Source organism: Mesorhizobium sp. M0217, from assembly GCF_040321955.1.
Taxonomy (GTDB): domain Bacteria; phylum Pseudomonadota; class Alphaproteobacteria; order Rhizobiales; family Rhizobiaceae; genus Mesorhizobium.
The window spans coordinates 1-85,562 of sequence record NZ_JAMYSN010000024.1; the positions used below are offsets into that span (position 1 = coordinate 1).

Here is an 85,562-nt window from a genome sequence, read left to right on the forward strand (position 1 = left end):
ACTTCTTTCCGGCGCGGGGCGGGCTCTGAGCTCCCGCCCCTGGGGGTCATACACTCCCTCACCACCTGCCCCTCTCTCGGCGGGGGGGGGGGGGCCGGTTCGGGGGCCCCCCCCCCCCCGCTTACTGCCGCGGCCCGAGCCGATCGAGACGGTCGCACTTCTTCCCGACCATCCGCCCGTGACCTTCACCTGGCGCGGCGTCCGCCGGCGCGTGAAACGGGCAGACGGCCCGGAACGCGTCTTCGGGGAATGGTGGAAGCGCGACGCCGAGCTCGCGGCGGTGAGGGATTATTTCCAGGTCGAGGACGAGAACGGCGAGCGCTACTGGGTCTACCGCGCCGGCGACGGCGAGGACGCCGCGACCGGATCGCACAAATGGTTCATGCACGGGATCTTCGGATGACTGGCGGAACCCGATATGCCGAGTTGCAGGTCACCTCGCATTTCAGTTTCCTGCGTGGGGCGAGCAGCTGCGATGAGCTGTTCGCGCAGGCGGCGTTGCTCGGCATCGAGGCGCTGGCTGTCGTCGATCGCAATTCGCTTGCCGGCATCGTGCGCGCGCACGAAGCGGCGAAGGCGACAGGCGTCCGGCTGATCGTCGGCTGCCGGATCGATCTCGCCGACGGCATGTCGGTCCTGGTCTATCCGACCGACCGGCCGGCCTATTCGCATCTCTGCCGCCTGCTGTCGCTCGGCAAGGGCAGGGCCGGCAAAGCAAAATGCCATCTCGAATGGGATGACGTCGTCGCCTATGGCGAAGGACTGATCGCAGTGCTGGTGCCGGACGAAGCGGATGATCTTTGTGCCGTTCGTTTGCGGCGGCTGCGCGAGATCTTCGGCGATCGCGCCTATCTGGCGCTCACCTTGCGCAGGCGCCCGAACGACCAGCTCCGGCTTTACGAGCTGGCAAACCTGGCGGCCGCGATGCGCGTCTCGACCGTCGTCACCAACGATGTGCTTTTCCACGAGCCGGCCCGCCGCATGATGCAGGATGTCGTCACCTGCATTCGCCACAACGTCACCATCGATGACGCCGGCTTCCGGCGTGAACGTCATGCCGACCGCTATCTCAAACCGGGCGATGAAATGGCGCGGCTGTTCAGCCGTTATCCTGAGGCGCTGGCGCGCACCGTCGAAATCGCCGGCCGCTGCCGGTTCTCGCTCGACGAGCTCGCCTATCAATACCCCGAGGAAAAAACGATGCCGGGCCTCACGGCGCAGCAGGCGCTGGAAAAACTGACTTGGGAAGGTGCGGCCCGCCGTTACCCCGAGGGCTTGCCCGACAAGGTGATCAAGATCCTGAAGCACGAGCTGCGGCTGATCGAGACGCTCGAATATGCGCCGTACTTCCTGACCGTCAACTCGATCGTCCGCTTCGCCCGCAGCCAGGACATCCTCTGCCAAGGCCGCGGCTCGGCCGCCAATTCAGCCGTCTGCTATGTGCTCGGCATTACCTCCATCGATCCCGAACGCAACAACCTCCTTTTCGAGAGGTTCGTTTCGCAGGAACGGCGCGAGCCGCCCGACATCGATGTCGATTTCGAGCATGAACGGCGTGAGATCGTCATGCAGTGGGTCTACGAGACCTATGGCCGCGATCACGCAGCACTTTGCTCCACCGTTATCCGCTACCGCACCAAGGGCGCCGTCCGCGATGTCGGCAAGGCGCTCGGCCTGCCTGAGGACATGACCAAACTGCTGTCGTCTCAGGTCTGGGGCCATGGCGAGGCGGTGGATGAGCAGCGCGCCCGCGAGCTCAATCTCAATCTCGGCGATCGCCGGCTGCGGCTGACCCTTGAACTCGCCGCGCAACTTGCCGGCACGCCGCGTCACCTCTCGCAGCATCCGGGCGGCTTTGTCCTGACGCATGACCGGCTCGACGACCTCGTGCCGATCGAGCCGGCGGCGATGAAGGATCGCCAGGTCGTGGAATGGGACAAGGACGATATCGACGCCCTCAAATTCATGAAGGTGGATGTCCTTGCCCTGGGTATGCTCACCTGTATGAAACGGTCATTCGATCTTCTGTCCGAGCACAAGGGCATCGCCCTCGATCTGGCGACGATCCCGGCCGAGGATCCGCGCACCTATGCGATGATCCGCAAGGCCGACACGCTTGGCGTGTTTCAGATCGAATCCCGCGCGCAGATGTCGATGCTGCCGCGCATGAAGCCCAGGACATTTTACGACCTTGTCATCGAGGTTGCGATCGTTCGACCTGGTCCGATCCAGGGCGACATGGTCCATCCCTATCTTCGCCGGCGCGACGGGACGGAAGAGGTGACGTTTCCGACGCCGGAGCTCGAGCGCGTGCTCGGCAAGACGCTCGGCGTCCCGCTGTTTCAGGAGCAGGCGATGCAGGTCTCGATGGTCTGCGCCGGCTTTTCCGCCGGCGAGGCCGATCAGCTGCGCCGCGCCATGGCCACCTTCAAGCACAGTGGCGGCGTCTCGAAATTCCGCGACAAGCTGATCAACGGCATGATCGCCAACGGCTACACCCCGGAGTTTGCCGAAAAGACCTTCTCGCAACTCGAAGGGTTCGGCAGCTACGGCTTCCCCGAAAGCCACGCCGCCTCCTTCGCGCTGATCGCCTACGCCTCATCCTGGATGAAGTGCTGGCATCCGGATGTCTTCTGTGCCGCGTTGCTGAATTCGCAGCCGATGGGTTTTTATCTGCCGGCCCAGATCGTGCGCGACGCTCGCGATCATGGCGTCGAGGTGCGTCCGGTCTGCGTCAACGCCAGCCGCTGGGATTGCACGCTGGAGCCGACCGATGTCGAAGATCGCTTCGCTGTCCGCCTCGGCCTGCGCATGGTGAGAGGTCTCGCCAATGATGACGCGGCCGCGATCGTCGCGGCGCGGGCCGATGAACCCTTCTTCTCCGTCGACGATCTCTGGCGCCGCGCCGGCGTGCCGGCGACGTCGCTTGTGCAGCTCGCCGAGGCCGACGCATTTCTGCCGGATATGAACCTTGCCCGCCGCGATGCGCTCTGGGCGATCAAGGCGCTGCGCGATGAGCCTTTGCCGCTGTTCGCGGCCGCGACATCCCGCGAGCAGAAAACCGTGCCGGAGATCCAGGAGCCTCTCATCGCGCTGAGGCCGATGACTGCGGGTCGCGAGGTCGTGGAGGATTACGGCCATGTCGGGCTCACTTTGCGCAGCCATCCCGTGTCGTTTCTCCGTGCCGATCTTCATCGCCGCCGCATCGTGACCTGTGAGGAGGCCATGCAGGCGCGAGACAAACGATGGCTCGAGGCCGCCGGCCTGGTGCTGGTCCGGCAGCGGCCGGGATCGGCCAAAGGCGTGATGTTCCTCACCATGGAGGATGAGACGGGCGCCGCAAACGTCGTCGTCTGGGTCAAGGTGTTTGAGAAATTCCGGCGCGTGCTTCTTTCGTCGGCCATGCTCGGCGTGCGCGGCCGCATCCAGCGGGAAGGGGAGGTGGTGCATCTCGTTGCCCGCGAGTTGACCGATCTATCGGCCGAACTCGCCAGCGTCGGAAACCGCGACACGCCATTTCCATTGCCACACGGCCGCGGTGACGAGGCCCATCATGGCGGATCGGGCGTTGATCCGCGCGGCATGCCGAAAACGCGCGATATCGTCGATCCCTACGAGCACATCGACCGCATCAAGGTGAAGACGCGGGATTTCCGATAAAGCTGCAGCGGTTATCATGTGGTAGTCTGGTCCGTATGACGATGCTTTATCTCAATTGGCGCGGAAGACGGTGAATCCCACAAAGCCGAATAAAACGCATCCGCCGAAATGGATCGAGCCTCAGCTGACGCGCCTGGTCGACGAAGCGCCCAACGGCCCCGATTGGCTTCACGAAATCAAGTACGACGGATACCGCATGCACGCGCGGATCGACGGCAGCGACATCCGCTTGCTCACCCGCACCGGCCTCGATTGGTCGCATCGCTATCAAGCGACGATAGCAGCCCTCCGTGCGCTCCCGGTGAAAGAGGCATATGTCGACGGAGAGCTGTGCGCCGTTCGGGCAGACGGCGTCACCTCCTTCAGCCGCCTGCAGGCCGCTATGGACGAGGGCCGCACGGGCGATCTTGCCTTCTTTGCTTTCGATCTTCTGTTCCTGAACGGAGAAAGCATTGCGAAGCTGCCGCTCATCGACCGCAAGTCGCGACTGGAAGGCCTCTTTTCGACCGACATGCCCGGCCTGCGCTTCAGCGATCACGTGATCGGCGACGGGCCTGCGTTCCGCAAGCACGCCTGCCGGCTTGCACTCGAGGGCGCTATCTCAAAGCGGATCGACAGCGCCTATGCATCCGGCAATCGCGGGCTATGGGTCAAGTCAAAGTGTCTCAACAGAGAGGAATTCATCGTCGTCGGCTGGACCGATCCGACTGGAAGCCGCCCGCATATCGGCTCGCTGCTTCTCGGCTACTACACCGATGATGGTCGTCTGATGTATGCGGGCCGCGCCGGCACGGGCATCACGGTTGCAGAGCTCAAGCGATTGGCTGGCCGGCTTGAACCACTTCAGGCAGCTCGAATGCCCCTCGACGCCCCACCGCCACGTGAGAGCCGGTTCGGCTCACCGCTTGAGCTGTCGCGCGTCCATTGGGTCAGGCCTGAAATGGTGGTCGAGGTCGCCTATCTCACCTGGACGGAAGACAATCTCCTGCGCCAGGTCTCATATCAAGGGGAGCGGCAGGACAAGCCGGCCCGGCAGGTGGTGCGTTCCGTGCCCCATCCCTGACCGGCATCGGTCGCCGCGCTTCATTTCATCCGACTTGCGCCACCTGCAGCGTGCCGGGTGGAAGGGCCTTGATCAGCGACTTCGCCGACACCGAAGGGTCGAGCCAGTCTGCCCACACGCTGCGATCGAGGATAACAATCTGCCGGTCATGATAGGGCGCGATATCGGGCCCAGGCTCCATCGTCAGCATGGTGAAGGCTTCGCCGACCTCCGGCGTGTCACGCCAGATTCCAGCAATGCAGAAGATCGGCTCGTCCTTCTTTGTGAAGAGCCACTTGTCCTTTCGCTTCTTCTTGGGCTCTATCGGATCGGTGAACTCGTAGAAGCCGTCCGCCACGATGAGGCACCGGTTCGACGAGAACTCCCGGCTCTCTGAACGGAAATTATAAACGGGCCGCTTGTTCGGTCCGGGCCAGCTCCAGCGACGTTGCATCATATCGCCCCCGCCGAGCACGCCCTCGATCGTCCTGATGATCGGCGCCACGTCCGTGATCTTGATGTCCTCGCGCGCCTCGAGGTTCGGCGCTCCTTCTCCGAAGCGGATCTTGATCTTGAGGTCGGCGAAGTCCTCCACGATCGAAGCGACATCCACCATCAATCGATAGTCATTGCACATCGGTCCTCCGTCCGATCGCCATTGCAGCGCGACCGTGTTCTTGTTATGTTCGCACGATCATGAGCGCGACGGTTTTCGATTCCGACGCATCGCTCGACGAACGCCGCGTCATCATAAGGCGCTACGGCGGCGATGTTGAGATGGCAGAGTTGCCTTGGGGCCTCCAGCCCAGCGACGTTGGAGGCAGGCCTTTCACCGTCATGCGCGCTGAGGGCAGGACGTTTCCCAGTCACCGTTGCTTGGTTCCGGCATCCGAATTCCGCCATCGTAGCCGCGGCAAGTCCTATAGTTTCTCGCTCGCCGACGGTGACTGGTTCTATTTCGCTGGAGTCTGGCGCCCGGCGACACGGGACTGGCCTGAGGCTTATGCCATCCTGACGATCGAGGCGAACGACGACGTGGCGCCCTATCACGTCCGGCAGATGGCGGTGCTGCGGCGCGATCAGCGGATGGCTTGGCTCGATCGGACCTGCTTGGAGAAAGAGCTGCTTCGGCCGTTGCCTGCCGGCACGTTCGTGGTTTCGCAACAGGCGGCGCTTGCATTTTGAACCAAAAACCCGAACTTCGTGATCTCGCCAGCCATCCGCCACTGCCACTGTGGTCGAGGCTAATATCGTTTGGACCTCAGTCGCTGCGGACGATTTTCGCTTCTAACGCCGCTGCAACGAAGGCCCGTCTCGCGACCGGCGTCTGGGCTTCACCACGCAGAACCTGAAGACAGGCATCCATAGCCAGTTTTCGCTTCTCCGTCTGATGAGGGAAACTTCGCAGCAGGATCGTGGCTGCGTCGTTCACATCGAATATGACTCGCTCACGGTCATGCCGGCCAATTTGCACCACCACGGGCCGGACGAACCTGCTCGACATGCAATTACTTCTCTTCGCGTATCATGGCGTTGGGTCAATTCATACGTGTATGGGCTAGGCTCCAAGAGAACTTGCAGTTGCTCAATCTCAAGACAAATTGCCTGTCCAATTTCAGCAGGCCGCTATTTGAATCCGGATGGGTCCCCGTCTAGTTTGCGTAACAAAGCACAGCGGATTTCTGTCGCGTCCGGAAGGTGAAGCGGCGCTTGGTCTTCGGGCTTTCTGAAGCCCGAGCCTTCCCTCCTGATGTTAGCCTTGACGCGGCCGCTGCCGCAATGCCGACACTTCCAGTGGCGCGCGGATGCCGGGAGAGGAAGAGGGCGGGCGGGCCGCGGCGGCGGGTGAAGGTCCGGGAGAGAGTCTCCCGGCGCCCGCCGAGGAGCGACACCCATGACCCAGATGGAAATTCACACGCCCAAGCGCAACGAGCGTGCCGGTTACAAGGTAGACGTCAGCCGCGGCCAGCGTATTGGCCGCGTGTCGTCAGAATGGTTCAACCGGCCGGCGGACGAGCGATACCTGTCGCTCAACGACCTTCGGAATTCGGTGAAGAGCCGGTCGGAGCGCAGCAAGACCCGCATCGTCGAAAGTGAGCGGATCCGCGTCGAGGCCAGCCGCGACGATCCGGAGCGCCTGAGGCTAATGCTGCCCGATGCGCCTGCCCCTGTTGCCCCCACACATTGGAGTTTTGGCCAACTCGCCAGCCTGGTGGGCGCACCGGCCACCTATCTGCGGCAGCTTCCGGCCCCGCTCGCGGCGATCAACCTCCAGCACGGTCTCCTCAACCACCGCGCCGAGCAGGTGAAGACGCTGGAAATCGAGAACGGACGCCTCGAGCTGCGAGCGGTAACAGGTCCGGACTACGGCAGAATATTTGACTCAGAACTCGTTGACGCCGTGCAGAAGATCGCTGGCAACGGCACCGGGGAGACCCGCTGGAAGGTGCCCGGTGTGCTCGACTGGTCGACAGGTATTTACAATCCGCACGTCGATATCTCCCGCGACACCACGACGCTCTACGCGTCAGATCGCAATGTCTTTGTGTTCCTCGTCGACGATCTGAACCCGATCGAGGCCGGCCGATTGCCAAACGGGGAACCGGATCTTTATTTTCGCGGCTTCTACTGCTGGAACTCCGAAGTTGGAGCCCGCACCCTCGGCATCGCCAGCTTTTACCTGCGCGCGGTTTGTCAGAATCGAAATCTGTGGGGCGTGGAGGATTTCGAGGAAATCACCATCCGCCATTCAAAATACGCGGCCTCCCGTTTCGCCCTGGAAGCCGAGCCGGCTCTGATCCAGTTTGCCGATTCCTCGCCCATGCCATTCGTCAACGGCATCAAGACGGCGCGGCAACGGATCGTTGCCAGAGACGACGAAGATCGCCAGGGCTTCCTGCGCAAGCGCGGCTTTTCCAAGTCCGAGACCACGAAGATCATCGATACTGTTCTCATGGAGGAAGGCAGACCACCGGAATCGATCTTTGATTTCGTGCAGGGCATCACGCGGGTCGCGCGCGACAAACCGCATCAGGATGTCCGCCTGGAAATGGAGGGCAAAGCCAAGAAGCTTCTTGATTTCGCCGCCTGATCCTGCGGAGGCCGGCAGCGAAACTCTCGTCGCCGGCCTCGCCTCCGGGTGTCTTGATTAATCCCAGCGCGGTCCTCCGAAGCAAGAGGACGGCGCTTTTTTCGTGGGAGAACCCGGCGACCAACATGCTGGAGGCCCCTCCGGCGGCTTGGCGTCGAGATCGTGAGCCGGGGCCAGGCCGGCGTGAGGGCTGGAGGCAGAGGGGGGAGGGGAGGGTTGCTGACGGGCTTGGAGGTTCGGGGAGAGGCCCCGGGCCGCCCGTCATGGAGAACCTGACCATGGCAAAGAACGCCATTCAGAAGATCGCGATGAACGCCGCGGAGAATATTCCCTATGACAAGCTAATGCTGTCGCAGAAGAATGTTCGGCGCATCAAGGACGGCGTGTCGATCGAGCAGCTGGCCGAAGACATCGGACGGCGAAAGCTGATCCAGAGCCTGAACATCCGTCCCGTGCTCGACGGCGAGGGCGAGGAGACCGGCACGTTCGAGGTGCCCGCCGGCGGCCGGCGCTACCTTGCGCTCGGCATCCTCATCAAGCAGAAGCGCCTGGCCAAGGATGAGCCAATCCCCTGCATCGTCAACCGCGGGCAGGAGACCTCGGCCGAGGAGGATTCGCTTGCGGAAAACCTGCGGCGCGCCGACCTGCACCCGCTCGACCAGTTTCGGGCTTTCAAGACGCTCAGCGATCAGGGCCTCGATCCCGACGAGATTGGCGCCCGTTTCTTCGTATCGCCGGCCACGGTGAGGCAGCGCCTGCGGCTGGCGTCGGTATCGCCAAAGCTTCTCGAGCTCTACGAGAAGGACGAAATCCGGCTTGAGCAAATCATGGCCTTCTCGATCTCGGACGATCACGGGCGCCAGGAGCAGGTCTGGGAGCGAATCTCCAGCTCCCACACGCAGGAACCCTATTACATCAGGCGCCTGCTGACGGAGACGACGGTCCGGGCCGACGATCGCCGGGCCGTCTATGTCGGCGCGAAAGCCTATGAGGCGGCTGGCGGCATCATCCTTCGCGACCTGTTCGAGCAGGATTCCGGCGGCTGGTTCCAGGATGCCGCACTCCTCGAGCAGCTTGTCTTCGACAGACTGAAGGTGGATGCCGAGGCAATCCGCGCCGAAGGCTGGAAGTGGGTCGAGGCGGCGATCAGCTTTCCCTATGGCCACACCTCCGGCATGCGGCGTATCTACGCCGAGGCGCAGGAGCTCAGCGCCGAGGAGATCGAACGCTACGACGCGCTGAAGGCCGAATACGACAGACTGGATGCGGACTATGCCCGGGCGGAGGATGTCGACGAAGCAATCGAGGCGAAGCTCGACCAGCTGGGTGCCGAGCTCGATGCGATCGATGATCGTCCTCAATGCTACGATCCCGCCCAGAAGGCCATTGCGGGTGTGTTCGTTACCCTTGCCGCGAACGGCAAGCTCCAGGTCGACGCTGGTTTCGTGCGGTCCGAGGACGAGCCACGGACCGAAACCGGCGAGGTCGATGAGGGTCAGGAAGGGGGCGCCGACGGCGGAACCCGATCCAATGGCGACGACGATGGCGATGGTGTTGTCATCAACAGCAAGCCGATGAATGACAGCGCTAGTGACGACGGCGAGGACGATGGCATCAAGCCTCTGCCCGATCGGCTCATCTTCGACCTGACCGCGCAGCGGACGCTGGCGCTGCGCAACGCGCTTGCCGGTGATGTCGACATCGCCATCGTCGCCGCACTCCATGCCTTCGCCCTGCAGGTCTTTTATCGCTTCGCGCCGAACACGTGCCTGGAGATCAGCATGAAGAGCGGCAGCTTCAGCCAGGTCGACGGTCTTGCCGAGACATCGTGGGCCAAGGAGATCGCCGAGCGCCACGAAGCCTGGGACCGCGATTTGCCCGATGAGGCGGAAGGCCTGTGGGACTTTCTTCTCGGCCTCGATGAAGCAAGCCGCAAGGCGCTGTTCGCGCACTGCATCTCGCTGACCCTCAATGCGGTGGTCGAACCCTGGAACAGGCGAGCGAAGGCGCTCGAGTATGCAGACGTGCTTGGCCGCTCGCTCCAGTTCGACATGGTCGACGCCGGCTGGACGCCCACGGTCGAGTTCCTCGGGAGGCTCACCAAGGCGCGGATTCTACAGGCTGTCCGTGAAGCGCGTGGCGCAGACTCCGCGCAGCTGATCGACCACATGAAGAAGGACATCATGGCCCGTGAAGCCGCCCGTCTTCTCGAAGGATCGAACTGGCTGCCAGAGCCGCTGCGCGTCGAGGTCGATGAAGGGTCTGCCGATGCTGGCGACGCGGCCGCCGGCGACATGGCGGAGGAAGCGGCTCTCGACGGCGATGCCGCTGAGCTGCCGGCCTTCCTCGCCGATGATGCGGATCCATCCTCCGATGAGCCGGTGACCAGCTCCGGCGACGAGGCCGACCACCTCCAGGCCGCCGAATAATCGGACTCACGCTCGCACCGGGCCCGGCACTCCCGCCGGGCCCTTTTCGTTTTCTGACATGGAGAAACCCGCATGTCCGCACATATCGTGTACGAATCCGCTCCTCTGGGGAGCGTTATCCGGTACAGCGACGGCACCGCGAAACCGCCTGCTCGCTTCACCAAGAAACTCGCCGCCTGGGAGAGCCGCAACGGCGTCGGGCGCCTGGTCGGGAAGGAACCGCCGCGCGATCGCGCGACCTATAGCTCGCCGGCCTACTTCACCCTGCATGAGGGCGATTTCGGACAGGGCGGCATCATCGTCGTCTCGGTCAGGCGCACCTGGTCCGTCGAGAGCGACCTGCGTTTCGAGATCATCGAGCCTCCCACGATCGGCATGGTCCGCGTCCTGCAGGAACTCGGCGACAGCCCGGAACTCTTGCATCTCGCCAAGAACCGCGAGGCGGCCGAACGCTGGCTCGCCGGCAATTCATACAGCCGAGCCTATCTCGAGGAAGTCTCCTCCGATGAGGTCGGCGCCGACGTCATAGAGGGCCGCACGGCCGCCTGATCGCTTCACCATTTAACCCCACCCGATGATGGGCCCGGGATCGCGCGAGCGATCGCGGGCCTGTTCCATTTCATGGAGATCGACATGTTCGACTGGAACAGAAGCTGCTCCTATGACGAGCAGCAGAAGAGACGTTTTCACACGACAGCCCGTTCACGGCTGAAGAAACTCGCCGCCGAGCTTGCACTACCGCAGGGAAGCTTTGACATGCGCTCAAACAAGGCGGGCATAGCCGTTTCCGGCGAAATTGCCCTGCACCATGACCGCGCCTACATCCAGGTCGGCCAGTTCGGTTTGTCCTCAGGTCACGGCATCCTGATCCGCACCTGCAAGGGCCGCAAGGACTATACTGGCGGGGCCAACCACTTCGTTGCGCTCGGCATGCTCGACGACATCCCGGCACTCGCCGCCGCCGTCCGTGCCATCACCGGGGTTGGTCGAGACGCTTCGCGTTCCTCCGAACGACGCGCCGCCTGAACCCTACAAAATTCAGGCGAGTGGTTCCAGATCACCGCGTCAGAATACCACTTCATGCTCGATTTGCTGCCGCCGCTCTTCATGCGCACCGGCATGTTCGGCATGTCGGAGTTCAAGACCGGCAACGTGCCGAGCGTATTCTTCGCGATCCGGATCCGGGGCCGCGAACGCTGGTTTCATGGCTTTTGCGACCTCACGGATCGGCAGTCTCCCGACAAGATGCGCGCCGCCATCATCGCCCACGAGACCGGCGCGAGCGACAGCATGACCCGCGCGGAAAAGCTCGCGGCCATCTGGAACGCGACGCATCCCGACTTCAAGGGGATCGCCGGCGAAATCAATCCCCACACCCGGCCCGCGGAGCACCGTGGCAAACGCGTCATTCTCGTCAACGACGGTGGCAACGGCACGATCCCGAAACTGCTGGAGGACCTGTCCGACAACGAAATCGACAACCGCATGGCGGCGATGCGCCCGCACACCAAAAGGAGGGGGAGCAACGATGATGACCCTTCATAAGCAGCCGACACGGGCGGACAAGCGCAGCTATGAAGCGTGTTCGACCTATACCGCCGGCTTGGGTGTCCCAGATCGTTGCCGATACCGGCGCACACCGCCACCCATCGCAAACATCGACCGCGGTGCCGTCCCGGACGGACGCCGACGCGAAAGCCAACTCTCCAGCGTTTCGCTCGCCGATGCAACGCGGGGTTCGGACAGGTCGAATGGCATGCCGAGTTCAACGCTGAGAACGACCAGGCGCCCACTGTGCTTACGCCGCGGACCTTCGCAAGCCCGCAGCATGCTCACCGAAAAAGACGATCGCTGGTCACGCCTCACCATACCGTCATGGTCCAAGACAGCGGGGATCCTTGTCCAACGCATTGTCTGAATCGATAGCCGCCAATCGATTCACGACATTGATGGAAATCTGAGAGTCGTTCCCAGCCTATGGAAGGGCCGGCATCTCCCCGTCACCGACCCGCCAGGTCCACGCACCCATCTCCGGTCGGTTCGCGATCATATCCTGCAACGAAGCCTCGTATGCTTCGTCCGCTCCGGCCGGAACGACAAAGAGCGCAATCGGTTCTTGCCTGTTCTGCAGCAACGCATTGGCGATCGGCTGGTCGGGTTGCAGGTCAAAGCGCAATCCCTTGACGCTCTTCTCGCGAAGGCGGGCGAGCCCATCGACGAGCCTTTTCTCCGGGACCGTCTCGTAGGGAATCCAGTTCTCGGACACCACCATCAACGCGACCTCCTCGACAATGGCGAGGCCGGCCGGGTTCAGTCCGAAGGTCGCGATCGCTATCAGATGTGAGCTGGAATCTGATCCCCACAGCGACAATTCTTTCTCGAAACGTGCCTGCAAGCGGCGGTGCAATGCATCGTCGATGATGAAGGGAAAGCCGGGCAAATGTCTGATGACAAGTTTTTGGCCGGAGCGGGCAGGAACAATCTCTTTCACCTCGCCGACCAGAACCAGTAGCTTTCGTGGGCCGGATTTCGGCGGTAGAGCGGCAGCAAGGGCGGCGTTACGACGATGTTCGATCGCTTCCTTGTTCTCGGCGCGAAACGGCTCGGGTACGAACACGATATCCGCGAGCGGTCCGCCCCTCACCGTCATTTGCCCGGCAGCCTCGAGCAGATGCCAGCGGACATTCCACCAATGTCGCTTGCCGGCCCATCGGGATGTCCAGACCGTCAATTCGGCCTCGTGCCAGAGATAATGAAGGAGGCCACGCAGCGACATCCTCCTGGGATCGGCGGTTGCGCTGGCGGAACTTTGCCCCGCAGGCACGGATGCTGCGCGGCTCCCTGTCTTCGACAGGCTGAAGTCCAATTTGAGGGCCGCCATGCCGCTTTGCGGATCGAGCTGTATCGCGCTGCCCATCAAGGCACCCAGGCCGGATAGTTCATAAGGCGATTCATACGATTCGCAGGACGGATCATGCCCGCCGCCGCTAAGCGGCATGCGCTTGATCAGATGAAGGTCGCCGATGCGCGCAATGTACATCGGGCAGCCTGGCTCGCGGCACAGGCATAGCGGACGCTCGGTGCGGGTATAGGCGTTCGCCAGCGCCGCCTGCAGGTCAGGCGCTCCCTCCTCATAGACCGCACTGCCAATTCTGAACCGTCGCATCACCTCCGCAGCTCCAGGTCGCCGCCGCATCCCTGTCCGGGCATTCAAGTCATGGCTTTGCGCAGAGCGCAACCCGTTTGTTGGATCGGCGCCAGAGGCAGAGGGGAGCCGGGAGGAGTGCGGCCCGGCTGGCGCGGAGAGAGTGCCGGCGCTGGGGCCACTCCCCTCTCGCGAAGGATATCTCCATGAACATTGTTTCGACCACCTCGACCGTCGCCCGGACGGACGCTCCCCTCGCCGCGCCGGCACAAGACGCCATCAACAACGCCGAGGCGATCCATCAGGCGGCTAAGATGCTTTTGCCTTTCCTGGAACAGGGCAAGCCTGTCACCACCGCCGCACTGCGCACCGCCATGACAACAAGTTTTGGCGGCAGCGATGCGCAAGGGTTCTGGGTCTGGAAGGACGCCTACGAGGCGCTCGAAGTCGCGCAGGTGCTGTTTCTGCACCGGTTCGGCCCGGCGATCCTGTCGCGGTCCACCACGCCGCAGGCAACGCTGGCGATGATGAAGCGCATCGCAGAACTCGTTCCGACCCACACACGGCGCTCCGACGAGAGCCAGGCCATGCAGCAGCTCTCCACGCCCTTGCCTCTGGCCTTCGTCACGGCGCACGCCGCGGCGATCGCATCTTGCGACCTCGTTCTCGAACCCTCGGCCTGCACCGGCCTGCTCGCCGTCCATGCCGAGATGGCGCGCGCAGCGGTCGCCCTCAACGAGCTTGCCGCGACGCGGGCCGATCTCCTCGGCCTGCTGTTTCCACGGTTCCCCGTCTCGCGGCACGACGCCGCCCATATCGACGATCATCTCGACGCGGCCATGGAGCCGTCCGTCGTGCTGATGAATCCACCCTTCAGCGTCGGCGCCTATGTCGACGGCCATGTCACTGACGCGGCATGGAGGCACCTCTCTTCCGCATTCGCACGCCTGCGCCCGGGCGGGCGCCTGGTCGCCATCACCGGCACCGGCCTATCTTCCGAAAACCCTAAATGGAGGCCCGCCTTCGAACGCCTGCAGCAGCAGGGCACGGTCATCTTCACCGCAGCGATCGACGGCCGTGTCTACGCTCGCCATGGCACCCCCACTGAGACCCGCCTGACAATCATCGACAAGGTACCGGCCGCCGATCCGTCGCGTTTCGTCGCCTCGCCGGGCAAGGCCACGGATGTCGAGACGCTGCTCTCCTGCATCACGGATCTGCCGCCCCGCACACCGGGCGGCTTTCCGGACTCGATCGGTGCATTGTCCAGCGGCATCCTGCGCAATGCCGCCATGCACATAGGCGCCCGATCGGGGGTGAGAACCGCACCCCTCGGTGTCTCAACGGCTGCTCCGAAGGCCATCCAATCGGTCCGTCCGATTGTGCGGGCGAAGCCCGCTCGCCAGGTCATGGCAAGCAGCGCGCTTGCCGTCCCGCTCGGCTATGAGCTGCGCGACTGGATGCCGGAGGAGGGCGGTCGGCTCACCGACACGATCTACGAACCATACGCGCTCCAGTCGATCGACATTCCCCGCGCCAAACCGCATCCGACGCCGCTCGTGCAGTCGGCCGCAATGGCCGCCGTCGCGCCGCCAAAGCCTTCCTATCGGCCGCTTCTTCCTGATGCGATCATCGACGAGGGCCTGCTGTCGGACGCCCAGCTCGAAAGCGTCATCTATGCCGGCGAAGCCCATTGCGGCCATCTCACCGGCGCCTGGACGGTTGACGGGACCTGCGATGTCGTCTCGGCCGCGCCAGAAGGTGCTGCGAACGCTGTCCGCTTCCGCCGTGGATGGTTTTTGGGTGACGGGACCGGCTGCGGCAAGGGACGGCAAGTCGCCGGCATCATCCTCGACAACTGGCTGCAGGGCCGCCGCCGTGCGATCTGGATTTCCAAGTCGGACAAATTGCTTGAGGACGCCCAGCGCGATTGGGCAGCACTTGGCCAGGAAAAACTTCTCGTCCAACCGCTCTCACGTTATCGCCAGGGCACACCGATCCGGCTTGCCGAGGGCATCCTGTTCACGACCTACGCAACCCTGCGCTCGCAGGAGCGGGAGGGCAAGAAATCCCGGATCGCCCAGATCCTCGACTGGGTTGGACAAGACGCGGGGAGGGCCGATAGCCAGACAGGGATTGGAGAAAACCCGTCCGGGGCCAAAAAATCTTTCGATGGCGTCATCGTCTTTGACGAAGCGCACGCCATGGCCAACGCCGCTGGCGGCAAAAGCGAGCGTGGCGACGTCTCCCCTTCGCAGCAGGGTAGGGCGGGACTGCGGCTGCAGCACGCACTGCCCGATGCCCGCGTCGTCTATGTCTCGGCCACTGGCGCGACCGCCGTCGAGAACCTCGCCTATGCACAGCGCCTCGGCATCTGGGGCAGCGAGGATTTTCCATTCGCCAACCGCGCCGAATTCGTCGCCGCGATCGAGGACGGCGGTGTCGCGGCGATGGAAGTGCTCGCCCGCGACCTCAAATCGCTAGGTCTCTATGCGGCACGTTCGCTCTCCTATGACGGTGTCGAGTACGACCTGCTCGAGCACACGCTGACCGACGAACAGATCCGCATCTACAACGCCTATGCGGACGCCTTCCAGGTCATTCACAACAACCTGACCGCCGCACTCGAGGCGACCAACATCACCAGTGAGTCCGGCACGCTGAACCGCAACGCAAAATCGGCGGCGCGCTCGGCCTTTGAAAGCACCAAGCAGCGCTTCTTCAGCCATCTCATCACCTCGATGATGACGCCGACGCTCATCGGCGCGATCGAGCAGGACCGGATCGAGGGTCATTCGGCAGTCGTGCAGATCGTCTCGACCGGCGAGGCGCTGATGGAGCGACGCCTTGCCGAGATCCCGACCGAGGAATGGTCGGACCTGCATGTCGACGTCACACCGCGCGAGTATGTCGGCGGGTACTTGATGCACTCCTTCCCCACCCAGCTGTTCGAGCAATATTCGGACGCGGAGGGCAACGTCTATTCGCGGCCTGTCCACGACGAAGATGGCAATCCGGTTCAATGCCGCGAGGCGGTTCGCCGGCGCGACGAGATGGTCGAAAAACTTGCATCGCTGCCGCCGGTCGGCAGCGCGCTCGACCAGATCATCCATCACTTCGGCACCACCAGGGTTGCCGAGGTGACCGGCCGCTCGCGCCGCATCGTGAAGAAGACCGGCCGCGACGGCATCGATTGGCTGGCCGTGGAAAACCGCCCTGGCTCGGCCAACCTCGCCGAGACCCAGAGTTTTATGGATGACGATAAGCGCGTACTGATCTTTTCCGACGCCGGTGGCACCGGCCGCTCCTACCACGCCGATCTCGGGGTCAGGAACCAGAGGCTGCGCAAGCACTATCTGCTCGAAGCCGGCTGGCGCGCCGATAACGCCATCCAGGGTCTCGGACGGACGCACCGCACAAATCAGAAGCAACCGCCCTTGTTCCGGCCGATGGCCGCCAATGTGAAGGCGGGCAAGCGCTTCCTGTCGACGATAGCACGACGGCTCGACACGCTGGGCGCGATCACGCGCGGCCAGCGCCAGACCGGCGGGGCGGGGCTGTTCCGTGCCGAGGACAATCTCGAAAGCCCCTATGCCCGCGCGGCCCTGCGCCAGTTCTATCTTCTGTTGCACCAAGGCAAGATCGAGGGCTGCTCGCTGACGACCTTCGAGACCGTGACTGGGCTGTCGCTGACGACTGACGAGGGTGGGTTGCGCGACGAGTTGCCGCCGATCACGACCTGGCTCAATCGCCTGCTGGCGCTGCGCATCGAGACCCAGAACCTGCTGTTCGAGGTGTTCGAGCAACTGATGACGGCGAAGGTTGAGGGCGCGATCGCCGCCGGAAACTATGACAAGGGACTGGAGACGATCACGGCCGAAAGCATCGTCGTCACCGATCGCCGCACCGTCTACGCGCACCCGGTCTCGGGCGCGCAGTCGCATGTGCTGACCGTCGCCCGCAAGGACCGTATCCGGCCGCTCGGCCTGATCGACGCACTGGCCATTGTCCGGGCGGAGCCGCAATCGGTTCTGCTGGTGAACGCCCGTTCCAGCCGCGCGGCGATCCGGCTGCCGACGGCGAGCCTGATGCTCGACGACGGCACGATAGAGCACCGCGTACGCCTGCTGCGGCCGACCGACGAGCTGCGCTTCGGTCTCGACGCCCTTGCCGAAACCCACTGGCAGCCGACCGACCGAAAACTGTTCTGCGATCTGTGGCAGGCAGAAGTCGCTGCCGTCCCGGACTTCACCACCAGCACCTTTCACATCGTGACGGGTCTGCTGTTGCCGATCTGGCGTCGGCTGCCGGACGACGACTGTCGAGTCTATCGAATCCAGACCGATGCCGGCGAGCGCATCATCGGCCGCCACATCGCGCCGACGCTGGTCGCGACCATGTTCCGCAATCTGGGTCTCGACGATCTACCCAAGCTCGCGCCGGAAGATGCCTGGACCGGGCTCGTGGAAGGCAGGATTGGACTGCAACTCGCCGATGGCATGATCCTGCGCCGCAGTCGCGTCATGAACGACTATCGTGTCGAATTGATCGGCTTCACAGACGCTTTTGTTCCCCGGCTGAAGGCGCTGGGGCTGATCTCCGAGATCATCTCCTGGAAGCTCCGGCTGTTCATCCCGACGAGCGAGCAAGGACCGTCCATCCTCGCCGGGCTCCTCGACCGCCACACACTGGTCGGCGTCACCGATCGCGCGGCAGCGGCGTGAGGGGAGACGATCATGATCGTCTCGCCCTCCGAGCTGGCACGCCGCCTTGGCGAACATGCCGAGGCGGTGTGCCGCGAATATCTCTCCAACGGCCGTCGCTCCGGCAATTACTGGATGGTCGGCGATGTCCGCAACACGCGCGGCCGTTCCATGCATGTGCGGCTCAAGGCGGTTGGCGGCAAGGCAGCCGGAAAATGGGTCGACGAGTCGTCGGGGGAATATGGCGACCTGCTCGACGTCATCGAGCAGAGCTGTGGCCTGGTCGACTTCCGGGAGGTCGCGGATGAAGCACGTCGCTTCCTCTCCATGCCGCTGCCACCGCCCCAGCCCCCGCCCCAGCCCCAGCCCCTTGGCGCGCAGCGCCAACTTGCTGCGGCACGCGGCTCTCCCGACGCCGCGCGTCGCCTGTTCGCCATGTCGCAGCCGATCGCTGGCACGCTGGCCGAACGATACCTCGCCGGCCGCGGCATTCTGCTCTCCGCGCATGAGCGCGCGCTACGTTTCCATCCCGGCTGCTACTACAGGGATCTCGTATCGGGCGAGACGCAGGCGCTTCCTGCCCTGATCGCCGCAGTCACGAGCCTTGATGGTCAGATTACAGGCCTGCAGCGCACTTGGCTCGATCCTTCTGGGGACGGCAAGGCGCAACTCGCGGATCCACGCCGCTCACTGGGTCATCTCTTTGGCAACGCCATCTGGCTTGGCCTTGAGCCTGGTGCGCCCGTCCCGGTCATGGCCGCCGGCGAGGGCCTCGAGACGATGGCGTCGCTCCGGACGGTGATGCCGTCGCTGCCGGTGGCAGCCGCCACCTCGGCCAATCACCTCGCCGGCTTGACCTTCCCGCCTGGCTGCCGTCGCCTCTACATCGCAGCCGATGCCGACGCCGCCGGCCGTCAGGGCATCGAGCGCCTCAGCCAGCGCGCGGGCGACTCAGGGATCCTTGCCCTGGTGTTGCGGCCGCAGCTCGGCGACTTCAACGACGATCTGCGTCATCTCGGCCAGGCTCATCTCGCGGCATGGCTCAGCGGTCAACTCGTCCCGGAGGATGCCCGTCTCTTCCTGCCGCCCGGATGAATGGGTCGGGCCGGCACGCGGGCCGGCGCGGCGTCGCTGGATAGCCTGCAGACATGGCGGCGGTGCACCGGAGAGGCCGCGCCCGCGGCCTGCCTGAGAGGCGACCCCTGCCACCCCCCAGTCACGGCCGCAACGGCTTCGCCGTCCTCCGCTCGCGCTTCGGCCTTCGGTGCGGCCGCGCCCGGCGCGCGGCCGGGATGCGCTGTCAGGCCGCGATAGGCGCGGCCACAACCGACGGAGACACCGCCATGACCTATGACATTCCTCTCGACGACGCCTACGAGCCCTCCCACGCCTCCTCGCCGACCGACCGCGTCATCCTCGAACTGCAGATGTACGGCCATCGCCCGCATCAGGACGAACCTGATCCTCGGCCACTTCCCGACGACGAGGTGATCCGGGCCGGCCTCGCCGGCATCGTCGAAACCCTCGCCGGCATGCTCGGCGACACCAGGCTCGAACCCGATCTCGACGACCTGCTCTGGTCCTTCGCAAACGTCTTCCACCGTGCCGCCGAGCGTGTCGCCCGCAGCCTCGACCGCAATGAGGAGGCGCAGCGTTCAAGCCAGCAGGAGCAGGACGGCTCGGAGGTGAAGTCCGTCGAGCTGGAGCGGCTGACCGCGGAAGGCATCAGCTATATCGAGCGCCGCAACGTGCTCGAAATCATGCGCGATGAGGCCGCCGACCTCTACGAGGCACAAACCGGATCGGCATGGCGGCCGCGCACCGGCTCCAAAGTATCACACCAGGCGATGACCGCGGCGGTGATCGACTCCAGAGACTTCCTCGCCGCCCGCCGCCATGCCGAAACCGAGGTGCTCGTTCCAGCCGGCACCAAGATCGCCTTCGCCGGCGGCCTCGACTGCAACGATCACGACCGGATCTGGGAGGCGCTCGACAAGGCCCGCGAGAAGCATCCCGACATGGTCCTGATCCACGGTGGCAGCCCGCGCGGCGCCGAACGCATCGCCGCCTGCTGGGCCGAGAACCGCAAGGTCACCCAGATCGCCTTCAAGCCGGATTGGAACCGGCACGCCAAGGCGGCTCCGTTCCGCCGCAACGACCAGCTTCTCTCAGTAGTGCCCTACGGCCTGATCGTCTTTCCCGGCTCCGGCATCACCGAGAACCTTGCCGACAAGGCCCGTCGGCTCGGCATTCCCGTCTGGCGGTTCGCGGAGGACGGCGCGTGAAGCGCCGTCTTCCTCGCGTCCGCGCTCAGAACTCGCTTCCATCGCCATGTCGACGAACCCAACCGCTAGCGGTCGGGTTCGTCGCATGCATGTCCGAACCAGTCGCGTAACGCCGCTCGACGCGGCCAATGTCGTCGTCGGTCGGGGTCAGGGCAATCAATGCCGAGGCCGGATCCTACTGGCAGAGTTGGGAGTTCATTGCTTCAAGCGACAATTCTTCCGTTCTCATGCGCTCGATTCAGGACGTGCGCCTCTGACTGGCAAACACCACCCTCTAGATCTCCGACAGGTCGTCTTTCGTTCCCATCCGATCCGGGCGCGCCGGCCTGCGGCCGGCCGGGCTCTCGTCGCGGCGTACCGCCGCTTCCCGAGCCGGCTTTGCCGTCTCGGCCTTCGGGTGACGATCCCTCGCGCAGGGCCAGGGGGAGAGGGCGGCCGGCGCGGGGCGGGGGACGCGGGAGAGAAGGGAAAGTCACCATGTCGATGATATTCATAGGTGGATCACGCGATATATTCGAGCTGCCGGAACCTGCCATCGCTCGCATCGGCGCAATCGTTGCTGCCGAGCACGGCGTGCTGATTGGCGACGCGCCTGGAGCCGATGCCGAGGCGCAGGCGTTGCTCGCCGGCTACGGCTACGACCATGTCGGCATCTTCCATGCCGGCAAGGAACCCCGCAACAATCTGGGCGACTGGGCTGCCTACCATGTCCCGCCTCCTGAAGGCGCTCACGGGTACTGGTTCCACGCCGCCACGGACCGGGAGATGGCACTCCGCGCCGACTTTGGGATGATGGTCTGGGACGGCGCATCACCCGGCACGGCCGTCAGCGTGCTTCGGCTCGCCATCGCGAACAAGCCGTGCGTCATTTACGATCTGGCCAGGGGCCGGATGGCGACGACGCACAATGTGGAGGACTGGTGCGCCATGCTCCGCCATGCCGGTTCGGACATTCGCCGCCAAGCCGAAGCCCGCATGATGCCGGACGAGCGTCTAGCGTTGCCAGGATGATGGATGCGGTCCTGGCGACAGCCCGGCGGGTTCAATCGATATGTTGATCCGGCTCCTCGCCGCCTAATCCACTTGTATGAGCGGACGGAGCCGGCCCCTTTCGAAACCGGTCCACGCGCAGAGCCGCGGGGCGTTGTGCGGATGATCATCTTGACCCGTCTCGCCTCTGAGCGGGTGCAAGCGTGCCGAACAACATCCTGGCTTGCCGGGTCATCCAACCTGACTGCGCGGTATCGTCCCCCGAGGGGTTGAAGGCCGCTGCCAGCCCCGATCTCGAAACGCTATGCCGCCATATCGAACACGCAAGGCGGTCACGCGCCGAGCGGCTGTTCGATGTGTTGGCAATGCCGACGATATGACCCGAGAGGCTGCAGCATGTTCCTGCGATCCGGCAGCGTTGCGTCGGCGGTCTAGCGATGGCGGCCTGAGTTCTTCTCCTTTCGGTCGCATCCGGGGCCATTCCCGTTTCATGTCGCCTTTGTAGACGACCGCCTGCTTTGTGCGGTCAACCCCCGTTGGGGGTACACTCGGCGAAAATTCAGGAAAATTCGATTTCCGTTTTTTGTCTGCGGGCAGGCGAAGGGCCTGCCCGCTATTTTTCGGCAAATAGAATTTTCCAGAATTTTCGCCGAGATGACCGCAGCAGGACGGCCCTCTCCTTTGGCGCCATCGGGAATGGTCCCGATGCAACCGAAGGAGAACTACCATGGCCACCACGATCGCAAACCTCACCACCAAGGCCGACGGCTCGATGGAAGGCGTCTTCGCCACGCTCCGGGTCAACGCCCCGATCACCCTCATCCCGAACACCAACAAGTCGCGCGAGGACGCGCCGGACTACCGGATCGTCAACAAGCGCACGGGCTTCGAGATCGGAGCCGGCTGGCACCGCATCTCCCAGCGTTCGGGCGAGGAATACCTCTCGGTCAAGCTCGAAGCCCCCGAGATCGGCGTGATCTTCGGCAATCTTGCTCCCGCCCCGGGCGGCGAGGAAAACAAGAAGGTCATCCTCTGGAACAACCCCCAGTGAGGCATCGGTGGCCGGCCCCGCAACGGGCCGGCTTCCCACCGGCAAAAGGAGGTTGCAATGAGCCGCTACACCATCACTGTCACTGGCACCGTCACCGGACAGGTCCGCTCGGATCCAGACGCTGTGATCGGCTACGATCCACCGCTTCGGACCTACTTCCTGCAAGCGTTCCCCCACGAAGAAACCGACGAGCCCCGTCTTTGGCTTGGCACCCACCATCGCGCGTTCGAAACGCTTGGATATCTTCGCCACGCCGCGACAGCGCAAGGCTACGACTTCATGCCGCTGCCGCCCGAAATGGCTGCAAAGCTGGTCGAGGACAAAGCGGCAGCTAGCGGGCGTCCGGTGCGAGACGCAATCCTCGGCGAGGTGCTGAAACAACTCAATCAACACAAGTAGGCAAACACGTCTCAGGGCCCGCGACGGAGTGTTCCGTCGCGGGCCCTTTTTTTGACGTTGCAAAAGAGCCACGAACATCACCCGTCACGGCATGCGAGAGCGCCTCCAAACCGCCGATTATTCCTTTGGCAGTTTGTGCTTATGAACGCGGATATAATCCTGCACAGCCCTTCGCAGCAGTTCGGTCATGCTGTGCCCGTTGCTGATCGCCAGCAACTTGAACTGGCGCTGCTCCGCAGCCGTCAGGTAGTAACCGCAGCGGATCATCTCCTCCTCGCGAATCTTCTTTCCGGCGATGGGATCCCTTTTTTGACCCTGCCGCAGCAGCTTGCGGAAATCGGGCCCGACTGCCGGGGACGGCTTTGTCGGTTCCTGCATCTGTGGCGCAGCCTGCTCCTTGGTCCCTGATGTCTCGGCCTTCGGCGGGATGAACATGCTGGGCAGCGCCGGCGGCTGTGTGGAGATAGCCTTCATCATGCGGGCTTTCTTGTTGTCACCAGGTTTCGGTGCGGTTTCTTCACTCATGCCGCGTTCCTTGTGGCTTCGATGAAGGTTTGCAGAAGGTCGTCGAAGACCCCTTCGCTCTCGGCAATCGCCTTCGCGTCAGGCACCTCGGGGCTGTAAAGGGTCTGCCCGGTCTGAAGGTCGCGGTAGGCAACGCGATTGTGCAGGACGTGTTCCGCAATCGGTGTCCCGTTGGCCTGGATGATGGCGCGCAGTTCTGTCAGGGCTCGCGCCCTGCCATCGATGATGGTCTGCTTGGTCAGCACGAATATCGCAGGCAGCGGTCTACCCCGGCTCTCGACCGCCAGCGGGATGTAGTGGTCGGTAATCTGGATGGCGGCGGTCACATCGTCTAGGGCAAAATAGACCGGCACGACGACAATGTCGGCCGCGAAGAGCCCGGCCATGAGGTTGTCATTTGTGGTGCCTTCCGTATCGATCAAGACGACCGAGCGTTCTCCGTTGTGAGTGGTTGCTGCGCGAAGGATTTCCTGCGGCGTCATCGCGCCCACCATTGTGAGCCTGTCAGGACGATTGCCAGCTTCGCCCAGCATCTGGAACCAGCGGTTCATGTTCTGCCGCCGGTCGCCATCGATAAGAGTGACCGAATAGCCCCGATGCAGCGCGACGGATGCGAGGGTGCGCAGCATCGTCGATTTGCCAGTGCCGCCCTTTGGGATCGCAGCGGAGATGATCATGGGGCCTCCTTCCGGCGTTGTTTCCTTGTTTCCATGTCAACATGGAAACAGGTCATCCATGGACACATGGAATAATGTCACGGTCGAAACATGGTGACATAGTCAACGGGGAGGACTGGTTTGGCAACCCAGGCGCGCATAGATAAGGGCTCGCTAAAGGTGCAGTTTTTGCGCAGCTGCTGTCATCAGGAAAGAAGGGTCCGGTAGCACATCGACTGCGCATTTCCGACTACGCATCAGAGGGCTGTATCCATGGTAACATGGAAACAAGTCGTCAACGCATCATAGACACATCGCATTAAATCACGATGGGAACATTTCGCCCGCGCCGCTGCCGCTGACAACTGCGCCTGTGAGGAGAGGCGCGCGCCCGAAATTTTTCATTCCTCTCCCTCTTCTTATTGGCAGGATAGCCTATTTTGTGATACACACAGGCGGCGCGGCCCTGGCGGGCCTTAGCGCCCGCAAGCGGGCTTGAGAGATGGATGCAGACGTCCAGAAAGCAGCGGTAAAGAACGCGTCACGACGCTACGGCGAGGTGACACACATCCGGTTTTCGGCTGACGAGCTGGCCAGCCTCAAAGCCATTGCGGAGCGGGACGGCGTGACCGTCAGCGAGGTCGTGCGGCGTCTTGTGCGGGCAGAGGCCGGGCATCTGCCTATTGCGTCGGAGGCGTTACGGCCGGCGATCGTCGACATGACCGACCAGCTGCGGCGCGTCGGTGTCAATTTCAATCAGGCCGTGCGCGCGATGAACGACGGGCGTGTTGCCCACGATGAGGATCTTGAGCAGGCGCTGATCGCCGTGGGCGACCTCGTGCGGCAGTTTCGCGATGAACTGAAAACGATGACCGTCGAGCCTCGCAAGGCGAGGGAGGCCAGGCAATGAGCGGTCGTCTTGCTGGCTACGCGGCCGAAATCGAACGCTATCTGGGGGGCGGGTCCGGCGTGAAGCGTGAGGAGCTGGACAACGACGAGTCCCTGACGAGCGCCCGACGCGAGGCTGGCGAATTCCAGGCGATGAAGAGTTATGAGCTGACCGGTGGCGGCGGACGCCTCGGGCAAGGTCAAGCCGGCTCGACCGTAGGTGGCGGCATGGGCGCCCCTCGTTCGTCGCCGGGAGGATTGGGGGCGGCGGGGAGTTCGATGTCCAGTGGGGCTCCAAAGGCTACTGCTACTGCGAGCTCGCACAAGGTCACTAACGCGCCGATCCTGGTCTATGGCGCCACGCTCGCCGGTTTCCGGCCGGAAGAGGAGGAGGAAGACTGGAAGCGGCGCGGCGGCGGCGGTGGCCGTGGCGCTGACCGCTCTGGCGCTACAGGACGAGCGGCGCGGGCGGGCTATCAGGCGCGGGCCGTGGCGGCACGGGCAGGCTATGCGGCGGGCGCGCAGCCTGCCGTGTTCAAGGTCATGCCCAATCCTCCGTCGACCAGGGAAGCCGCCGCGCGGCTGCTCAATTACATCGGCAAGCGCGACGACGAAAAAGGCGAGAAGCACGACATCGAGATTTTCGACGAGGACGGGCAGGTCCTGGCGACAGGCGGCGCACGAAAGGCGTTCCTGGAAACGTTTTGCGAAACGTTCGAACCGCCCTTGGAAAATACCAATTTTCTGGAGGTTCGTTTCGAGCTCGCCAGCGAGGTCACCGATGCCACCGTGAGCGAGGCGCTGAACAAGGCATTCGGTGCAAAACCGTTCATCTATGCGCAGGACGGACAGACGGTGCAGGTATACGCGCACACCGATGAGCGGGCTGGACCGCTTGCGAGAATTCTGGCCGGCGGTCGGGAGAATTCGCGCAGCAAGGCGCTCGACAAGATCGAGGCGCGTTTGTCCGAAACTATGGGCGTGGCGGGGGTGGTCGCCAAGGCAGAGGTAACGGCGGCCGTGAGCCGTGAACCCAAAGCAAAATATTTCCTGCAGAAGTTCATCCGCACCCACAGCCAGGTCCGCCACGCAAATGGCGAGCCCGTGCCTGGGGTGAAGAACTCCACGAAGGCTGCGGCTTCAGTCTATGAACAATGGCGCCCGCAGTTTTCGGGGCGTGAGCGCCGCAATGCCTATCACCTGCTTTTCTCGGCAAGGGCCGGCACCGATGCCAACACCGTCATGGCCGCGGCGCGCGCCGTGCTCGAGGAGCGCGCGCCAGGATACAAGTTCGTCCTGGCGCATCACAAGGACACCAAGCACGTCCATATCCATGCGATGGTGCAGGCGCGCTCTGCCGACGGCGAGCGCCTGAAATTCTACAAGCCAGATCTGGTCGCCTGGCGCGAGACTTTTGCGGAAAAAGCACGCGAGAACGGAATTGCGATGGTGGCGACGCGGCGCATGGATCATGCGATGACACGGCCTTTCACGAAGGAGCATGCTGGAGCCTACAGCCGAGCCCAGAGCGATCCGCGCTACCAGGTGAGCGCCAGGACGATCGAGCGGGTGGAGGCCAAGCGGCAACGCCGTTTGGATGGACAATCCCTTGTCGTGAACGGCGATGCAATCGCTGCCGCATGGCAAAAGACAGTGACGACCATGCGGACCGCGGGCGTAGTCGGTCGGGCTCTCACGGCAGCGGAGTCGATCGGCAACAATTTTCTGCAGTTCCGTCGCGATCGGACAGGGGAGGGGCAGCCAGGTCCTTCCGCGGGTCGCGCAGCTGATCAATCGGGGCAAAAGTCTTTTCTGTCCCATCCTGGTATGAGAGAATTGAATGCACTGATAGGAGATTTGGACATGGCGCAAACCCCCTTGGAAATGCGGCGTCAGATGGCCCGCGTCAATCAGGCTCTCGACAACATGCGCGAGACGCTGCCACCGGCACATCAAGGGCAATTCGAACAGTATCGTGAAGAGGTCAACGACAAGATGCACGACCGTCTGGCGCGGCTGCAATTCGAGCGGCAGCAGCAGCGTCGTGGTGGTGGCGGTGGTGAGCCGATCCCCGAGCGTGAGGCGCGAGGGCGAGACCTTCCAACTCGGGACGATCCCCGCGAGGCGGTTGAGCCGCGCACAGGCACCGAGCAGGAGAAGGTGAGTGACAAGCAGAAGGACGCCAACAAACAGAAGGCGCGGCAGTCGGAAGAGCAGGACCGGAAGACCCAGCGCTCAAACGATAACGATTACGAGCGCTGAGCAAGGGCCAACCTATCGTCCTCCCGGTGGTCTATCGAAACGACGCATTCGTCTCAGAATGATCAGGCTGGATGCGAGCGATGCGCCTCATGTCAGCTGTTGACGTGATCTTTGCTGTTGCCGGATAGCAGACATTGCCGGCGCCCCTGGACATCGTAGTTGCGCCAACTTTCGTTAGAGAGCCCGCTAGATTGTCGGCCTCTGGGCGTATTCCCAAAAAACGCGGGGATGAGGATCAACTCTCAAGACGATGGACGGTCGCAACTACGGCAGGCTATCCCGATGGCGATTGCCATGGGGCCTCGCGTGCAATAGGCATTTGCCGGAGATGCGCAGGGGAGGATCGCCGTGACAGGAACAGCCCAGACATGGCGTGTCGGCATCCTTTTTTCGCGCAGCGGCATCACCTCGGTCACCGAAAGCGAGCATTTCTACGGGACGGCGCTTGCCATCGAGGAGATCAATGCCGGCGGCGGCGTGCTGGGGCGGCAGATCGAGCCCATAGCCTACGATCCTGGCAGCGATCCCGAGGCGTTTCGATCGCTCGCCCGCAAGCTTCTGACCGAGGACGATGTCAATGTCATCTTCGGCTGTTCGATGTCGGGTAGCCGCAAGGCTGTGCTGCCGATCGTCGAGCGCTACAACGGCCTACTCTGGTACCCGTCGATCTACGAGGGTTTCGAATATTCAGAAAACGTCCTCTACACCGGCGCCACGCTGAACCAGAACACTTTCGCGCTGGCCGACTTCATCCTGCAGCGCTACGGGCCGCGCGTGTTCATGGCCGGTTCCGACTACATCTATCCGCATGAATCCAATCGGGTGATGCGTGACCTCCTGGAATGCAAGGGCGGCACGATCGTCGAGGAACAATATGTGCCGCTCGACGCCGATGAGCGCCGCATCCACCGGCTGATGGCCGACATCGAGAAGGCCGCGCCGGACGCCGTGTTCTCGACGGTGATCGGGCGCAGCGCGCAAATCCTCTACAGGCTCTACGCCGAAGCCGGCATCGACCGGACAAAGCGGCCGATCGCCAGCCTGACGCTGGCTGAGGGCGAGATCCGCGTGATTGGCGCCGAGCACTGCACCGGCCACGTGCTGGCGGCGCCTTATCTGGCGAGCGTCGACAGCGGTGAGAACCAGCGCTTTGTCGGCGAACTCGCCCGCCGCTTCGGCGACCGGACGACGGCGACCATGTGGTCGCAAACCGCCTATACGCAAGTGCATCTGTTCGCCCGCGCGCTGGAGAAGGCGGGAACCCTCGACACCTTCCGCCTCAGCCAGGCGGCGCTCGAAGTCGACTATGCCTCGCCGGAGGGACGGATGATGTTCGACCAGGAAAACCGCCACGTCTGGTCGACACCGCGTATCGGCATCGCCAACGCTGCCGGCCAGTTCGACATCGCCTGGCAGTCGCAGGTCGCGATCCGGCCTGACCCCTATCTCGCCTCGACCCATTTCGAAGAGCCGTGGCTGTAAGACCATGACGGCAACGCTCAAACGCATCCTCAACGATCTCAGGCAGGCGAAGATCCTCGTCATCCACCCGAAGGACGAGGATGGCGCGGCACTTGTCGATCACTTGCGGCGCCTTGGCTGCGAGGTCCGCGCGGCGTGGCCGCCGCCGGCGTCGATCCCGGGCGATATCGACACGGTGTTCGTACAGGTGGGCGAAGCGCCGACCGATGCGATGGTGTCACTCATAGAAGGCGCCAGCGCCTCCGTGGTCGCCATCGTCACCTATGAAAGCCCGACCTCGATCAAGGCGATCATCGACCTCAACGCCCATGGCGTCATCACCAAGCCGCTCCGGCAGCTCGGCGTGCTGACGCAATTTGCGCTCGCCCGCTACCGCTATGGCTATGAAGGACGGCTGGCCAACAAGGTGCGCAAGCTGGAGGATACGCTGAAAGGGCGCAGGACCATCGAGAAGGCGGTCAAGGTTCTGGTCGCGATGAACGGCGTCGACGAGGAGACCGCCTACAAATTGATCCGCGACCAGGCGACATCGAAGCGCATCGCCCTGGTTTCGGTGGCCGATGGCATCCTCGCTGCGCAGGAAGCGATGCGGGCTTTCGGCTTCGGGATTTCCGCGCAGGGCAATCTGAAACAGCCGAACGATCGATAAGGCGCCGACGGCAAGTCGCAGCAGAAACTTTTCATAACCGGCTGATTTGACTTATATAAATTGAACTCTGCACCGTTGCTTGGTGCCGGAATCTTAGGCTCTTGACGCGGTCTTCGGTCCGTGCAACTTCTTAAAGCACGAGCAGGTTTGCTCTTCGGCAGGAATGCCGTTTCAGATTGATGGCTATGTAGCCCTTGGCTCGCGGATGACTTCCGCGCCCAGGGGTTTTTTGCGTTTGGAGACAGGCTTTGGCACTATTGGCGACAGCATCCGCGGACCTCCGTCTGGCCTGCATCCAGTTCCAACCGGCGATCGGCCGGCCGGACAAGAATCTCAGATCGATGGAGCGGCTGATCCGCCAGGCCGCCGGCCTCGGCGCCTCGGTGGTAGTGCTGCCGGAACTCGCCGACAGCGGCTATGTCTTCGACAGCCAGGAAGAACTCGCCGAACTCGCAGCACCCATTCCGGAGGGACGCAGTGCAGCGCTGCTGTGCTCGCTGGCCAGCGAACTCGGTCTCCACATCGTCAGCGGCCTTGCCGAGCGCGACGGCGACCGGTTCTTCAACGCCGCCATGCTGTGCGGGCCTTCGGGTCCCATCGGCACCTACCGCAAGCTGCATTTGTGGAACCGCGAAAAACTCTACTTCCAGCCGGGCAATCTCGGCCTGCCGGTGTTCGAGACCGCGATCGGCCGGATCGGCGTGGCGATCTGCTATGACGGCTGGTTCCCGGAGACCTACAGGCAGTTGGCGCTGAAGGGCGCCGAACTGGTCTGCGTGCCGACCAACTGGGTGCCGATGCCCGCTCAGGGTGACCACCCGGAGCCGATGGCCAACATCCTGCACAAGGCGGCCGCGCACAGCAACGGCATCTACATCGCCTGCGCCGATCGTGTCGGCATCGAGCGCGGCCAGCCCTTTGTCGGCAGGAGCCTGATCGTCGGCCCGACCGGCTGGCCGATCGCCGGGCCGGCCAGCGAAGCCGACGAGGAAATCCTCATTGCCACGATCAACCTCGGCGAGGTCGCCAAGGCGCGCGCGCTGAGTGAGCGCAACGACGCCATCGGCGACCGCCGCGCAGACGTCTACGGATAACCAAGAAGAAGCCGGCACTACCCGGTACGATCAACCAGAGAAAGGGAATACCATGAATAACAGAGCAGTGATCCTTGCCTTCGCCAGCGCCGCATTGACCAGCGCCGCCTTCGCCGCGGACGGCCCGATCAAGATCGGCATCCCGGTCGGCCTGTCTGGCGCCAACAGCGTCGTCGCGCCGTCGGTCGTGCAATCGGCCGAACTCGCGGTCGCTGAAATCAACGCTGCCGGCGGCGTGCTGGGACGCCAGCTTGCGCTCGAGATCGCCGACGATGCCTCGGGTGCAGCGGGCGCGCAGAAGGCCTTCGATTCGCTGGTCTTCCAGAAGGAGGTCAACGCCGTCATCACCATGGAGACCAGCGCTGCGCGCAATGCCGGCCTGCCAATCATCTCGAAGGGCGATATCCCCTACATCTACACCTCCTTCTACGAGGGCAAATCCTGCAACACCAATCTGTTCGTCAATGCGTGGGTGCCGGAGCAGCAGGTGCCGCCGATCGTCGACAATTTCATCAAGACGCAAGGCGCCAAGAAGTTCTTCCTGATCGGCTCGGATTATTCATTCGGCCGCGGCATGCTGGAATTCGCCAAGGCCTATATCGAGAAGTCTGGCGCCAGCGTCGTCGGCGAGGAATATCTGCCGATGGAAGGCAGCGACTGGACGGCGATCATTTCCAATCTGAAGAGCTCCGGCGCCGATGCGGTGATCACCTCGACGGCCGGCGGTGCGCCGAACGTCACCTTGACCAAGCAGTTGCGGGGCGCCGGTGTCACCATTCCCTATGGCAATCTGGCTGTGGATGAGGGAACCGCCAGGAGCATGGGCGCGGACGCGGCCGGCATCTTCATTTCCGCTTCCTATGTGACCAGCATCGACAGCGATGCCAACAAGGGCTTCCTTGCTGCGATCGAGAAGAAGTTCGGTGCCGAGCTGCGCACCCCCAACGACCTCTCCGTGCCAGAATATGAGGGTATCTATCTCTACAAGGCCGCGGTCGAGAAAGCCGGATCGACCGACACCGCCGCTGTGCTTGCGGCCCTCGCCGAGGTATCCTTCGCCGGCCCGCGCGGCACGGTCTCGATGAGCAAGCAGCACCATGCTCCGCTGACCATGTATCTCGGCCAGGTGAAGGCGGACGGCTCGGTCACGGTGGTCGACAAATTCGAAGGCGTCGACCCCGGGCAACAGTGCCCGAACCTGTAGTCGCGCCGCTATTCGCAACGGGGCGGCCCTGTGTCGCCCCGTTCCACACCATCGGGGACCTGCAATGACGCTTCTCCTGGACGTGGTGACGACGGCGGCGATCCTGTTCATCGTCGCTGCCGGCCTGCTTGCGATCTTTGGCGTGCTGAAGATCATCAATTTCGCCCATGGCGCCTGGCTGACCATCGGCGCCTATTGCGCCGTAGCCACGGCCGGCCTCGGCCTCAATCCCTGGGCCGCGCTGCCGATCGCCTTTGCCGTCGGGGCAATCCTTGGCGGCATCACCGAACTGGTCATCGTGCGGCCGCTCTATCGCCGGCCGCCCGACGCCATTCTGGCGACCTGGGGGCTCAGCATCGTCATCGGCCAACTGATCACGCTGTGGTTCGGGCGCGATGTGCAGTTCACCCCCAATCTCCTGTCGGGCACCGTCGATGTCTTCGGCGTTGGCTACTCGCTCTACCGGCTGTTCGCCGTGGCGGCCGCGCTGGTCATCGGGCTCGCCTTCACCTTCCTGCTTGAGGGCACGCGGCTCGGCCTGTCCGCGCAAGCGGTGATCATGAACGAGATGCTGGCGCGCGCGCTCGGCATCGACACGGCGCGTGTGCGTCTGGCCACCTTCATGGTCGGCACCGGACTGGCAGCACTCGCCGGCGTGCTTCTGACGCCGCTGACCAGCGTCGATCCGAACATGGGTGTCGCCTGGCTGATCGGCTCGTTCATGCTGGTCATGGTCGCCGGCTCGTCCTTCTCGACGCTGGCCGTCGCCTGCCTCGTCTTCGGTGGCGCCCAGGTTCTGGTCAGTACCTTCGTCAGCCCCATTCTCGGCGGCATCACGGTGGCGGTCCTGTGCGCCCTGGTGCTGCGCATCAGCCCGAAGGGATTTGCCCGTGCCTGAAAGCCGTTCCATCCCACCGAGGGTCTGGCTGTTTGCAGCCCTTGCGCTTGCGACGGCGGTCGTGGTCATCATCGGGCCAGCGCTGTTCGATCGCTTTACGCTCAACGTGCTGACCCGCTCGATGATCTACGCCATGCTGGCGGTGACCGTCGACATTCTGTGGGGCTACACCGGCATCCTGACCTTCGGCCAGGCGGCGTTCTTCGGCACTGGCGCCTATGCCAGCGCCATGGTGCTCAGCCATCTCGGCTCGACGCCCGCCTTTCTGGCACTGGCGCTGGCCCTGGCGATCCTCGTGCCGGTGCTGCTTGGCGGTTTCGTCGGCTGGCTGTCTTTCGGCCACGGGTCGACACCGCTCTATGCGACTGTGATCTCGCTGGTGGTGCCGATCGTGGTGACGCAATTGGTATTTTCGGGTGGCGTGTGGACAGGATCGAGCAGCGGACTGGTCGGCTATTCCGGCCTGCCGCTCGGCCTGCCGGGCTATTTCAGGCTGGCCGGCATCTGCCTGATTGTCACCACTGTCGTCGCCCTGGTCTTCACCCGCTCCGATGCCGGCAAGCTGCTCATCGCCATTCGCGACAATGAAGCGCGCTGCGCTTATCTCGGCCTCGACCCGCAACGCCTCAAGATCGTGCTGACAACGATCCTCGCCGGCGTCGCCGGCATTGCCGGCTTCCTCTACGCCAATGCATCGGGCGTGGTCGCGCCGGAAAATACCGGCTTCGTCTTCGGCACCGAGATCGTCATCTGGACGGCCCTTGGCGGCCGCGGCACCATCATCGGGCCGGTCATGGGTGCGATCGGCATCGACTATCTCAGCGCCCAGCTTTCCGGCGATCTGCCCTTCCTGTGGAACCTCATCGTCGGCGCCCTGTTCGTGGTCATGATCATCCTGTTGCCGAACGGGCTGGCGCAATTGTTCGCAATGCTGCTGCCGCGCCGCAGTGGGGCGCAAACCAACACCGCCGGGAGCCCGGCCATCGCCGTCGCGCCGGCTGGCAATGGCAGCGCCGGCGGCAACAATGTGCTCTCCGTCAGTGGTCTCGGCAAATCCTTCGGCAGCCTGCAGGTGCTGCAGGGTATCGACCTCGACGTTCGTCCCGGCGAACTGGTCAGCCTCGTCGGTCCGAATGGCGCCGGCAAGACGACGTTGATGCGGTGTCTCAGTGATGGCACCGAAGCCACCACCGGAAGCGTCAGCATTGCCGGCCAAGACATCAACGGTATGACACCGGATGAAATCGTGGCGCTCGGTGTCGGCCGAAAATTCCAGGTGGCGAGTGTCTTCGACAGCCTGACTGTCGCCGATTGCCTGCGCATGGCACGCGCCTCGCGCCAGGTGCCGAGTCTGCTGCGCCGCTCCGCCACGCTTGGATTGCCGGCCGCCGCCGCCGATATCTTGCGCTCCACCGGGCTCGACCTGATGCTTGGCCGGCCCGTGTCGCTGTTGTCGCACGGGCAGAAGCAGAGCCTAGAGCTCGCCATGGTCGTTGCGCTCGAGCCAAAACTCATCCTGCTCGACGAGCCAACGGCCGGACTGACCAAGGTCGAGCGCACCACCATTGGCGCTACGCTGCAGAAGCTGACCGGCGAGCTCGGTTTCGCCGCCATCCTGGTCGAGCACGATCTCGATTTCGTCCGCGACATCTCGACCAGAATCGTCGTTCTCCACCAGGGCAAGCTTGTCCTCGACGGCAGCGTCGCCGAGGTCGTCAATTCCGAAGTGGTCAGAACGATCTATTCGGGAGCCGCCCATGCTTGAGGAGACCAAAACCATCGTGCCGAAACTTTCGCTGTCGAATGTGTCGAGCGGCTATGGGCCGGTTGCCATCATCGACGCGCTGTCGCTCTCCATTGCGCCCGGACAGATTTTTGCGCTGATGGGCAAGAATGGCATGGGCAAGACCACGGTGCTCAAAACCATCCTCGGTTTTGTGGCGCTGCGTTCGGGCGACATCCGCCTTGACGGTATGTCGATGTCAGGCGTTTCCCAGGCCTCGTTGATCGCCTCGGGCGTCGGCTATGCGCCGCAGGAGCAGGCGCTGTTCCAGGATCTCAGCGTGCGCGACAATCTACGCCTCGCGCTGCGTTCGGATCGCGGTTTTGCGCAAGCGGTGGAGCGGGTCTACGGGCATTTTCCGTTCCTTCGGGAGCGCCTGTCGCAACGCGCTGGAACGCTGTCCGGCGGTGAGCAGAAGATGCTCATTCTGGGCCGCGCGCTGATGTTGCAGCCGAAGTTGCTTTTGATCGACGAGATTTCCGAAGGCCTGCAGCCCTCCGTCGTCAAACGTATCGCCGCAGCTCTGAGGGAAGAACGCAGGGCCAACGGCACGACGATCCTGATCGTCGAGCAGAACCTGCCTTTCGCGCTTGGCATCGCCGACAGCTGGGCGGTGCTGAAGCTCGGCCGCATCGACGATGCCGGCGACGTAACAGACGGAACGGCGGCCCGAGTGCTGCAGCACCTGAAAATCTAAGTGCTCGGATCCGGCACGGATACTCCGATCCGTTTGTTCCCCAAAGGGAGCATTCCGGCCTTTCAGTCTAAAGCTCCGAGCGTCCGCTCAGGCCAGTTCTCGACGATGCAAGCGGAGTGCCTGACCGTCGCTTCTGGCCAGCACGCGATGACCATCACAGGCAACAAAAGCGCGGGACGCCCCTGTCGTCTGATTTTTTAGGGCGCGGGGTTTTAGCCAGAGATCGAGGTTTTCCACGCCGGATACGAAAGGTTGACCGTCATGATGCGCAGCCAGAGGTTCAGGGCGCCGCAGCCGTCATGCCTTCTCCAAGGGACTCGGCGTCCGAATGGTCTTGCGCAGGCGCTCATTGAACTCGGGCGGCATATCGAGCCGGGCCAGGAATGCGGCGTGCTTCCGGACTGGCTGCAACTATAGCCTGGTCAAGAAGAGCCTCTTCTGCATGGCCGAATCTCCTATGGTTTCATCTAAATCCGCCACGGAGTAACGTCAAAGATCATTAGGAACGCTTATCCATCGACTAGATCAGGCAAAGCATCTTCAACGATGCTCAGATTTCGATCGAAAGTCTCGGTGTCGGATGCGTTGGCGCGCAGGGACCGCACCTTGTTCAGGATCGCCGCAACCGCCGCTTCTTTGTCAGGCGCTACGCGTGTTGTCACCGCTTTGGCCGCCAAAGCGGAAAAGTCTATGGCGGCATAAGCTGGTACGTCTGCAGCGTCGGTTGCTTTCAGCCGTTCTTTTCCGATTGCGCGCCGGCTCGGCGGCGGAGCTATAGGGCCTGCTTTTGCGGCAAATGTCGCGCCGCGCCGCAGCCGGGTCTGCATAAGGCCTGAGCGGTACGTGGGTGCTTTCGGCACAATCGTCGGGAGCGCAGGAGATGGAACCGCCGCGGAAGCGTCCAATGCAGGGCTTTTCGTGAGCGAGGGGCCGGTAGAGGCGGGCAGGGGCATGAACGCGCGTTTGGCGAGCTGGCCGTCGGCGAAATAGAAATTGCGCGTGCCGAGGATTGGCAGTTCGCCGCGCGGCAATATGATGACCTTGTTCTTGTCGAGCGTACGGATTTCGTCCGGCCGCATGAGGGGCCGCCGCACTTCCTTGCGGTGCTCCGAGCGCGTGTAATAAGTGTCGAACAACGTTGCCTTGGTGCGCGTCACGTCCTTTTGCACGTCCGACGTTTCGCCGAGCTGCTCGGAAACGTAGCGCAGATCGTCAGCGTCTTGCGCACCGAAAAAGATCTGCACGCGAGCGGCGTTGATAAGTGTCTTGCGCCCTTCCTGGCGATAGATCTCGTCCACAGCCTTCAGCGACTGCACGAAAAACCACATCGAAACGCCGTTGCCGCCGAGCACGCTTGCCATTTCGGTCACGTTCTCGAGCTTGCCGAGGTTCTGGAACTCGTCGAGCAGCACAAGCACCGGATGCTCGCCCGGCTGCGGCATGGTTTCCGACATGAAGTTCATCATCTGCGTGATCAGGACGTTGAATAACGGTCCAAGCGACGTGATCTGCTCGCGCCGCACGTCGAGATAAAGGGAGATCCGATCGCGCTTGAGACTGCGAATATCGAACGTGCTGCGCGACGTAGCTCGCATCAGACGCTCATTGAGAAAGGGGGCCATGCCGGTCCGGACGCCGGCGTAGATTCCGGAAAACTGCCGCTCGGACATCTCAAAATATGGCAACAGGGTTTGCAGCGTGAAATGCGAACATTCGCGGCGGCGTTCCTCGCGCAGCGAGCCGATGAATTCGAGGAGCGGCTGCTCGGCGCCGTTCATGATATCGAGGATTTTGGCAAAGGTCTTCTTCTCGTTCGGGATCGCAGGCGATTCCATGACGAAGGACGCGATGCCGGTAAAAAGCAGCCGGGCGTCGTTGACCCAGTAGGGATCCGCGTTCGAAGGGGGGCGCGGAAACAATGCCGCAGCGATGTTGCGAAGGTCGATGTCGCGCTGCGCCGAATCCAGCGAGATGAAGTCCATCGGGTTGTAGCACGCGGTATTGCCGCCCGGATCAGCCGGCGCGAAACGCACCACGCGGCTCATGGTCGAACGGTAACCGGCGGTCGCCGCATACGTCTCGCCCCGCAGATCGAGAACCACGAGCGAATGCGGCCAGGTCAAGGCGTTCGGGATGATGAGAGACGTGCCTTTACCGGAGCGCGGTGGCCCTATGACGAAGCCGCCGACATCATCGCCATCAATCCACAATTTCTTACCGCCCATCAGCTTGCGCTGGGACAAACGGATCTTGCCTGAGCGCTGATCGCGGCGCGGCGACAAAATTTCGGCCAGCCTGCCGCCGGCTCGACCGACGAAGACGCCGCCCACTTTCGTCAGGCCGGTTTTTGATACGTCGCTCATGGTCATGAAGCGAGAGTCATTGCGCTTTCTCGGACGCATGAGAAACAAGCTGACCAGTGGCAAGAGAAACCCCAATGCTCCTGCCGCAACGGCGTATTGTATCCGGCCAAAGTTCCTCGCCATCGTGTCCGCCCAGGCCTGACGAACGACCGGCAACGGATTGGCGTTCAGCTGGTCGAACAGGACGTGTGAGCCAATCCGGTACCAATCCGTCGCGGCATAGGCGACGGTGAAGACCAAGGCGCCCAGGGCCATCGCCATGAGCACCATGAAAATTGCTGTTGCGATTTTCTGCATGGATGGGTCTCGCTAGATCGTCTCCGCCTTGGTGAACTTGATCTCGCTGATGCCGCGCCGTCCGCCTTCGGTGCGGACCATCTGGACGACCACCGGAATGACCTCACGTAGATAGTCGAGAATTTCACTTCGTGAGAGCCCCGTACTGCCCTGCATGACCATGAGCGCCAGCCGCTCGTAGGCGGACCGGGCGGAATTGGCATGAACGGTCGTGAGCGAACCAGGATGGCCGGTGTTGATTGCCTGGAGGAATGCGAAGGTTTCAGCGCCGCGCAACTCGCCCAGCAACAGACGGTCGGGTCGCATGCGAAGCGAGGCCTCGAGCAGCTGTTGCGCGGAGACCTTTGCAAGGCCCTGGTCGCCCTTCGAGGCTAACAGGGTGACGTTGTTGGGAGCCGGCAGCCTCAGTTCGCGGGTGTCTTCGATCGTGATGATCCGTTCATGGGCCGGGATCTCCTTCAAAAGCGCATTCAAGAACGTCGTCTTGCCGGTCGACGTGCCGCCAGAAACGACGATCGAAACGCGGTTGCGCACCGCGTATTGCAGGAACTCCATCGGCGATGTGTCGTGCAACATCTCGACAAGCCGCTTTTCTTCGCTTGAAAGCGCCAGGCCGCTGCCCATTGCCGTGTTTTCGAATGCGCCGAGATCCTTGTAGGCAGCAAGGCTCATGTCCATGATGACCTGTTTACGGATCGAGATCGCCCCGCCTTCGGGAGCCGCCGGCGGCAAGATGCATTGGATTCGCTCACCCGAAGGTAGCGCGGCCGATAGGACCGGTTTTTCTTCGTTGATAACCTGATTGGTCGCCGAGGCGACGCCCGTCGAGATATTACGGATCCAGCCGGGTGTGACCTCGCGCTTGACGACGTGCTCCATTTCCTTCGCGCCGAGGCGTTCGATGAACAATTCACCCGGCCTGTTGATCGCAATCTCGGATACTGCATCTTCGTTCAAATAGGACCATATCGGTTCCAGATGAGCGCGCAGGACCGGGGCTCTCGTCCAAGGGTCGGGAAGGGGATGCACGGCATTCATTTCACCGGGCTCCCGTAGCCGAGATAGAAATGATCTTTTGGCGTGCCGTAGAGAGGCGTCGGATCGATCGCCATCTTCGGCCGCCCGCCTGCCTTCAGGCGTGCAACTTCTTCCTGGATGGGATCGGCGTACAAATCCGAGAAATCGAGGTCTCGCCGCACCAACACGACAATCGATGTGCCCTGGTCGACATAGACTGTCGGGCCAATGTTCTGCGTGTCGCGAAACGCCTCCTGCGCGAGTTGCTGCAAGGCGGTTGATGACTTGTCAAACGCGATGCCGCGGGCGTCGCGCTGGGAGCCGTTCCCACCATAAGTCACGGTCGTCGTCTCACCGGTTACGGGATTTATCGTCGACACCTGGCGTTGTTGGCCATTTTGTCCGCTGTCGCCAAGCGAGGACAGATATTCAGAGACACCGCCAACGATAGAAAGCATGATGGAGTTGCCGTACCGTTCAACCCAGTGCGTATCAACACGCCCGCCCACGCCACCGCGCCCGAGCGCGTCTGCCCCAGGCGACTTGATATCGACGGAGATGCCGTCCGAGCGAATGACCCTGTTCCAGACGATGAAAACACGCTTCTGACCACGCGCAAGCCCTGAGCGGTATTCTCCGGTCAGGCGCGAGCCCTTCGGGATGAGGATCCGCCGGCCGTCGAGAGAGAAGACATCCTCACGCACGACAGCGCGCACGGCGCCGGGAAGGTCGGTGTTAACAGCGGTTTCCAAATAGCCGCGAATGATCGTTCCTTCAGGGATCAACGCATCGGTTCGTCGGAAGGCCTTGGCTTTGACGATGCCGGAAGAACTTGCCTCGGACTGCGCCAGGAAGGCCTTGTTGGGATCACTGTCGGCGCCGGGGACCGGGACGATCTGACCGTCGGGCCCGATTTCGACCTGCGCCGCCTGGGCGCCGCTATCCGTGGAGCCGGTTTGATCATTCGTCACCATCTGGTTCGACCGCAGGCGTTCCCACACCGCCTTTTCGCGCTCGGCGGCCTCCGCCTTGCGACGAGCCTCTTCCTCAGCCGCGGCCTTGCGGCGGGCTTCGTCCTCCTCGGCCTTGCGGCGAGCCTCCTCGGCCGCCATTTGCGCCTCCAGTGCGCGCCGCTGCGCATCGAGATCGGCGCCTTGCTGTACGGTCTGATCGACATTATCGGCTTGCTGCGTGCCATTCTTGTCGTCAACCGGGGGCGGCACCACGATCTGGTCGATCGTGCCGTCGGCAGGTTGGGGCGGCTCGTTCAACGCCGGCGGGCGAAACTCCGGCGGATTGAAGTTTTCCTCGCCATCACTGCGAACATCGCGCGATACAGGCTCCCGAGGCCAGTTCAGCCATATCAACGCGCCTACCAGCACTACGCCGAGGCTGACCAGGGCGATCCTGGTACCCACGCCCGCACCACGGCGCGCGACCGTTGGGCTGCCGTCCAGTTGGTTATAATCGATGTGGGTCATCAGCGCCCTCCGCTGGATCCGAACAGGGTGGAACCGCCTGTCAGTTTCGTTGGACCGTAGACCTGCTCGACGGGATCGATGGCGTTGGGTCGCGCCCGGTTGTAGAGGCAGAGCGTCTTGCCATCGGCCCGCAAGGTGAATTGCCGTGCGACCTTGTCGATGACTGTGTATTTGCCCTGCGTGCGAACGTTAACCAGCGACTCATGGCGCTTGTCGTCGACAACGAAAATCGCCGGAATGTCGCCCTTGAACTCCAGAAACACCTTGGTGCCGTCGTCGAATACGGTGCGCGGCTTCAGGCTGTCGTCGCCCTTGTAGGCGTAGTCGTAATTGAGATCGGCATAATTCAGATCCTTTAAATCCGGATCGGCGGCGCTCTCTTTTGCCTGTGAGAGCAGGCGCGCGTTGATATCCTCGTCCGGGTATTTGAACCGGACCTGGAAGGATGCCTGGTCACGGCTATTGTCAGTCGCCTGCAGCAGCAAGGAATAGACGCGCCGGTTGGTGACCACGTTGACGTTGGTCCACGCATCGCGCTCCAGCGGCTTGACGAACAGAAATCGCGATCCGCGTTTGGGAATGATCGACCAGCCTTTCGTGTCGCCAGCCGACACGGTTTCGATGACTTCGGTCGGACTGAGCTCGACCATCGTCGAAATGCCAAGAGCCGCGCGCACCGACGTCACGTCGTCATTGTTGAAGGTGACATATCGGATGCGGCCGTCGCGTGCGGCCGCGCTGTGCATCGTGCCGAGCAGAAGGGCGGCCGACAGCGCGAGGCCCGCGCGCCGTCTCATTGCAGGCTCCCCGCGGCCGGCGCCGATTCCTGGTCGCGGCGGTAATCCGTAACCTGAAATCCCAACGGGTTGTCGAAACGCCATTCGTTCTTGAGCGGCGTCGAGGTGTAGCGGAATTTTATCACCGCCACCCAATTGTCGGCGGTCGACGAATTGTCCCGCCGCGTCGTCGTGGCAAAGCGTACCGAGGCGGTGTTGCGATTGAGCAGGGAAACCGATTTGATCTCGACCGAGACAGTGACATTGCGGCCAAAAATCTTGTCGAGCGATTGTGGATTTGCAGGCGTGAAAAGCCATGTCAAATCCTTGGACGCGGCGTCGGTCGAATAGAGCTGGGCCAGGTCGTAATTCTGTTTCAGTTCACGGGAATCGTAGGTTTCGCGGGCCCTGATGTAGCGCACCAGATTGGCCGCGGTGACAGCCTCGTTCTGCGATAAATCGCCAGGCTTCAGCGCGCGCATGATCTCGAGGTAGCCCGTCGATTTGTCGACCTCTACAACGTACGGCTCGAATTGCCGGAGTGGCAGGATAAGCACGAGGGCCAGCAGCGACAGCACCGCAACCAGTCCCGAAATGCCGCTGACGATCCAGGCCAATGTACGCGATCGACGCATTGACCTGTGCGTGTCGTCTTCCCAGGTCGCGCCCGCCCTGTAATACCGCTTGTCGACGAGTTCGCTGCTGCGGTCAGCAGCTGTTTCCACTGGCATTGTCACTTACTATTGCCTCGTTTGCGCGACGATCCCGATCCAATCCAGGGCCGCGATCCGTGATCGTTCTTGTGTTCTAGGCCAGAGGCCTGGAGTTATCGCGCGCACCTTGCTGGATGGCGGACCGAGTTGCGGCATCCGACCTCGCTGCTCGCGAAGATCGAAAACTGTTTGCTGCGAGCTGCCGGGCGCCCCGAGCGGCGCGGCCCGCGGCCCATCGCGCGCCGGAATAGCGCACAGCGTTTCTGCCGAAGTTTCTATAAGGGTTGTATGCGCCCACGGTGCTGAGATACCCGCCGCCATTCAGGATCGAAGCAATCGAGGGTATCTGCATGAGAACGTAGATGCCGATGACCGTCACCAGCACCAAGGGCAGCACCAGCGACATTTTGCTGTCCATGGTCGCTCCGCCGGACGTGGCGGTGTTCAGCGCCGCATTGACGAGCGAGAAGTAGAAACCGAGAAAGCCGTAGATCAGGATTTGCTGGATCATCAGGAAGGTGGTCAGCGAAAGAAAGCCTTCGCTCATGCGCGAGGACCAGCGGTAAAGCCAAAGGATGATCCATAACGGCGCCAGAGCCAGCGTGATGAACAACATCACCTTGGCGGCGATGATCGCGGCAATGGCAAGCGCTGCGAAGATGATGGCCGACAGCAGGACGAGCAGCGACAGCAGCGCGCCAAAAATGTCATAGAAGGATCCGCTGTAGACCTGATTGGCGACGTCCTGCGCCCCTTGGTACAGATTGTCGATCAGCGCTGGAATTGCCGCCTGGTCGCTAAGCTGATTGCCGGTGGCCCGCGACACGGCGCCGACGATCACCTTACCGACCTCGTCTGGAATGCTTTGTACGAGCTGATAGATCGTTGACGAGAATGTGCCCCATCCGGTCAGCAGCAGATAGATGATGACGGCGCGGCCGAGGCGATAGGCCGCTTCGATTGGCGAAATCGACTCACGCCCGCTCAGGATCGAATAGCCCCACCACACGATATAAAGGGTCAGCATCAGGGTGAAGACGTTGCCCATCGCGTTGCCCAACTGCATATAGACGGTGCGAACGAAGTCCTCGCCGATGTTGTCAATGCCACCGAGGATGCTTGCGGCGAGACCGTTCATGGATCCTCGTCAATGATGCTGGCGAACGGCGTTGAATTGACCGGCTTCAGCGCGCCGCATTCGTCGACGTGGGCATACGCCAGAGGCCCGCACGGCGCTTTCAGTTCGCGATTTGCGCATCCAAAAAGCCCCGCGCCGAGCCCAATCACAACCCATACGCGCAGGACTCGCCTCGACAAGCGCTCAGCCTCCGCTCTTGCCGAATTCCGCGAACGGATTGACGGTGCGCGGGGTCATCATCTTCTGCACTTGGCTCTGGCGAAGAAGATCTCCCTTCAGCTTCTCATTCAGGGCCGCGACCGCGCCGTTCTGGACGCCGATCAGTTCGTTGACGGCGCGCGCGTTTTCCAGCTGCATTCGTGTGTTCTGGTCGACCGAACCCTTGACGTCCTGCGACTGCCCAATCTGCCCGCTCGCTGACTGCAGCGACTGTTGGCGCTGGGTAACGCCCTGCGAAGCCTGCGAGGTCAATGCGCTTAGCAGCGAGGCCACATTGACGCTGCCGCCATAGGCCGTGTTGACGGCGCTGGTCTCCTTGCCGGCAATCTGCTGGAGCTGCTTCACCAGCTGGAGCCCATTGATGACGGCGCCGGCGATTTTCTGGATTTCGGGCGAGAGGCCGCCAAACGAAAGAGCCCCGCCGTTCAGGATCGATCCGAACGACGGCGCCTGGGCAATCGACATGTTGCCGCCAAGGCCCATCTGTCCGATCCCGAGCGAACCGTCACGACTGCCGCTGAGAGCCTGCAGGATCTCCTCGCTCTTTTTCAGGATATCCTTGTTGGAGTCCATGATGGAGTTGGTGTTGTCCGCATTCTTGCGGGCGACATCGAGATTGGCGCCATCAATGACGGCAATCTGTGCGTGGGCCGTGCTTGTCCAAAGCGCCAGACCGGCGGCAATCGCGAATTTCCTCATGTCAGCCTCCTATTGCTGTAGAGATTTGATCACGCTGGCAGCGCCGGCAGGGTCACTGGTGATGATCATCGAGCGACTGTCGGCCGAGTTTGCCCCCGCGTTCTCAAGTGCGCATGGTAGCCACCGGCCGCGATCGATCTTCAACCGTTCCTGTTCCGCCGGATCACAAGAGAACGGGTTTGGAGAGCCGCTCTTCGGCTGTTGCACCAGTTTGGCCGACTGCGATGCCTGAACGTTCTGCAACGATAGAAGTTGGGCCAGCAACGCCGTAAAATCCCCCGCCTGGGCGAGATACTGATTGGTGACATCGGCGTTGATCCCACGAGCTGACGAGTTCTGCTCCCAGGCGTCCTTGTATTCGGTCACCTGGCTAACGTTGCCCGCCAGCGCGTCGATCGCCGCATTGTTGGCGCCGATCTGCGATGAGCTTGCATCAAGGCCACCAGCCGCCTTCCTCACTGTGCCCATGGCCGCGTCCTGGGCCGAGCCGCCTGCGCCGTCGGCCGTTACGATCGAGAATGGTGGCGGCGCGGCGGCCGGAGCCTTGCCGCTCGACACATAGTCGTTGAAGTAACTGTTCCAGCGGCCGACGCCGCCGGCCCACTGGCTTTGCTCGCCTGCGTTCGATCCGTTGTAGAAGGAGGCGAGACAGCTGTAATTCGTCGCTCCGCATTGCTTCACGCCCATTCCGAGATATTTGACGCCGCCTTCGACATTCTGCTCGTTGACGTCGCGGTCAAGCCCCATGGACTTGCCGGTGCCCTTGGTCAGCTGCATGACGCCTTTGACGCCGGTGTGGCTCCCGGCGCATGTGTCGAAGCGCGATTCCTGATAGGCGACGGACAGTGCCAGGCCTTCGGGCACGCCGTACTTTTGTGCATAGTAGCGGATCATCTTCACGTTGCCCGCGTCGCGCTGCAGCGCGTCGGCCGGCGATCGGCGAAACATCTGTGAGCGGTATTTGTTCGAATAGGTGCAGACGACGCTTTTCTTCCTGTCGGTTTCGTCCTTTTTGGCCTCATCCGACTTCGTGCTGTGCTGTTCGTCCTCTTGCCGCTTGTCGAGGTTCGGCCCGTCGATCACCGCGATCTGAGCGACCGCCACGCTCATGCTTTCCGCCGTCGCGAGAGCCACGGCCAGACAAGCGCTGCTAAGCCGCTTCGTCATGCTCGTTCTCCCATCCGCAGAAGTATGGCAGCCACATCTCCGGCTCATCACCGAAGGTTTCCCGGAGCCGTGCGCATTCCTTTCTGTTGGCTTCGTTCGAGGACAAGACCTTGATGAGATCGGGCATCGCCGACAAATCGAGTTTGGCGACGATCGAGTCGCTGTCGTGCTTGACGAGGAAGGTGCGCGTCTCCTTCGCGGTTCTGCGCACGAACTCGAATTCCTTCGCTGTCAGCAAGAAGCGCTCCATGTAGGATTCCTTGCTCGCCTTCGGGTTGGGGAAGAAAATGTTCGTCTTCGTTTGCTCGATCAGCGACGACGATATGGAGGAATTGACGACGTCTTCCGCCGTCTGCGTGCCAAAGCCGACCACGCCGTTGCGGCGACGAATGGTCTTCAGTGTTTCGTTGATGAAGGCGGCGAAAACCTCGTCGTCCAGCAGCTTCCAGCCTTCATCGAGGAAGAGCATGATCGGCGAGCCGTCGATGAGGTCCTCAAGACGGTGGAAGATGTAGAGCAACGCCGCCGAACGCAGCTTTCGGTCACCCAGGATCCTGGTCATGTCGAAGCCGACGACGGGTTTCGAGAAATCGACCAGATCGACGGGATTGTTGAAAAGCCAGCCTTTGTCCTTCGGGTCGAGCCAGGGCTGTATCCGCGCGGCCAGATCGTTCATGCCGGGCATGAGCGAGCCGCGCAGCACTTCCGGCAGCAGGTCGAAGGTCCGCTGTTCGCGCGGAATCTTGTAGATCATGTCGACGGCGGCGTTGATGACGCGCATCTCCGCCACGTCCAGCGTGCCGCCTTCCGGCGTCAGAATGTAGATGAGCAAATCTTCAAGGAAAGAACGGTTTTCTGCGGTGTCATCGAGCTGCAATGGCGCGAACCCGGTCGGCTGGGAAGGTTCCATCACCTCGTAGCGACCGCCAAGCGCTCGAACGAAAATTTCAGCACCGCGCATATAGTCGAAATAGACACATCGCGGCCGCGGCATGATGCGCATGGCCTGCGCCATCAGGAACGAAAGCACCACGGTCTTGCCCGAGCCGGTCGGGCCGAACACCGTGAAGTGCCCGACATCGTGAACGTGGAAATTGAAATAGTAGGCCGTCTGGCTGGTCGTTTCGAGCAAAGCGATGGGCCGTTTCCAATGCAGCCGCTCACGTTGCCCGGACGGGAAATTGTGTCCTGAAAAAAGGCCGGCGAAGTTAAGCGACGAGATCAACGCACGTCGCGCGATGTAGCTGAAATTTCCCGGCAACTGCGCCCAGAAGGCCAGTTCCGTGTTCAGTGTCTCGCGAACCGGCACGATCGACATGCGCGAAAGCTCGGCCGTGATGTCGGATAGCGCACGGTTGAGCCCGGTCATGTCCGGTGCCAAGGCCATGACGCTCATGTGATGTTGCCCGAAGACGACTTCGCCGCCGGCCAGCTTGTCGGCGCCGTCGTGGACGGACTCCTCGACCGTCGTGCCCGCCTCGTCGGAACCCTCGACCTGGTTCGCGATGGTGTTGATCCTGCGCATCGCGGTTACCCGGTCTTCGATCGCGAAACTCTGCGTCAGGACAAACTCATGTGGCAGGCGCAACAGACCGTCCAACGAGCCCGGAGCGGTGAACGGTGGGTATTCCTTGATCGATACCATGGCGCCGAGCTTGGCGGCGTCCGGCCCGCGAAGCTCCAGCGCGGATTTGCCGAAAAACAGCTGTCGTGTCGCCAGCACATCGCCAAGGCTCATGCGCGGCAAAGGCATTTCCACGTCGACGCCGCCGGCGAGGATCTTCGCCAAAAATTCCGCCGGCTCGGAAAAGAAGCTGTCGCGGCGCTTCACGACGCCGAGAAGACGCGCACCATAAGCCGTGAAATCCTTGACGACGCCGTCGAGCACGTCACGCAATTCGGCCATCGCCTCTTCGCGGGTTTCTTCGCCCGCGGTACTGATGCGGAACGCATTGAGCGCCTTGTCCACCCAGCCGACGCGGCCGACCATCGGTCGGCGTATGACCGCCAGATACGCCTCGTTGACGAAAAGGTTTTTCGCCCCAAGCTCATCCATGTAGCGGGCGTCGAGCTCGGCCACGAAAGGATTGTCAAAGTCGCCTTCGATCTCAGGCGTCACGTGGCGGCGGATGATCGTCGTGTAGACCGCAAAGCGAGACGTCGAGAGATTGCGGAACGTCGTGTTGCGGTTGAACATTCGGCTGTTCAGCTCGGCCTGGTCCATCGTCTGGAACGGCAGGCCACTAAGCTGGATGACGCCGACAAGAAAGCCGCTCTTCGTCACGATCAGATTGTCATCGGCATGGCGAAGGTAAGGGATGTGCATCGCCGCGGGCTTTTCGCGGCGGCGCTCACGGCCAAATTTCAGGTCGGCATCGAGGCTCATGGCGAATAGCTCCTCGCCCCCCAGAAAGTAAGGTTCGCCACCGCTCCGCGTTTGGAGACGCGCCGCTCGAAAATATGAAACATGTAGGGGTCGCGCTGGCACAGATATGCGCTGACCAGATGCACTACGCCGAACACGCCAAGGCCGAGCATGAAGCTGCTCGTGGCGATAAAACCGATCACCGCCAGGATGCCGTTCAGGGCAAAAACCTCATATCGCACCCCCATTTCATCGGGGGGCGTGTCAGTGGCAGGCTGACCGGCTCGACATAGACTTCCTCGTCGTCCATGTCTCAGCTGCCTCCAGCGGTCGCGCGAACCGCATCCACCAGTTGGGCAGCGCCGAAGATCAGAGCGATGCCAATGATGATGGAAAAAGCCATCATCCACGCCAGCCGGCCCGTCATGGCGAGGAAGCCGAGAAAACAGACCGCGATGATGGCGAATGAGCGCGCGATGTTGCCCTGCAGAACTCCGACGAACCACTCCAGCACGTTTTCGACTGGCGCCGCCGACTGGGCATACGCAGTGGCTGGCGCGAGAGCTATTCCGACCGCAGAGGCCAAGGCCAGTTTCAGGGCAAATTTGCCCGCTTTCCTGTATTCCACCCTTGGCTCCTTTCAGTTGCCGAGATCCATGACATGACCATCCTGCCAAGCGTCCTCGCTTGCTGGCGGAGCGGCCGCGAGCGTCTCGGATTTGGTCAGGGCGGACTTCTTCACCACACCGCCGAACTTCCAGCGGTTCAGTATTTTCACGATGTATTCCGCCGTCTCCGGATTCACCGGAATGCCCTGCGCCTTGTAGACGCTGTTGGGCCCGGAGTTGTATGCCGCCAGCATCAGCAGCGGATCCCCGAATTCGTCATAGAGTGACTTCAGGTAGCGAAGGCCAGCCCGGACATTTGCCTGTGTATCGCAACGGTCGCTGACCCCTAGATCGGCCGCCGTGCCCGGCATCAGCTGCATGATTCCCAGGGCTCCGGCTTTTGAGGGACCCTGACTGGCGCCGAGATCGCTTTCGGCCCATGCAATTGTCTCGGCCAGATCGGCGTCGAAGCCTTCCTCTTGCGCGATTGAACGCACAAGTCGGGAGACCTCGGTCCGATTTACGGTCTTACACTCCCCCGGCCTTTGCGCCCCGGCCGCGGCAAGGGCTTGCGCCGGCGTTGCAAAGGCGATTGCCACGCGGTCTGATGCCAGGTCCCGGCCGTGCGCTTCCAAGGGCATTGTAGCGGCACACAGGGTGAGCAGGAGAGCGAATCGAGTGTTCATACTGTCGCCAAAATTTAACACTTTACTATGGCTACACGCAGCCCTAGTAAAGTGTCAACACGATATCGATCACAAGGACGGGTTTCGATGAAACAGACGGCTCTTTGCACGGTCTTGCTGCTCCAGGGCACCGTGGCTTATGCTGCCGGCGCCGACGCCCCGAGCGCCTTCGCGCAACCCTCGGAGCACTACCTGCTCCAGTTTGCCAAGCCGGGCGAAAAGGTTTTCGTCTATGAGCGCTACGATGCGAAAGGCGCGCTCTTTCAGCGCGATGCGGCCGCTCTCATGGGTCCAGTAAAAGTGCCGTCGGCGACCGAGCGCGTCGTCAACGGCGTCACGTACCGGCTGCGCGGCCTTGCGGCCTGCCCAAAACCGAAGATTACGTACAAGACGCAGCAATGGGACTGCACGAAAGCCGCGCAGGACTACGAAGAGGCAATCTACAACGATCGTGCATCCGTCGTGCTTTGCAAAACACTTGTGCTGCAAAGCAGGAAGGGCGAACCCGACGCCGTGTCGTGTTTTTCTCTCGTGGGTGCGGGTAACGCAAACGACCCGTACAACGTCGCCTACGACGATGACGAAATGGTTTTTTTCGACATGGCGGCGATCGGACGCAACAAGGACGGCAAGTCGCTGCGCCCCGATCTCGAGCATTCCGCCGACCTCGGTGGCCAGTTCCAGAAATGAAACAGGCGAGCTTTGCAGTGCTGGCCGCATTCTCGGTATCCGCACCGGCGCAGGCGCAGGATGCCCCCGATACTGCAGTTCCAACGCCCTTGGCGGTATCGAAGTCAGCTCAACTGCTGACCGGAGATACCTGGCGTGACGGAAATCGCCTTTTCCGCCTCTATGGCGTCCAGTCATGTCTTCGAGGCACGTCAGCCGAAGAGCCAAATGGGAACAAAATCGATTGTGGGAACACCTCGCTGGCGCATCTGGCAGCCCTGTTCGATAGCGCCGCGGTTTCATGCCAGCCAATCGGCTACGCCCTCGACAAGGCGGTTTTCGTCGTGTGCGGTGCGCAGCTGAATGGCGAAACAATCGACGTCGGCACAGCGCTCATAGCGACCGGATATGCGTTTGCCGCAACGACAGCGAAGGGGAAAGCCGTCAATGAGAACTACCTCGTCGCGGAAATCAACGCTAAGATGAAACGTGCGGGTTTGTGGGGCACGACGTTTCAGCATTCTATTCAGTTGCTGCTAAATAAGGGGTCGGAGAGACAACAATGAAGCACGACGATGAGGCGCACAAATATTACTATCCCGTGGAAGTACGCGGTGACGGCGCTATTGGCGGAGCCGCTGCGTTCATAGTGATCATATTGGTGCCTGCGGGGCTCTATGCCGCCTGGAATACCGTGGCCTCATGGATTTCAGCGCTCTTCTCCTAGAACTGCAGTTTCGCGAAAGAACCAAGCAACGCGCGAAAATCGTCGACATCAAGCTCGCACCAGTCGTTCCCCAACAACTGCCGGAAATAGGCTGCCTTCATTTTCAACTCAACCACATCGGCCACCGGCGCAGCGGCCGCGCGCCGACGCGCGATAGCCTCTTCCGCCATCACCGAATCCAATCGCCGGCCGATCAGGGTCGCATCCGGCCCTTCGGCCCTCATCCATCTCCTGCCGAGACGTTCAACCATGGCGACTGCATGACGATGTGCCGCGAGCAGATTCGCGACCCCATCGGCCTCCTCCATCACTCCGTTATTACAGACCACTTGAACGGGCATCGACCGGCTCCATGCGCATGACAATCGTAAATGATACCTAGGGAGGCGAGAAAAATAGGGGTTCACCCCCCCGCTTCTCAGGCTCCCGAAGCCCTGGCTTCCCCAATGTTCGCTCATGAGGTCACACTCTGCCAACAGACGGACGTTTCAGTTGGCCGGCGGTTTGCGAAGCATCTTCCACGCAACAAAACGTGTTCTGCCTCTCCGGCGGTCACCCGTCATCGGTCTCTCCGTGCCAGCCAGAATCGATCCAGTTGATAAAATCGTTGATTGAGGACGAAGGCACGATAGGATACGAAGCCTAGCGAAACAGAACGAACATAGAGCCTATAAGTTGTTGTTTAAGAACGGAAAGTTATTTCTCCCTCCGCCGAGAGACGGAAGTGATTTCAAAGAATTATTCAAACGACTGGCGGCGGCGGGAGCGGGTCGACTGTTGGACAAAGACGGGTTTCCTGCTGGCCCGTGGACGCCCGAACTCCTTGCAGAGGCGATTTCACTGATTGATTCCAACCGGGTTGGTGTCGATCTGCGAACGGTGCAACTTTGGTTTCAAGAGAACGAGAAGGGAATTAGCACTGCCAACATTCGTTGGCTGGCGAGGATTTTTGGATGCGATGATCCGGTCGCAACTAGCGAATGGCAGATGGAGCTGGGTGAGGCGCAATCGCGGTTATCAGCCAAGAGACGAGAATGGAAGAGAGCCACCAGCAGCGTTGCACACGAGATTCCAGGTACAGCACTGACTGCGAGCTTCGAGACAGACTTCCCAGCAGAGCCGACCCGCGATACTGACGCCAAGGGGCCGAGGCGACGTTTTAACTTGGCGAGGAAATCGGAGGCGCTTTTTAGTCACGGATCTCCCCTGAATTTACCGGCGTCGGTGTTTGCCGGCATGACCGCTCTCGGCTTTTTGTCGTACATCATTGGTATCCACAACGTCACCTACGAGCGAGCGGACGGGCTCGTTAAGCAGGTTGGATTCCTTTGGGCCGCAAATTGGACACTCGACTTTATGGTGTTCTTACCGCTGTTTTTCTTCTTCGTTATGGAGTTGCTGGTCTCCTGGAAAAATGAGGACCGCAGAAAGCTCGCAGCGCTATGCGGTGAAGTGGAAAGCGACGACGCCTGGTTGCGCAACGTTGACGCTTCCTCGTACACATATTGGTCGGTTTTTGTGATTTGCTTGCTATTCGCGGGTCTTTTTCAATGGATCGGCGTATCCCTGATCCCGTTGATGAAGGGCGGTGGCAACTATGCTTTGGATTGGGGAAAAATAGCTCTTGTGCGTCCTGATGTCATATCTGTTCCCGAAACAATCGTTTTTACGGGGATCGCTTACCTGTACATGTGTCTGGTGTTTTATCTTTTCTTCGCAGGCCTCATTTTGCTCTATACGGTTGTTCATGATCTTTGGAGAATTGGAGACGGATTGAAGAAGCTGCCGCATGTTGATCATCAGCAAGAGCTCAATGAAGCCGGCCTCACAGTGATGCGAGGGGTCTTTCGGTGTACTATTTTGGGGGTTCTGGTCGCCATATGGATGAAGGTCCAAAGCTCTTATCTGGCATCCAGTGGTGAGAATATAGTGTCGTGGTTGGTCGGCGATATGTCTTCGATGTTCCACGGTCGCGTCGATGTGGGCACCGGGTTCCGCTATCGTATGCCGACGCATTACAGCAGCCTTCTTATCGTTATCTCGACCTGTTTTGTATTTTTGTATGGGTCCATCCGATTAGTTGTCGGAGGTCGATTTCATGCGCCTTTGTGGAAGATGTCGGCGGTAGTGGGGTTACTTGTTGTCAGCTACTTGTTGATCGACGCGTTTGCTGGCTTTTCAACCCTTTTGGTCATTTCAGTGCTAGTCGCACTATACGGTCTATTCGATCCAGGATTAGGCCGCTGGCGAGCGAGCGAGTTAGGAAACGATCAGCGTGTTTCATAGTTGGCTCGATCGTTGGGACGAACGCCGGGCCCTTCGCGGTGAGGAAGGGAAGAAACCATCGGATTTCGCCCTTGACGCGGAACGCGCCTTTCCAGGTGCGAAGAAGATAACAAGTATCGAGGAATTCTGTGCCCTTGCCGACCAGGCCATGGCTGATCCAGCCTTTTTCGATGATCCGAATGTGAGTGATCAGGGGTTTGAAAGACTAGATGGGTGGCTCAAATTTCCATCGAACATTTCTACTGATATCGAACAGAACAATGTCGTCTCGGCGAAAATCACAAAAAGCGGTTCGTTCGATCAGGCGATGGTGATTTTTCACCATTGGAATGCAAGTGGCCGGAATCGTCAGATTGCCAGCTTTTTCTCACAGCGTGGCATCACGGTGGTCGAGATTGCTATGCCTTATCATTTCGAACGCAGCCGTCCCGGCTCTGTGCACGCCGACTATATGCTTAGCCCTAATCTCGGTCGAACGATCCAATCTGTAAGGCAGGCAGTGTTGGATGGGCGAAAACTCATATGTTGGTTGAAAAGCGAAGGCTATCGAGAGATTTCGGTTTTCGGAATGAGCTTAGGTTCCTGGGTAGCGGCCATAGTCGCGGCACACGACTTGGCTGTGTCAAAAGCCTCGTTGTTTCTGACGGCGGGGAGTCTAGCGGATATGGTTTGGACGGGTCGCGCGACACGATCGATACGCGCCAGCCTTGAGCCTGAGATTGAGCTGACCGATCTCAGAAGGGCCTGGAGTCCACTTAACTTGGAGAATTACGCGCATAGTTTGGCACGGCCTGATCTCGATCTTCATGTTGTGTTGGCTAAGAGAGACAAAGTGGTTTTGCCAGAGCTATCGGAGAGGTTCATGCAGAGGCTGAAGGACGCCGGAGCTAGGCCAAATATTTTGAAATTAAACTGTGGTCACTACTCGCTCGCCATGCCGCCTTACATTTTGTTGGCCGGTTTGAGCTTGAAGCGGTTTCTGTCGCGTGCTGACAAGTCGGCCCGGCGAGCATGAGTTTGGCTTTGGCCGGTCAGCTCACCAGCAAATTCTCTGGTAGGCATCCCGACACGAAGTGATGAATGTGGGGTCGCCCCCTACCGAAGCCGACCCCTGGAAGTGGCCGACAAAGGCGCAGGCATGACACCGGCAGTCGAAAAGGCCACGACACCCTTCTTCTCTACGGCGCCGGCAGGTTTGACGGCTTGTTCTCATCTGGTGCGACCGTCAAGGGAAAGCTCTTCATCAGCAGCATTCCCGGCGCCGGCACAACAGCCGCGGCGGGGGGGGCGCTAATTTTCCGCCGGGCCTGACCGGCAGGGCATAGGAGCGGCGCGCCTGCGCTGGGACGAATTATAGGCCCTTTAGGAACACTCGTGGGGCGCTAGGTGTCGGCTCTGCCAGGCGGGAACTTTTCGGAAAAGAGGAAGGTCGCTGGATCAAGTTTCAACGCCTTGGCGATCGCCGCAATCGTGTCCACGCTGATATTGCCGCTCGCCCGTTCCAGTTTCGTGAAGGTCGCCTCCGCCACGCCGATGAGGTCGGCCATCTCATAGCGGTGCAAAGCACGTCTTTGCCGCTCAAAATCGATGATGTGAGCCAGCCGCCTGCGGATCGCATTGTCGTCCAACCGATGCGCCCATTCCGGAACTTTCTTACCGCCGGCGAGCAGTCCTGCAAAAGACAATTGCAAGCCGCTTGCCATGACCTGCAGCGTCGTCAATGTGACATTATTTTTCTGACGCACAGTCTGAATGTAGGTTCGATAGGCCAGTTTTTCGCCTTCGGCGGTCCGAAACAGTTCGGCCATGTGCATATGGGATAGGCCGCGTCTGGCTCTCTCCCGCTCAAGCGTCATGGCAATGTTGGCGCGCAACGGGTTGTTCACCACGCCTCCGTCATCTCGTTTCATAAATCGATGTAGTCGCACAAACCTGCCTTTTCGACCTGTCCTTTTTCGCGCGGATCACCCATAGTAAACTGTCAAATCTGCAGCGAGGAAAAGGCTATGACCATACTCAAATTTCTACTGGGGGGTGCCGTCGGCATCGCGGGCGCCGCAGCTCTTCCATCCCAATCAAAAGCGTCGGAATGGGGCTGTCAGGTCCTCCTATGTCTTTCCGGCGACTGGCAAGGCACCCCCTCGTGCCACCCGCCAATTTATAAGTTGATTGCGGCGATGGAAGCCCCGGGTTTCAATTGGCCGACCTGTCCGCAAGCCAACTCAAGCGCGGCGAGATTTGAGAAGTATGAGGATTGTCCGTCTGGCTGGCAAGCAGTTGGCAGCTCCGAATCCGATCGGCCGGGCTTAGGTCAAGAACGGGACATCTGCCGCCTCGCGGCTGATAGGCTCTCCTTGCCCGTCGTTTTCAAAAACAGCGCCCTCGGCGGGCATCATGGAGACGGATCACGTCAGGTCCAAATCGAAATCCACGGCAAGGCGGTTGCGGCGACAATCCAGACTGCGGGGAACGATCGAGGACGTTCCATTGGTAATGGCCCGACTTACTACACCATCCCTCGACCGATGCGCGGAAAGCCCTGGTTCATCGAGTATGATGACGCGAACGGCGTGCGCCAGAAAAGCTGGTTCAATCTTAAAATGCCATAAGCCAGGCCATCACGTAGGACGAGGACTATGAGGGCCACAATTCAGGGAGGTTTGTAGTGTTCAAGGCGCTTCTGCTATCCACAATGATTATGAACACAGGCGCAGTGTTGACGGCGGCTGGTCAGAGCGATAAGCCGCGATCAAGTGTGGACAATCCTATGTGGCCCGCTTCACTGAAATGGGACTGCAAGACCGCTGCCAAAATCGTGTGCGAGCGTGATGGCAGTTGCTCGGTGGCTGAGGACAACACTGGGTTTGTGCTGAACTACGGCAGCAACGAAGCTGAGTTTCGGGCCAGCAATGTCAGGATCAAACGCCACTATCAACAGACCGTGCAGGGGAGCCCTTTGCAGCAGGAAGTTAAAGTTGAACTGGCCGACAATCGCGTTCTTTGGCTGACGGCCGTGGATGCCAGCCGCACTTATTCGCAAGCGTGGGTCGGCGCACTGAGCGAGTTGAAGGGTGGCGCGGTACTGATGGAATCCGAGGGAGTCTATTGCATGCCGCACAAGTGAGTGCGCCGAGAGGGAGGCGAGCGGCCGATGTGGTCTGACTTGGGACGCCGGCGGCTCGGAAGTAGTTCGAGTACTCACACCCAGTTGTAATGAGTCGATGAGGCCGTGTTGATTGACATCGATCTTGTCGAACCCAGACTGAGAGTAAGCAACACAGCACCCTCACTGGTCGATTGCGTCTCGATTATAGTCAATAAAACTTGCAGTAAGCGCAACTCATCCTTTGCGACAGGAAGAGATGCTGACTTTTAATGATGAAAGTCGCGTAATCTATCTTATGGAACTTGCAATATTACTATATCAAAGCTCGGATAGCGACGGACCACTTCACAAGTTATGGAAAGCCGATAAAGGCAGCAGCGTGAGACAGTTGGCGCGCTCGTCCAGGGGCGCCAGTATTCCCTGGCCGTTCGCCGATGACGAGCCTCACTGTCCCTGTCGCGTCAAAACGCTCTGTTTTGCGTGGGCGCACGGCCGCCGCCATCGGCGACGAACACAGCACCGGTGACGAAGGAAGCGGCATCGGAAGCAAGAACAGGCAGCAGTTGGCGATCTCGGCCGGCTCGGCGACACGCCTAAGCGAAGCCGTGCGCATAGGCGAGCGAGCGGGTGTAGGAGACGAGTGCTGCCCTACTGGCCGAATAGGCGGCATTCTGGCCGCTGTCATCGGAGGCGCCGGCGGAACCGATGTTGAAGATCGCGCCGCCGCGCCTTTTTATGAGCGGCAGTGCGGCGCGGCAGACCATTATGGCGCCCGTCCCATTGACAGCGAAACTGCGCGCCCAGGTTTCATCGCTCAGGCTCTCCGGCTCGTCAAGGATCATCACCCCGGCGGCGTTGACGACGATGTCGAGACACCCGCGGCAGGCGGCGATGGCGCGCGCGACAACATCTGCCCTGGTAAATCGCGCTCCAAAATGCCCGGCAGATAAGCGCTCGACAGGCGCACGCCGCTCATCACGTTGACATCGAACCAGACGTTCCCAGCCCGCATGATCGCCGGCTGGAAGCTAGCCTCGGCGCGCTTTCTGTTGCGCACGACGCGTATCATCACGTTAACCGAGGAATCCGGGGTCAATTACATGCCGCGCTGAGAATCTTGCAGGATCCGAACGAACCCGATCAGGAAGGGTCTGCGGTTCGCGATCGCGACTTGACTCATTATTTGAACGCGTTTAATAAACGCGTTACCGGAGGGTCAAAATGCCTCGACTGCCCATGACAGAAACAGAATTGTCGAATACGCGCGCTGCTATTCTCACGCAGGCGGCGAAGATCGTTGGACACTCTGGTATTGCAGGGTTGTCGATGCGGCGATTGGCAGCGACCCTGAAACTGACCCCTGGAGCCATCTATCGCTATTTTCCAAGCAAGCAGGATTTGCTCTGGACCTTCTGGCAAGATGCCCTTGCAGACCTCAGGTCTACGTTCGCGGAAATCGACTCTTCCACCGATGACCCGCTGCTCGCCATCCGAACCATGCTTAGGGCCTATGCGGATTTCGGCCTGGCCGATCGCGACAGGTTCCGGCTGCTGTTTCTGGAGAATGATCAAGGCCTTACGAATGGGCTTGAGCACGACGAAGCGGCGCTCGCGCCCTACGCAAACCTGCGCAGGCGGGTGGCACAAGCAATATCGATGAAAACGATGGTCGAGCGGGATATCGAACGGACGACGCAGATGCTTTGGGCCTGCGTGCACGGCGCCATAACCCTGACTGCGACCATCAATGAAGTCGATTTCGGTAACGTCGACCAACTGATCGACGCGACGATCGACACAGTCATGCGCGGCCTCGCGGCCTAGGAGACAACAGAAATGCGAAAAATTATGCTGGGGGTCGTCCTCTTGGCGGCCATGCTTTCAGCGTGCTCGGAAGAGCCGACCGCAACGGCGCAAGTGCGACCAATTCGATCGGCCGTGGCCGAAGCGAAGGACCTGGGCGAGACCATCATGCAGACCGGCGAAGTCCGGCCGCGTCTTGAGACGGCAATGAGCTTCAGACTGAATGGACAGTTGACCTATCGCGCCGAAACCGGTTCGACCGTGCGTGCGGGAGACATCGTGGCAGCGGTAGACAAAACACCGTCCAACAACAACCTTTTGACTGCGACAGCTGAGCAAGCTTCGGCAAAATCAGCAGTCGCCCTTGCAGAAATGACCGCTGAGCGCAGTCAGGATCTCTTTGCCAAGAATGTGACGTCCAAGGCGCAGATGCAGGAAACGCAGGCCAATTTGGAAGCCGCACAGGCCCGACTCGAGGTCGCGGCCGCTACGCTCGCCAGTGCGAAAGAAACGCTATCCTACACGGAATTGAAGGCTCAGCGCGACGGCATCATCTCTTCCGTTGCAGCCAATGAGGGCCAAGTCGTGAACGCCGGTCAGGTGGTTGTGACGCTCATATCCAAAGAGGAACGCGACGCGGTCTTCGATATTCCCGAGCGCTTGCTTGCCTTGAAATCCAGCGACCCTGTCGTCGACGTCAGCCTGATTTCCAACCCTGACATAGACGCCAGGGGTCGAGTGCGCGAAATCACGCCGGCTGCGGATGCAAGCACGCGAACGTTCCGGGTTAAAGTCGCGCTGGACGGCGCGAGCAATGAGATGCCGTTTGGCTCCGCCGTTCTTGGCAAGATCGTTCTGTCGCCCAAAAAGCTGTTTCAACTGCCGGCCTCGGCATTGACCAATGATGGAGGCGCCAGCGCCGTCTTCGTCTATGATCGAGCAACGGGCAAGTTGCAGTACCGAAAGGTGCATTTGGAACGCTTCGACGACAACGACCTCTTGATCTCCGCCGGGCTCTCCAATGGTGATATCGTGGCTACGGCCGGTGTCAGCAAACTGCGTGATGGCGAAGTCGTGACGCTCGAAGGCGAGGCGGGCAAATGACCGGAATGAAAGTCCCGCCACGCCAAGGCTTTAACCTGTCCGCTTGGACGCTCAAACATCAATCGCTCGTCATCTTTTTGATGCTCGCCACCTTCGTCGGCGGCATCTGGAGCTATCAGCGGCTCTCCCGCAACGAGGACCCGCCCTTCACGATCAAGACCATGGTCGTTTCGGCAATGTGGCCTGGGGCGAGCACCACAGACACGGTTAATCTTCTGACAGACCCGCTGGAGAAGAAACTGTCCGAGACGCCGCATGTCGATTTTACCCAAAGTTACTCTCGAGCCGGCCAGTCGGTGATTTTCGTCAATCTTCGTGACGACACGCCGCCCGCCAAGGTCGACGAAATCTGGTACACGGTCCGCAAGAAAATCTCCGACACGGCACCGACCTTACCCGCAGGCGTGCAGGGCCCATTTTTCGACGATGAGTTCGGCGATACTTTTGGAAGTATCTACGCTTTTAAGGCGGAGGGTTTTTCGCAAGGCGAGCTTCGCGACCGAGTGGATGCGATCCGCGCCGAGGTCCTGTCACTGCCCAGTATAGGCAAGGTGAATGTCCTTGGTGTTCAGGACGAACAGATCGTCATCGAATTCTCGTCCAGCAAACTGGCTGCGTTGGGCATCGATCCGTCCGCGGCTGTCGAAGCGATCCGTGCCCAGAATGCTGTTGCTCCAACTGGAGTGGTGCGAACTGCGGACGAAAAGATCTCCATGCGCGTCAGTGGTGCTTTCGTATCGGAAAAGAGCCTCCACGACCTGACGTTCAGGGCTGACGGCCGCTACGTCAGGCTTGAGGATGTTGCCAGTGTTTCGCGCGAGCCGATCGACCCTCCCGCGCCCACCGTGCGGGTGAACGGCGAACCGGTCATGGCCCTGGCGGTTTCCATGTCTGAGGGCGGTAATCTTCTCGAATTCGGCAAGGCTCTGAAGGAGAAGATGGTGTCGATCGCCGGCGCATTGCCGCACGGGATCGAAATGACGCAGGTGGCCGATCAGTCCAGCGTGGTCAAGGATGCGGTGAGCGGCTTCGTCAAGGTCTTGGTCGAGGCGATCTTGATCGTGCTGGCGGTATCCTTTGTCTCGCTGGGCACCAGGGCGGGCTTGGTCATCACCGCATCCATCCCTCTTGTGCTGGCGATGACGTTCTTCGGCATGGACATTGCCGGAATCGGCCTTCAACGTATTTCGCTTGGCGCCCTCATCATTGCGCTGGGTCTTCTTGTCGACGATGCGATGATCACGGTCGAGACGATGGTATCGTGTTTGGAAAACGGCAAGGAAAAATCAGTTGCGGCAAGCCATGCCTATGAAACGACCGCCTTTCCAATGCTGACTGGAACGCTGGTCATGATCGCCGGATTCATTCCTGTCGGTTTCGCGGCGTCGAGCGCGGGTGAGTATACCTTCTCGCTATTCATGGTGGTCCTGATAGCGCTTTCTTCGTCTTGGATTGTGGCGGTATTCTTTTCACCGATCATTGGGACTTGGATCCTATCAACAAGCCTGGCGGCCGGCCGCCACGAAAGCGGGACCGTCATGTCGGCCTTTCGCAAATTTCTGAACTGCTCGCTATCACATCGATGGATAACATTGGCCTTCGCCTTGAGCGCGCTGTCCATGTCGATAGTCGGGACAACCCGTCTCGAGCAGCAGTTTTTTCCAGCATCCGATCGCCCCGAACTGCTTGTGAGCCTGACATTGCCGCAAAACGCCTCGCGCGAAGCGACGGACAGGCGCGCGCGTCAGCTGGAGGCACTTCTCAAAAGCGATCAGGATATTGATCATTTCACAACCTATGTCGGCTCCGGATCGGTTCGCTTCTATCTCCCAATGGACCTGCTGCTCGAAAACGACAATGTGTCCGAAACGGTGGTTGTCGCCAAAAGTGTCGAGCAACGCGACGCAGTCCGGGCGCGCCTCGAAGCAGCGCTGGGCAGGGACTTCTCGGATGTGATCACCAGGGTTTCGCCTCTCGAACTCGGACCGCCGGTCGGCTGGCCTCTGAAGTTCAGGGTTACCGGTCCCGACTACGAAGAAGTCCGGGAGCTCGCCTTGAAGGTCGCCAGTATTGTCGGAGACGACCCGCAGAGCCGCGATGTCAACCTCACCGCAGGTGAGCCACAACGCAGCGTGAGAGTCGTCGTCAATCAGATCGAGGCGCAGGCTCTCGGTATGAGTTCGGAGTCTGTCGCAAGCGAGATAGCCTCGATCTTCTCGGGGACTACGGTGACGGCGGTTCGCGACAAGAACAGGCTTGTTGATGTTGTCGTCAAGGGTATCCAGGCAGACCGGACGTCGGTCGCAACGATTGGCAATCTCCAGCTGCGAACCGGTGATGGAAAGTCCGTTCCGCTGCGCCAGGTCGCAGCCGTCACGTATGGCATGGAGGATCCGATCATTTGGCGCCGGCAAGGCAAGCCGATGGTTGTCGTTCAGGCGGATGTCGCCAAGGGCGTCCAGGCAGCGACTGTAGCGAGGGAAGTCGACGCAAACTTGCAAACGCTCCGGTCTCACCTGCCGACCGGCTATTCGATTGTGGCTGGCGGTATTACCGAGGAGGCAGAGAAGGGGAACTCGTCGGTTTTCGCCGTCGTACCGATCATGCTGCTCGTGATTGTGGCGCTGCTGATGGTTCAGCTCCAGAGCTTCTCACGCATGGCCGTTGCAATGCTGATGGCTCCCTTCGGACTTATTGGTGTCGTTGCAGCGATGCTGCCTACGAACACGCCGATGGGATTCGTTGCGCAGCTCGGCGTGATAGCGCTGTCGGGCATGATTATTCGCAACGCGGTAATCCTCATCCAGGAAGTCGATCAGAACGTCGCGCTCGGCCAATCGCCCGACCAGGCCATTGTAGCCGCAGCCCTACACCGAGCTCGTCCCATCGTACTGACCGCATGCGCCGCGATTCTGGGCATGATTCCGATCGCCACCGAGATCTTCTGGGGGCCGATGGCTTACGCAATCATCGGGGGACTTGCAGGCGCTACCGTTCTCACGCTGACGCTCTTGCCCTGCATGATGCTTTGGCTGCTCACGATCGAAAGTCGCGGCGCGCGGGATGTTCCCGCAGAAGTCACGACAGGAGAGACGGTTCTGAACGGTGTGTAGCCAGAGCCTGCCAGGCGCACTTGGTTGGCGCTGTCTTACATGTCTCGTGGCGAGGAATAAGATACGTTCGGACTGTCGATCTTTTGACCGTCGTCAGCAAATGTTTACATTGGCCGACTTCACACTCCATCGGGCGACCCGATCGGCTGGAGCAAATAGAGGGTTCATCGTTCATCCGCTTGCGAAATGAAAGACCAGTAGAATGCCAACTGGAAACTCGACATACCGTCGATATCCGATTTGATCGGGCTTATGGCAACAGCCGGGGTTTGGCGCCCTGGCGCGGAAGGAAGTCGGCCCCCACGCAGGCCGCAATTGCCGCAGGGTCAGCAAGGCCGCTAGTTTCGAGCACGATCTGTTCGACCGACGGCGAGAGCCCATCCTGTTCATTACAGATTCCGCGCAGCACGGCCAGAAGCGCATCCTTGTGCCGACAGCCTGTCTCTAACCGGGTTAGCAATTGCCCGCGATGGCTTTTCCCAATCCAGCATAATATGCCAAATCAAAGCCCCCTTTTCGGCAGAGCATGCCATCTGAGTGCATGGATTCTACGGCGATTGGTTGTTGATTCAGCGCAGGATGCCAGAGTTCGAACTGTATACGAGCCCAGATGGGCGCCTCAGCGCCTGAAAGGGTAGACAAGCGCTTCGCCTGAACTCAGCTTGAAATAAATGCACTTTTATAGGGCCGTGCCGCACTTCACGATTGGAACGCAGTCAATTGCGAGCATCATCCCGAGCAATGCGTCTCGTTTACACAGTGAAGGTCAGCGCGTCCACTTAGCGCCAGCTTGTCTCATCCAACCAGGACCCTACGCCATGAAACTGACAGACTTCAAAGCCCTAACCTTTGACTGCTACGGCACTCTGATCGATTGGGAATCGGGCATGTTCGAGGGCCTTAAGCCCTTGACCAACCGACTTCGCAGCGCGCTGTCGCGGAACCAAGTGCTCGAGGCACATGCTCGTCACGAGTCCTCCCAGCAATTGCAGACACCGGCCAAGAATTACCGCGATCTTCTGCCGATCGTCTACAGGCGCTTAGCCGAAGAATGGGGTATATCGGTTTCATGGGCTGAATGCGTAGCGTACGGCAGGTCGGTGAAAAATTGGCCGGCATTCACCGACTCCGCGGGCGCCCTGCAATATCTCAAGCGCCATTATAAGCTCGTCATTCTGTCGAACGTCGACAATGAGAGTTTTGCTGCGAGCAACGAAAAACTCCAGGTCGAGTTCGACGCGATCTATACTGCCGAGGATGCCGGTTCCTACAAGCCTTCGGACCGCAACTTTGAGTACATGATCAAGAAGCTGGAGACGCTGGGCATCCAGAAGCACCAAGTCCTGCACACGGCTGAGAGCATGTTCCACGATCACGGGCCGGCGAACCATCACGGCCTCGCCTCGTGCTGGATCTATCGCCGCTATAATCAGGAAGGTTTCGGCGCTACCATGCATCCGGGCGACATGCCGAAATATGAATTCAGGTTCGACAGCATGGCCGACTTAGCCAAGGCTCACCAGGAAGCTCTCCGGGCCTAGTGCAATTAGGGGTGCGCGAGAATGGTTGGATTACCAAAACTAGACCGGATCGATATCAACATTCTCGCGCAACTGCAGCAAAACGGACGGCTTTCGAACGTCGATTTGGCTGAATTGGTGGGATTGTCACCAAGCCCCTGCCTTGCACGAGTGAGGCGCCTGGAAGAAGCTGGTTATATTGTAAGCTACAACGCCCGCCTCCATCTGTCCAAGCTCGTGGATCATATTATAGTATTCACCGAGGTGACCTTGAACGATCACAGGCGGGAAGATTTCATCAAATTCGAGGCCAACATTCGTAAATATGAAACACTTCAGGAGTGCCACTTGGTTAGCGGTGGCTATGACTATCTACTCAAATTTGTCAGCAAAAGCGTTGCCGGCTATCAAGAACTTATGGAATCGATACTCGATCGGAACATAGGCATTGAAAAATACTTTAGCTACATCGTTATCAAAACGATCTTCGATCGAGGAACCGTTCCGTTGAAGTCATTGGCCAACGACGGTTGACTATCCAATGTCTTTTCTTGGCCTGAGGCGTTATCGCAGCAACGCTGCGTGAAGGGTCGAACGGTGTCAGCACAATGTGCCTCCCTGTTGCCTCTTTCGGCACAAGAACCTGTTGCCGATGTCGAAACCGCAGCGACTAGTCGGAGGCGTCGCCGGCATGATGGATAACCAGTTTATGAGGTGACGAAATGCTGTCGAACGGCCTGATAGAAGATGATCGTGCTCATCTCATCCATCCTGTCACTTCCCTTCGCGCGCACGAACAACGCGGCGTCACCATGTTGCAATCAGCCAAAGGCTGCTTCGTCACCGATGCGTACGGCCACACGCTGCTTGACGGGTTTGCCGGTCTTTGGTGCGTCAACGCGGGCTATGGACAGGAAAGCATCGTCGAGGTCGCGACGGAGCAGATGCGGCGGCTGCCCTACGCAACCGGCTACTTCCATTTTGGCAGCGAACCGGCAATCCGGCTTGCCACGAAGCTGGCGGAAGTGACGCCTGGCGACCTGAACCACGTCTTCTTTACGCTCGGCGGTTCGGACGCCGTCGACACCGTCGTGCGAATGGTGCGCTACTACAACAATGTGCGCGGACTTAAGCGCAAGAAACACTTCATCAGCCTCGAGCGAGGCTATCACGGCTCCAGTTCGAACGGCGCGGGCCTCACGGCGCTTCCGATCTTCCACGACAAGTTCGATCTGCCACGCTCCTGGCAGCATTACATTCCATCGCCTTACCCCTATCGCAACGTCGTGGGAGAGAATCCCGCGGCCATCACCGCAGCATCGGTGCAAGCCCTGAAGGATAAGGTTCAGGAGATCGGCCAAGAGAACGCTGCCGCGTTTATATGTGAGCCGGTCCAGGGTTCCGGGAGCGTAATCGTGCCGCCGACAGGCTATCTAACGGCCATGCAGGCAGCTTGCCACGAGCTCGGAATTCTCTTCGTCGTTGACGAGGTGATTACCGGGTTCGGCCGCACGGGGCCGATGTTCGCGTGCGAGCATGAAGGTGTTGAACCGGATTTCATGACGATCGCGAAGGGCCTTACCTCCGGCTATGTGCCCATGGGCGCCGCGATCGTTTCCGACCGCGTTTATGAGGTTATCGCCGACGGAACGGCCGACGGGTCGGCGTTCGGCCACGGTCTGACCTATTCCGGCCATCCGGTAAGCGCTGCAGTCGGGCTTGAGGTCATGCGGCTCTACCAGGAAGGCGGCCTCCTGGAGAACGGCAGGCGGGTTGGCGAGTATTTTGGACGAAGATTGAGGGAGTTTCGCGATCACCCGCTGGTCGGCGATGTACGCTCTATCGGACTGCTGGGCGCCATTGAGCTCGTCGCTGACAAGGAAACGAAACGCAGGCCCTCGAGAGACGCGCGAGTCGGTCCACGCCTGTTCGACGCCGGCTACAAGAACGGCCTGATCTTCCGCGCCTTCGGCGATGACACGATCGGATTCGCTCCTCCCCTTTGCATCACCGAAGGTGAGGTGGACCTGCTGATCGAGCGACTCGGCAAGACACTCGACTTGGCCTTGGACTTCAAGGACCTCTGAGCAGCGCACCCAGGGTCAGCCACAATCTTGACTGGTTAGACGCCGTTTCGGCGTTGAACGAGCACCGCCAATGAAAGAGCCCCTATGGACCCCATCGAACAGGTGCTTGCCGATCTGCCGCAGGAGATTGTCACGCGCGACAAGGATATCATATCCGCCTATACGACCGACTTTCGCCGGCACTATACCGGCCGCACGACCGCGGTTTTGAGGCCACGAAATACGGTGCACGTGCAGCACATCGTCCGCGCTTGCGCCGAACGCCGTGTCCCGCTCGTCCCACAGGGCGGTAATACCAGCTATTGCACCGCGGCCACGCCGAGCGACAAGGGCGACGAGCTTGTCGTCAGCCTTGAGAGAATGAACACCGTGCGCGACCTTGATCCGGCGAATCTGTCGGTTTCGGCAGACGCCGGCATCATCCTAAGCGACCTTCAACAGGTCGCGGCCGATGCCGACCTGTTGCTGCCGTTGGCGCTCGGCTCGCAGCAGTCCTGTCGCATCGGCGGCAATCTTTCGACCAATGCGGGCGGAATTTCCGTGTTGCGGTATGGGATGGCCCGCGAACTCGTGCTCGGTCTCGAAGTCGTGCTTCCCGACGGTAGCCTCTATAGCGAACTCAACCCATTGCGGAAGAACAATTCCGGCTATGATGTCAAGCAGCTGTTCATAGGCGCCGAGGGCACCTTGGGCATCATCACTGCCGTATCGCTGAAGCTCGCGCGAAAACCGCGACAGACGGTGACGGCGTTTCTTGCCATCGACGACATCAGGAGCCTGGCAAAAATCCTCGCTGCAGCGCAGGTTCGAACCGGCGAGCAAATCACCTCATTTGAGTACATATCCGACTCTTCGTTGCAGCTGCTTCTGGACGCAAAGGCAGACCTTCGTCGTCCCTTGCAGGGGAAGAGCCGGCATTACGTTCTGCTAGAAGCAGCGACGGCCTCGCCTGTGCTCAACTTTGAGGAGACCGTCACCGGACTGCTCGGCGAACTCTTCGAACATGGCCTGATCTCGGACGGGACCCTTGCCTCAAGTGGCCAGCAGCGCGCGGAGTTCTGGCATCTCCGCGAAAGCATACCGGAGGCCGAGGTTCACCACGGTGGTTCGGTCAAACATGACATCGCTGTGCGCACATCGCGGCTGGCGGCCTTCATCGAAGCGGCGTCACAAATAGTCGAACAGAATTCGGAAGGCGCCGTTGCTTCCGTATATGGCCACGTTGGTGACGGGAATATCCATTTTAACCTGATCCCTCCCGCTCGATCCGACAAGGGTGAGTTCAGGGATCGGCTTGCACGGGAAATCTCTCCACAGATCTATAGACTCGCAGCCGAAATGGAGGGAACGTTTAGCGCCGAGTACGGAATAGGTCGCGTGAAGATGGATCTGCTGGAGCGATATGGTGCACCGGGCAAACTGCGCCTCATGAGAGCTATCAAGGCCGCTTTGGATCCAGACGGCATCATGAATCCCGGCAAAGTTATGGCAAAGCTTTAAGTGAACGACATTCATGTTGTCAGAGCGAGTGTTTGGCCGCGAAATGACGCAGCCGTAGCTTTGCCTTCCTAACGGAGCTGGTGGATAGACTCCGCCATGCGAGCCGGAACCGACAAAACTCCGTTGCGGCGCGATTTGCTTAATTTCCGGCGTACGGACCGGGCTCTGCGGGCTAAACTGGTGAAGTTCGGCCCCAAGAAAACCCGAGCTACCGGAGTGGGCAGTCCAAGCAGCCCCTTTCTTAGACGCTGCACTGACTAAGAATCCTTTCAAGATTGCCATTAACAGCCGGCACATTTGCAACGATCGACCTGCCTGAACGGCAGGTGCCGCCGTGGTGCTGGACCACATCGGTCAAACATGCCGCTCCTGCCGCCCTAGCGTTGCGACGGATCAATCAAGCGCAGATCTGCGGGCGAGCCAACAGCGACGGATCAACAGCAACCAGACGGGAAGAGCCCAAGGATGTCGGAGCCGGAGCGGCCTGGGAAGAGATGCGGTCTCACGGGTGATTTTGTAGAATTCATCGATATTCAAAAGACCTACGATGGTGAGACTCTCGTCGTCAAAAACCTCAACCTGTCGATACGCCATGGCGAGTTCCTGACGCTGCTGGGGCCATCGGGTTCAGGCAAGACGACCTCTCTCATGATGCTTGCCGGCTTCGAAGTGCCAACCCAGGGACGCATCGAGCTTGACGGACGTCGCATCAACGACCTGGCTCCGCACAAGCGCGATATTGGCATGGTTTTCCAGAACTATGCCCTCTTCCCGCATATGACAGTTGAGGAGAACCTCGCATTTCCGCTCCAGGTGCGTCGGATGCCAAGGGCCGATATAGACAAGAAGCTCGATCGCGCACTCGAAATGGTGCAGCTCACTCAGATGCGCAGACGCCGGCCATCCCAGCTTTCCGGTGGGCAGCAGCAGCGGGTGGCCCTGGCTCGCGCACTCGTATTCGATCCGAAACTGGTCCTGATGGACGAGCCGCTCGGTGCGCTCGACAAACAACTGCGAGAGCACATGCAGATCGAGATTAAGCACATCCACGAGCAACTTGGCGTCACAGTCGTCTACGTCACACACGATCAGTCGGAAGCTCTCACAATGTCGGATCGGGTGGCTGTGTTCAACGACGGTGTCGTCCAGCAACTGGCGCCTCCGGCCGATTTAAATGAAAGACCTGAGAACGCGTTCGTCGCTCAGTTCATCGGCGAAAACAACAAACTGACTGGAGTCGTTTCATCACTGAATGCGAAGGAATGCGTCGTCAATGTCAATGGGCACGGGGACGTTCGCGCACTGCCGATCAGAGCCCACGCGCCCGGAAACAAAACGACGCTCTCGCTTCGACCCGAGCGGGTGCGCATCAATCCGACCGCTGGAGCATGTGCCAACCTATTCGACGCCCGCGTCGAAGAGCTGATCTACTTGGGTGACCACACCCGCGCCCGGGTCTCGGTCCTTGGCTCCAACGATTTCATCATCAAACTGCCCAATGCCGAAGGCGTGCCAGACCTGGCACCCGGATCACGCATCCAGGTCGGCTGGAAACCCGAGGACTGCCGAGCTCTCGACTGTAGCTGACGGCGTCAAAGGCAACGCCGGCCGCAAGCATGATCGAGAGGGTGGCCACAACGACCGTCGTCACTGCGGAAACGCGCCCAGTAAGAGGCGGTGCAGCCGGTTGGTTCGGCCAAATTCAACGGGAACCAGAGTGAATAAAAGGGGAATCAAATGAAAAGTGAAATCTCTATCAATCTGATCGCTTCAGCCGTGGCGGCATGCGTACTCGGCTGCCAATCTGCAAAGGCTGCGGAACCTCTGACGATCGTCTCGTGGGGTGGGGCTTATTCGGAGAGCCAACGGAAGGCTTATTATGAGCCCTACACCAAGCAGGCGGGCGTCAAGATCACCGAAGAGGAATATGACGCCGAACTTGGCAAGCTGAAGGCCATGAAGGAGGCCGGTAACGTCACATGGGACGTAATTGACGTCGATTCATCGCACGCGCTCTCTGGCTGCGACGAAGGCCTGTTCGAGAAGCTCGACTATTCGAAGATCGCCGACACGTCGAAATTCTTGCCAGGTACGGCGTTGGATTGCGCCGTTGGCACGATCGCGTATTCGACGATTTTCGCGTTCAACGCCGATGTCTACAAGGACAATCAGCCGTCTTCCCTGGCGGACCTGTTCGACACGAAGAAATATCCTGGCAAGCGGGCACTACTGAAGAAGCCCTTCGGTAACTTGGAATGGGCACTGCTGGAAGACGGCGTTCCGGCCGGCGACGTCTACAAGGTCTTGGCCACACCCGAAGGCGTCGATCGCGCCTTCAAGAAGTTGGACACCATCAAAAGCGATGTCGTTTGGTGGGAGGCGGGCGCGCAACCACCCGAATTGCTGGCCAATGGCCAGGTTGTCATGACGAGCGCCTTCAATGGCCGCATCGGCAATGCCATAAAGGAGGGTAAGAACTTCAAGATCGTCTGGGATCGGCAGGAGTTCGACTGGGATTACTGGGCAATCCCCGCTGGCAGCAAACATGTTGAGGGGGCTTACGACTTCATCAAGTTCGCCAGCGATCCAAAGAACATGTCACAGCAGTCGAAGTACATCGCCTACGCGCCTACGCGTGTCGAGGCCATTGCCATGGTCGATCCCAAGATTGCGCCGACCTTGCCGACCTATCCGGAGAATATGAAGACGGCAGTCACGACGGACGTTCAGTTTTGGGCCGACAACAATGAGGATCTGACCAAGCGCTTCAACGCCTGGCTGGCACAATAAAGCGATGCCGCGCCGCGCCGGACAGGGCACTGTCCGGCGCCTCATTGCGTTCAAACAAGGCGATCCCGACGAATGTCCCTGGCAGAGACTGCGCTGATACAAACCTTCAATGGTGTTGCGCTTAAGACCAAGCTGGCGCGCGCCGAGCGAAAGCAGAAGCTGATGGCTGTGGGGCTGGTGCTTCCACTCTTCCTGTTCATCGTCATAACCTTCCTGTCCCCGCTGCTGGTCATGACCCTCAAGAGCGTCGAAAACCAAGAGACGTTCGGTCGCCTGGATCGAACGCGCGAAGCGCTTGCGACGTGGAGCGGTCAGGACCTGCCAGACGAGGCCGGCTTCGCCGCTTTGGCCGCCGACCTCAGGATCGCCGGGAAACAGCGGCTCGCCGGCGAAATAGCCAAGCGGATCAATTACGAGTTCGCGGGAGCGCAGTCGAAGTTCAAGACGATCGCGCGCAAAGTTGCGGCAATGGAGACGGGACCGTATCGGGAAGCCTTCCTGTCCACGGATGCGGCCTGGGGCGATCCCAAACTATGGCGCATCATCAAGGGCGCTTCAGGTAGATATACTCCATACTATTGGCTGTCCGCAGTCGATCTTCGCCAAGGCGCCAACGGCATCGAGCGGGTGCCTGCAAATCAGGCTGTGTTCCTCGACGTCTACGGCCGCACCTTTTGGATTGCCGGTCTGGTGACAAGCCTTACCCTGGCTCTCGGCTTTCCGGTCGCCTACCTGCTGGCGACGCAGCCGGCGAGCCGCGCCAATGTGCTGATGATCTTCGTTATGCTGCCATTTTGGACTTCGCTTCTGGTGCGCACCACCGCTTGGTTCGTGCTGCTCAGGAACGAAGGACCGCTGAATGATCTCGCCCAGATGCTGATCGGCAGCCGCTTCGACATGATATTCACGCGCTTTGCCACCATTCTCGCCATGACGCACATCCAGCTTCCGTTCACTCTGCTGCCGATTTACAGCGTGATGAAAACGATCCCAACAAGCCACCTACGGGCGGCCCGCTCGCTCGGCGCGGGGCCATTTCTGGCCTTCTGGCGTGTGTATTTTCCCCAGACTGTGCCCGGCATTGCCGCTGGTTGCCTCCTGACCTTCATCCTGTGCCTGGGCTACTACATCACGCCAGCACTCGTCGGCGGACCGCGCGACCAGATGGTCAGCAACTACGTGTCCTACTATATGAATAACATTATCAATTTCGGGCAGGCGTCCGCCTTGGGCGCGACGCTTCTTATCGCCACGCTGGTGCTCTACTGGGCCTATAACCACCTGGTCGGCATCGACAAGATGAAGCTGGGATGATCGCGATGGCCCCTCTTCCGCTGCTCGGACTGCCACCCTATGCCTCGACGCTGGAGCGCGCTTGGCGGCTTTTCTTCTTCGCCTTTTGCGGCCTGGTTCTGCTTTTCCTGATCTCGCCGATCCTCATCGTACTGCCAATCAGTTTCAACGCTACACCGTTCCTATCCTTCCCGAAGGGCGATTGGTCGTTGCGCTGGTATGAGGATTTCTTTTTCAACGATCGCTGGACGACGGCCGTCAAGAACAGCGTCATCATCGCGTTCTTCAGCACCATTCTTTCGACCTCCCTTGGAACATTGGCAGCGCTGGGATTGTCACGACCCTATTTTCCGGCCCGGGCTGCGGTCATGGCGGTGCTGATCTCGCCGATGATCGTGCCCGTGGTCATTACGGCCGCGGCGCTGTTCTTCTTCTATGCTAATCCGCTAATGGTCACGTCGCAGCCCATTATCGTCCTGAACAACACTTATACCGGCGTCATTCTGGCCCACACGCTGCTTGCAACCCCCTTCGTCGTGATCACCGTCACGGCGACCCTGACGGGTTTCGATCAGTCGCTGATCCGGGCCGGCGCGAGCCTCGGCGGATCGCCTGCCCTGGTCTTCCGCAGGGTGATGTTGCCGCTCATCGCGCCTGGCGTCATTTCCGGCGCCCTCTTCGCCTTCGTCACCTCTTGGGACGAAGTAATCTGTGTCCTGTTTATCGGCAGTTCGGACCAGCGCACACTGCCTCGCCAGATGTTCAGCGGAATTCGTGAAATGATCAGCCCCACCATCACGGCTGCAGCCACCGTGCTGATCGCTCTGGCGATTGTCATGCTGGTGACAGTAGAACTGTTGCGCCGCCGTACAGAGCGGCTGAGGGGCATCACGACGTAGGATTCGAATTCAGGCGACCATTGGTATTTTGAGTAGTCGTCCTCGAATCTCCGCTTCGATTGCAGGATCCGGCGCCGCAGGTGGTTCACAGGCGATCGACGTCTGTAGATACGTCTCGGCGATTGCCGCCGCGTCGCGGCGGAACTTGGCGACCGACACACAGCGCCCCTGTTCCAGCCAACCCGCGCTATGCAGAATGAAGTCCGCTCCGGAGACCACCGATGCCGCCAGGACGCGTGCGCCCTCGCTTCCGGCCTGCGCATCGTCCACCTTCGCAGATGTGACCGCCCCATCACCGCGCGAGGGGATCCCAAGTCGTCGGGAGAGTTCAGATGAATAAAGTTGTACCAGCTGTGAGGCGGGATCTCCGAAATTCGGCTGCATGCTTCTCATATCGAACGGCCAGGCGAGAATTCCTATGACGACGGGGGCGCCCGGCCGCCAAAGCTGCGTCAGCGCCAATCCCGGAAGCACCTCAGCGTAACCCTGAATAAGCGATCCGGCGATCGTTGTGGGGCTCGTCGCTCCCATCATCATGTAGGAGGAGATCATCGCAGCCTCGCCGGCCCGGGCGATGATACGGAGGCATTTCAAAGGATTTTCCCAGTAGGTCAGTGGTGGAGTGCAGTTAACCAGATGAAGCAGATTGCAGGCGCCTGTTTGCGGCGGCCGCTGAAACGCCGCTGCCGTCAGATCGATATACTCCATCGCGATCTCAGGGGATGCGACACTGCCCATGAATGGTTTATCCGAGCACGTCAGGTGCGCGAGCAGCATTTCAAAGGGACGCGAAGCCTCCGATACATCATCCAGGACACAGATCATGTGTCCCGAATTGGTGAGCCCTGAGCTTTCATGGGCAATCGCAAGAAGCTGACGATAGATGTCTCTCGAGCCTTTGACCCGTTGCCCGCTCTCCAAAAGAACATCCGGTGCGCCGTAAATTGGGGCGAAACTGGTGCATGCCAGACCGCCAACGACCGTATCGTGATCGGGATTCCGGGCCCTCAGCCGAAAACTGCGCGGCGCGCTTCTACGAATAATCTGGCGAAGGGCGGATCCGTCGAGACGCACAACTTCGCCGTCAACGACACCACCTGCTCGTCTCAATTGCTCGATGGTTTCAGGATCGTTCTGGAATCGAATTCCGACTTCCTCCAGAATCCGGTCTGCCGCCTTCTCAATCGCATCAAAGGCCGCCGCATCTGTTGCCGGCAAAAAGCTTCTCGCCAGATAATCCGAAAGCTCGCGTTGCTGGCAGCCAGAATGACCTTTCATGCTCGATTCCCAAGATATGCCTTCGCGCAAAACACCATCACCAGAGTTTGCGCAAGCAGGATGACCTATTTGCCGTGAAAACTAGAATGTGCGCGCCCATGCAATGTGCCTAACCGGATCCCATTCCGCCTTCCTGCCGCGAGGCGGTGATATCCGTTCGCGCTAAGTGACGGCTTGGGCTATCGCGTCGTAATGTCGACTTAATTCCACGAAGTGCGAGCCTACGCCCAGCAGGACCCAATAGTCTTGCTTGGCGTGCGCAACGACGAGCGGAAACTCAGAACTAAGCGTCTATCGTGCGGGGTTTGCTGCGACGCAGCAGCCGTATGCGGGCAACGCAGAGGCCCCCTATTCGAGTCTGATGGCGTGATTGGTAACCAAAGTGCCTAAAGTGGAAAACTCGTCTCGATATCAGAAGGATCACAAATTCTCCGGCACCCGTCAAAGCGCCTTTTGCAGCTCCGGCAGAATGACGAAGAGATCGCCGACAAGGCCGTAGTCGGCAACCTGGAAAATCGGCGCCTCCTCGTCCTTGTTGATGGCGACGATGACCTTCGAATCCTTCATGCCGGCGAGGTGCTGGATGGCGCCGGAGATGCCCACCGCGATGTAGAGATCGGGGGCAACCACCTTGCCGGTCTGGCCGACCTGCCAGTCGTTCGGCGCATAGCCGGCATCGACCGCGGCGCGGGAGGCGCCGACGGCTGCACCGAGCTTGTCGGCGACCGGCAGGATGACTTCCTGGAACTTCTCCGCCGAACCCAGCGCACGGCCGCCCGAGATGATGATCTTGGCCGAGGTCAGCTCCGGACGGTCGGTCTCGGAAAGCTTGTTTTCGACGAAGGTGGACAGGCCGGGGTTGGCTGCCGCCTTGATGCTCTCGACCGCCGCCGAGCCACCCTCGGGAGCTGCCTGGAACGAGGCGGTGCGCACCGTGATCACCTTCTTGGCGTCGCTCGACTGCACCGTCTGGATGGCGTTGCCGGCATAGATCGGCCGCTTGAAGGTATCGGGCGATACGACTTCGATGATCTCGGACACCTGCGCGACGTCAAGGAGCGCTGCCACGCGCGGCGCGACGTTCTTGCCCGACGAAGTCGCCGGCGCGATGATGGTGTCGTAAGCGCCGGCCAGCGACACAACCAGTGCCGCCGTCGGCTCGGCGAGGCGCTCGGCGAGTTCGTCGGCTTCGGCGAGCAGCACCTTACTCACGCCCTTCAGCTTGGCGGCGGCATCCGCTGCCGGCTTGGCGCCCTTGCCGGCAACCAGCACATGCACGTCCGAGCCGATCTGCAGGGCTGCCGACAGTGCCTTGGCGGTCTGGTCGGAAAGGGTTGCGTTGTCGTGTTCCGCGATGAGGAGAATGGTCATTTTTCTGTTCCTTTCCCGATCGCTTACAAAACGCCGGCTTCGTTCTTGAGCTTGTCGATCAGCTCGGCGACACTCTTGACCTTGACGCCCGCCTTGCGGCCGCTGGGCTCCTCGGTCTTGAGCACTTTCAGGCGCGGCTTGACGTCGGCGCCGTAATCGGCCGGGCTCTTTTCGTCGAGCGGCTTCTTCTTGGCCTTCATGATGTTGGGCAGCGAAGCATAGCGCGGCTGGTTGAGGCGAAGATCGGCGGTGATGATCGCCGGCATTTTCAGCTCCACCGTCTGCAGGCCGCCATCGACTTCGCGCGTCACCTTGGCCTTGTCGCCTTCGAGCACGATCTTGGAGGCGAAAGTGCCCTGTGCCCAGCCGAGCAGGGCTGCCAGCATCTGGCCGGTCTGGTTGGAATCGTCGTCGATCGCCTGTTTGCCGAGGATGACGAGGCCGGGTTGCTCGGCGTCGACGACGCCCTTCAGCACCTTGGCGACGCCAAGCGGCTCGGTCTGTTCGTCGGTCTTGACCAGGATGGCGCGATCGGCGCCCATGGCGAGCGCGGTACGGAGCGTTTCCTGCGCCTGCTGCGGGCCGATCGAAACAACGATGATCTCTTCGGCCTTACCGGCTTCCTTCAGCCGGATCGCCTCTTCCACCGCGATTTCGTCGAACGGGTTCATCGCCATCTTGACGTTGGCGAGTTCCACCGCCGAACCATCAGCCTTGACACGAACCTTGACGTTCGCATCCACAACCCGCTTCACGGGCACAAGGATCTTCATTTGCCTATACCTCGAGTTTAGGTGGTTCGTTGGCCGGAGCCAGTCCCATAGGTTTAGAGCGTTTCATAAGCCTTGACTGTTCGGAGCCACAGCTGTTCGTAAGCTGCATCTGTCATGTAGGCCGCATGAGCGGTTAATGTGACATTGTTCAGTGAAACGTAAGGACTGCCTGCGGGAAGCGGTTCTTCCGGAAACACATCCAGTGCTGCGTGCCCAATCTGCCCTTCGGCCAACATCTGCAACAGCGCCGCTTCCTCGATCAGACCGGCGCGCGCCGCATTGACGAGAATAAAGCCCCTCTTTGGAAGGAGCAGTCGACGAGCGTTCAGAATTTCAGCCGTTTCCGGGTTGAGGGACAGATGCAAGGAAACGACGTTTGCATTGTCTAATGCTTCATCGAGATCCGCAACAAAGCCTGGGTAATCACGGGCAGTTCGGCTCCAGGCTGCCACCTCCATACCAATTCCGCTCGCAAGGTCCGCCATGCAGGTTCCGATCCCACCTAGGCCGAGCACTGCAATCTTCTGTCCCATCAACTGCAATCCGCCCACGGGCGACCAGAGCCCGGAGCGGGTTGTTCGGTCCATCTCGGCTATTCTGCGCGCTGCTGAGAACATCAGACCAAATGCGTGCTCGGCAACTGATCGATCTCCATAACCAGGGGTGGTGTACACCTGCACATCGCGTTTTGCGGCGTCATGCAGATCGACGTATGTTCCTGCCCCCGTCCCCATAAAAATGATCGCTTGTATTGAGGGACAAGCATCGAGAACAGCTGGTGGAACAACCGTGTGCTCGACGAGGAGCACTTCGGCCTGCGCGCACATTGCCACGAGGTCTGCTTGCGTGGGGTTCCCTTCGTTGATCGTGATCGCACCGGGCACCGGCAACTTGCGGTCCTTTATGACGCGGGCCAATTCTTCAGTACAATCGACAAATATCGCGCCCATGCGACTTCTCCCTGAGGTGGCGTTCAGCCACCTCCCAGCCGAGATCCGGCCTAATCTAGAGCTTGTCTCCGGCCTCGGCCGCAGTTCGGATCACCTAAAAGGCACTACGCGGCGGCAGACACCTTGTCGGCATTCAACGCGTCGGCGAGGATGGAAACAGCCTCGTCGAACTCTCCATCGGAGAGGGTGACGGGGGCCAGGAAGCGAACGATGTTGCGATTAACCCCACACTTGATCACAAGCAGACCACGCTCGCGAGCACGCTCCATGACCTGTTGCGCACGATCTGCATCGGGCCTCTTAGTCACGCTGTCTGACACGAACTCGATTGCGCGCATGAAGCCGACGCCACGCACGACGCCAATATCGGCGTGCGCTGCCATCAGCGCGTCAAGGGCGGCCGACAATTTCGTGCCCAAAGTTGCGGCGCGCTCGATAAGTCCGTCTTCTTCGAAGGCATCGAGAACCGCCAGTGCTGCAGCGCATGCGATCGCGTTGCCACCATACGTGCCACCGAGTCCACCAGGAGCGGGTGCATCCATGATCTCGGCCTTGCCGACGACACCCGAGATCGGAAACCCACCGGCCAAGCTCTTCGCGACCGTGACCAGGTCGGGCTGAATTTCCGCGTGCTCGAAGCCAAAGAGCTTCCCGGTGCGACCGAACCCGGTTTGAATTTCGTCGGCGATGAGGACGATGCCGTGGCGCTGCGTTATCTCTCTGAGAGCACGCAGGAACTCTGGTGGAGCCTGGAGGAAGCCGCCGTCGCCCTGCACGGGTTCAATGATGATGGCGGCGACGCGATCGGGCGCGACCTCAGTGGCGAACACTTCCTCGAGCGAGGCAATAGCGCCTTCTGTCGTAATGCCGCGATAGCTATCAGGATAGGCCGAATGGAAGACCTCGCCAGCAAAGGGGCCGAAATTCTGCTTGTACGGCTGTGCGAAGCCGGTGAGCGTTACTCCAAGCAGCGTGCGCCCATGGAAGCCGCCGCGAAAGGAAATCACGCCTGGGCGGTTAGTGTAGGCGCGCGCAATTTTTATGGCGTTTTCCACGGCTTCTGCGCCGGTCGTGAGGAATACGCTTTTGTATGCTGCACCCTTTCCGATCAGCTTGTTGAGTCGCTCCGCCAGAGCAATGTAAGGCTCATACGCTGCCACCTGGAAGGCCGTGTGAGTGACGCGCTTGAGTTGCTCCTGGACCGCCGCAACCACCCGGGGATGATTATGGCCAACGTTGAGGACGCCAATGCCTCCAACAAAGTCGAGATAGCGGCGACCGGTGGTGTCCCAGATGTGAGCACCTTCCGCGCGATCCACGATGATGGGGTGTGCCGTCAGCAGGCCCCTGGGGATATTGTTCGCGCGGGCCGTCAGAAGTTCATCTTGGCTGCGCTGGTTCGAGGACATGGGTTTTCCTTCCATCATGGAGTGACTGTGTCGGGACAAGGTGTCGGAAACCGGCCGGGTCAGATCGGCTGGCGGATCAGCCGAATGCTTCAAACGTTCCGACCACCGGCTTGTCCCCACTCGAGTCAAGGACGCATGCGCGGCCTGGAGACACATTTTCTGTCGTAATGCCCAATGCTGCGATGTCAGGTGGAATTTCGGCATTCAGCGCAAAGCTGGCCGCCAGCCGCGCCGCTGCCGCTCCGCCCATCACGCCATTACCGCCCTGCCCAGCCAGCCAGATGAAGCTAGGCTCTTCGGCGTCGCGTCCGATAACCGGCTCATGGTCGGGAGCGAATGTCCGCAGCCCGCCCCATTTGTGCTTTACGGTGCGAACCTCCATCGTCGTATAGGTATGGATCCGTTCGATAGCGATCGCCACTTCCAGTTCATCTGCTTGCGCATCGCAGGGTTCGGACATCGCCATATCGACTGGCGACACCATGATCCGGCCGGCTTCCGGCTTGAAATAGAACGTCTCGGCGACATCGAAAGTCATCGGCCAACTCTGTATGGAACTGCCCGAGGGTGGGTCGAACACGACCGCGGTCCTGCGGAACGGGACGACATTTCGATAGGGCAGCCCCGCAAGCGACGCGATCTCCTGGACCCAGCCTCCAGCGGCATTGATGACCACAGGCGCTTCAAAGGACCCGCTTGGTGTGGATATCCTCCAAACGTTGCCTGAGCGCTCCAACACTTCGACCTTGCCGTTTGTGACCAGCCGCCCGCCTCGCGCCCGAAGCATTTTCAGATAGCCGGTCAGGAGGGCGTTTGTGTCGATGTCCATACAGTCCGGCTCATAAAGCGCAGAGACAAATTCGCTTGTCCTGATAACCGGGCAGAACCGCAAAGCTTCTTCCGAAGAGGTCAGCTCGATTGACGCGCCTCTGCTCAGCAGCTCATCCGCCTGCGCGGCGAGTTGCGCTTGCTCGCCATCGCGGGCAAGGAAGAGGGCGCCGCGGGGCGTGACGAGCGGGACGTCCGTAAAACCGTCCGGGGGCGTCTCGAGAAAAGCTCGGGATGCGGTGACAAGCCGGCTCCAAAGGGCCGGACCATAGTTTTCCGACATCACGGCCGCAGATCGGCCGGTGGAATGATACCCCGGCGACGACTCCATCTCGAGAACGATGACTTTGCCTTGCAAGCTCAGCTCGTAGGCGACTGAAGCGCCAGCGATGCCAGCACCAACGACAATGAAGTCTGCTGTTTCTACACTCATCTTTGTTCCTCAAGCCGTGTTTTGCGTTCGGACGGGTCCCCCCGACAGACTTTAGAATACCGCTTCGCCAACCTCGATGTTGTGCGTGGAAGTCAGCACCTTGACTTCGCCAGCGGTATCGCGAGCTCCGAGAATTAGAATTTCGGAACTAAATCCGGCGATGTTGCGCGGCGGCATGTTGACCACGCAGGCGACCAACAGACCCATCAGATCATCCGCTTTATAGCTGGTGATCTGAGCACTTGACCACTTGCGACCAAACGGCCCGAAATCGACCTCTACCTTATAAGCGGGATGTCGCGCACGCTCGAACGGCAACACTGCCAGAACGCGCCCGATGCGGATTTCAACTTTTGAAAAATCGTCATAGACGATTTGGGCCTTTTCCATGTCTCACCTCTTTGGGTCACTGTGCCCTTCCGGCGCAGCGAAGTTGGATGGATCGTCGGGGCAATTGTGGGCGTTGCTGTCGATGTTGGATATCGCTTCAGCAGATTGTGCCGCAGCAGATGGCGGATGATGCGGCAAACCTTGGAGAACGCCGTGACCATTGACCAGCAACTCAAAGATCCATCGCTTTTTGCCGAGCTTTGCTACATCGGCGGAAAGTGGGTGGGAGCGAACAGCGCCGTTATCACTCCGGTGGATAACCCCGCAACAGGCGAAATTATCGGCAATGTTCCGAGATGTGGGACTGAGGAAACGCAAGACGCCATAGCGGCCGCGGATCTGGCTTTGAAATCGTGGCGCCGGAAGACCGCAGATGAACGCGCGGCGCTATTGGAGCGGTGGTTCGATCTCATTATTGAAAACAGTGATGATCTTGCGCGGATCATGACTTTGGAACAGGGCAAACCGCTAGCGGAGGCGCGCGGCGAGATTGTCTACGGTGCCTCATTCGTGAAATGGTTCGCCGAAGAGGCCCGACGCGTATACGGCGAGACGATACCGGCAGCGTCAGCTGATGGCCGCATCATCGTGCAGAAACATCCCATAGGGGTTGTCGCTGCAATCACGCCGTGGAACTTTCCAAATGCGATGATCACTCGCAAGGCGGCTCCAGCTCTGGCAGCCGGTTGCACTATCGTGATCAAGCCAGCAGAACTCACTCCTTTCTCTGCCTTGGCTCTTGGTATCCTTGCCGAAAGGGCTGGCATACCCAATGGTGTTATAAACATCGTGACCGGCCAAGCCGCGGAGATAGGCCGCGCATTAACGAGCAGCCCCGTGGTGAGGAAGCTGACTTTCACCGGATCGACCCGCGTTGGCAAGATTTTGATGGAGCAATGCGCAGCAACGGTGAAGCGGGTCGGGCTCGAGCTGGGTGGTAATGCGCCTTTCTTGGTCTTTGACGACGCCGACCTCGACGCGGCGGTCGCCGGCGTGATGGGGAGCAAATTCCGCAACGGCGGTCAAACTTGCGTGTGCGCAAACCGCATCCTTGTGCAGGATGGCATTTATGACGCATTCGCCGAGAGGCTTGCCGCGGCAACCTCGAAGCTCATAGTCGGTGACGGTCTTCTGGAGGGCACCTCCATTGGTCCCATGATCAATCAGGCGGCGATAGCCAAGATCCAGGAACATGTCGATGATGCAACGTCCAAAGGTGCAGCCGTAATTGTCGGCGGCAAGCTGCGATCAGGCCTATTCTATGAGCCGACGGTTTTGCGGGACGCCACGGTCGAGATGAAGATCGCCAAGGAGGAGACGTTCGGCCCGGTGGCCCCTCTATTCAGGTTCTCGACCGAAGAGCAAGCCATTGCAATGTCGAACGACACTCCGTTTGGTCTAGCATCCTATCTCTATACACGAGACATCTCGCGCGCTTTCCGCGTGGCCGAAGCTCTTGAGTTCGGGATGGTCGGAATCAATGCGGGATCCGTATCCACCACAGCCGCGCCCTTCGGCGGCATCAAGGAATCCGGCCTCGGTCGCGAGGGATCGCATCACGGGCTGGAGGAGTTTCTGGAACTAAAAACGCTCCACCTCGGTGGGATCTAAGTGGTAAATGGAACAGCGCATCTCGCCGCCTGAATATGAGAACACACCAAAGCTTTCGCCCAGGCGCGAACGCATCGCGGCTGTGCTTTACGTGCTTTTTTGCATATTCGGCATTGCGCTGGTCGTTTGGTTCAAGGTGTAGCTTTGCCTCGACCGAAAATCAGCTTGTCCGACAGACATCTGCCCGGCATTCGTCGCCCGGCGGATCAAGTCTCAAGGCATCGACGGATCGACGTTCCCGCCCGAAACGGCTAGTATTTGAGGAATGAGTTGCGATGCGCAAACCCAGCACGAATTACATCAATATCGACGGATATTCGTTGAGGGGAAAAATCGCAACACCTGCTTTCGATCTGGAGGTGATAGGCGAAGCTACGCGCCCAAGCGCCCATTCGAATCCAGACATCTTTCTCCTTTTCAGCAACACTCCCCGTGGCGACCGTCTGAAGGTGGGCGCATTATGGAAGCGTCGCAGTCGAGGCGGTGGAATAGCGTACTTCTTGATCCTGCATCTTGGTTTCGGGCGCTGGTCCGCGTATCTTACGCGATCGCATGGCAAGGGCGAAAACACGCTCTGGACTGTCGTTCCCTTCGATAGTGAGAACGTAGCACATCGGTACTGACGCGCATGTGTGCGGAGCTCATCTAGGCCGCCAAATCTTTGCGGCCGAGATAGTGGGCCATGCATCCCTGCCGACCCGTGCGTTTCACGATGGAGGCTGCTTGATGTTTTCCTTTGCCCTTTCTCCTACGGAATAGTACGAACCTTTGCACCAAACTCGACAATGAATCTTGAAGCGGGACTGCTATTTTCCAAGGCAGATGATCAAAGCAGCGGCGGCAAGATCTGGTGCTTACGGCCTACTGTTCCGATCTCAATTGGATCGAATAGGACCGAAGTCAAGCATTGGACGCGCCGAGCCCAGACCCGCTCGCCCGAGGACACTTGGCGCCTGGTCGGCTAGCTTTTCGCGACGGTCGAATCCGGCGAGCGCAAAAACCACTAGTAAACTCCGAGTGTGCGCCTTCTATTCGGAGCGCACGATTGGGGGGGTCTCCAGTTGATCTGCCACTGCCTGCCAATGCTCGGCGAAATAGCCATATGCGGTCTTGATCTGCACACCGACGGGAAGTTCCGGGCATTCATTTTCGCCGTTGCTGCCCCAATTGACCCACCCGGACTGGCGCCGCTGGACGATCTGGAAGGCCCCGGACGGCTCCGATGTCCACCAGATCATGGCGCGACACGTGGCCTCGTCAAACTCCACAGTCTTGTCGGCTGGACCAGGGAAGATCGTTTCGTGCTCGACCGCGGACACGTTGACAGGCTGATCTGTCAGCACCCAAGGACGATCCGTCAGGTCCGCCTTGACGTGCGCTGCGGCGCGAACGCGCGCCAGCCGGTCACGCAGCTCGCCGTCCTCGAGCACGCCCTCCCATTTGCAGAACAACCGCCAATAGAGGTCCCAATGGGCGGATTCGATATCGCTGAGATGCGAACGGAATTCCTCGAACTTCCGGCTTTGGCTTGGCGAGTTGGTCACTGTATCCGCCACCATCGCGACGAGCTCGCCGGCATAGGGATCCCCTGCCCGATAGCGCGTTCCGCCATAGGCGGCGAATCGGTCGAACACGAGTTTGCCGTTGCCACCCTCGAACTCATCGCCAACGGTGATCTTGTTGGTGACGGAGCGGCCGTTGATGACGGTTTGGAACGGGTCGACCCCATAGCGGCGCTGGAAGAAAGCCGTCCTGTACGTGAATACCCAGTCGATTGAGAAACGCTTGCCCTTGAGTTCATCCAGCAGGCCATCCGGGATCGTTCCGTGCATGCGGTAGTGGTGCAGAACCGGACCGCACTCCAGCGTCTCGATCGTAACGGTCGTGTGTTCGGGAGGGTTGATGAGACCATTCTCCGGGGTGAAGAATGGCCCGTAAAAGCCGCCCATGGCATTGTTGCCGGAGGGCAGCAGTTCGAAATCGTCAAGCAATGACCGGAAGTGACGAACCCCCCACTTGGAGGACCCCAGGCCCCGAGCTGTGCCGGAGCAGAGCTCAAGGTCAAATGCACCCGTATCGAGGCGTGCGAAGCAGTCCGTTTCCTTGCCTTTGAGAACCTTTATGCCTGAGACGTCAACCGAAAGAGGGTCGCATGGCTCGTCCATGGTCAGGCGCAGATGGCCAACGAAGCTTACCGTCGCCACGAATCGCGTTTCTCCCGGCTTGGCGTCCTGCGTCAGGCGCTGGCACAACACCCGGTTCCCGGCATCGTCGCGAGCCCACCACAGGGCATGCGGCAGGTCAGCCATGACGGAAAAGGTGATCGGCTCATGGTCGCGCCGGCCTGGGAGAGGATCTGTGATGGTGACGGCAAGGGTCATGCTGGTTCTTCCAGTGCAAGGGTGGCGAGTTTGGATGAAGCGGCGCCGCTAGGACGTGGCGGTTACCGGCCGGAGCCGCGGGGCGGCGCTTTCTTGCTGAAGCGGAAAAGCCCCGGCCGCTGCTTTAGGCTATCGATCGCGACGGCCACGATGATGACCACCCCCTTGATCAGAAGTTGGGTGAAGAATGGCACATTGAGCAGGATCAAACCCGTACTCAGCACGCCAAGGATCACGGATCCAATGAGGGTGCCGACAATTCGGCCGCGGCCGCCGGCAAGACTGGTGCCGCCGAGCACCACCGCCGCGATTGCGTCCAGTTCGTAGCCGGTGCCGGCGGTAGGCTGGGCCGAAATGACGCGGGCGGCGAAGATGACACCCGCCAGGCCGGCGCAACCGCCTGCCAGGACATAGACCGACGTGACGACCCGCTTGACACGGACGCCGGCGAGTTTGGCTGCCTCGGCATTGCCGCCTACGGCATAGACATGGCGGCCATAGCGCGTCCGCTCCAGGATGAACCAAATAATCAGGTAGACGGTAGCCATCACAATGACTGGCATTGGGATACCCCAGAGGTATCCATTGCCGATGTCCTTGAAGTTCAAGGCGCTCGACACGATCGGCTGGCCTTCGGTGATGGTATAGGCAAGGCCGCGCAAGAAGGTCATCGTCCCCAGGGTGACGATGAATGGCGCGAGCGAGAGGTAGGCGGTCAGCGCTCCGTTCACCAGGCCGCAGGCGGCGCCGACGGCAATACCGACAAAGATAGCGGCGGGGGCCGGCACACCCGCGATTGCCGCGATGACGGAGACCACGCCAGAAACGGCAATGATCGATCCGACCGAAAGGTCGATGCCGCCGGTCAAAATCACGAGCGTCATGCCTGCCGCCAAGATGGCGTTCACCGAGATGGCGCGCGCAATGTTGAGCAGGTTGTCGACACGGTTGAAGTTCGGAGCGATCGCCGACATCAGGATCACCAGCGCGACGAGCACCATGAGAATGCCCACGCGATCCCACCATTTGGCAAAATCGAAGGGGGCGCGATCCGGAGCGGTCGGTGTTGCCTGAGTGGTGTCGTCTTGAGCTGTGTTCACGGTCGCACTCCTGTGTTTCCGCTATGAGTCGCAGTGCCCGTCGCATGAAGCATCACTTCTTCTTCCGATGTTTTCTCCGAAACCAATTCGGACACGATCCTGCCCTCGCGCATGACCATCAGGCGATCGCTTATTCCGATCGCCTCCGGCAGATCAGACGATATGATCAGGATGGCCTTGCCGGCGCGTGCGAGTTGGTCGATCTCCTCGTAGATCTCGCGCTTTGCACCGATGTCGACACCGCGCGTCGGCTCGTCGAGGATCAGCACCTTGGAATCGCGAAGCAGCCATCGCGCGAGTGCCGCCTTTTGCTGATTTCCTCCAGACAGAGCCTTCACGGGCAGCAAGGCTGCGTTGAGCCGGAGTTTGAGCCGCTTCATCTGCTCCATAACCGCATCGCGCCGTTTCGTCCGATTGACCACGCCTGCGGCAACGAAGCGGTCGAGTGAACTGATCGCAATGTTGTCCTCCACCGAATGTTCGAGGAACAGGCCTTGCTCCTTGCGGTTCTCGGGCACCATGCCTATGCCGTCGGTAATCGCCTCGAACGGGTCCATCGGGCGACTGGGGCGCCCTTCGATTGTGACTGAACCAGCGGTGCGTGGGTCGGCTCCGAAAATCAGGCGCCCGACTTCGGTCCTGCCCGAGCCGATCAACCCAGCCATGCACACAACTTCTCCGGCCCGAACCGAGAAGTCGACCGGGCCGACGTTTTCGCTGGCCAGACCCGCGACATCGAGGATGGCGGCACCAGGGTTGCGCTTGTCGTGATGGTAGAGGTCGGCTACCGGACGGCCGACCATCATGCGAACCACTGCTGACGGGCTGATCTCGGCCAAGGTGCCGGTCCCAACATAGCCGCCGTCACGCAAAACGGTGACGCGGTCCGCCAATTGCCAGACCTCTTCCATGCGGTGCGAAATGTAGATGAGACCAACGCCCGCCGAGCGCATTTGGGCGATGATCCGATACAGTTCCTGCGCCTCGGCGCGCGACAGCGCCGCCGTCGGCTCATCGAGCACCAGCACGCGGGCATTTTCGCCCACGGCGCGTGCGATCTCGACCATTTGCTGCATGCCGACGCTCAACGAGCCAAGCGGTCGCCGCGGATCAATGGTTGAATGGATGCGCGCCAGCTTCTCTCGCGCTTGCTGCTCCATTCGGTGACGGTCGAGCATGCCCAATCGGGTGCGCGGCTCACGTCCAAGCGCGAGGTTCTCCGCGACCGTCATGTCCGACACCGTGTTGAGTTCCTGGTGGATGATGGCGATGCCGTGGGCTGTGGCTTCGATCGGGGAACGGAATTCGACTTCGTGGCCATCGATGAGGATACGCCCGGCGTCGCGTTGGATATTGCCGGCGAGGATCTTCATGAGGGTCGACTTGCCCGCGCCATTCTCGCCCATCAGCGCATGCACCTCGCCCGCTCGCAGGTCGAAACGGATCTTGTTCAGCGCAAGCGTTGCCCCGAAGCGCTTGGAGACGCCTTCGATGACAAGAAGCGGAAGTTGGGTGCTCATGGCAGCCTCACGGGTCTTGAGGCGGGGGGGGGGGGCCCGGCCCCCCCCCCCCCCCCGGGGTGGGGGGGGGGGGCCGCCCGGGGGGGGGGGGGGGCCGCAGCGCCAACTAACGTCGGTCCAGCGCTCCCGCGAATAACAGAGGTAGGAGCCAAGACCCCC

General features: G+C 60.7%; 76 protein-coding genes and 1 pseudogene. 45 read left to right on the forward strand and 32 right to left on the reverse strand.

Going from position 1 to position 85,562, the window contains the following annotated elements:
• From NKJ18_RS26590 to ligD, 3 genes are all read left to right on the forward strand, one after another.
• The coding region (locus tag NKJ18_RS26590) for a DUF6504 family protein (protein WP_502906180.1) at positions 1 to 403 on the forward strand (403 nt) is incomplete at its 5' end.
• The gene (locus NKJ18_RS26595; protein WP_352760469.1) at positions 400 to 3,660 is read left to right on the forward strand and encodes an error-prone DNA polymerase; all 3,261 of its coding nucleotides are present in this window, start codon (positions 400 to 402) and stop codon (positions 3,658 to 3,660) included. The genes NKJ18_RS26590 and NKJ18_RS26595, both read left to right, overlap by 4 nt.
• Before the next feature lie 70 nt (positions 3,661 to 3,730).
• Positions 3,731 to 4,723 (forward strand): non-homologous end-joining DNA ligase, encoded by a 993-nt coding sequence (gene ligD, locus NKJ18_RS26600; RefSeq protein WP_352760472.1) that lies wholly within the window; start codon positions 3,731 to 3,733, stop codon positions 4,721 to 4,723.
• A 25-nt stretch (positions 4,724 to 4,748) separates the two neighbouring features.
• On the opposite strand, the gene NKJ18_RS26605 is transcribed toward ligD, so the two are convergent.
• Positions 4,749 to 5,339 (reverse strand): SOS response-associated peptidase, encoded by a 591-nt coding sequence (locus tag NKJ18_RS26605; protein ID WP_352760475.1) that lies wholly within the window; start codon positions 5,337 to 5,339, stop codon positions 4,749 to 4,751.
• A gap of 56 nt (positions 5,340 to 5,395) precedes the next feature.
• On the opposite strand from NKJ18_RS26605, the gene NKJ18_RS26610 reads away from it, so the two are divergent.
• Entirely contained in the window at positions 5,396 to 5,887 is a 492-nt protein-coding gene (locus NKJ18_RS26610) for an SOS response-associated peptidase family protein (protein WP_352760626.1), read from the forward strand.
• A 76-nt stretch (positions 5,888 to 5,963) separates the two neighbouring features.
• Here NKJ18_RS26610 and NKJ18_RS26615 read toward each other — a convergent pair whose 3' ends face one another.
• Complete coding sequence (locus NKJ18_RS26615) at positions 5,964 to 6,206, reverse strand: DUF982 domain-containing protein (RefSeq protein WP_352760477.1); 243 nt, start codon at positions 6,204 to 6,206, stop codon at positions 5,964 to 5,966.
• A gap of 390 nt (positions 6,207 to 6,596) precedes the next feature.
• Here NKJ18_RS26615 and NKJ18_RS26620 point away from each other — a divergent pair, with 390 nt between their 5' ends.
• The 5 genes and pseudogenes from NKJ18_RS26620 to NKJ18_RS26640 form a co-directional block, all read left to right on the forward strand.
• Positions 6,597 to 7,793, forward strand: a complete 1,197-nt coding sequence (locus NKJ18_RS26620; RefSeq protein WP_352760480.1) for a DUF932 domain-containing protein — start codon at positions 6,597 to 6,599, stop codon at positions 7,791 to 7,793.
• Between the two features lie 278 nt (positions 7,794 to 8,071).
• Positions 8,072 to 10,222 carry a ParB/RepB/Spo0J family partition protein gene (locus NKJ18_RS26625; RefSeq protein WP_352760483.1) on the forward strand — a complete coding sequence of 717 codons (2,151 nt, stop codon included), beginning with the start codon at positions 8,072 to 8,074 and terminating at the stop codon, positions 10,220 to 10,222.
• A gap of 72 nt (positions 10,223 to 10,294) precedes the next feature.
• Positions 10,295 to 10,771 carry a UCP036055 family protein gene (locus NKJ18_RS26630; protein ID WP_352760486.1) on the forward strand — a complete coding sequence of 159 codons (477 nt, stop codon included), beginning with the start codon at positions 10,295 to 10,297 and terminating at the stop codon, positions 10,769 to 10,771.
• Between the two features lie 84 nt (positions 10,772 to 10,855).
• The gene (locus NKJ18_RS26635) at positions 10,856 to 11,248 is read left to right on the forward strand and encodes a hypothetical protein (protein WP_352760488.1); all 393 of its coding nucleotides are present in this window, start codon (positions 10,856 to 10,858) and stop codon (positions 11,246 to 11,248) included.
• Between the two features lie 24 nt (positions 11,249 to 11,272).
• Positions 11,273 to 11,767 (forward strand): annotated as a pseudogene (locus NKJ18_RS26640) (DUF1419 domain-containing protein); the annotation flags it as partial.
• 430 nt (positions 11,768 to 12,197) lie between these two features.
• Here the strand turns inward: NKJ18_RS26640 and NKJ18_RS26645 are convergent.
• The gene (locus NKJ18_RS26645) at positions 12,198 to 13,388 is read right to left on the reverse strand and encodes a DUF1173 domain-containing protein (protein ID WP_352760629.1); all 1,191 of its coding nucleotides are present in this window, start codon (positions 13,386 to 13,388) and stop codon (positions 12,198 to 12,200) included.
• Positions 13,389 to 13,573: 185 nt separating this feature from the next.
• Here NKJ18_RS26645 and NKJ18_RS26650 point away from each other — a divergent pair, with 185 nt between their 5' ends.
• From NKJ18_RS26650 to NKJ18_RS26675, 6 genes are all read left to right on the forward strand, one after another.
• Complete coding sequence (locus NKJ18_RS26650) at positions 13,574 to 18,091, forward strand: strawberry notch-like NTP hydrolase domain-containing protein (RefSeq protein WP_352760491.1); 4,518 nt, start codon at positions 13,574 to 13,576, stop codon at positions 18,089 to 18,091.
• Between the two features lie 12 nt (positions 18,092 to 18,103).
• Positions 18,104 to 19,165, forward strand: coding sequence for a DUF7146 domain-containing protein (locus NKJ18_RS26655; RefSeq protein WP_352760494.1), 1,062 nt, complete (start codon positions 18,104 to 18,106; stop codon positions 19,163 to 19,165).
• A 248-nt stretch (positions 19,166 to 19,413) separates the two neighbouring features.
• On the forward strand, positions 19,414 to 20,355 hold the full coding sequence (locus tag NKJ18_RS26660) for a DUF2493 domain-containing protein (RefSeq protein ID WP_352760497.1): 942 nt from the start codon (positions 19,414 to 19,416) through the stop codon (positions 20,353 to 20,355).
• A 477-nt stretch (positions 20,356 to 20,832) separates the two neighbouring features.
• On the forward strand, positions 20,833 to 21,366 hold the full coding sequence (locus NKJ18_RS26665) for a hypothetical protein (protein ID WP_352760499.1): 534 nt from the start codon (positions 20,833 to 20,835) through the stop codon (positions 21,364 to 21,366).
• Positions 21,367 to 22,072: 706 nt separating this feature from the next.
• On the forward strand, positions 22,073 to 22,396 hold the full coding sequence (locus NKJ18_RS26670; RefSeq protein ID WP_006205585.1) for a DUF736 domain-containing protein: 324 nt from the start codon (positions 22,073 to 22,075) through the stop codon (positions 22,394 to 22,396).
• Between the two features lie 57 nt (positions 22,397 to 22,453).
• Positions 22,454 to 22,795: a hypothetical protein gene (locus NKJ18_RS26675; protein WP_352760501.1), complete on the forward strand. Its 342-nt coding sequence runs from the start codon at positions 22,454 to 22,456 to the stop codon at positions 22,793 to 22,795.
• Between the two features lie 117 nt (positions 22,796 to 22,912).
• Here the strand turns inward: NKJ18_RS26675 and NKJ18_RS26680 are convergent, their stop codons facing one another.
• The 3 genes from NKJ18_RS26680 to NKJ18_RS26690 all read right to left on the reverse strand — a co-directional run bounded on the left by NKJ18_RS26680 (position 22,913) and on the right by NKJ18_RS26690 (position 24,496).
• Positions 22,913 to 23,320, reverse strand: a complete 408-nt coding sequence (locus NKJ18_RS26680) for a hypothetical protein (RefSeq protein ID WP_352760502.1) — start codon at positions 23,318 to 23,320, stop codon at positions 22,913 to 22,915.
• The gene (locus NKJ18_RS26685; protein ID WP_352760505.1) at positions 23,317 to 23,997 is read right to left on the reverse strand and encodes a nucleotide-binding protein; all 681 of its coding nucleotides are present in this window, start codon (positions 23,995 to 23,997) and stop codon (positions 23,317 to 23,319) included. Before NKJ18_RS26685 ends, NKJ18_RS26680 begins: the two co-directional genes overlap by 4 nt.
• 298 nt (positions 23,998 to 24,295) lie before the next feature.
• Positions 24,296 to 24,496 (reverse strand): hypothetical protein, encoded by a 201-nt coding sequence (locus tag NKJ18_RS26690; protein ID WP_352760632.1) that lies wholly within the window; start codon positions 24,494 to 24,496, stop codon positions 24,296 to 24,298.
• Between NKJ18_RS26690 and NKJ18_RS26695 the strand changes: the two genes are divergently transcribed.
• The 9 genes from NKJ18_RS26695 (at position 24,479) to NKJ18_RS26735 (ending at position 34,933) form a co-directional block, all read left to right on the forward strand.
• The gene (locus NKJ18_RS26695) at positions 24,479 to 24,886 is read left to right on the forward strand and encodes a plasmid mobilization protein (RefSeq protein WP_352760507.1); all 408 of its coding nucleotides are present in this window, start codon (positions 24,479 to 24,481) and stop codon (positions 24,884 to 24,886) included. The two genes, NKJ18_RS26690 and NKJ18_RS26695, sit on opposite strands and share 18 nt — an antisense overlap.
• Complete coding sequence (locus tag NKJ18_RS26700; RefSeq protein ID WP_352760510.1) at positions 24,883 to 27,126, forward strand: relaxase/mobilization nuclease domain-containing protein; 2,244 nt, start codon at positions 24,883 to 24,885, stop codon at positions 27,124 to 27,126. Before NKJ18_RS26695 ends, NKJ18_RS26700 begins: the two co-directional genes overlap by 4 nt.
• Before the next feature lie 348 nt (positions 27,127 to 27,474).
• Complete coding sequence (locus NKJ18_RS26705; RefSeq protein ID WP_352760513.1) at positions 27,475 to 28,608, forward strand: transporter substrate-binding domain-containing protein; 1,134 nt, start codon at positions 27,475 to 27,477, stop codon at positions 28,606 to 28,608.
• 4 nt (positions 28,609 to 28,612) lie between these two features.
• Positions 28,613 to 29,257 carry an ANTAR domain-containing response regulator gene (locus tag NKJ18_RS26710; protein WP_352760515.1) on the forward strand — a complete coding sequence of 215 codons (645 nt, stop codon included), beginning with the start codon at positions 28,613 to 28,615 and terminating at the stop codon, positions 29,255 to 29,257.
• Between the two features lie 248 nt (positions 29,258 to 29,505).
• Positions 29,506 to 30,351, forward strand: a complete 846-nt coding sequence (locus NKJ18_RS26715) for a nitrilase family protein (RefSeq protein ID WP_352760517.1) — start codon at positions 29,506 to 29,508, stop codon at positions 30,349 to 30,351.
• Positions 30,352 to 30,403: 52 nt separating this feature from the next.
• Entirely contained in the window at positions 30,404 to 31,555 is a 1,152-nt protein-coding gene (locus NKJ18_RS26720) for a substrate-binding protein (RefSeq protein ID WP_352760520.1), read from the forward strand.
• 64 nt (positions 31,556 to 31,619) lie between these two features.
• A complete protein-coding gene (locus NKJ18_RS26725; protein ID WP_352760523.1) occupies positions 31,620 to 32,453 on the forward strand; it encodes a branched-chain amino acid ABC transporter permease in 834 nt (277 codons plus the stop codon).
• Complete coding sequence (locus tag NKJ18_RS26730) at positions 32,440 to 34,218, forward strand: branched-chain amino acid ABC transporter ATP-binding protein/permease (RefSeq protein ID WP_352760526.1); 1,779 nt, start codon at positions 32,440 to 32,442, stop codon at positions 34,216 to 34,218. Before NKJ18_RS26725 ends, NKJ18_RS26730 begins: the two co-directional genes overlap by 14 nt.
• Positions 34,211 to 34,933, forward strand: coding sequence for an ABC transporter ATP-binding protein (locus NKJ18_RS26735; protein ID WP_352760529.1), 723 nt, complete (start codon positions 34,211 to 34,213; stop codon positions 34,931 to 34,933). The genes NKJ18_RS26730 and NKJ18_RS26735 overlap by 8 nt, the downstream gene beginning before the upstream one ends.
• A gap of 509 nt (positions 34,934 to 35,442) precedes the next feature.
• Here the strand turns inward: NKJ18_RS26735 and NKJ18_RS26740 are convergent.
• The 12 genes from NKJ18_RS26740 to NKJ18_RS26795 form a co-directional block, all read right to left on the reverse strand.
• Entirely contained in the window at positions 35,443 to 37,593 is a 2,151-nt protein-coding gene (locus NKJ18_RS26740) for a type IV secretory system conjugative DNA transfer family protein (protein WP_352760532.1), read from the reverse strand.
• A gap of 12 nt (positions 37,594 to 37,605) precedes the next feature.
• Positions 37,606 to 38,631: a P-type DNA transfer ATPase VirB11 gene (gene virB11, locus NKJ18_RS26745; protein ID WP_352760535.1), complete on the reverse strand. Its 1,026-nt coding sequence runs from the start codon at positions 38,629 to 38,631 to the stop codon at positions 37,606 to 37,608.
• A complete protein-coding gene (gene virB10, locus NKJ18_RS26750; RefSeq protein ID WP_352760538.1) occupies positions 38,628 to 40,091 on the reverse strand; it encodes a type IV secretion system protein VirB10 in 1,464 nt (487 codons plus the stop codon). The genes virB11 and virB10 overlap by 4 nt, the downstream gene beginning before the upstream one ends.
• A complete protein-coding gene (locus NKJ18_RS26755) occupies positions 40,091 to 40,888 on the reverse strand; it encodes a TrbG/VirB9 family P-type conjugative transfer protein (RefSeq protein WP_352760539.1) in 798 nt (265 codons plus the stop codon). The genes virB10 and NKJ18_RS26755 overlap by 1 nt, the downstream gene beginning before the upstream one ends.
• Positions 40,885 to 41,598, reverse strand: a complete 714-nt coding sequence (locus NKJ18_RS26760; RefSeq protein WP_352760634.1) for a VirB8 family type IV secretion system protein — start codon at positions 41,596 to 41,598, stop codon at positions 40,885 to 40,887. Before NKJ18_RS26760 ends, NKJ18_RS26755 begins: the two co-directional genes overlap by 4 nt.
• Positions 41,599 to 41,674: 76 nt before the next feature.
• Complete coding sequence (locus NKJ18_RS26765) at positions 41,675 to 42,718, reverse strand: TrbL/VirB6 family protein (protein WP_352760541.1); 1,044 nt, start codon at positions 42,716 to 42,718, stop codon at positions 41,675 to 41,677.
• 183 nt (positions 42,719 to 42,901) lie between these two features.
• The gene (locus tag NKJ18_RS26770) at positions 42,902 to 43,636 is read right to left on the reverse strand and encodes a type IV secretion system protein (RefSeq protein WP_352760544.1); all 735 of its coding nucleotides are present in this window, start codon (positions 43,634 to 43,636) and stop codon (positions 42,902 to 42,904) included.
• A 9-nt stretch (positions 43,637 to 43,645) separates the two neighbouring features.
• Positions 43,646 to 44,851 (reverse strand): transglycosylase SLT domain-containing protein, encoded by a 1,206-nt coding sequence (locus tag NKJ18_RS26775; protein WP_352760635.1) that lies wholly within the window; start codon positions 44,849 to 44,851, stop codon positions 43,646 to 43,648.
• Positions 44,787 to 47,189, reverse strand: a complete 2,403-nt coding sequence (locus NKJ18_RS26780; protein ID WP_352760547.1) for a VirB4 family type IV secretion/conjugal transfer ATPase — start codon at positions 47,187 to 47,189, stop codon at positions 44,787 to 44,789. Before NKJ18_RS26780 ends, NKJ18_RS26775 begins: the two co-directional genes overlap by 65 nt.
• Complete coding sequence (locus NKJ18_RS26785; RefSeq protein ID WP_352648479.1) at positions 47,186 to 47,410, reverse strand: VirB3 family type IV secretion system protein; 225 nt, start codon at positions 47,408 to 47,410, stop codon at positions 47,186 to 47,188. Before NKJ18_RS26785 ends, NKJ18_RS26780 begins: the two co-directional genes overlap by 4 nt.
• A gap of 71 nt (positions 47,411 to 47,481) precedes the next feature.
• Positions 47,482 to 47,796: a TrbC/VirB2 family type IV secretion system protein gene (locus NKJ18_RS26790; RefSeq protein ID WP_023720448.1), complete on the reverse strand. Its 315-nt coding sequence runs from the start codon at positions 47,794 to 47,796 to the stop codon at positions 47,482 to 47,484.
• 12 nt (positions 47,797 to 47,808) lie between these two features.
• A complete protein-coding gene (locus tag NKJ18_RS26795) occupies positions 47,809 to 48,462 on the reverse strand; it encodes a lytic transglycosylase domain-containing protein (protein ID WP_352760550.1) in 654 nt (217 codons plus the stop codon).
• An 87-nt stretch (positions 48,463 to 48,549) separates the two neighbouring features.
• Here NKJ18_RS26795 and NKJ18_RS26800 point away from each other — a divergent pair, with 87 nt between their 5' ends.
• From NKJ18_RS26800 to NKJ18_RS26810, 3 genes are read left to right on the forward strand one after another with little or no spacing between them, the layout of a single operon-like run.
• Positions 48,550 to 49,152: a hypothetical protein gene (locus NKJ18_RS26800; RefSeq protein ID WP_352760553.1), complete on the forward strand. Its 603-nt coding sequence runs from the start codon at positions 48,550 to 48,552 to the stop codon at positions 49,150 to 49,152.
• Positions 49,149 to 49,697, forward strand: coding sequence for a thermonuclease family protein (locus NKJ18_RS26805; RefSeq protein ID WP_352760556.1), 549 nt, complete (start codon positions 49,149 to 49,151; stop codon positions 49,695 to 49,697). The genes NKJ18_RS26800 and NKJ18_RS26805 overlap by 4 nt, the downstream gene beginning before the upstream one ends.
• Entirely contained in the window at positions 49,694 to 49,858 is a 165-nt protein-coding gene (locus NKJ18_RS26810) for a hypothetical protein (protein ID WP_352760557.1), read from the forward strand. The genes NKJ18_RS26805 and NKJ18_RS26810 overlap by 4 nt, the downstream gene beginning before the upstream one ends.
• Here the strand turns inward: NKJ18_RS26810 and NKJ18_RS26815 are convergent.
• Complete coding sequence (locus NKJ18_RS26815) at positions 49,855 to 50,199, reverse strand: hypothetical protein (protein ID WP_352760559.1); 345 nt, start codon at positions 50,197 to 50,199, stop codon at positions 49,855 to 49,857. The genes NKJ18_RS26810 and NKJ18_RS26815 overlap by 4 nt on opposite strands.
• 337 nt (positions 50,200 to 50,536) lie before the next feature.
• Here NKJ18_RS26815 and NKJ18_RS26820 point away from each other — a divergent pair, with 337 nt between their 5' ends.
• Together NKJ18_RS26820 and NKJ18_RS26825 are read left to right on the forward strand one after the other, a co-directional pair.
• Positions 50,537 to 52,144 (forward strand): RcgA family putative transporter, encoded by a 1,608-nt coding sequence (locus NKJ18_RS26820; RefSeq protein ID WP_352760637.1) that lies wholly within the window; start codon positions 50,537 to 50,539, stop codon positions 52,142 to 52,144.
• Entirely contained in the window at positions 52,134 to 53,159 is a 1,026-nt protein-coding gene (locus NKJ18_RS26825; protein WP_352760561.1) for an alpha/beta hydrolase family protein, read from the forward strand. Before NKJ18_RS26820 ends, NKJ18_RS26825 begins: the two co-directional genes overlap by 11 nt.
• 367 nt (positions 53,160 to 53,526) lie before the next feature.
• Here the strand turns inward: NKJ18_RS26825 and NKJ18_RS26830 are convergent, their stop codons facing one another.
• Positions 53,527 to 54,030, reverse strand: a complete 504-nt coding sequence (locus tag NKJ18_RS26830) for a helix-turn-helix domain-containing protein (RefSeq protein WP_352760564.1) — start codon at positions 54,028 to 54,030, stop codon at positions 53,527 to 53,529.
• Positions 54,031 to 54,150: 120 nt separating this feature from the next.
• Between NKJ18_RS26830 and NKJ18_RS26835 the strand changes: the two genes are divergently transcribed.
• Positions 54,151 to 54,753: a hypothetical protein gene (locus tag NKJ18_RS26835; RefSeq protein WP_352760566.1), complete on the forward strand. Its 603-nt coding sequence runs from the start codon at positions 54,151 to 54,153 to the stop codon at positions 54,751 to 54,753.
• A 56-nt stretch (positions 54,754 to 54,809) separates the two neighbouring features.
• Entirely contained in the window at positions 54,810 to 55,268 is a 459-nt protein-coding gene (locus tag NKJ18_RS26840) for a hypothetical protein (RefSeq protein ID WP_352760568.1), read from the forward strand.
• A 575-nt stretch (positions 55,269 to 55,843) separates the two neighbouring features.
• Here NKJ18_RS26840 and NKJ18_RS26845 read toward each other — a convergent pair.
• Both NKJ18_RS26845 and NKJ18_RS26850 read right to left on the reverse strand, forming a co-directional pair.
• Positions 55,844 to 56,143 carry an SDR family oxidoreductase gene (locus NKJ18_RS26845; protein WP_352760639.1) on the reverse strand — a complete coding sequence of 100 codons (300 nt, stop codon included), beginning with the start codon at positions 56,141 to 56,143 and terminating at the stop codon, positions 55,844 to 55,846.
• Entirely contained in the window at positions 56,092 to 56,319 is a 228-nt protein-coding gene (locus NKJ18_RS26850; protein WP_352760571.1) for a hypothetical protein, read from the reverse strand. The genes NKJ18_RS26845 and NKJ18_RS26850 overlap by 52 nt, the downstream gene beginning before the upstream one ends.
• A 152-nt stretch (positions 56,320 to 56,471) precedes the next feature.
• Between NKJ18_RS26850 and NKJ18_RS26855 the strand changes: the two genes are divergently transcribed.
• The 11 genes from NKJ18_RS26855 (at position 56,472) to NKJ18_RS26905 (ending at position 71,359) form a co-directional block, all read left to right on the forward strand.
• The gene (locus NKJ18_RS26855; protein ID WP_352760573.1) at positions 56,472 to 57,074 is read left to right on the forward strand and encodes a TetR/AcrR family transcriptional regulator; all 603 of its coding nucleotides are present in this window, start codon (positions 56,472 to 56,474) and stop codon (positions 57,072 to 57,074) included.
• Between the two features lie 12 nt (positions 57,075 to 57,086).
• Positions 57,087 to 58,157: an efflux RND transporter periplasmic adaptor subunit gene (locus NKJ18_RS26860; RefSeq protein WP_352760576.1), complete on the forward strand. Its 1,071-nt coding sequence runs from the start codon at positions 57,087 to 57,089 to the stop codon at positions 58,155 to 58,157.
• On the forward strand, positions 58,154 to 61,270 hold the full coding sequence (locus NKJ18_RS26865; protein WP_352760578.1) for an efflux RND transporter permease subunit: 3,117 nt from the start codon (positions 58,154 to 58,156) through the stop codon (positions 61,268 to 61,270). The genes NKJ18_RS26860 and NKJ18_RS26865 overlap by 4 nt, the downstream gene beginning before the upstream one ends.
• Before the next feature lie 818 nt (positions 61,271 to 62,088).
• Positions 62,089 to 62,811 carry a haloacid dehalogenase type II gene (locus NKJ18_RS26870; protein WP_352760580.1) on the forward strand — a complete coding sequence of 241 codons (723 nt, stop codon included), beginning with the start codon at positions 62,089 to 62,091 and terminating at the stop codon, positions 62,809 to 62,811.
• A 21-nt stretch (positions 62,812 to 62,832) separates the two neighbouring features.
• Complete coding sequence (locus NKJ18_RS26875; RefSeq protein WP_352760583.1) at positions 62,833 to 63,324, forward strand: Lrp/AsnC family transcriptional regulator; 492 nt, start codon at positions 62,833 to 62,835, stop codon at positions 63,322 to 63,324.
• Positions 63,325 to 63,512: 188 nt separating this feature from the next.
• A complete protein-coding gene (locus tag NKJ18_RS26880; protein ID WP_352760585.1) occupies positions 63,513 to 64,877 on the forward strand; it encodes an aminotransferase class III-fold pyridoxal phosphate-dependent enzyme in 1,365 nt (454 codons plus the stop codon).
• Positions 64,878 to 64,961: 84 nt separating this feature from the next.
• The gene (locus NKJ18_RS26885) at positions 64,962 to 66,377 is read left to right on the forward strand and encodes an FAD-binding oxidoreductase (protein WP_352760587.1); all 1,416 of its coding nucleotides are present in this window, start codon (positions 64,962 to 64,964) and stop codon (positions 66,375 to 66,377) included.
• Between the two features lie 465 nt (positions 66,378 to 66,842).
• Positions 66,843 to 67,964: an ABC transporter ATP-binding protein gene (locus tag NKJ18_RS26890; protein WP_352760589.1), complete on the forward strand. Its 1,122-nt coding sequence runs from the start codon at positions 66,843 to 66,845 to the stop codon at positions 67,962 to 67,964.
• Positions 67,965 to 68,114: 150 nt separating this feature from the next.
• Positions 68,115 to 69,167, forward strand: coding sequence for a polyamine ABC transporter substrate-binding protein (locus tag NKJ18_RS26895; RefSeq protein WP_352760592.1), 1,053 nt, complete (start codon positions 68,115 to 68,117; stop codon positions 69,165 to 69,167).
• A gap of 72 nt (positions 69,168 to 69,239) precedes the next feature.
• Positions 69,240 to 70,481 carry an ABC transporter permease gene (locus NKJ18_RS26900; RefSeq protein WP_352760594.1) on the forward strand — a complete coding sequence of 414 codons (1,242 nt, stop codon included), beginning with the start codon at positions 69,240 to 69,242 and terminating at the stop codon, positions 70,479 to 70,481.
• Positions 70,478 to 71,359 carry an ABC transporter permease gene (locus NKJ18_RS26905; RefSeq protein ID WP_352760596.1) on the forward strand — a complete coding sequence of 294 codons (882 nt, stop codon included), beginning with the start codon at positions 70,478 to 70,480 and terminating at the stop codon, positions 71,357 to 71,359. Before NKJ18_RS26900 ends, NKJ18_RS26905 begins: the two co-directional genes overlap by 4 nt.
• Positions 71,360 to 71,368: 9 nt before the next feature.
• On the opposite strand, the gene NKJ18_RS26910 is transcribed toward NKJ18_RS26905, so the two are convergent.
• The 7 genes from NKJ18_RS26910 to NKJ18_RS26940 form a co-directional block, all read right to left on the reverse strand.
• Positions 71,369 to 72,637, reverse strand: coding sequence for a trimethylamine methyltransferase family protein (locus NKJ18_RS26910; RefSeq protein WP_352760599.1), 1,269 nt, complete (start codon positions 72,635 to 72,637; stop codon positions 71,369 to 71,371).
• Positions 72,638 to 73,078: 441 nt separating this feature from the next.
• Positions 73,079 to 74,008 carry an electron transfer flavoprotein subunit alpha/FixB family protein gene (locus tag NKJ18_RS26915; protein ID WP_352760602.1) on the reverse strand — a complete coding sequence of 310 codons (930 nt, stop codon included), beginning with the start codon at positions 74,006 to 74,008 and terminating at the stop codon, positions 73,079 to 73,081.
• 23 nt (positions 74,009 to 74,031) lie between these two features.
• Positions 74,032 to 74,781, reverse strand: a complete 750-nt coding sequence (locus NKJ18_RS26920) for an electron transfer flavoprotein subunit beta/FixA family protein (RefSeq protein ID WP_352760604.1) — start codon at positions 74,779 to 74,781, stop codon at positions 74,032 to 74,034.
• A gap of 53 nt (positions 74,782 to 74,834) precedes the next feature.
• Positions 74,835 to 75,731: an NAD(P)-dependent oxidoreductase gene (locus NKJ18_RS26925; RefSeq protein ID WP_352760606.1), complete on the reverse strand. Its 897-nt coding sequence runs from the start codon at positions 75,729 to 75,731 to the stop codon at positions 74,835 to 74,837.
• Between the two features lie 104 nt (positions 75,732 to 75,835).
• Entirely contained in the window at positions 75,836 to 77,140 is a 1,305-nt protein-coding gene (gene gabT / locus NKJ18_RS26930) for a 4-aminobutyrate--2-oxoglutarate transaminase (RefSeq protein WP_352760608.1), read from the reverse strand.
• 76 nt (positions 77,141 to 77,216) lie between these two features.
• On the reverse strand, positions 77,217 to 78,401 hold the full coding sequence (locus NKJ18_RS26935) for an NAD(P)/FAD-dependent oxidoreductase (RefSeq protein WP_352760611.1): 1,185 nt from the start codon (positions 78,399 to 78,401) through the stop codon (positions 77,217 to 77,219).
• Between the two features lie 51 nt (positions 78,402 to 78,452).
• On the reverse strand, positions 78,453 to 78,791 hold the full coding sequence (locus NKJ18_RS26940) for a tRNA-binding protein (protein WP_352760613.1): 339 nt from the start codon (positions 78,789 to 78,791) through the stop codon (positions 78,453 to 78,455).
• A gap of 129 nt (positions 78,792 to 78,920) precedes the next feature.
• Here NKJ18_RS26940 and NKJ18_RS26945 point away from each other — a divergent pair, with 129 nt between their 5' ends.
• From NKJ18_RS26945 to NKJ18_RS26955, 3 genes are all read left to right on the forward strand, one after another.
• Positions 78,921 to 80,402: an NAD-dependent succinate-semialdehyde dehydrogenase gene (locus NKJ18_RS26945; protein ID WP_352760641.1), complete on the forward strand. Its 1,482-nt coding sequence runs from the start codon at positions 78,921 to 78,923 to the stop codon at positions 80,400 to 80,402.
• 7 nt (positions 80,403 to 80,409) lie between these two features.
• Positions 80,410 to 80,544: a hypothetical protein gene (locus NKJ18_RS26950; protein WP_352760616.1), complete on the forward strand. Its 135-nt coding sequence runs from the start codon at positions 80,410 to 80,412 to the stop codon at positions 80,542 to 80,544.
• A 133-nt stretch (positions 80,545 to 80,677) separates the two neighbouring features.
• A complete protein-coding gene (locus NKJ18_RS26955; protein ID WP_352760617.1) occupies positions 80,678 to 81,025 on the forward strand; it encodes a hypothetical protein in 348 nt (115 codons plus the stop codon).
• Between the two features lie 405 nt (positions 81,026 to 81,430).
• On the opposite strand, the gene NKJ18_RS26960 is transcribed toward NKJ18_RS26955, so the two are convergent.
• The 3 genes from NKJ18_RS26960 to NKJ18_RS26970 form a co-directional block, all read right to left on the reverse strand.
• Complete coding sequence (locus tag NKJ18_RS26960) at positions 81,431 to 82,783, reverse strand: hypothetical protein (protein ID WP_352760619.1); 1,353 nt, start codon at positions 82,781 to 82,783, stop codon at positions 81,431 to 81,433.
• 62 nt (positions 82,784 to 82,845) lie between these two features.
• Entirely contained in the window at positions 82,846 to 83,883 is a 1,038-nt protein-coding gene (locus NKJ18_RS26965; protein ID WP_352760621.1) for an ABC transporter permease subunit, read from the reverse strand.
• A partial coding sequence (locus NKJ18_RS26970) for a sugar ABC transporter ATP-binding protein (protein ID WP_352760623.1) occupies positions 83,880 to 85,562 on the reverse strand: 1,683 nt, incomplete at its 5' end. The genes NKJ18_RS26970 and NKJ18_RS26965, both read right to left, overlap by 4 nt.

Bases quoted from the DNA above. Each gene is read 5' to 3' on its own strand.
- NKJ18_RS26815 (WP_352760559.1), bottom strand. From the start codon at position 50,199: ATGCCCGTTCAAGTGGTCTGTAATAACGGAGTGATGGAGGAGGCCGAT.
- NKJ18_RS26740 (WP_352760532.1), bottom strand. From the start codon at position 37,593: ATGCAGAAAATCGCAACAGCAATTTTCATGGTGCTCATGGCGATGGCC.
- NKJ18_RS26805 (WP_352760556.1), top strand. From the start codon at position 49,149: ATGAAACAGGCGAGCTTTGCAGTGCTGGCCGCATTCTCGGTATCCGCA.
- NKJ18_RS26770 (WP_352760544.1), bottom strand. From the start codon at position 43,636: ATGAGGAAATTCGCGATTGCCGCCGGTCTGGCGCTTTGGACAAGCACG.
- NKJ18_RS26665 (WP_352760499.1), top strand. From the start codon at position 20,833: ATGTCGATGATATTCATAGGTGGATCACGCGATATATTCGAGCTGCCG.
- NKJ18_RS26650 (WP_352760491.1), top strand. From the start codon at position 13,574: ATGAACATTGTTTCGACCACCTCGACCGTCGCCCGGACGGACGCTCCC.
- NKJ18_RS26765 (WP_352760541.1), bottom strand. From the start codon at position 42,718: ATGAACGGTCTCGCCGCAAGCATCCTCGGTGGCATTGACAACATCGGC.
- NKJ18_RS26940 (WP_352760613.1), bottom strand. From the start codon at position 78,791: ATGGAAAAGGCCCAAATCGTCTATGACGATTTTTCAAAAGTTGAAATC.
- NKJ18_RS26700 (WP_352760510.1), top strand. From the start codon at position 24,883: ATGAGCGGTCGTCTTGCTGGCTACGCGGCCGAAATCGAACGCTATCTG.
- NKJ18_RS26725 (WP_352760523.1), top strand. From the start codon at position 31,620: ATGACGCTTCTCCTGGACGTGGTGACGACGGCGGCGATCCTGTTCATC.
- NKJ18_RS26605 (WP_352760475.1), bottom strand. From the start codon at position 5,339: ATGTGCAATGACTATCGATTGATGGTGGATGTCGCTTCGATCGTGGAG.
- NKJ18_RS26655 (WP_352760494.1), top strand. From the start codon at position 18,104: ATGATCGTCTCGCCCTCCGAGCTGGCACGCCGCCTTGGCGAACATGCC.
- NKJ18_RS26855 (WP_352760573.1), top strand. From the start codon at position 56,472: ATGCCTCGACTGCCCATGACAGAAACAGAATTGTCGAATACGCGCGCT.
- NKJ18_RS26910 (WP_352760599.1), bottom strand. From the start codon at position 72,637: ATGAAAGGTCATTCTGGCTGCCAGCAACGCGAGCTTTCGGATTATCTG.
- NKJ18_RS26685 (WP_352760505.1), bottom strand. From the start codon at position 23,997: ATGATCATCTCCGCTGCGATCCCAAAGGGCGGCACTGGCAAATCGACG.
- NKJ18_RS26760 (WP_352760634.1), bottom strand. From the start codon at position 41,598: ATGCCAGTGGAAACAGCTGCTGACCGCAGCAGCGAACTCGTCGACAAG.
- NKJ18_RS26890 (WP_352760589.1), top strand. From the start codon at position 66,843: ATGTCGGAGCCGGAGCGGCCTGGGAAGAGATGCGGTCTCACGGGTGAT.
- NKJ18_RS26645 (WP_352760629.1), bottom strand. From the start codon at position 13,388: ATGCGACGGTTCAGAATTGGCAGTGCGGTCTATGAGGAGGGAGCGCCT.
- NKJ18_RS26950 (WP_352760616.1), top strand. From the start codon at position 80,410: ATGGAACAGCGCATCTCGCCGCCTGAATATGAGAACACACCAAAGCTT.
- NKJ18_RS26865 (WP_352760578.1), top strand. From the start codon at position 58,154: ATGACCGGAATGAAAGTCCCGCCACGCCAAGGCTTTAACCTGTCCGCT.
- NKJ18_RS26720 (WP_352760520.1), top strand. From the start codon at position 30,404: ATGAATAACAGAGCAGTGATCCTTGCCTTCGCCAGCGCCGCATTGACC.
- virB10 (WP_352760538.1), bottom strand. From the start codon at position 40,091: ATGACCCACATCGATTATAACCAACTGGACGGCAGCCCAACGGTCGCG.
- virB11 (WP_352760535.1), bottom strand. From the start codon at position 38,631: ATGAATGCCGTGCATCCCCTTCCCGACCCTTGGACGAGAGCCCCGGTC.
- NKJ18_RS26900 (WP_352760594.1), top strand. From the start codon at position 69,240: ATGTCCCTGGCAGAGACTGCGCTGATACAAACCTTCAATGGTGTTGCG.
- NKJ18_RS26935 (WP_352760611.1), bottom strand. From the start codon at position 78,401: ATGAGTGTAGAAACAGCAGACTTCATTGTCGTTGGTGCTGGCATCGCT.
- NKJ18_RS26800 (WP_352760553.1), top strand. From the start codon at position 48,550: ATGAAACAGACGGCTCTTTGCACGGTCTTGCTGCTCCAGGGCACCGTG.
- NKJ18_RS26680 (WP_352760502.1), bottom strand. From the start codon at position 23,320: ATGAGTGAAGAAACCGCACCGAAACCTGGTGACAACAAGAAAGCCCGC.
- NKJ18_RS26895 (WP_352760592.1), top strand. From the start codon at position 68,115: ATGAAAAGTGAAATCTCTATCAATCTGATCGCTTCAGCCGTGGCGGCA.
- gabT (WP_352760608.1), bottom strand. From the start codon at position 77,140: ATGTCCTCGAACCAGCGCAGCCAAGATGAACTTCTGACGGCCCGCGCG.
- NKJ18_RS26755 (WP_352760539.1), bottom strand. From the start codon at position 40,888: ATGAGACGGCGCGCGGGCCTCGCGCTGTCGGCCGCCCTTCTGCTCGGC.
- NKJ18_RS26960 (WP_352760619.1), bottom strand. From the start codon at position 82,783: ATGACCCTTGCCGTCACCATCACAGATCCTCTCCCAGGCCGGCGCGAC.
- NKJ18_RS26620 (WP_352760480.1), top strand. From the start codon at position 6,597: ATGACCCAGATGGAAATTCACACGCCCAAGCGCAACGAGCGTGCCGGT.
- NKJ18_RS26675 (WP_352760501.1), top strand. From the start codon at position 22,454: ATGAGCCGCTACACCATCACTGTCACTGGCACCGTCACCGGACAGGTC.
- NKJ18_RS26905 (WP_352760596.1), top strand. From the start codon at position 70,478: ATGATCGCGATGGCCCCTCTTCCGCTGCTCGGACTGCCACCCTATGCC.
- NKJ18_RS26850 (WP_352760571.1), bottom strand. From the start codon at position 56,319: ATGATACGCGTCGTGCGCAACAGAAAGCGCGCCGAGGCTAGCTTCCAG.
- NKJ18_RS26795 (WP_352760550.1), bottom strand. From the start codon at position 48,462: ATGAACACTCGATTCGCTCTCCTGCTCACCCTGTGTGCCGCTACAATG.
- NKJ18_RS26860 (WP_352760576.1), top strand. From the start codon at position 57,087: ATGCGAAAAATTATGCTGGGGGTCGTCCTCTTGGCGGCCATGCTTTCA.
- NKJ18_RS26920 (WP_352760604.1), bottom strand. From the start codon at position 74,781: ATGAAGATCCTTGTGCCCGTGAAGCGGGTTGTGGATGCGAACGTCAAG.
- NKJ18_RS26615 (WP_352760477.1), bottom strand. From the start codon at position 6,206: ATGTCGAGCAGGTTCGTCCGGCCCGTGGTGGTGCAAATTGGCCGGCAT.
- NKJ18_RS26835 (WP_352760566.1), top strand. From the start codon at position 54,151: ATGACCATACTCAAATTTCTACTGGGGGGTGCCGTCGGCATCGCGGGC.
- NKJ18_RS26735 (WP_352760529.1), top strand. From the start codon at position 34,211: ATGCTTGAGGAGACCAAAACCATCGTGCCGAAACTTTCGCTGTCGAAT.
- NKJ18_RS26925 (WP_352760606.1), bottom strand. From the start codon at position 75,731: ATGGGCGCGATATTTGTCGATTGTACTGAAGAATTGGCCCGCGTCATA.
- NKJ18_RS26780 (WP_352760547.1), bottom strand. From the start codon at position 47,189: ATGAGCCTCGATGCCGACCTGAAATTTGGCCGTGAGCGCCGCCGCGAA.
- NKJ18_RS26915 (WP_352760602.1), bottom strand. From the start codon at position 74,008: ATGACCATTCTCCTCATCGCGGAACACGACAACGCAACCCTTTCCGAC.
- NKJ18_RS26695 (WP_352760507.1), top strand. From the start codon at position 24,479: ATGGATGCAGACGTCCAGAAAGCAGCGGTAAAGAACGCGTCACGACGC.
- NKJ18_RS26710 (WP_352760515.1), top strand. From the start codon at position 28,613: ATGACGGCAACGCTCAAACGCATCCTCAACGATCTCAGGCAGGCGAAG.
- NKJ18_RS26810 (WP_352760557.1), top strand. From the start codon at position 49,694: ATGAAGCACGACGATGAGGCGCACAAATATTACTATCCCGTGGAAGTA.
- NKJ18_RS26670 (WP_006205585.1), top strand. From the start codon at position 22,073: ATGGCCACCACGATCGCAAACCTCACCACCAAGGCCGACGGCTCGATG.
- NKJ18_RS26630 (WP_352760486.1), top strand. From the start codon at position 10,295: ATGTCCGCACATATCGTGTACGAATCCGCTCCTCTGGGGAGCGTTATC.
- NKJ18_RS26660 (WP_352760497.1), top strand. From the start codon at position 19,414: ATGACCTATGACATTCCTCTCGACGACGCCTACGAGCCCTCCCACGCC.
- NKJ18_RS26635 (WP_352760488.1), top strand. From the start codon at position 10,856: ATGTTCGACTGGAACAGAAGCTGCTCCTATGACGAGCAGCAGAAGAGA.
- NKJ18_RS26625 (WP_352760483.1), top strand. From the start codon at position 8,072: ATGGCAAAGAACGCCATTCAGAAGATCGCGATGAACGCCGCGGAGAAT.
- NKJ18_RS26875 (WP_352760583.1), top strand. From the start codon at position 62,833: ATGGTTGGATTACCAAAACTAGACCGGATCGATATCAACATTCTCGCG.
- NKJ18_RS26595 (WP_352760469.1), top strand. From the start codon at position 400: ATGACTGGCGGAACCCGATATGCCGAGTTGCAGGTCACCTCGCATTTC.
- NKJ18_RS26775 (WP_352760635.1), bottom strand. From the start codon at position 44,851: ATGAGCCGGAGATGTGGCTGCCATACTTCTGCGGATGGGAGAACGAGC.
- NKJ18_RS26955 (WP_352760617.1), top strand. From the start codon at position 80,678: ATGCGCAAACCCAGCACGAATTACATCAATATCGACGGATATTCGTTG.
- NKJ18_RS26945 (WP_352760641.1), top strand. From the start codon at position 78,921: ATGCGGCAAACCTTGGAGAACGCCGTGACCATTGACCAGCAACTCAAA.
- NKJ18_RS26880 (WP_352760585.1), top strand. From the start codon at position 63,513: ATGCTGTCGAACGGCCTGATAGAAGATGATCGTGCTCATCTCATCCAT.
- NKJ18_RS26885 (WP_352760587.1), top strand. From the start codon at position 64,962: ATGGACCCCATCGAACAGGTGCTTGCCGATCTGCCGCAGGAGATTGTC.
- NKJ18_RS26870 (WP_352760580.1), top strand. From the start codon at position 62,089: ATGAAACTGACAGACTTCAAAGCCCTAACCTTTGACTGCTACGGCACT.